General features: G+C 54.6%; 103 protein-coding genes, 1 tRNA gene and 1 pseudogene (2 of these 105 running past the window's edge). 49 read left to right on the top strand and 56 right to left on the bottom strand.

The features are described 5' to 3' along the window. The 6 genes and pseudogenes from LMS44_RS22420 to LMS44_RS22395 form a co-directional block, all read right to left on the bottom strand. Window positions 1-713 (bottom strand): annotated as a pseudogene (locus tag LMS44_RS22420) (YifB family Mg chelatase-like AAA ATPase); its annotated part reaches 136 nt to the left of the window's first position; the annotation flags it as partial. Between the two features lie 110 nt (window positions 714-823). Then, window positions 824-1,720, bottom strand: a complete 897-nt coding sequence (locus tag LMS44_RS22415) for an ABC transporter substrate-binding protein (RefSeq protein WP_089691191.1) — start codon at window positions 1,718-1,720, stop codon at window positions 824-826. Window positions 1,721-1,889: 169 nt separating this feature from the next. Further along, window positions 1,890-3,992 (bottom strand): TonB-dependent siderophore receptor, encoded by a 2,103-nt coding sequence (locus LMS44_RS22410; RefSeq protein WP_089691189.1) that lies wholly within the window; start codon window positions 3,990-3,992, stop codon window positions 1,890-1,892. Between the two features lie 157 nt (window positions 3,993-4,149). Continuing rightward, window positions 4,150-5,148, bottom strand: coding sequence for a helix-turn-helix transcriptional regulator (locus LMS44_RS22405; RefSeq protein ID WP_089691187.1), 999 nt, complete (start codon window positions 5,146-5,148; stop codon window positions 4,150-4,152). 49 nt (window positions 5,149-5,197) lie between these two features. Continuing rightward, complete coding sequence (locus LMS44_RS22400) at window positions 5,198-7,375, bottom strand: TonB-dependent receptor (protein WP_498946475.1); 2,178 nt, start codon at window positions 7,373-7,375, stop codon at window positions 5,198-5,200. A 143-nt stretch (window positions 7,376-7,518) separates the two neighbouring features. Further along, window positions 7,519-7,866 carry an accessory factor UbiK family protein gene (locus LMS44_RS22395; RefSeq protein ID WP_089691183.1) on the bottom strand — a complete coding sequence of 116 codons (348 nt, stop codon included), beginning with the start codon at window positions 7,864-7,866 and terminating at the stop codon, window positions 7,519-7,521. A 344-nt stretch (window positions 7,867-8,210) separates the two neighbouring features. Here LMS44_RS22395 and LMS44_RS22390 point away from each other — a divergent pair, with 344 nt between their 5' ends. The 3 genes from LMS44_RS22390 (at window position 8,211) to glnK (ending at window position 10,391) form a co-directional block, all read left to right on the top strand. Further along, window positions 8,211-8,549 (top strand): P-II family nitrogen regulator, encoded by a 339-nt coding sequence (locus LMS44_RS22390; protein ID WP_007112359.1) that lies wholly within the window; start codon window positions 8,211-8,213, stop codon window positions 8,547-8,549. 45 nt (window positions 8,550-8,594) lie between these two features. Beyond that, window positions 8,595-9,842 (top strand): ammonium transporter, encoded by a 1,248-nt coding sequence (locus tag LMS44_RS22385; RefSeq protein WP_009286189.1) that lies wholly within the window; start codon window positions 8,595-8,597, stop codon window positions 9,840-9,842. A gap of 210 nt (window positions 9,843-10,052) precedes the next feature. Beyond that, window positions 10,053-10,391 carry a P-II family nitrogen regulator gene (gene glnK, locus LMS44_RS22380; protein ID WP_027957942.1) on the top strand — a complete coding sequence of 113 codons (339 nt, stop codon included), beginning with the start codon at window positions 10,053-10,055 and terminating at the stop codon, window positions 10,389-10,391. A 138-nt stretch (window positions 10,392-10,529) separates the two neighbouring features. Here glnK and LMS44_RS22375 read toward each other — a convergent pair whose 3' ends face one another. After that, a complete protein-coding gene (locus LMS44_RS22375; protein WP_007112363.1) occupies window positions 10,530-11,306 on the bottom strand; it encodes a ferredoxin--NADP reductase in 777 nt (258 codons plus the stop codon). 180 nt (window positions 11,307-11,486) lie between these two features. On the opposite strand from LMS44_RS22375, the gene LMS44_RS22370 reads away from it, so the two are divergent. Beyond that, on the top strand, window positions 11,487-12,413 hold the full coding sequence (locus LMS44_RS22370) for a LysR family transcriptional regulator (RefSeq protein WP_009286188.1): 927 nt from the start codon (window positions 11,487-11,489) through the stop codon (window positions 12,411-12,413). 4 nt (window positions 12,414-12,417) lie between these two features. On the opposite strand, the gene LMS44_RS22365 is transcribed toward LMS44_RS22370, so the two are convergent. The 3 genes from LMS44_RS22365 to LMS44_RS22355 all read right to left on the bottom strand — a co-directional run bounded on the left by LMS44_RS22365 (window position 12,418) and on the right by LMS44_RS22355 (window position 16,963). Then, window positions 12,418-14,526, bottom strand: a complete 2,109-nt coding sequence (locus LMS44_RS22365) for a methyl-accepting chemotaxis protein (protein WP_009286186.1) — start codon at window positions 14,524-14,526, stop codon at window positions 12,418-12,420. 11 nt (window positions 14,527-14,537) lie between these two features. After that, the gene (locus tag LMS44_RS22360; RefSeq protein ID WP_089691181.1) at window positions 14,538-16,409 is read right to left on the bottom strand and encodes a methyl-accepting chemotaxis protein; all 1,872 of its coding nucleotides are present in this window, start codon (window positions 16,407-16,409) and stop codon (window positions 14,538-14,540) included. A gap of 125 nt (window positions 16,410-16,534) precedes the next feature. Then, on the bottom strand, window positions 16,535-16,963 hold the full coding sequence (locus tag LMS44_RS22355) for a host attachment protein (RefSeq protein ID WP_022521305.1): 429 nt from the start codon (window positions 16,961-16,963) through the stop codon (window positions 16,535-16,537). Window positions 16,964-17,063: 100 nt separating this feature from the next. On the opposite strand from LMS44_RS22355, the gene LMS44_RS22350 reads away from it, so the two are divergent. Beyond that, window positions 17,064-17,663 (top strand): histidine phosphatase family protein, encoded by a 600-nt coding sequence (locus tag LMS44_RS22350; protein WP_039857620.1) that lies wholly within the window; start codon window positions 17,064-17,066, stop codon window positions 17,661-17,663. A 50-nt stretch (window positions 17,664-17,713) separates the two neighbouring features. Beyond that, on the top strand, window positions 17,714-19,177 hold the full coding sequence (locus tag LMS44_RS22345; protein WP_022521311.1) for a sensor domain-containing diguanylate cyclase: 1,464 nt from the start codon (window positions 17,714-17,716) through the stop codon (window positions 19,175-19,177). Between the two features lie 19 nt (window positions 19,178-19,196). Here the strand turns inward: LMS44_RS22345 and LMS44_RS22340 are convergent, their stop codons facing one another. The 7 genes from LMS44_RS22340 to hemE form a co-directional block, all read right to left on the bottom strand. After that, the gene (locus LMS44_RS22340; RefSeq protein ID WP_022521312.1) at window positions 19,197-19,589 is read right to left on the bottom strand and encodes a RidA family protein; all 393 of its coding nucleotides are present in this window, start codon (window positions 19,587-19,589) and stop codon (window positions 19,197-19,199) included. 203 nt (window positions 19,590-19,792) lie between these two features. Beyond that, complete coding sequence (locus tag LMS44_RS22335; protein ID WP_022521313.1) at window positions 19,793-20,569, bottom strand: amino acid ABC transporter ATP-binding protein; 777 nt, start codon at window positions 20,567-20,569, stop codon at window positions 19,793-19,795. Window positions 20,570-20,623: 54 nt separating this feature from the next. Continuing rightward, on the bottom strand, window positions 20,624-21,724 hold the full coding sequence (locus LMS44_RS22330) for an amino acid ABC transporter permease (protein WP_009286182.1): 1,101 nt from the start codon (window positions 21,722-21,724) through the stop codon (window positions 20,624-20,626). A gap of 15 nt (window positions 21,725-21,739) precedes the next feature. Further along, complete coding sequence (locus tag LMS44_RS22325) at window positions 21,740-22,930, bottom strand: amino acid ABC transporter permease (protein ID WP_022521314.1); 1,191 nt, start codon at window positions 22,928-22,930, stop codon at window positions 21,740-21,742. Between the two features lie 101 nt (window positions 22,931-23,031). Continuing rightward, entirely contained in the window at window positions 23,032-24,057 is a 1,026-nt protein-coding gene (locus LMS44_RS22320; protein ID WP_498946469.1) for an amino acid ABC transporter substrate-binding protein, read from the bottom strand. Window positions 24,058-24,325: 268 nt separating this feature from the next. Beyond that, window positions 24,326-25,192 carry a polyamine aminopropyltransferase gene (gene speE, locus LMS44_RS22315; protein WP_022521315.1) on the bottom strand — a complete coding sequence of 289 codons (867 nt, stop codon included), beginning with the start codon at window positions 25,190-25,192 and terminating at the stop codon, window positions 24,326-24,328. Beyond that, window positions 25,192-26,304, bottom strand: coding sequence for a uroporphyrinogen decarboxylase (gene hemE / locus LMS44_RS22310; RefSeq protein ID WP_022521316.1), 1,113 nt, complete (start codon window positions 26,302-26,304; stop codon window positions 25,192-25,194). Before hemE ends, speE begins: the two co-directional genes overlap by 1 nt. Before the next feature lie 276 nt (window positions 26,305-26,580). Between hemE and ribA the strand changes: the two genes are divergently transcribed. From ribA to cheZ, 3 genes are all read left to right on the top strand, one after another. Then, the gene (gene ribA, locus LMS44_RS22305; protein WP_009286177.1) at window positions 26,581-27,216 is read left to right on the top strand and encodes a GTP cyclohydrolase II; all 636 of its coding nucleotides are present in this window, start codon (window positions 26,581-26,583) and stop codon (window positions 27,214-27,216) included. A gap of 36 nt (window positions 27,217-27,252) precedes the next feature. Beyond that, on the top strand, window positions 27,253-27,972 hold the full coding sequence (gene trhA, locus LMS44_RS22300; protein WP_022521317.1) for a PAQR family membrane homeostasis protein TrhA: 720 nt from the start codon (window positions 27,253-27,255) through the stop codon (window positions 27,970-27,972). Between the two features lie 281 nt (window positions 27,973-28,253). Beyond that, window positions 28,254-28,940, top strand: a complete 687-nt coding sequence (gene cheZ / locus LMS44_RS22295) for a protein phosphatase CheZ (protein ID WP_022521318.1) — start codon at window positions 28,254-28,256, stop codon at window positions 28,938-28,940. 72 nt (window positions 28,941-29,012) lie between these two features. Here cheZ and LMS44_RS22290 read toward each other — a convergent pair whose 3' ends face one another. The 7 genes from LMS44_RS22290 to LMS44_RS22260 all read right to left on the bottom strand — a co-directional run bounded on the left by LMS44_RS22290 (window position 29,013) and on the right by LMS44_RS22260 (window position 34,658). Beyond that, a complete protein-coding gene (locus LMS44_RS22290; protein WP_022521319.1) occupies window positions 29,013-29,636 on the bottom strand; it encodes a glutathione S-transferase family protein in 624 nt (207 codons plus the stop codon). 106 nt (window positions 29,637-29,742) lie between these two features. After that, window positions 29,743-30,219 carry an RES family NAD+ phosphorylase gene (locus LMS44_RS22285; protein ID WP_039857616.1) on the bottom strand — a complete coding sequence of 159 codons (477 nt, stop codon included), beginning with the start codon at window positions 30,217-30,219 and terminating at the stop codon, window positions 29,743-29,745. Next, window positions 30,219-30,662 carry an Xre family toxin-antitoxin system antitoxin gene (locus tag LMS44_RS22280; protein ID WP_022521321.1) on the bottom strand — a complete coding sequence of 148 codons (444 nt, stop codon included), beginning with the start codon at window positions 30,660-30,662 and terminating at the stop codon, window positions 30,219-30,221. Before LMS44_RS22280 ends, LMS44_RS22285 begins: the two co-directional genes overlap by 1 nt. A 96-nt stretch (window positions 30,663-30,758) precedes the next feature. Beyond that, window positions 30,759-31,520, bottom strand: a complete 762-nt coding sequence (djlA, locus tag LMS44_RS22275; RefSeq protein ID WP_039857614.1) for a co-chaperone DjlA — start codon at window positions 31,518-31,520, stop codon at window positions 30,759-30,761. 32 nt (window positions 31,521-31,552) lie between these two features. Continuing rightward, complete coding sequence (dxs, locus tag LMS44_RS22270) at window positions 31,553-33,478, bottom strand: 1-deoxy-D-xylulose-5-phosphate synthase (RefSeq protein WP_009286174.1); 1,926 nt, start codon at window positions 33,476-33,478, stop codon at window positions 31,553-31,555. Between the two features lie 2 nt (window positions 33,479-33,480). Next, window positions 33,481-34,374, bottom strand: coding sequence for a (2E,6E)-farnesyl diphosphate synthase (ispA, locus tag LMS44_RS22265; protein ID WP_009286173.1), 894 nt, complete (start codon window positions 34,372-34,374; stop codon window positions 33,481-33,483). Further along, entirely contained in the window at window positions 34,368-34,658 is a 291-nt protein-coding gene (locus tag LMS44_RS22260) for an exodeoxyribonuclease VII small subunit (protein ID WP_039857613.1), read from the bottom strand. Before LMS44_RS22260 ends, ispA begins: the two co-directional genes overlap by 7 nt. A gap of 250 nt (window positions 34,659-34,908) precedes the next feature. Between LMS44_RS22260 and serA the strand changes: the two genes are divergently transcribed. After that, on the top strand, window positions 34,909-36,153 hold the full coding sequence (gene serA, locus LMS44_RS22255) for a phosphoglycerate dehydrogenase (protein WP_039857612.1): 1,245 nt from the start codon (window positions 34,909-34,911) through the stop codon (window positions 36,151-36,153). 85 nt (window positions 36,154-36,238) lie between these two features. Here the strand turns inward: serA and LMS44_RS22250 are convergent, their stop codons facing one another. Further along, a complete protein-coding gene (locus tag LMS44_RS22250) occupies window positions 36,239-36,928 on the bottom strand; it encodes a pirin family protein (RefSeq protein WP_022521326.1) in 690 nt (229 codons plus the stop codon). Between the two features lie 210 nt (window positions 36,929-37,138). On the opposite strand from LMS44_RS22250, the gene trhO reads away from it, so the two are divergent. The 5 genes from trhO to ybiO all read left to right on the top strand — a co-directional run bounded on the left by trhO (window position 37,139) and on the right by ybiO (window position 42,997). Then, entirely contained in the window at window positions 37,139-38,089 is a 951-nt protein-coding gene (gene trhO, locus LMS44_RS22245) for an oxygen-dependent tRNA uridine(34) hydroxylase TrhO (RefSeq protein WP_027957917.1), read from the top strand. 97 nt (window positions 38,090-38,186) lie between these two features. Next, a complete protein-coding gene (locus LMS44_RS22240; RefSeq protein ID WP_141440380.1) occupies window positions 38,187-38,993 on the top strand; it encodes an enoyl-CoA hydratase in 807 nt (268 codons plus the stop codon). Window positions 38,994-39,156: 163 nt separating this feature from the next. Further along, window positions 39,157-39,978 (top strand): IclR family transcriptional regulator, encoded by an 822-nt coding sequence (locus tag LMS44_RS22235; RefSeq protein WP_022521329.1) that lies wholly within the window; start codon window positions 39,157-39,159, stop codon window positions 39,976-39,978. A gap of 17 nt (window positions 39,979-39,995) precedes the next feature. Beyond that, complete coding sequence (locus LMS44_RS22230) at window positions 39,996-40,427, top strand: YqaA family protein (RefSeq protein ID WP_039857610.1); 432 nt, start codon at window positions 39,996-39,998, stop codon at window positions 40,425-40,427. A gap of 158 nt (window positions 40,428-40,585) precedes the next feature. After that, window positions 40,586-42,997 (top strand): mechanosensitive channel protein, encoded by a 2,412-nt coding sequence (gene ybiO, locus LMS44_RS22225; protein WP_009286170.1) that lies wholly within the window; start codon window positions 40,586-40,588, stop codon window positions 42,995-42,997. A 90-nt stretch (window positions 42,998-43,087) separates the two neighbouring features. Here ybiO and LMS44_RS22220 read toward each other — a convergent pair whose 3' ends face one another. After that, window positions 43,088-43,834: an SDR family NAD(P)-dependent oxidoreductase gene (locus LMS44_RS22220; protein ID WP_089691178.1), complete on the bottom strand. Its 747-nt coding sequence runs from the start codon at window positions 43,832-43,834 to the stop codon at window positions 43,088-43,090. A 167-nt stretch (window positions 43,835-44,001) separates the two neighbouring features. Between LMS44_RS22220 and folK the strand changes: the two genes are divergently transcribed. Both folK and LMS44_RS22210 read left to right on the top strand, forming a co-directional pair. Then, complete coding sequence (gene folK / locus LMS44_RS22215) at window positions 44,002-44,448, top strand: 2-amino-4-hydroxy-6-hydroxymethyldihydropteridine diphosphokinase (RefSeq protein WP_027957911.1); 447 nt, start codon at window positions 44,002-44,004, stop codon at window positions 44,446-44,448. A gap of 73 nt (window positions 44,449-44,521) precedes the next feature. After that, window positions 44,522-45,343, top strand: coding sequence for a flagellin N-terminal helical domain-containing protein (locus LMS44_RS22210; RefSeq protein WP_009286169.1), 822 nt, complete (start codon window positions 44,522-44,524; stop codon window positions 45,341-45,343). A 24-nt stretch (window positions 45,344-45,367) separates the two neighbouring features. Here the strand turns inward: LMS44_RS22210 and LMS44_RS22205 are convergent, their stop codons facing one another. Next, window positions 45,368-46,921, bottom strand: coding sequence for a BCCT family transporter (locus LMS44_RS22205; RefSeq protein ID WP_009286168.1), 1,554 nt, complete (start codon window positions 46,919-46,921; stop codon window positions 45,368-45,370). Between the two features lie 370 nt (window positions 46,922-47,291). On the opposite strand from LMS44_RS22205, the gene LMS44_RS22200 reads away from it, so the two are divergent. The 4 genes from LMS44_RS22200 to LMS44_RS22185 are packed head-to-tail and all read left to right on the top strand — an operon-like array spanning window position 47,292 to window position 49,985. Then, window positions 47,292-47,462, top strand: coding sequence for a hypothetical protein (locus LMS44_RS22200; RefSeq protein WP_258955971.1), 171 nt, complete (start codon window positions 47,292-47,294; stop codon window positions 47,460-47,462). Window positions 47,463-47,492: 30 nt separating this feature from the next. Beyond that, window positions 47,493-48,395, top strand: a complete 903-nt coding sequence (locus tag LMS44_RS22195) for an ABC transporter substrate-binding protein (protein WP_258955970.1) — start codon at window positions 47,493-47,495, stop codon at window positions 48,393-48,395. Between the two features lie 2 nt (window positions 48,396-48,397). Next, a complete protein-coding gene (locus tag LMS44_RS22190) occupies window positions 48,398-49,180 on the top strand; it encodes an ABC transporter ATP-binding protein (protein WP_039857608.1) in 783 nt (260 codons plus the stop codon). A 34-nt stretch (window positions 49,181-49,214) separates the two neighbouring features. Further along, window positions 49,215-49,985: an ABC transporter permease gene (locus LMS44_RS22185; RefSeq protein WP_085947143.1), complete on the top strand. Its 771-nt coding sequence runs from the start codon at window positions 49,215-49,217 to the stop codon at window positions 49,983-49,985. Between the two features lie 14 nt (window positions 49,986-49,999). On the opposite strand, the gene LMS44_RS22180 is transcribed toward LMS44_RS22185, so the two are convergent. Beyond that, entirely contained in the window at window positions 50,000-50,770 is a 771-nt protein-coding gene (locus LMS44_RS22180) for a DUF481 domain-containing protein (RefSeq protein ID WP_009286167.1), read from the bottom strand. A gap of 101 nt (window positions 50,771-50,871) precedes the next feature. On the opposite strand from LMS44_RS22180, the gene LMS44_RS22175 reads away from it, so the two are divergent. The 10 genes from LMS44_RS22175 (at window position 50,872) to urtE (ending at window position 62,750) form a co-directional block, all read left to right on the top strand. Continuing rightward, on the top strand, window positions 50,872-52,599 hold the full coding sequence (locus tag LMS44_RS22175) for an ATP-binding protein (protein WP_089691176.1): 1,728 nt from the start codon (window positions 50,872-50,874) through the stop codon (window positions 52,597-52,599). 24 nt (window positions 52,600-52,623) lie between these two features. After that, complete coding sequence (locus tag LMS44_RS22170) at window positions 52,624-53,355, top strand: response regulator (RefSeq protein WP_089691174.1); 732 nt, start codon at window positions 52,624-52,626, stop codon at window positions 53,353-53,355. A gap of 188 nt (window positions 53,356-53,543) precedes the next feature. Beyond that, complete coding sequence (locus tag LMS44_RS22165) at window positions 53,544-54,545, top strand: Bug family tripartite tricarboxylate transporter substrate binding protein (protein ID WP_051430621.1); 1,002 nt, start codon at window positions 53,544-53,546, stop codon at window positions 54,543-54,545. Continuing rightward, window positions 54,545-54,997, top strand: a complete 453-nt coding sequence (locus tag LMS44_RS22160) for a tripartite tricarboxylate transporter TctB family protein (RefSeq protein WP_027957904.1) — start codon at window positions 54,545-54,547, stop codon at window positions 54,995-54,997. Before LMS44_RS22165 ends, LMS44_RS22160 begins: the two co-directional genes overlap by 1 nt. Then, window positions 54,997-56,523, top strand: coding sequence for a tripartite tricarboxylate transporter permease (locus tag LMS44_RS22155; RefSeq protein ID WP_027957903.1), 1,527 nt, complete (start codon window positions 54,997-54,999; stop codon window positions 56,521-56,523). The genes LMS44_RS22160 and LMS44_RS22155 overlap by 1 nt, the downstream gene beginning before the upstream one ends. A 433-nt stretch (window positions 56,524-56,956) precedes the next feature. After that, the gene (gene urtA / locus LMS44_RS22150) at window positions 56,957-58,318 is read left to right on the top strand and encodes an urea ABC transporter substrate-binding protein (RefSeq protein ID WP_027957902.1); all 1,362 of its coding nucleotides are present in this window, start codon (window positions 56,957-56,959) and stop codon (window positions 58,316-58,318) included. Between the two features lie 105 nt (window positions 58,319-58,423). Then, a complete protein-coding gene (urtB, locus tag LMS44_RS22145) occupies window positions 58,424-60,037 on the top strand; it encodes an urea ABC transporter permease subunit UrtB (RefSeq protein ID WP_089691172.1) in 1,614 nt (537 codons plus the stop codon). Between the two features lie 3 nt (window positions 60,038-60,040). Next, complete coding sequence (urtC, locus tag LMS44_RS22140) at window positions 60,041-61,210, top strand: urea ABC transporter permease subunit UrtC (protein WP_009286161.1); 1,170 nt, start codon at window positions 60,041-60,043, stop codon at window positions 61,208-61,210. Next, window positions 61,207-62,043 carry an urea ABC transporter ATP-binding protein UrtD gene (gene urtD / locus LMS44_RS22135; RefSeq protein ID WP_009286160.1) on the top strand — a complete coding sequence of 279 codons (837 nt, stop codon included), beginning with the start codon at window positions 61,207-61,209 and terminating at the stop codon, window positions 62,041-62,043. Before urtC ends, urtD begins: the two co-directional genes overlap by 4 nt. Beyond that, a complete protein-coding gene (gene urtE / locus LMS44_RS22130) occupies window positions 62,043-62,750 on the top strand; it encodes an urea ABC transporter ATP-binding subunit UrtE (protein WP_009286159.1) in 708 nt (235 codons plus the stop codon). Before urtD ends, urtE begins: the two co-directional genes overlap by 1 nt. 97 nt (window positions 62,751-62,847) lie before the next feature. On the opposite strand, the gene LMS44_RS22125 is transcribed toward urtE, so the two are convergent. The 6 genes from LMS44_RS22125 to LMS44_RS22100 form a co-directional block, all read right to left on the bottom strand. After that, entirely contained in the window at window positions 62,848-63,768 is a 921-nt protein-coding gene (locus LMS44_RS22125) for a metal ABC transporter permease (RefSeq protein WP_009286158.1), read from the bottom strand. Next, complete coding sequence (locus LMS44_RS22120) at window positions 63,765-64,871, bottom strand: metal ABC transporter permease (protein ID WP_009286157.1); 1,107 nt, start codon at window positions 64,869-64,871, stop codon at window positions 63,765-63,767. The genes LMS44_RS22125 and LMS44_RS22120 overlap by 4 nt, the downstream gene beginning before the upstream one ends. Window positions 64,872-64,874: 3 nt before the next feature. Beyond that, entirely contained in the window at window positions 64,875-65,657 is a 783-nt protein-coding gene (locus LMS44_RS22115; RefSeq protein ID WP_089691170.1) for a metal ABC transporter ATP-binding protein, read from the bottom strand. Window positions 65,658-65,679: 22 nt separating this feature from the next. Continuing rightward, window positions 65,680-66,648: a metal ABC transporter solute-binding protein, Zn/Mn family gene (locus tag LMS44_RS22110; RefSeq protein WP_089691169.1), complete on the bottom strand. Its 969-nt coding sequence runs from the start codon at window positions 66,646-66,648 to the stop codon at window positions 65,680-65,682. Between the two features lie 242 nt (window positions 66,649-66,890). Beyond that, window positions 66,891-67,355: an RES family NAD+ phosphorylase gene (locus LMS44_RS22105; RefSeq protein ID WP_089691167.1), complete on the bottom strand. Its 465-nt coding sequence runs from the start codon at window positions 67,353-67,355 to the stop codon at window positions 66,891-66,893. Beyond that, window positions 67,352-67,801, bottom strand: coding sequence for an Xre family toxin-antitoxin system antitoxin (locus LMS44_RS22100; protein WP_022521350.1), 450 nt, complete (start codon window positions 67,799-67,801; stop codon window positions 67,352-67,354). The genes LMS44_RS22105 and LMS44_RS22100 overlap by 4 nt, the downstream gene beginning before the upstream one ends. A 188-nt stretch (window positions 67,802-67,989) precedes the next feature. Between LMS44_RS22100 and LMS44_RS22095 the strand changes: the two genes are divergently transcribed. Next, window positions 67,990-69,351 (top strand): diguanylate cyclase, encoded by a 1,362-nt coding sequence (locus LMS44_RS22095; protein ID WP_278371018.1) that lies wholly within the window; start codon window positions 67,990-67,992, stop codon window positions 69,349-69,351. Window positions 69,352-69,873: 522 nt separating this feature from the next. Here the strand turns inward: LMS44_RS22095 and LMS44_RS22090 are convergent. From LMS44_RS22090 to LMS44_RS22060, 7 genes are all read right to left on the bottom strand, one after another. Continuing rightward, window positions 69,874-71,244 carry a PepSY-associated TM helix domain-containing protein gene (locus LMS44_RS22090; RefSeq protein WP_278371017.1) on the bottom strand — a complete coding sequence of 457 codons (1,371 nt, stop codon included), beginning with the start codon at window positions 71,242-71,244 and terminating at the stop codon, window positions 69,874-69,876. 83 nt (window positions 71,245-71,327) lie between these two features. Further along, complete coding sequence (locus LMS44_RS22085) at window positions 71,328-73,424, bottom strand: TonB-dependent copper receptor (RefSeq protein ID WP_278371016.1); 2,097 nt, start codon at window positions 73,422-73,424, stop codon at window positions 71,328-71,330. A 76-nt stretch (window positions 73,425-73,500) separates the two neighbouring features. Further along, window positions 73,501-73,875 (bottom strand): hypothetical protein, encoded by a 375-nt coding sequence (locus tag LMS44_RS22080; RefSeq protein ID WP_278371015.1) that lies wholly within the window; start codon window positions 73,873-73,875, stop codon window positions 73,501-73,503. 238 nt (window positions 73,876-74,113) lie between these two features. Continuing rightward, a complete protein-coding gene (gene modC / locus LMS44_RS22075) occupies window positions 74,114-75,229 on the bottom strand; it encodes a molybdenum ABC transporter ATP-binding protein (protein WP_278371014.1) in 1,116 nt (371 codons plus the stop codon). Next, window positions 75,219-75,917, bottom strand: coding sequence for a molybdate ABC transporter permease subunit (modB, locus tag LMS44_RS22070; protein WP_278371046.1), 699 nt, complete (start codon window positions 75,915-75,917; stop codon window positions 75,219-75,221). The genes modC and modB overlap by 11 nt, the downstream gene beginning before the upstream one ends. Continuing rightward, window positions 75,917-76,705 (bottom strand): molybdate ABC transporter substrate-binding protein, encoded by a 789-nt coding sequence (gene modA, locus LMS44_RS22065; RefSeq protein WP_278371013.1) that lies wholly within the window; start codon window positions 76,703-76,705, stop codon window positions 75,917-75,919. Before modA ends, modB begins: the two co-directional genes overlap by 1 nt. 104 nt (window positions 76,706-76,809) lie before the next feature. Next, on the bottom strand, window positions 76,810-77,184 hold the full coding sequence (locus LMS44_RS22060) for a winged helix-turn-helix domain-containing protein (RefSeq protein WP_278371012.1): 375 nt from the start codon (window positions 77,182-77,184) through the stop codon (window positions 76,810-76,812). Window positions 77,185-77,499: 315 nt separating this feature from the next. Between LMS44_RS22060 and LMS44_RS22055 the strand changes: the two genes are divergently transcribed. The 7 genes from LMS44_RS22055 to ureG all read left to right on the top strand — a co-directional run bounded on the left by LMS44_RS22055 (window position 77,500) and on the right by ureG (window position 83,002). Beyond that, window positions 77,500-78,384, top strand: a complete 885-nt coding sequence (locus LMS44_RS22055; protein WP_278371011.1) for an urease accessory protein UreD — start codon at window positions 77,500-77,502, stop codon at window positions 78,382-78,384. A gap of 37 nt (window positions 78,385-78,421) precedes the next feature. Then, window positions 78,422-78,724, top strand: coding sequence for an urease subunit gamma (locus tag LMS44_RS22050; RefSeq protein WP_022521353.1), 303 nt, complete (start codon window positions 78,422-78,424; stop codon window positions 78,722-78,724). Window positions 78,725-78,870: 146 nt separating this feature from the next. After that, the gene (locus LMS44_RS22045; RefSeq protein ID WP_027957896.1) at window positions 78,871-79,191 is read left to right on the top strand and encodes an urease subunit beta; all 321 of its coding nucleotides are present in this window, start codon (window positions 78,871-78,873) and stop codon (window positions 79,189-79,191) included. Next, complete coding sequence (gene ureC, locus LMS44_RS22040) at window positions 79,188-80,903, top strand: urease subunit alpha (RefSeq protein WP_278371010.1); 1,716 nt, start codon at window positions 79,188-79,190, stop codon at window positions 80,901-80,903. Before LMS44_RS22045 ends, ureC begins: the two co-directional genes overlap by 4 nt. A 158-nt stretch (window positions 80,904-81,061) precedes the next feature. Beyond that, entirely contained in the window at window positions 81,062-81,589 is a 528-nt protein-coding gene (ureE, locus tag LMS44_RS22035) for an urease accessory protein UreE (protein WP_498946451.1), read from the top strand. Beyond that, window positions 81,579-82,334 carry an urease accessory protein UreF gene (locus LMS44_RS22030; protein WP_190374871.1) on the top strand — a complete coding sequence of 252 codons (756 nt, stop codon included), beginning with the start codon at window positions 81,579-81,581 and terminating at the stop codon, window positions 82,332-82,334. The genes ureE and LMS44_RS22030 overlap by 11 nt, the downstream gene beginning before the upstream one ends. Window positions 82,335-82,363: 29 nt before the next feature. Beyond that, window positions 82,364-83,002 carry an urease accessory protein UreG gene (gene ureG / locus LMS44_RS22025; protein WP_009286151.1) on the top strand — a complete coding sequence of 213 codons (639 nt, stop codon included), beginning with the start codon at window positions 82,364-82,366 and terminating at the stop codon, window positions 83,000-83,002. Between the two features lie 2 nt (window positions 83,003-83,004). Here the strand turns inward: ureG and LMS44_RS22020 are convergent, their stop codons facing one another. Further along, window positions 83,005-83,931, bottom strand: a complete 927-nt coding sequence (locus LMS44_RS22020; protein ID WP_022521358.1) for a YihY/virulence factor BrkB family protein — start codon at window positions 83,929-83,931, stop codon at window positions 83,005-83,007. Window positions 83,932-84,371: 440 nt separating this feature from the next. On the opposite strand from LMS44_RS22020, the gene LMS44_RS22015 reads away from it, so the two are divergent. Further along, window positions 84,372-86,159: a methyl-accepting chemotaxis protein gene (locus LMS44_RS22015; protein WP_278371007.1), complete on the top strand. Its 1,788-nt coding sequence runs from the start codon at window positions 84,372-84,374 to the stop codon at window positions 86,157-86,159. A 100-nt stretch (window positions 86,160-86,259) separates the two neighbouring features. Here the strand turns inward: LMS44_RS22015 and LMS44_RS22010 are convergent, their stop codons facing one another. Genes LMS44_RS22010 through LMS44_RS21990 form a run of 5 tightly spaced genes read right to left on the bottom strand, consistent with a single transcriptional unit; the run spans window position 86,260 to window position 92,275 of the window. Next, on the bottom strand, window positions 86,260-86,505 hold the full coding sequence (locus LMS44_RS22010; protein WP_027957890.1) for a formate dehydrogenase subunit delta: 246 nt from the start codon (window positions 86,503-86,505) through the stop codon (window positions 86,260-86,262). A gap of 10 nt (window positions 86,506-86,515) precedes the next feature. Next, window positions 86,516-87,343, bottom strand: a complete 828-nt coding sequence (gene fdhD / locus LMS44_RS22005; protein ID WP_278371006.1) for a formate dehydrogenase accessory sulfurtransferase FdhD — start codon at window positions 87,341-87,343, stop codon at window positions 86,516-86,518. Beyond that, window positions 87,340-90,231, bottom strand: a complete 2,892-nt coding sequence (gene fdhF / locus LMS44_RS22000) for a formate dehydrogenase subunit alpha (RefSeq protein WP_278371005.1) — start codon at window positions 90,229-90,231, stop codon at window positions 87,340-87,342. The genes fdhD and fdhF overlap by 4 nt, the downstream gene beginning before the upstream one ends. Next, window positions 90,228-91,784: a formate dehydrogenase beta subunit gene (locus tag LMS44_RS21995; protein WP_278371004.1), complete on the bottom strand. Its 1,557-nt coding sequence runs from the start codon at window positions 91,782-91,784 to the stop codon at window positions 90,228-90,230. The genes fdhF and LMS44_RS21995 overlap by 4 nt, the downstream gene beginning before the upstream one ends. Continuing rightward, window positions 91,781-92,275 (bottom strand): formate dehydrogenase subunit gamma, encoded by a 495-nt coding sequence (locus LMS44_RS21990; RefSeq protein WP_039857589.1) that lies wholly within the window; start codon window positions 92,273-92,275, stop codon window positions 91,781-91,783. Before LMS44_RS21990 ends, LMS44_RS21995 begins: the two co-directional genes overlap by 4 nt. Window positions 92,276-92,404: 129 nt before the next feature. On the opposite strand from LMS44_RS21990, the gene LMS44_RS21985 reads away from it, so the two are divergent. Further along, on the top strand, window positions 92,405-93,460 hold the full coding sequence (locus tag LMS44_RS21985; RefSeq protein ID WP_278371003.1) for a substrate-binding domain-containing protein: 1,056 nt from the start codon (window positions 92,405-92,407) through the stop codon (window positions 93,458-93,460). A gap of 138 nt (window positions 93,461-93,598) precedes the next feature. Here the strand turns inward: LMS44_RS21985 and LMS44_RS21980 are convergent, their stop codons facing one another. The 3 genes from LMS44_RS21980 to dctP form a co-directional block, all read right to left on the bottom strand. Continuing rightward, complete coding sequence (locus tag LMS44_RS21980; protein ID WP_009286147.1) at window positions 93,599-94,882, bottom strand: TRAP transporter large permease; 1,284 nt, start codon at window positions 94,880-94,882, stop codon at window positions 93,599-93,601. After that, on the bottom strand, window positions 94,879-95,385 hold the full coding sequence (locus LMS44_RS21975; protein ID WP_278371045.1) for a TRAP transporter small permease: 507 nt from the start codon (window positions 95,383-95,385) through the stop codon (window positions 94,879-94,881). Before LMS44_RS21975 ends, LMS44_RS21980 begins: the two co-directional genes overlap by 4 nt. Before the next feature lie 62 nt (window positions 95,386-95,447). Continuing rightward, complete coding sequence (gene dctP, locus LMS44_RS21970; RefSeq protein WP_278371002.1) at window positions 95,448-96,473, bottom strand: TRAP transporter substrate-binding protein DctP; 1,026 nt, start codon at window positions 96,471-96,473, stop codon at window positions 95,448-95,450. A gap of 555 nt (window positions 96,474-97,028) precedes the next feature. Here dctP and LMS44_RS21965 point away from each other — a divergent pair. Then, window positions 97,029-98,081, top strand: a complete 1,053-nt coding sequence (locus LMS44_RS21965) for a GlxA family transcriptional regulator (protein WP_278371001.1) — start codon at window positions 97,029-97,031, stop codon at window positions 98,079-98,081. Window positions 98,082-98,180: 99 nt separating this feature from the next. Here LMS44_RS21965 and LMS44_RS21960 read toward each other — a convergent pair whose 3' ends face one another. From LMS44_RS21960 to LMS44_RS21950, 3 genes are read right to left on the bottom strand one after another with little or no spacing between them, the layout of a single operon-like run. Then, window positions 98,181-99,443 carry a TRAP transporter large permease gene (locus LMS44_RS21960; RefSeq protein WP_278371000.1) on the bottom strand — a complete coding sequence of 421 codons (1,263 nt, stop codon included), beginning with the start codon at window positions 99,441-99,443 and terminating at the stop codon, window positions 98,181-98,183. After that, window positions 99,440-99,937 carry a TRAP transporter small permease gene (locus tag LMS44_RS21955; RefSeq protein WP_039858023.1) on the bottom strand — a complete coding sequence of 166 codons (498 nt, stop codon included), beginning with the start codon at window positions 99,935-99,937 and terminating at the stop codon, window positions 99,440-99,442. Before LMS44_RS21955 ends, LMS44_RS21960 begins: the two co-directional genes overlap by 4 nt. A 27-nt stretch (window positions 99,938-99,964) precedes the next feature. Beyond that, entirely contained in the window at window positions 99,965-101,002 is a 1,038-nt protein-coding gene (locus tag LMS44_RS21950) for a TRAP transporter substrate-binding protein (RefSeq protein WP_278370999.1), read from the bottom strand. Window positions 101,003-101,270: 268 nt separating this feature from the next. Between LMS44_RS21950 and LMS44_RS21945 the strand changes: the two genes are divergently transcribed. Continuing rightward, window positions 101,271-102,662: an FAD-binding oxidoreductase gene (locus tag LMS44_RS21945; RefSeq protein ID WP_278370998.1), complete on the top strand. Its 1,392-nt coding sequence runs from the start codon at window positions 101,271-101,273 to the stop codon at window positions 102,660-102,662. 14 nt (window positions 102,663-102,676) lie between these two features. Here the strand turns inward: LMS44_RS21945 and LMS44_RS21940 are convergent, their stop codons facing one another. Beyond that, complete coding sequence (locus tag LMS44_RS21940; RefSeq protein ID WP_278370997.1) at window positions 102,677-103,642, bottom strand: LysR family transcriptional regulator; 966 nt, start codon at window positions 103,640-103,642, stop codon at window positions 102,677-102,679. 107 nt (window positions 103,643-103,749) lie between these two features. Further along, the gene (locus LMS44_RS21935) at window positions 103,750-104,745 is read right to left on the bottom strand and encodes a TRAP transporter substrate-binding protein (protein ID WP_339935232.1); all 996 of its coding nucleotides are present in this window, start codon (window positions 104,743-104,745) and stop codon (window positions 103,750-103,752) included. 144 nt (window positions 104,746-104,889) lie between these two features. On the opposite strand from LMS44_RS21935, the gene LMS44_RS21930 reads away from it, so the two are divergent. The 6 genes from LMS44_RS21930 (at window position 104,890) to LMS44_RS21905 (ending at window position 114,996) form a co-directional block, all read left to right on the top strand. Beyond that, window positions 104,890-104,966, top strand: a tRNA-Arg gene (locus LMS44_RS21930). Window positions 104,967-105,243: 277 nt separating this feature from the next. After that, window positions 105,244-106,839, top strand: a complete 1,596-nt coding sequence (gene dptF, locus LMS44_RS21925; RefSeq protein WP_498946444.1) for a DNA phosphorothioation-dependent restriction protein DptF — start codon at window positions 105,244-105,246, stop codon at window positions 106,837-106,839. Beyond that, window positions 106,836-108,170 carry a DNA phosphorothioation-dependent restriction protein DptG gene (dptG, locus tag LMS44_RS21920; RefSeq protein ID WP_498946442.1) on the top strand — a complete coding sequence of 445 codons (1,335 nt, stop codon included), beginning with the start codon at window positions 106,836-106,838 and terminating at the stop codon, window positions 108,168-108,170. Before dptF ends, dptG begins: the two co-directional genes overlap by 4 nt. Beyond that, the gene (dptH, locus tag LMS44_RS21915) at window positions 108,151-113,262 is read left to right on the top strand and encodes a DNA phosphorothioation-dependent restriction protein DptH (protein ID WP_498946440.1); all 5,112 of its coding nucleotides are present in this window, start codon (window positions 108,151-108,153) and stop codon (window positions 113,260-113,262) included. The genes dptG and dptH overlap by 20 nt, the downstream gene beginning before the upstream one ends. Before the next feature lie 14 nt (window positions 113,263-113,276). Continuing rightward, window positions 113,277-113,837 (top strand): hypothetical protein, encoded by a 561-nt coding sequence (locus LMS44_RS21910; RefSeq protein WP_498946439.1) that lies wholly within the window; start codon window positions 113,277-113,279, stop codon window positions 113,835-113,837. A 10-nt stretch (window positions 113,838-113,847) separates the two neighbouring features. Further along, entirely contained in the window at window positions 113,848-114,996 is a 1,149-nt protein-coding gene (locus LMS44_RS21905; protein ID WP_498946437.1) for a ParB N-terminal domain-containing protein, read from the top strand. 217 nt (window positions 114,997-115,213) lie between these two features. Here LMS44_RS21905 and LMS44_RS21900 read toward each other — a convergent pair whose 3' ends face one another. Further along, window positions 115,214-115,343, bottom strand: partial view of a DndE family protein gene (locus LMS44_RS21900; RefSeq protein ID WP_498946435.1) — the 3' portion only. It continues 233 nt past the right edge of the window; the window shows 130 of its 363 coding nt (coding positions 234-363); its start codon lies beyond the right edge, outside the window; it ends in the stop codon at window positions 115,214-115,216.

Raw genomic sequence — 115,343 nt, 5'->3', positions numbered from 1 at the left:
GGCGGCAGAATGCCCGGCAGGCGGCTGGCCAGCATGGTTTTGCCGGTGCCAGGAGGGCCTGCAAACAACAGGTTATGCCCCCCGGCCGCAGCGACTTCCAGCGCCCGGCGCGCCTGCTGCTGGCCGCGCACATCGGCGAGGTCATCCACCGGGGCGGTGGTTTTCACCGAAGCGCTGAGTTTGTGTGGGGAGATCTTCTCTTGGTCGAGTAGGTGAGCTACTACCTGCCAAAGGGTGTCAGCAGGCAGCACCGGCAAATCGCCTGCCAGAGCGGCTTCATCGGCGCAGTCGCGGGGAATGATCAGTGCTTTTTTCGCCCGTCGGGTGGCCAGAGCAAAGGGCAGTATGCCCGGCACCGCGCGCAGCTTGCCATCCAGAGCCAGCTCACCAGCACACTCCATGCCTACCAGCGCTTCCACGGGAATTTGCCCGGAGGCGGCGAGGATGCCCAGTGCAATGGGCAGATCAAAACGGCCACCCTCTTTAGGCAGATCAGCGGGGGCGAGGTTTAAGGTAATACGGCGGGTATTGGGAAAATCAAAGCCTGCATTAACCAGTGCACTGCGCACCCGTTCGCGGCTCTCTTTTACCGCCGTTTCCGGCAAGCCCACTAGCGTTAGGCCCGGCAAGCCGTTGGCCAGATGCACCTCAACATGCACCGCCGGTGCATCTAAACCTACGCCTGCGCGCGTGGCTACGATGGCAAGCGTCATCGCCTTTCCTCTGCTGTTGTTACTCACGACAATGTAAGCTAAAGCTACATTACCTTAAGTATTTAACCTACCGTAATTAAGAAGGCTTTGGTAGCTTCACGCTCTTCTACTCATTGCCCTCGATGGCTAACCGTTGGCGCTGCCTCTAGCGCCGTAGTCAGCTTCCGGGCAAAGCGCTGGGCGGAGGGGAGTGCGCCGAAGCTCCATACCGGCGGCAGGCGAACTATCCTGTCGTGCCTGACGCTGGGGAGTTGCTGCCACAGGCCGCTTTTTGCAAGCTTCTCTTCGACTCCGGTGGGCAGCGGGTCGATGATCACCAGCGTTGCCTCGGGGTAGCGCGCCAGCGCTTCAATCCCTACCAGCGCAAATCCCCAGGCATTCGTGGCTTGATCCCAGGCATTGGAGAGGTCGAGCTGTTCCAGCACGGCGTTGTATAAGCTGTTTTCCCCAAACACCCGCACGTGCCGGGCATCCATGAACTGCACCATCAGCAGCGGCGCGACTTCTGACTGAGAGAGGGGCCGGGATTCGCGCAGCGTGGCCATCAAGGCTTGGGTGTCTTCAATAAGCTGCTCGGCCTGGGGCTGGTGCTCGGTTAATTCGCCTAGCTGGCGGGTCAGGGTCTGCATCTCCTGCCAGGTATCGGTGCCGGGCGAGTAGAGCGAGAATGAAGTGACTGGGGCGATTCGCTCCAGGCGTGGCGTCAAACCGGCAAACATGGGCGAGATCAGCGTCTGTTCTGGTGGCACTTGAGCCAGCAGTTCCATATTGGGCTGGGTACGTAGCCCCATATCGGTGACACTGTCGGGTATATGGGGCTCGCCCACCCACTCCTGGTAATCGCTTTGCTGAGCCACGCTGCTAACCGGCGCATCAATCGCCAGCAAGGTTTCGGCAATCGTCCAGTCCACCGTGGCCCACTGCGCCTGGGCAGTAGAAACGCTCAGCATACAAACGGCGAACAGCCCGCAGCGCGCGAGCAATGAGAACAGGTTGGTGTGGCACATGGTGGTGAGAGGCCATCCAGAAAATAAGGGCTGTATTTAAACGATAATATTTATTGTTTGCAAACCTGCATTCAAGAAAAAAGCCCAGGCACAGAGGTCTGGGCAGGCTAGGTTACAATAAATTAACAATGCTTAGACAAGGGCTTGAGCCGTCGCCTAGCACGAGCGTTTAGAAACGGTAGTGAACACTGGCGGTCACGCCGCGCTCGGCACCAAAGTAGCAGTACTCCAGGGAGTTGCAGGAGGCCACATACTCTTTATCCAGCAGGTTATTCACGTTTAAACGTGTTTCGACACCATCTACGCCGAGTTGGCTGAGGTCGTAGCCAATGGTGGCATCCACCAGGGTGTAGTCGGGCACGGTTTCGGTGTTGGCCCGGTCAGCGGCGATATCGGCGTAGTGACGCACGCCGACACCCATATCCACGCCGTTCAGCCAGCCGTCGTTGGCCTGGTAGTGGCCCCATAGCTGCACTTGGTGCCGTGGGGAGTAAATCGCGTTGTTGCCCTGGTTACCATCATCGCTTTTGGCGTAGGTGATGTCGGTGAAGCTATAGCCTGCCTGAAGCGAGAGGGTATCCGTTAGCTGGGTTTGCGCTTCTAGCTCCAGCCCTTGGGATTCGATCTCCCCTACGGCGCGGTATGGGTCGGTGGGCTGCTCTTTGGTGGCAACGCTCTCTTGGCCGATATGGAACAGCGCCGCGCTGTATTGGTTTTGGCTACCGTTAGGCTGGTATTTAACGCCGGTTTCCCACTGTTCGCCCTCCATGGGCTGGAGCAGGTCGCCGCTTTCATCCACGAAGCTGGTGGGGGTGAAGGCGGTGGAGTAGCTCAGGTAGGGCGCTACGCCGTTATCGAACAGGTAGACCACCCCGGCGCGACCACTGAACTGAGTGTCGCTGAGGGAGCTGGTATCACCGTTATCGCGGTTGGCATTGTCGATATTGACCCAGTCGTAGCGGCCACCCAGGGTGAAGCGCCAGTTATCCATGGCTATCTGGTCCTGCAGGTAGACACCGGTCTGGTCGATCTCATGGCGTTCGCGCACGGGGGCGTAAAACTCGATGGGGTCGCTGCCATAAACCGGGTCAAACGCATTGAGCGGCGGGAAATACCCAGTGGGCCACGATACGTCGTTTTCCCGCTGCTGGTAATCCACTCCAAACAGCAGCGTGTGATCCATAAAGCCGCTGCTGAGTGTGGCTTCAAGCTGGTTATCGAGTGTCCAGGCTTCCAGAGATTCATTGCTGCCGGAGTAGTAGCGGGTGAGTTCATTAGACGTCGGTGACGTCCAACCAAAACCGTAGACCTGATTGAGCACTACGTCGGAATTGAGATAGCGCATCAATTGACGGCCGGTCACCTGGTCGTTGAAGCGGTGTTCCAGGGCGTAGCCGAACATGCGTTGGGTTCGCTCGTAGGTGTCGTAATCCTCTTCACCATCAAAGAAGTTGTTGCTGATCTTGTGGCCATTATGGGCGACCACGGCTCCCTCATAGGGTACGCCGGAGTGGTAGCCGCCTTCGGGTTCATCCTGTAGGTAGGCTTCTACGGTGAGGCTGGTGTCATCGGTGATATCCCAGGTGAGCCGGGGCGCAATGGCATAGCGCTCCTCTTCTGCCGGGCCAAACTGGGTATCCGCGGCGCTGGCAATCCCGGTCAGGCGAAAGGCCACTCGCTGCTCTTCGCCAATAGGCCCGGTGAGGTCAAAAGCGGCGCTGCGCTGGTTATTATTACCCACTTGAAAACGCAGCTCACCGCCCTGTTCAAATTCTGGCCGCTTGCTGTTCAGGGCGACTACCCCGCCAGGGGAGGCGCGTCCATAGAGTACCGAGGCGGGCCCGCGCACCACTTCAATGCTTTCCAGAAACCATGGGTCAATGCGCATACTGCTATGGGAGTTGGCATCCCCCATTACTTTCAGGCCATCCAGGAAGGTATTGCTCAAGCTGCCGTCAGAGAAACCGCGCAGTACCAGGTAGTCGAAGCGATTGGAGGCGCCTACCTGATTGCTGTAAACACCGGGCGTGTAGTCGGTGGCGCGCTGCACGGTACTTACCCCGCGGTTATCCATCTGTTTGCGGGTGATCGTGGAAACGCTCTGGGGTATTTCGATCGTCGGCGTTTCCACTTTGGTGGCAGCCTGCTGGGCAGTCACCGTGACGGTGGCTAACTCGGTGCTTTCTTGAGCGTATACCGGGGAAACAACCAGTGCCGAGAGAACGGCGACGCTAAGCGGAGAGCGTAGAAAACGGTGATGGGGGATGAGCATGGAGGCACCTGCAATAAGCATCAATTAACCAATGTGTTAATGAGAATTATTGCGCTTAATGGCTACTGAAAGGTATGCGCAATGACAAAGGGAGTATGCGTACTGCCAAAAAACGTCCAACAGAGGAACTTAGCGCTCCAAAAACAACCCTGCGGCTTTAATGGCGATGGTGTACTTCATGGGGCGCAATGCCAAAAGCGCGCTTAAAGGCGGTGGCAAAATTGGTGGCGTGGCGGTAGCCACAGGCGTGAGCGGTTTGCTGCACGCTATAACCTTTGCGTAAGTACGCTTGAGCTTGGGTCAGGCGACAACGTCGTAGGTAGTCGAATATCGAGCAGCCGTAACAGCGGTGAAACTTGGTGCGTAGGCTGCTCGGGCTCATCGCGGCATTGCGGGCCAACTGCTCAAGCCGATAATCCTGGTTGGGGGAGTGTTCGAGCTGCTGACGCAAGTGCTCCAGGCGCTGGTGGTCGCGCTGGGTTAAACCCGGTGGCAGGCTGACTGCCTTTTCTTCGTCGCTGGACTCAAGGGAGGCGGCAGGCAGCCCATGAGCTAACAACTGGAGCGCGAGCCCCTGCCATAGCAGGCGCTGCCGCTCTACTGACCAGTTCGAAGCCAGTGCTGCCTCCAGGCTATGGATAAGGAACTGCGGCACCTGCCAAGTATGCAGTACGGGCGCTGCCGGAGGGGCAACATTGATAGGCGAACAGCTAATGGGCGAGAAAGAGAGAGGCTCTGTGCAAGCCAGAATCGATACGTTGAGAATGCGCAATCGTTGTGGCGCGGGCTGGAAGACCTCAAGCCCGGTCTGCTCGTTGAAATGGGCACTGAAGGCGTCGCCGGCCTGCAACTGAAACGACTGGCGCCCTAGGCCGACTTGGATATGGCCTTCGAGTATCACGCTGAGAAACCACGGCGCGGCATGCCGGGAAGTGGAGGCGTAAGCGTGCAGGACATCAAGATCAGAGTGTGTCACCCGCAGTGTGGGGGCTACCTCGACGTCCATCACCCGCCCATGGGCAACACAAGGCGCTGGCTGGGAGCGGTCGGGCGCTTCGGGAAAGCGGTAGTCGATCCCGAAGCGCTGACCAATAGCCAGCAGGTCATGGGTGGTCAGTGGTACGCAAGATGGCGTTATTGAGCCGAGTGTAGCCATCCCCGTTACCTCACCCTTGAGCGGTTGTCAGCGAGTAGCGAACCAGCACTTAGTACTCCATTGACCAGTTCAGGGTGTAAGTACGCCCGCGGCCCTGGTAGTCGTAGAGGTACTCTGGGCCGTAGTAGGGCGAATAGAACATGGCGGCTCGCTGACCCCAGACGGTGGAGTACTGATCATCCAGCAGGTTCTGCACTCCCAGGCTTAAGGTGCCAAAATCGGTTTCCTGGCTGAGCGATAAGTCGAGGGTGGTATTGCCATCGATCTCGCGGTCGGCATCGTCTTTCAGGTCGAAGTTGTGGTTGGCCTGCAAGCGAGCCGAACGTACATAGTCCGTCCAGCCAATAAAGGCAGTGGCGGAAGAGAGCGATGCATAGCGGGCGTCACGCTTCTCCCACTCCCCTTGGTCGTTCTCCTGCTCGGAACGCACCAGGTGCAGAGTGCCCCCTGCCTCCAGGCCATTATCAAAGTAACGGGTCACGGCGCTTTCCAGGCCGAAGTCGCGTTTCTTCTCATCGACGACGCTGACGCTTAAATCCTCGGCGTTCTCTACCGCTTTGTCCGACCAGGCGTAGTAAAGCGCTGTTTGGGTCGTCCAGTTGCCACCCTGGTAGCGCCAGCCTAGCTCTATCTGATCCGTCTCGATGGCAGATAACGGGTTGTTATCGACACTTACGTCGGGGCTCTTGCCGTAATATTTGGCAGGATCTGGCAGTTCGAAGCCCTGGCTAAACTGCAGCCAGTTCTGGTGACCGTTGCCGTAGTCGTAGAGGGCGCTGGCATTGAAGAGCGTTGCTTCATAGTCATTCTCGCCGCCAGGAATCCCCTGGAATTCATCCACTTCGACGTCCATATGCTGCTGCCGCAACCCTGCGGAGAGCTTGAGCGCCTGGGTGGCCTGCCAATCGCCCTGGAGGAAGCCTGAAAGCCCGTCCACTTGATAACCGGGGTAGCGGGGTTCAACCCCTGATGCCTGTTGCACCAGGCCGCCGGAGGCGTCCGAGATGTTGGTATCGAACAGCATCTGGCTGGCATCGAAAGTTTCACGATCCAGATCGAGGCCGTAGGTTAGCGAAACGTCATCACCCAGGCGCGATTCAAACAGCGCTTTGATGCCGCTTAAATCGGTGTTTTGTTGCGAGGCGCGAAATTGCAGGCCGTCGGAAATTGGGTAGGGAAATGCCTGGAAGCTGGACTCCTCCTCCCGGTGGAACGCCTGCAGGTAGAAGTTTTGCCCCCACAGGTTGGCGTGGTGATAGTTGACGTTGACGAGCTTACGGTCGGTTTCCGGATCGCGCTGTGAACGGTAGCCATCGCGAATTTCGGCATCGTTCAAGTTGGGCGTGGCAGCGTCGAGGTTGGGAAAGTAAACACCCCGGTCACCTTCATAGCCTGAACGGTACAGCTGGGCACCCAGTTCCAGACTCTGTTCATCGGTCAAGCGGAAAGAGAGGTTGCCCAATACATCAATGCTGCGATTATCCTGTAGGTCGGTCTGGGCGATATCGGGAAAGATTTCCTGGCCGCTGCCGTCATAGTGGCGGCCGTTGTCGCCAATGGCGGTACCCAGATAGCCTTGAACCCGCTCGTTACCACCGCTGATGGATTGTGCGAGGCGTCGATCTATGTCATCGCTGTTGTTGAAGCCGGTGGTGATGCCTGCTTCAGTACGCCAGTTCAGGCCTTCTTCACCTTTGCGGGTAATGATATTGATCAAGCCCCCCGTAGCACCGCCGCCATACAGGCTGCTGGCGCCGGAAAGCACTTCCACGCGCTCAATATTGAAGGGATCGATGGCATCGAACTGTCGGGAAAGCCCACGGGAACTGTTCAGCGATACGCCGTCAATGAGTACCTGCACGCCCCGGCCTCGCATGTTTTGCCCATAATTGGTGCGCCCTTGAGGCGCCAGATCCAACCCCGGTACCAGATGCCCCAATGCTGTCTTTAGGTCTGCACCATTGCGGGTCTGCTGTTGCAGCATCTCTTTGTCAATTACCCATACAGCACCGGGAATTTGACTGATCTGACTAGGAGTGCGCGATCCAACGACCACCATGGTCTCGTCGGCGCTAGACGCAGTATTTTGGGCGAAAACGCCATTGGAGAAGCTCAGTAACAGGCCGGTGCCAACAAGCCCAGATATTGAAACAGACGACGGCGAAAAAAAAGGCTTTGCAAAAGGCAGCTTTGCAACAGATAGGTTTGATAGTGACAGGGCGTGCATAGTGAACAATCCGCAGACGGTAAGAAAATCAAAGGCGGAGAGTATCACCACGAAAAACAAAGTCAACGATAGTGATTCGTATTTATTTTGCGGTGCACGCAGCAATAGGCCATTTCCCTATTGCTGCTAATGAAGCTTGAACGTTAAGCGGGTTTATTCTTCTCGTCTTTTGCATCTGATTCCGGCGCATGCTGCTCTGGAGCCGGTGGGGCTTCAGCTTCGAGTGGCGTGGATGTCGTTGGCGCGGAGGCATCAACGGCTGCTTCAAGGTTAGCGACTTGGCGCTCTAACGCCTCTACCCGCGAACGGGTGCGCTGCAGTACATCCATTAAAATGTCGAAATCTTCCCGTGAGACAAGCTCCAGGCGGTCGAAGGCGCCACGCACGACTTGCTGCACTCCCTTTTGAATATCTTCTGGCGCTTGGGAGGCGTTTTGTAAACGGTCACCAATCTGCTGGGCCAAGCGGCTAATACGGTCTTGAGGCGCCATCGTTCTCTCCTAGATAAACCTGCTTTAAATATTGCTTACCGGTAAGGATACGCAACAGTTGGCGAATTCGCATGTATCGCGTGTTTTTACTGCTTAACCCAGGGTGTGCATCGAAATAGAGCAGGCTACTTTTGCTTACGCTCTTTTTTGGTGCAATAGCGGTGGTGTGAGAATGGATTTGCTCAGATTTAGCTCTGAGCTGCACTTTTGATGACGGCCAATTGGCTGACTTATAAGCAAAAAAAGTCAGCTGGCACAGTATGCGCATTATCGGTTCAGGTGCTTATTCTGGCGGCTGTGCCGCTACCAATCTAGCAGGACTTATCCAGCAGGGGAGATCCGGGATGAAACTCATCACCGCTATCATCAAGCCATTTAAGCTCGACGACGTTCGTGAGGCATTGGCCGACAACGGCGTTCAGGGCATTACGGTCACTGAAGTTAAAGGTTTTGGCCGTCAGAAAGGGCATACCGAGTTGTATCGTGGCGCGGAGTACGTCGTCGACTTTCTACCCAAGGTAAAAGTGGAAGTGGCCGTAGACGACGCCCGTTTGGAGAGCGTATTGGATGCAATCTGTAGTGCGGCTAACAGCGGCAAGATCGGTGACGGCAAGGTGTTTGTGACACCGCTTGAAGACGTTATTCGGATTCGGACAGGCGAGCGCGGTGCAGACGCCGTTTAACGCTGCTTTTTCGGATCATTTCTATAGTTCAACGGGGAACTTACAATGAATGAGTTGACTGATCTGAGCTACGCGCTCGATACGTTCTATTTTCTAATTTGCGGTGTGCTCGTCATGTGGATGGCGGCAGGCTTCTCCATGTTAGAGGCGGGCTTAGTACGCTCCAAAAACACCGCTGAGATACTGACCAAGAATATCGCGCTGTTTGCCATTGCCTGCACCATGTATCTGCTGGTGGGCTACTACATCATGTACTCCAGCAGCGCTGGCGGCTTCCTGCCCAATCTGGGCTTCTTGATTGGCGCTGAAAACAGTGTGGATGCGGTTACCGCAGGCGGCGATGACGCGCCCTACTACTCCATGCGTTCTGACTTCTTCTTCCAAGTCGTGTTCGTGGCAACCGCCATGTCAATTGTGTCGGGTGCCGTCGCTGAGCGTATGAAACTGTGGGCATTCCTGGCCTTTGCTGTGGTAATGACCGCGTTTATCTATCCGGTGTCTGGCTACTGGACTTGGGGTGGCGGCTGGTTGTCTGAAGTGGGCTACTCTGACTATGCGGGTTCCGGCATTGTGCACCTTGCCGGTGCGGCGGCTGCGTTAGCGGGTGTGATCGTGCTAGGCCCACGTAAAGGTAAATACGGTAAAGACGGTTCTATCCACGCTATTCCCGGTGCCAACATGCCGCTGGCAACGCTGGGTACCTTCATTCTGTGGATGGGCTGGTTCGGTTTCAATGGCGGTTCCGAGCTTAAACTTGCGGCTGTCGATTCTGCTAACAACGTGGCTCAGGTGTTTGTAAACACTAATGCAGCAGCGGCAGGTGGTGTGATTGCGGCACTGATCCTGGCCAAACTGTGGTTCCGCAAAGCTGACCTGACCATGGCATTGAACGGTGCCCTGGCTGGCCTGGTGGCCATCACCGCCGATCCGCTCTCTCCGACCGCACTGAGCGCTACCATTATCGGCGCGATTGGCGGCATCATCGTGGTCGCAGCCATCGTCACCCTCGATAAAGTGAAGCTGGATGATCCGGTCGGCGCGATCTCGGTTCACGGTGTTGTCGGTATCTGGGGCGTGCTGGCAGTGCCGCTGAACAATGACGGCGCATCATTCGGTGCCCAGATCATCGGTATCGTAGGTATCTTCGCTTGGGTATTCCTGGCCAGCCTGGTGGTATGGCTCATCCTGAAAGCCATCATGGGCATCCGGGTTAGCGAAGAAGAAGAGTATGAAGGCGTTGATATCGCTGAGTGCGGTCTCGAAGCCTATCCCGAATTTGGCATTAAGAAATAAACAGCGGTATTAAGAAATAAACAGCGGCATTAAGAAATAACTTAATGCTGACCTAGTGAGCTGGCGTGCTCCTTCTGGCCTCCCCTTAGTGGGAGGCTTTTTTATTCTCTGCCGATAGCGGTGTATGCTGGTAGTTAGCGGTTAACGGCTGCAACATTCGCAGCCGTTCAACCCGACCCCATCATGGCCACCCAGTTAGAGGATATGGTAATGAAATTGATCACAGCGATTATCAAGCCGTTTAAGCTCGACGACGTACGCGAGTCGCTCTCCGATATCGGCGTGCAGGGTATTACGGTGACGGAAGTGAAGGGCTTTGGGCGCCAGAAAGGGCATACCGAGCTGTATCGTGGTGCTGAGTATGTGGTGGACTTCCTGCCCAAGGTGAAGCTGGAAGTCGCCGTGGACGACGACATGGTCGAGCAGGTGATTGATGCCATCACCCAGGTGGCGAACACAGGTAAAATCGGCGACGGCAAAATCTTTGTGATGCCGCTGGAGCAGGTGATTCGTATCCGTACTGGCGAAACGGGCAAAGACGCGGTTTAACGGTGAAGGGTAAGGTGTGAATGGTAAGTAGTGCCGAGTAGACAAAGCCCCTGTGGATGCTCTCCCCAGGGGCTTTACTCATAAGGCGATGGTGACAATTTTCTATTCACCCTTCACCCTTCACCCTTCACACAACGATTACTTCTCGACAAACGCACGCTCGATGACGTAGTCGCCCGGCTCGCCCATGCGCGGCGAGATATTCAGACCCAGCTCGTCAAGTAGCGCGCTGGTATCGTCCAGCATGGCGGGGCTGCCGCAGATCATCGCGCGATCCTGGCGCGGATCAATGGGCGGCAGGCCGGTGTCTTCAAACAGCTTGCCCGTACGGATATGGTCGGTTAGGCGCCCCATGGTGTGGAACTCCTCCCGAGTAACGGTGGGGTAGTAGACCAGCTTTTCAGCGATGTCTTCACCCAGGTATTCATGGGCTGGCAGCTCTTTGGTGATAAAGTCGGCGTAGGCCAATTCAGAAACTTCCCGCACACCGTGAACCAGCACTACCTTCTCGAAGCGCTCGTACACTTCAGGATCCTGGATCAGGCTCATAAACGGCGCCAAGCCGGTACCGGTGGAGAGCATGTAGAGGTTGCGGCCCGGCAGTAGGTCATCGCATACCAGCGTGCCGGTGGGCTTGCGGCTAACCATGATCTGATCGCCTACTTTCAGGTGCTGAAGGCGTGAAGTGAGCGGGCCGTCGGGTACTTTAATGCTGAAGAACTCAAGGTGGTCTTCGTAGTTGGGGCTGGCAATGGAGTAAGCGCGCATCAGCGGCTTGCCGTTCACTTCCAAACCAATCATCACGAACTGACCGGTTTTGAAACGCAGGCTGCGCTCGCGGGTGGTGCGGAAGCTGAACAGGGTATCGTTCCAGTGATGGACGCTAAGCACTTCTTCCAGAGCAAACTTACTCATGCCGTTTTCTCCATTAGTCGATGCTGGCGCTAGTCCGCATCGGTCATATTCTTAAAAAGAATAAAAATGATTAAATATGTTGCCAGCAAGTCTAAGCAAAGGGTGGTATATCTGTTAAGCGAATTATATTGATAACGGTTATCTGAAAAATAGATATAGATCAAATAAAGGTCAGACTCTATGCACTACACCCTGCGGCAGTTGGAAGTCTTTGTGGCGGTTGCTCAGCATGAGAGCGTCTCCCATGCGGCGCGGGCGCTGGCCATGTCTCAGTCGGCAACCAGCACGGCGCTTGCGGAGCTTGAGCGGCAGTTCGACTGCCAACTGCTGGATCGGATTGGTAAACGCTTAAAACTTAACGCACTGGGTTTTCAGCTATTGCCCAAAGCGGTGGCGCTGCTGGATCGCGGCGAAGAGATTGAAGAGCTTCTACGTGGCCAGAAAGGGGTTGGGTCGCTGGATGTAGGGGCTACGCTGACCATTGGCAACTACCTGGCCACGCTGCTGATCAGCGATTTTATGCAGCGCCACCCCGGTAGCCGGGTGCGCTTGGCAGTGCGCAATACGCGCCATATTATCGAAGGCGTGCGCCAGCACTCGCTGGATTTAGGCTTGATCGAGGGGCAGTGCGACGATGACATGATCATCAGCCAACCCTGGGTGGAAGATGAGCTGTGCGTGTTTTGCTCGCCGCGACACCCACTGGCAGGCCGCGAGCACCTTGAACTTGAACAGCTGCTGCGTGAGGACTGGATTATGCGCGAAGAGGGCTCTGGCACCCGCATGACTCTGGAGCATGCCGCGCGCCACCGCCGCAGCCGGTTTAACACCCTGCTAGAGCTAGAGCATACGGAAGGTATTAAGCGTGCCGTGGAGTCAGGGCTGGGGATTGGCTGTGTCTCGCGCCTGGCACTGCGAGATGCCTTCCGGCGCGGCAGCTTGGTGCCGCTGCCTACGCCGGAGTTGGATCTAAAGCGTCAGTTTACGTTTATCTGGCATCGGCACAAATACCTCACCACCGGCGTGCGCGAATTCCTGCGCCTGTGCCGTGAAATGACCGCTGGGGCCAAGCGCAGCGACGATATTGCGCTGCCGCCGATTCCTTAAGCGTTTATCGCTCAGTCAATTCGGGAGCAGGCAACTGATGGTTGCTAGGGGCGTTTTTTGGCTCAAGTGTAAAGCCGCCTACCAGCGCAGCGAGCCTATCCGCCTGATCGTTTAGCTGTTCAGCGGCGGTCGTCGACTCCTCCACAAGCGCGGCGTTTTGCTGGGTCATTTGGTCTAGGTCGGTGACGGCAATGCTCACCTGGCTAATGCCCTCGCTTTGTTCTCGAGCGGCCGTACTGATATCTCCCAACATTTGCGTTACCCGCGTGACGCTTTCTGCTAATTCGTGCATTGCCGACTCCGCATCTCGAACCATTTGGGTACCGCTTTCAACCTTGCCAGCCGAAGTATTAATACGCTGGCGGATATCCTTGGCGGCTTCGCTACTGCGAGAGGCTAATTTGCGAACTTCGTCGGCGACCACGGCAAACCCACGACCGTGTTCGCCAGCCCGGGCGGCTTCCACAGAAGCATTCAGGGCAAGCAGGTTAGTCTGAAAGGCGATGCCGTCGATGACGGTCACGATGGCCTGAATTTCATCGGAATTGGAGCGAATATCATCCATCGTTGCCACGACTTGCTCAAACGCGCTGTCGGTACGCGAGGCTAACTGCGAGGCGGTTTGTGAAAGCCCACTGGCTTCTTGCGAGGCGTGAGTGGTATGGCTAACGGTGCTGCTGATTTCTTCCATCGCAGAGGAGGTTTGCTGCAGGCTGGCAGCGGCCTGTTCAGTGCGCCGTGAGAGGTCGTGGCCACCTTGAGTAATTTCATTAGCCGCGTGGTTGACGGCTTCACTACTACGGCGCACATCCAGCAGAATAACCTGAATTTTTTCTGCAAAGGCATTGAACTGCTCAGCTACCGCGGCACTTTCATCTCGCCCATGCACCGGTAGACGTTGGGTAAGGTCACCATGGCCTGAAGCAATCTCTGCCATGCGGCTTGCAAGCCGCTTAAGAGGCCGTGCGATTCGCCCGCCAATCCACCATAGCGCTGCCACCCCCAATGCTGCCAGAAGTAGCCCTACTACCGTCATGCCCAGCGTATTTTGCTGGCGCTGCTCGCTGAGAACTGCTTGCAGCTCGCCTAACTCCGCAAGCGCTACGTCTTCAGGGAGCTGGAGTACCAACACCCAGGGGAGGCGAGTATCGCCAATGGTAATAGGCTGATAGCGCTGCAGTAGACCATCGTTAACGCTGCTTTGCAGGCTACCTTGCTCTGATGCCTCTCGGATGCCCGCGAGAATTGTACTGCTAAGGGAGTCACTGGCAGGCGAGCCCAGACTCTCTACGCCTGCCGTGTCGGCGACTAGCCCCCCACTTCCCGCGACGAGAGCCATGCGCCCAGCGCCTTCGTATAGCGCTTGGTTGGCATCGCTTAGCAGGGTTTGGATAAAGTTAAGGGAGAGGTCTACCCCCGCAACGCCACGAAACTCGCCATCCACCAAAATGGGGGCGTTAAACGAAGTGACCAGTTGCGTCTCGCCGCCATAGTCATAAGCCGCCGGATCGATAATGCAGGGAACTAGGGTTTCACGAGGGCAAAGATAGTATTCGCCTTCCCGAACGCCGCTGGGAAGGCGTTCTTCACTCTCCATGGTATCTCCCAGCGGCAGCACTTCTAGCGTTTCATCCTCGGTGCGGTACCACCAGGGCATAAAGCGACCGCTACCGTCATGGCCATAGCGCTCATCTCCTGCATATCGTGCGTCGTCACCAAACGCATTGGGCTCCCAGCCGATAAATGCATCCAGCAGTGTCGGGTTGTCGGCCACAGTTTGGCGCACTAAGTTAGATAGTTCGCGGCGGTTCAGGTAAAGCGAGCGGCGCCCCTCTTCATCCTCCATACCCATCAAAGCATTAGTAGTCGCCAATTGATTGGCGATAGTCATGGCATTGTTGAGTTCGCGCTGAATACGCCCGCCCTCTGCTTCGGCAATGGCATCCAAGCGCGCATTCAATGCACTTTCCATCAATGCGCCGGTATGCTCATTCACCGTTTGCTGGGTGCGGGCCGCGGCGACCAAGTTATAGATGACTAGCGCAGCCACAATCGCGAGCAAGCAAGGGCCCGCAAGTGCGACGACAAAAGAGCGTAACGAACGAAAATGCATAGCGTTACCCCTTAAGTAATGTGATGGCGGCGGTTGTCATGTGCTTGGTACTGCACTTGCAGGGCAGGTGCAGCGGCGTGAGACAGCTTAAAACTACTGATAGTGCCTGCCAGATGATCGGCCTGTTCTTTTAGCTGCTCGGCGGCGGTCGTGGACTCTTCCACCATGGCCGCGTTTTCCTGAGTCATGCGATCCAGTTCTGCGACGGCAATGTTGACCTGATTGATGCCATCGCTTTGCTCGCTGGTGGCCGCATTGATCTCCTCCAAAACATCGGTAACGCGGGTAATATGCGCGACGATGTCTTGCATGGTAGATCCCGCATTACGCACTAAAGTGGTGCCATTGTTAACCTTGGTTTGAGAGTCCTCAATCAGCTTTTGAATATCGTTGGCGGCATCACTGCTACGCCCAGCCAGCTTGCGTACTTCGTCGGCCACCACGGCAAAACCACGGCCATGCTCGCCAGCGCGGGCAGCTTCCACCGACGCGTTAAGCGCCAGCAGGTTGGTCTGGAAAGAGATGCTGTTCATTAACGTGACGATTTCACCGATTTTATCGGAGGCGTGGGTAATGTCTTCCATGGTGGTAACCACATTCGCCACCACCTTGCCGCCTTCATTGGCTACTTCTGAGGCAGTTTGAGAGAGCTTGTTGGCTTCCTGAGCCGAGGCAGCAGTGTGCTGCACGGTGCTGGTGATTTCTTCAATCGAAGCGGACGTTTGTTGCAGGCTAGAGGCGGCGTTCTCGGTGCGGCGTGATAAGTCCTGGCCACCCATGGCGATCTCATTGGCCGCGTGGTGAACAGATTCACTGCTGGTGCGTACATCGATTAATACGGCCTCCATTTTACCTACGAAACGGTTGAAGGCCTTGGCAATTTGAGTGACTTCATCATTACCCTCTTCGGGCAAGCGTCGGGTTAAATCGCCCTCTCCCGATGCGATATCATCCATCGCATTACGAACTCCCAGCAAGCGGCGTAGCAGCAGAGAAAGCAGCAAACCGAAGACCACTGCCGTGATTGCGGCCACAATCAGCAGCGTGACTATCGATGTAGTGGCGATGGCGCGCAGGCCCGCTGTTGCCTCGTGTTCGTCCAGTGCCACAATCAACTGCCAGCCACTGCTACCACCCACGTTATTGCCCATCAGCAACGTATCGCTGTTTTGCAGTGAAAGCGATTGGGGTTCATCGGCTTGGGCGATTTCGCTAAGCCGGGTGTTGGTCAGTTCATCGCTCAAACGTGTGGAAGGTTCGAGCGTCATGTCAGCGTCAGGATGCGCGATCAGGGTGCCGTCTTCAGTGGTTAAAAAGCCGAAACTGGACGGCGTAGGGGCAATGCCGGTAACAATTTCGATCACATCCTCAATAGTAATATCCGCACCAATGACTGCGGCCAGCTGCCCATTACGGTAGAAAGGGCGTGCAAAGGTAACGATTAAGCCCCCCGTTTGGGCATCAGTGTAAGGTGCCGTAATAATGGTCTCTTGCGCTTCGGCTGCGCCTTGGTACCAGGGCCGCTGACGCGGGTCGTAATCGCTGGGGGGCTGCCATCCATCGGAAAAAATAGCGTCTGGTGTGGAAGGATAAGCAATGTAGGCTGTCATAAAGCTGCCTGAGCCAGCCAGTTGTCGAAGTGCGGCAAGTGGCTCATCGCTATTGGCTGCATCATCCATGCTGGAAAGCATGGTATAGCGTGCGTTAAACCACTCGTTGATAGCTTGCGTATTACCGTTAACCACGGCGCTAAGATTGCGCGTTATTTGCTGACTATTATGGTGTTTTACGGTGGTGTAACTGGCAATGCCGTTAACCACCAGGGCGAGGGTAATCGCCACTAATGCAGCCAATAGGATGCGTGCTCGGAGGGTAGATAGCATGGTCGCTCTCGACGTAGAAGTGCATGTCAGTACTCAGGGGGAGGTACCGTTTATAATGTCTTCTAGGCTATCGGCGAGAGCGACCCTTTCTTTAGTCTTACATGGTCTTTAAGTTTTGGATATTACTAGCGTAAATCACTAACTGCTTGTTGAATATCGGCCATTGAAGCTTTACTTAGATCTTTTGATAGGGAATGAATCACCAGCTTTTGGGTAGGGGCATCGAGTTTATCGCGTAAAAGCCCTAAAAATTTAGGTGGCGCCACCATAATGAGCTTCTTCATACTGTTGCCTACTCGAGCACTATAAAGTCGCTGAGCGACCTCTTTCGCAAACAACTCGTTTTCGTGCTTAGTAGCCGTTCCCTCTTCGCCAGCCGAGCGAGAGGTAGTGGACATCGACTCATGCACATCGCCTCGACCGTCGGTGACCAAGTCACCTTCGTGTAGACGTCCTTCAGCGTGAACCATGCTTTCTTGCTCTGCCAACGTTAAGGCATCTCGGGTAAAAATGCGTGCGCGAGCGGCGTCGGCTACCACGATATAGGTTGTCATCGCTGTGCATACTCCATGTCGTTGATGGTCATCTAACCATGGCAAGCGTTTGGCGTTAGGTCAAACACAGCAAACGTCACCTGTATCAGGACAGAGCCCCATGACTACTGAGCAACGAAACATAAAAAAACATTGGCGCAACCGCTATTTATTCATGCGCCACGGCCATAGTCAGGCTAATCAACAGAGGGTGATTGTCAGCTCGCCGGGGCGCGGGGTGGAAAACTTTGGTCTCTCCGAGCATGGTGAGCAACAGCTTGCCCAGCTCGTTGCCGACTGGCAGTGGCCTGTGCCGACCCGCGTGGTGCATTCAGACTTTTTACGTACCACCCAAACCGCTGCCCATGTGGCGGCCAGGTTCGAGTTGGTACCCAGCGTGGATACGCGCTTGCGGGAACGAAATTTTGGCGAACTAGAGGGGTTGGGGGACGAGCACTATCCCAGTGTATGGGCGTTAGATGCCGAGGATGCTGAACACCAGCACCATGGAGTAGAAGCGTTGAGCCGGGTGGCGAGCCGTATGCAGGCGGTGATCGGTGATTGGGAACAACAGGTAAGCGGGGAAGTCATTCTGCTCGTCAGTCACGGTGATCCGCTGCAAATTCTGCTGACTGCCCTGGCCGGGAAACCGCTGACGTCCCACCGTGAGCAAACCCCGTTAGCACCCGCTAGCATTACTCTTTATGGGCATGGCGTGTAATCCACTAAAAGCTGTGTGGTAGTCTCTAAGAAAAGTAAAGAGAACCTGCTATGCCTGCTCCTTTTTCGCCGGATGCGCCGAGCCTGCTGAATGCCCTTGCTGTGGGCAGCCGAGCGCTCATCGACGCGCACTTTTGGAGTGAGGGCGTCGATCAGCTATTGGCGGCGCTAGGGGAAGCGTCGGGTGTCAATCGGGTGTGGATATTTCAAACCATAGAGCGCAACCCAAACGGTGTCTTGCAGGATTTTGTTTTTGAGTGGGCATCTTCATCGCACTATCGTGAGCGAACGCAAAAACGCTTTCGCTTTTTTACCACGCTGATCGACGATCCCGAGTATGAGGAAATGGTCAATCGTCGGGAGCGTGGTGACTCGCACACCTGTATTACCTCGCAGGTGGATTTGGGGTCGCTGCGCGACAATTTGGAAAGCCAGTCGATTTTATCGATGGTGACCGTTCCGATTATGGTGGATGGTCAGTGGTGGGGCACTTTGGGCTTCGATGACTGTGAGCGTGAAGTTGACTGGGAGGGAGCGGGGTTGCAGGCGCTAGTGATCGGCGCTGAACTGATCGCTTCGGCTATTTATCGTCAGCAGCTTACCCGCAGGCAGCGGCAGGTTGATCTGCTGCAGCAGGTCGCCGCCTGCGGCACCTGGGAGATTAATACTCGCAGTGGCGCAACCTGGTGCTCTTCGGCGTTGCTGCTTTCGCTGGGTTATCCTGGCGATTATGCAAGGCTCCCATTGCGCCGCTTACTGGCTCACGCCATGCCCACTGACCGCTTACGGGTGTTTGGTTTGATCCGCGAGTGCCAACAGCGGCTGCAAACCCAATGCCGCATTGATGTTCAGCTCAGGGTCGCATCCGGGCAATGGCGTTGGCATGAGCTGGTGATGGAAAGCTACTACTCCGATGATGGCTATTTAGCGCGTATCGGCGGCCTAGTCATCGATATTAGTCAACGTAAAAAAAGCGAAGAGCAGGCCTGGGCGGCGGCGGAGTTTGACGCCTTGACCGGCACACGCAACCGACGTGGCTTGGCTAATCACTTAGCACAACTCAATGAGCAAGCTGAAGCGGCAGCCTATTATTTGCTGATGATTGATATTGATTACTTCAAACATATCAATGATCGCTACGGTCACCCCGCGGGGGATACGCTGCTGGTGGAGATGGCAAAGCGAGTACACGAGGCCCTGCGGCCCGAGGATTGTCTGGCAAGGTTCGGCGGTGAAGAGTTTGCTGTTACGGCGGGTGATTTATCGCACCAACAGGTAGTCCAGCTGGGTGAGCGTATTCGCCAACGAGTAGCCCAGCAACCGTTTTACCTGACGGCGGGTGATTCGCAAGTGCCGATGATGGTGACACTCACCGTCAGCGTGGGGATTGCACCTCTGGCGCTCACCAGTGATTTAGACCACAGTCAGGCAGTAGCCGTTGCCCAGGCCGACCAAGCGCTCTATGCCGCCAAAGAGGCGGGGCGAAATCGCGTTGTGGCTCACTGGCAGCCGTGATGACGACGACTGATGAGGTTTATTGCTGCGACGGTGGAATCCAGGCAATCATATCGACTTCCACATCAGCGCCTCCAGCCAAGCCGGTTACCCCGATACAGGTGCGGGTGGGTAGAGGCTGGGGAAAGTAACTGGCGTAGACCTTATTCACTTCGTCGAAGTGGCCCATATTGGTAATGAACACCCGAGACTGCACCACATATTCGAAGGCACTTCCGACTTCTTCCAGCACAATCGCCAGGTTCTGCATTACCCGATGAGTCTGTTCGGTGAAGGTGCCCAAAAGCATCTCGTTGGTCTCTGGCACCGTCGGCATCTGGCCAGTGATAAAGACCAGATCACCTACGCGGCAGGCGTGGGAAAAAGGCGCAATCGGTTGCGGGGCGCGGTCGATAAACAGCTTTTCAATCATGCTTTTATCCTTTTTTGAATGATGTCGTTGCGAGGAGCGGAGCGACGAAGCAATCTTGTTTGTAGTGGCAAGATAACTTCAAGATCGCCGCGCTACGCTCGCGATGACATGCTGTTTTTTAAAGTCTGTTAACTATCATGGGCCTCAAGTGAGGCCCATGATGACGAACTTATCCACAGCTGCTTTGTCGCTGGGGCTGTGTATTAATGCCCCAGAATCTGGCTTAAGAACAGCTGGGTACGTTCAGACTGCGGGTTGTTGAAGAACGGCTCTGGCGCGTTCTCTTCAATGATTTGCCCCTGATCCATAAAGATCACCCGGTCGGCGACGGTTTTGGCGAAGCCCATTTCGTGGGTCACGCAGATCATGGTCATGCCCTCTTCCGCCAGTTCCACCATAACGTCCAGCACCTCTTTGATCATCTCGGGGTCGAGGGCGGAGGTGGGCTCGTCAAACAGCATCACGTCGGGGTGCATGCACAGCGAGCGGGCAATCGCTACACGCTGCTGCTGACCGCCCGAGAGTTGCCCCGGGTACTTAGTTGCCTGCTCGGCAATGCGCACCCGTTCTAGGTACTCCATGGCTAGCGCTTCGGCCTCTTTGCGCGGCTTCTTTTGTACCCACATTGGCGCAATACAGCAGTTTTCCAGCACTGATAAATGCGGGAACAGATTGAAGTGCTGAAACACCATGCCGACGCTGCGACGAATCTGCTCAATGCGTTTGACGTCTTGGGTCAGCGGTAGACCGCCCACCACAATTTCACCTTTTTGGTGCTCTTCAAGGTGGTTAATGCAGCGAATTAGCGTTGATTTACCCGAACCTGATGGGCCGCAAACCACGATACGTTCGCCGCGTTTTACCTCAAGGTAGATATCCCGCAGTACGTGAAAATCGCCGTACCACTTGTTAACGTTGTGCATCTCGACCATCAGGTCAGAAGCACTGGTGTCAGAGGTGTTGGTGGCTGCTTGTGTCATGTTGAAATCCTACTTAAAACGTAATGAGATGCGGCGCTCGTATTTAAACTCGAACTAGTGCTTATGGCCGGTGTTTAGCTTGCGCTCCAAGTACTGGCTGTAGCGCGACATGCTGAAACAGAATATCCAGAACACGAACGCGGCAAATACATAGCCCTCTACCGAGAAGCCCAGCCAGCGCGAGTCGGAAAGCGCCGCTTGCACAATGCCCAACAGGTCAAACAGCCCGATGATCATGACCAGGGTGGTGTCTTTAAACAGTGAGATAAACGTATTGACGATGCCAGGAATCATCATTTTCAGTGCCTGAGGCATCACGATTAGCCCCATGCGCTTCCAATACGTCATCCCCAGTGCCGCGGCGGCCTCATCTTGCCCTTTGGGAATCGCCTGCAAACCACCGCGAATAACCTCGGCCATATAGGCACTTTGGAACAGCGTCAGGCCGATTAGCGCACGTATAAGGCGATCCACGTTAAGTTCAGACGGCAGGAACAGCGGCAGCATCACCGAGGCCATAAACAGAATGGTGATTAGCGGCACACCGCGCCAAAACTCGATAAAAATCACGCAGAAGGTTTTGACGATGGGCATGTTCGAGCGTCGCCCAAGGGCTAATACAATGCCAATAGGCAGTGCGCCAATCATCCCCACGCTAGCCAGTAGCAGCGTCAGCATCAAACCGCCCCAGCGGTGGGTGGAGACACGCGGTAGATCAAAGTAGCCGCCGTGTAGCAGCACGTAGGCGATCACCGGGAAGATCAGCAGCGCAAACAGTGTCATCCAGCGCTTAAACGGCAGGCGCGGAATGACCATCCAGGCAATAATGCCCGCGAACATGGCAAACACGATGTTGGCGCGCCAATACTCCTCACTCGGGTAGAGGCCGTACATAAACTGGGAAAAGCGTGCGTTAACGAATACCCAGCAGGCGCCCACCCGTGTGCAGTCTTCGCGGCTGTCGCCCACCCAGTTGGCATCAATAAATGCCCACTGAACCGTTGGCACCACGAGTAGATAGAGCACGTACAGGCCCAGTAGCGTGAAGATGCTATTGATAGGGCCGTTGAACAGATTGCCGCGTAGCCAGGCAACCGGCCCAATGGTGCCTTTAGGCGCCGGGCGCTGAGGTATGGTTTCTTTATTGTGAATCATGGGGTCGCCTCCGGCCTAGCGTTCGACCAGCGCAACGCGAGCGTTGAACCAGTTCATGAACATGGACACCAGCAAGCTGATGATCAGATAAACCGCCATGGTCATGGCAATGACTTCGATTGCCTGACCGGTCTGGTTGAGCGTGGTGCCGGCAAAAACCGATACCAAGTCGGGGTAGCCGATGGCGGTGGCCAGTGACGAGTTTTTAATCAGGTTGAGGTATTGGCTGGTGAGTGGCGGAATAATGACGCGCATAGCCTGGGGAATGATGATTAGGCGCAGCACTAGCTTGCGCGGCAAGCTCAATGCCTGGGCGGCTTCCGTTTGGCCATGGGGGATGGCTTGGATGCCCGAGCGCACAATCTCCGCAATGAAGGACGCGGTATAGATAGACAGCGCCAGCCACAGAGCCAAAAATTCAGGGATAATGGTGATACCACCGCCGAAGTTAAAGCCGCGCAGTACCGGCATCTCCCAGGTCACCGGTACACCGGTAGCGACCAGTACCAGCAGCGGTAGGCCAAAGATAATCACCAGCGACATCCAGAAAACCGGCAGGCGCTTGCCGGTGGCTTCGTGGCGGCGCTTGTTCCACATGACCAGTGCGATGCTGGCAATAATGGCCACCACGAAGGTAGCTGGGATAAGACCAAACCCTGACTCGAACAGCGGTTGAGGCAGGTACAGCCCGCGCACGTTCAGGAAAATGGCTTCGCCAAAGGCCATGCTCTCTCTAGCGCTGGGTAACGTCCGCAGTACAGCAAAGTACCAGAAGAAAATTTGCAGCAGCAGCGGGATATTACGAAACGTTTCGATATAAGCGTTGGCTAGCCGAGCGATCAACCAATTGGGCGATAGCCGCGCGATACCGACGATAAAACCAATAATCGAGGCAGCTAACACCCCCAATCCACCGACTAGCAGCGTATTGAGCAAGCCAATCACAAAAGTGCGGCCGTAGGTACTTTGGGAGGAGTACTCGATTAAGCTTTGACCAATACCAAAGCCGGCTGTGTTGCCCAGGAAGCCAAAGCCAGTGGTAATGCCGCGAGCATTCAGGTTGGCTTGGGTATTGCCGATAATATAGATCAGGAAAGCCGCGACAACGGCGACCAATATAAGCTGAAAAATAAGTGCGCGCTTAGCGCGGTCTCGCCAAAACGGCGGCTTGTGGCCAGCGGGGCGAACGTTAGGTCTTACAGACATGGATGGCGTCTCCGCTACACGGAAGGTCAATCAAATGGCCCGCCACGACCTTTAAACAGATACCTGTGAAGAGGGCGGCGGGCCGGGGTCAAGCGAGACGCTTAGCGAATCGGGGGAGCGTACTGGAAACCACCGTCGGTCCACAGGGCGTTAACACCGCGCTCAATTTCCAGCGGCGAGCCCATGCCCACGTTGCGGTCGAAGCTTTCAGCGTAGTTACCCACTTGGCTAATAATGTTGTAGGCCCAATCTGCTTCTAGGTTCATGCCTTCACCGTAGTTGCCGTCTTGGCCTAGCAAGCGAGCGATGTTGGGGTCTTCAGAGTTAAGCATTTCTTCAGCGTTTTCACTGGTGACACCGTACTCTTCGGCGTTAATCATGGCGAACAGCGACCATTTCACAATGTTGAACCAAAGATCGTCACCCTGACGAACCACAGGGCCTAGTGGCTCTTTGGAGATAACGTCAGACAGGATCATCGAGGCTGAAGGATCGTCTAGCTGAATACGTAGCGCCGCTAGCTGAGAGGTATCGGAGGTTAGCACGTCACAGCGGCCGGCCTGATAGCCACCCACGGTTTGCTCAGAGGTATCAAATACGATCGGGTTGAATTCCATGTCGTTAGCACGGAAGTAGTCAGCTAGGTTCAGCTCGGTAGTGGTGCCAGACTGAATGCAGATGGAGGCGCCGTCGAGTTCATCAGCACCGGTAATACCCAGGTCACGGGATACCATGAAGCCCTGGCCGTCGTAAAAAGTAACCCCGGTGAAGTTCAGGCCCAGAGTAGTATCGCGGGTGGTGGTCCAAGTGGTATTACGTGATAGAACGTCGACTTCACCTGATTGCAGGGCGGTGAAGCGCTCCACGGCGTTGAGTGAAATATAGTTGACGGCTTCTGAGTCGCCGAGTACCGCTGCTGCTACTGCGCGGCAAACATCAACGTCCAGGCCTTGCCAGTTACCGTCGTCATCCGGTGCTGAAAAGCCCGGCAAGCCATCGCTCACACCACACTGAACGGCGCCACGCTCAATGGTATCTTCCAGGGTGTCGGCTTGAGCAGTTGCCATTCCCGCCAGGCTAAGTGAGCCAGCGGACGCCAGAAGCGCTAAGTGTTTTTTATTGAACATCTAGTTTCCCTCGAAGTTATTGGAATCAGCTATTGAAATCAGTTATTGAAACCAGTAGTTGAAATAGTTATGCATGCCGTAGCATGTCACTAAACCTAGCAAGGAAGATGCCAACAAGGGTACAGGCGTTAATTCAGCGCTTTTCAACGCTACTCAACGAATTCGAGACGAAGGTCTAGGTGCAAAAAGGTTACTGCCCACCTCGCATTGCACCGTTATAGGGCAAGCTGAGGTGGGCGGTAACACAAAGGCAGTTATTAGGCGTGGTTTACTCGGCTGCGAATGCCTTGCGCATAAACGGCGGGAGGGCGAGCGCACCGCGATGGGCGTCAACGCTATAGTATTCAAGCGGCAAGTCGTGGTTGGTGGCTGCCTGCTCGCGGAACGTATTCACGTCGGTGGCTTTACCCGCCAATGTTACGCTCCACCAGCCTGAAGGATATACCGGCTGCGGGAAGGGCAGCGTGGCAACGCTGTCAAAACCGGCTTTCAACATGTCGTTGCGCAGCTCTCGGATGATCGAGCCACTGTGGTAAAGCGGTGATTCGCTCTGCTGCACCATTACGCCGCCGCTTTTCAAAATACGGTGGCAGCGCTTGAGAAAATCGGTTTTAAACAGCCCTTCAGCGGGCCCAACCGGGTCGGTGGAGTCGATAATCAGCACATCGATGCTCTCATCAGGTGCATCGTCCACCCACTTGACGCCGTCGGCGAACAGCAGTTCAGCGCGGGGGTCGTTATTCGACGCTACCAACGACGGGAAGAAGCGCTCAGAGGCCTTGGTGACCTCTTCGTCGATGTCAATTTGGGTAACTTTCTCGACACTCGGGTGGCGCAGCACCTCTTTTAAGGTGCCGCAGTCGCCACCGCCGATGATCACCACACGTTTGGGATCTTGGTGGGTAAACAGCGCCGGATGCGCAATCATCTCATGGTAGAGGAAGTTATCGCGATCAGTCAGCATCACGCAGCCGTCCAGCACCATTAGGTTGCCGTAGGTCTCGGTGGCGTAGACCTCTAGATGCTGGTATTGGCTCTGTACATCCAGCAGTTTTTCAGAGATCTTCAGTGAGAAAGCGCTGCCGTGGCTATCAAAGACTTCGGTAAACCATTGGTCGTCGCGTAAATCGCTCATCAATTGGCTCCTGAGTGCTGTGCATTTGTGTGCGTTGGAATATCGCGGTGATACTGTGGGCTTAATTCGTGCAGCGCCTCCATAAAGGCAGTGACGTTGTCGGGGTTGGTAAACTGGCTGATTCCGTGGCCCAGGTTAAACACGTGGCCAGGGCCATGGCCGTAGCTTTCCAACACGCGGGCTACTTCAGCGCGGATAGCCGAGGGGCGGGCAAACAGAACGTTGGGATCAAGATTGCCCTGTAGCGCCACTTTGTGACCAACCCGGGCACGGGCATCGGAAAGCTCGGTAGACCAGTCGATACCCAATGCATCGGCACCGGCGCAGGCGATATGCTCAAGCCACTGGCCGCCGTTTTTGGTGAAGAGAATCACCGGTACGCGGCGGCCGTCGTGTTCGCGGATCAGTCCCGAAACGATCTGCTCCATGTAGCGCAGCGAGAACTCAAGGTACGCAGGGGTAGAGAGTGCGCCACCCCAGGTATCAAAAATCTGCACCGCCTGGGCTCCCGCGCGAATTTGGGCGTTCAGGTAGTCAGTTACCGCATGCGCCAGCGTATCCAGCAACTGGTGCATGGTATCCGGGGTATCGTAAAGCATGGTTTTCAGATGGCGGAAGTCCTTGCTGGAGCCGCCCTCCACCATGTAAGTCGCCAGCGTCCAGGGGCTGCCTGAGAAGCCGATCAGCGGCATGCGGCCGTTCAGCTCACGACGAATGGTCGACACCGCACGCATCACGTAATCCAGGTCGCGCTCGGTGTCGGGCACGCTTAGAGCGGCGACTTCTTCCTGTGTACGCACGGTTTTGCGGAATTTTGGGCCTTCGCCGGTTTCAAAATAGAGCCCCAGGCCCATGGCATCTGGAATGGTCAGAATATCTGAAAACAGAATGGCTGCATCCAGCGGGTAACGCTCCAAGGGCTGTAGGGTGACTTCGCAGGCCAGGTCATGGTTGCGGCACAGATCCATAAAACTGCCCGCATCGGCCCGGCTGGCGCGGTATTCCGGCAGGTAGCGGCCCGCTTGACGCATCATCCACACCGGGGTGCGGTCGACGGGCTGGCGCGCTAGTGCGCGAAGAAAGCGATCATTTTGCAAAGGTGTAGTGGTCATAGACACTTGCTCTTAGGAAATTTGCCCGCATCGTATTGGAAACCGTACTTGGGAGCGTACTTGAAACCGTTTTGGGGATCGTATGAGGGCAATTGTACTTGAAGATAGGTGTTAGGGCGGCGTACTCGATGGCAAAAATCGTCGCACCCGGCCAATTTTTCTCCATTATTTAGTCGCCTTGTCAGCGTGAGGCGGGCGCCGCTTCCTGTTAGAATACTGACCCACTTTGCCAACACTGGTGTGGTTAACTGGTTTGGTCAATCAGCGAGGTAACCTGTGACCATTCGCTTCATTGCCGCTTCCCGGCTGCCCACGCCCTGGGCAACGTTTACTATGCATGGCTTCGAAGATGAGGCTACCGGCAAGGATCATATCGCCTTAACGTTGGGTGATGTGACCGGCGGCGAGCCGGTGTTGGGGCGGGTGCACTCCGAGTGTTTGACCGGTGACGCTCTCTTCTCCATGCGCTGCGACTGTGGCTATCAGCTCCAGGAAGCGCTAAAACGCATCGCTGAAGAGGGCCGCGGCGTGCTGTTTTACCTGCGCCAAGAGGGGCGGGGAATAGGCCTGTTAAACAAAATTCGTGCCTACCACCTGCAAGATCAAGGTGCTGATACGGTCGAGGCCAACGAGCAGCTCGGTTTTGGCGCCGACATGCGCCGCTATGATCTGTGCGTGCCGATGCTTAACCATTTGGGCATCACAGCGTTAAGGCTGATGACCAACAATCCGCGCAAGGTGGATGCCCTCACCCGCGACGGCGTGAATGTCGTCGAACGTTTGTCGATCACCACCGGCCTGAACCCTCATAACGAGCAGTATCTCTCAACCAAAGCGGGCAAGCTTGGCCATATGATGGCCCTGGATGACTTCACTCACGCCAGCGATGTGGATATTGAGCGCAAGGGGTGATACGAGTGGGGGATGGCATGCGAGGAGCGCTCCAGGATGAACGCCGTCAGTAAGGAGCAGTACAAGCAGTATAAACAGCAGCGTGAAAACCTTCCCGAAGAGCAGGGCGAATTCAGTGTATTCGAAGAGTGGCTGCACAGTATCACCCACGGTATCGGTGCTGTGCTCAGTTTGGTGGGAATGGTAGTACTGTTGGTTGCGGCGAGCTACGCCGCCCATGTCGACCCGTGGAAAATTGTCAGCCTGAGCCTGTACGGCACCACGCTAGTCCTGCTTTATACCGCCTCTACCCTTTACCACGGCATCCCTCATCGGCGCTGGAAGCAGCGCTTTCAGTTACTTGATCACTGCGCGATTTATTTACTCATCGCAGGTACTTACACGCCCTTTTTACTCGTCAATATGCGCGGCACTACAGGCTGGGTTTTGTTTGCCGCCGTGTGGTCGCTGGCGTTGGTGGGCATTGCCTGCATACTGCTATGGCCTCAACGTTTTTCGATATTACGTGTGGCGATTTATCTGCTCATGGGCTGGATGATCGTGCTGGCATCAGGAGAGATGGCGGCGAGTCTTTCAACGACCGGCATTGCCCTACTGGCCGCGGGAGGAATTACCTACACGCTAGGGGTGATCTTCTACGCCGTGCGTGCGATCCCCTACAACCATGCGATTTGGCATCTATTTGTAGTGGCTGGCAGCATCTGTCACTACTTTGCTGTTTATAGCGCCGTTCTACCGCACGTTTCAGCTGCTTAATGGTTAATCGCTCGACTTCGAATCATTGCCTGCTTGAACCCGCCTGTAAATTAGATGGTTTTTAAGGGGTTAAAAATACCTGTAACTCGCAGTTTCCCACTGTAGACTAAACGTTAAACTTAAGTTTTAGGATGTTGAGCCGACAGTAGTATCAGGTTTAGATGCAGACCTTGGTGTATTTAACGCCGTGCATCCTGAAAAAACACAGTGGGTTCGTATAATGATGTCTATTGCCACACCCAAAACGACATTCAATAAGCTTTTCCAACAAGAGGATTGTCATGAGCACTGTTAACAACGCCCACGACACGACGATGCCGTCGGTACTGGGCAAAAAAGACAGTACTGATGAGATGGTGCATCGCATAGGCCACTTAACGCGCCTACTGCGGGACAGCATGAAAGAGCTGGGCCTAGATCAGCAGATTAGCCAGGCGGCGCAGGCAATACCGGATGCTAATGACCGGCTCAACTACGTTGCCTCAATGACGGAGCAGGCCGCAGAGCGGGCATTGAATGCCGTTGAGCGCGCTCAACCGGTGCAAGACAGCCTTGAAGAAGAAGGCGCTGCGCTTAATGAGCGCTGGCAGGCGGCGGCAGCTAAGCTCGCGGCAGTAGAAGGTGATGCTAAGCTCGTCGAGGATACACAGAACTTTTTGAGCAGTAAGCTTCCCACCGCAACCGGGGCTACTCAAAAAGAGCTGCTTGAAATCATGATGGCCCAAGACTTTCAGGATCTCACCGGTCAGGTGATTAAGAAAATGATGGAAGTCATCAAGCTCATCGAAGAGCAGCTTGTTCAGGTGCTGGTCGATAATGTTCCTCACGTCACCGACGGCGTTAAGATGGAAGATGACCGCGATGAACATGCCAAGCTTCGTAACGGGCCGCAGGTGAACCAAAATAAGACGGATGTGGTGGCAGGGCAGGATCAAGTAGACGATTTGCTTGATGACCTTGGCTTTTAAGCAACGCCCGACTAGTTAAAAAACCGTTGCCACATACTGCCAGCAACGGTTTTTAAAGCGTTTAGATGTTGATTAACTCTCTGCTGCTGCCTGCTCTTTTTCGATTGCTCTAGCCATCGCGGCGCGCTGAATATGGCGTTCGCGATAGGCCAATAGCGGTTCGGGTAAGCGGTGCTTCATGCTGACCGCCCACGATAAGGTATGGGTTAAAAACAGATCCGCAAGGGTAAAGGTGTTACCCACCAAGTTTTCTTGCCCGTTGTAGCGGCGCTCCAGCGCGCTTAGCGCACGCTGAAACTCCCATGCGCAGACCGGCAAAATAGCGGGAACGCGTTTATCTGTGGGCAGGGCAAACTTATGCTTGGCTTGATTCCACAGTGGCTGCTCCATTTCGGTGACGATAAAGCTGAGCCACTGGTCGACCTGAGCGCGAGCGGCAGGGCTGCTGGGTAGGAGGGTGCCGTCGCCATATTGCTCCGCTAGATAACGGCAAATCGGCACTGATTCAAATAGCGATACTTCTCCATCTTCAAGAACTGGCACCTTGCCATCCGGGTGACGCGCCAAATGCGCGGCTGTTTGCCCCTCGCCTTTATCCAGCGCCACATGCTGGCACTGATACTCTAGGCCTAACTCTTCAAGTGTCCACGCTGCTCGTAGCGAGCGGGAGTGGGGGAATGTGTATAGCGTGATCATTACGGCTCCTTAGTACCCTTAATCTTCTCGTTGTTGTCTTTGCGACGGTTTTTTTCTAAATGTAGTAGAGGCCTAACAGGCTGCACTGCAACCTATAGAATTAAGCTTAAATGCCCCTGAATAAGCGCTGGTTATAAATGTCTTGGCGAGTTTCTATTAAGTGAATATCGGTAATGGTGGGGTGGAGAGGGTTAATGACGGCAATATTCTCCATTGCCCCGGGTACAGCACAGCTGGGAACTAGCAGCATCAGCGTATCGCAACGCTGCAGCCATGCAGTACCTAGTGTTTGAGTGCTTTCAGGGTAGGGGTAGTGGTGCCAATCGTCGGGTAACTGGTGCTGGGGCCAGATGTCCCTACCGGTATCGCCGGGGAGCTCGAAAATACCTAACCGGTAGTTGGCGGGTAGCAAGCGGGGAGAGGGCAGATAATTACCGAGTTCCAGCATCGCTACGCTTGCAGAGGTGCCGAAATAGACGACAGGGCTGCCTGGAGCGTTCCATCTTGCGCCATCCCGGTAGCTGGCGCCAAGGCCGCTTAAATTATTCATATAGCGTTCGGGAGCGATGCGGTATAGCTTCATTAGCTAAATTCACCGAACTCAATTTTACGCAGCGCTTCCCTCACTAACTGGCGACCTTCGAAAGTATCAAAAAGATTCAAAGGCGTCTCGCCCGCCAGCGCAGGAATCGGCGTATTTAGCCACTCATGGGCTTTAGCGGTATCGCCAAAAACAGTTTGAGCATGGTAAAGCACGCGCAACACATCCAGCACCTCTTCGCTGTCGGTGCGGCTTAGAGCTTTGCGATGGTAGAAGCGATGCAAATTGCCTGGCGTGGTTTCCAGCAGTCTGACAAACAGTTCACGATTATTGCCCATTGCCTGAATCGCTTGTTTTACCACGCTGCCTGGGACACCGACGCGCACCGCGTGAATAAAGGCGATCTTATCCGTCAGCACATTAACCGATACGCTAACGCCACTAACAGCTTGCTGGCTATTGGAATAATGTTCGAGCGCTTCCATAAGTACCTCCTTCGCTGAACGCTATAGAAGTATGCATCATTTTGATGATGGCTTTCCATCAAAATGTTTTCAGCGCTTTCTGAGCATCCTTTCTCTTTATCCCTCCCTCGCCTCGCGGATCCGCTCGTAGGCATTGCCGATTTCGCTGGTGCGTGCCTGTGCGATATCACGCATGCTCTCGGGCAGGCCTTTGCCGGCCAGTTTATCCGGGTGGTTTTGGCTCATCAGACGGCGGTAGGCTTTTTTGATTTCAGCATCGCTGGCGTCATCAGAAACCCCCAATACGCGGTAAGCGTCCTTGAGAGCCTCTTCGCTGGCGCCTTGAGAGTTCGCGGCCGCGCCGTGCAACATCGCTTCGATCTGCTGAACTTCGGCGTCGCTGCAGCCTACTCCCTGGGCGACACGTAGAATCATCTCGTGCTCGGCGGGGTGAAGCACGCCATCAGCAGCGATAGCCGTGAGCTGAACCTGGATAAATACCTGGCGCAGAACCGGCTGGCGCTGAGTGAGGCGGTTAACGTTGGCCAGCTCCGCCTCCAGATCAAAGTCATCGGCGCGGCCACGCTCGAAGGCGGCGCGAGCCTTGGCGCGCTGTTCGCCCTGGAGGTGCATTTGATCAAACAGCTTTTCGGCAACGTCCAACTCGCCGTCGGTCACTTTACCGTCGGCTTGGCATAAGCAGCCCATCACCGAGAAAATCGACTCCAAAAAGCCTTCCTGGATGCGCATCCGCGCGATATTCAGGCGGCGGCTAAGGCGCTTGCCTAGCCACCAGCCCAGGCCACCGCCAATCAGCAGCCCTACCGGGCCTCCAAACGCAAGGCCAATCAAGGCGAAAATAATAATTAGAAATAGCATATTAGTCTCAAAGTAATTTAAAAAATAATGGCTTATGGCAGTCGAGCGCGAATAGCCTGCTCAATGCCTTCGATATCCAGTTGACAGTCGGCAAGCAGTTGCGCGGGAGTGCCGTGCTCTACAAAGGCGTCCGGCAGGCCGAGATTGAGCACTTCCACCTGAACGCCTTCGGCGTGGAGCAGCTCATTCACGGCGCTACCTGCGCCACCGGCAACCACATTTTCTTCCAGTGTCACCAATAGTTCGTGCTCGTCGGCAGCGTGCAGCACCGCATCGCGATCCAGCGGTTTGATGGAGCGCATATTGATATGGGCTGCGTTGAGTCGTTCGGCGACTTCCGCTGCGGCGCTGTTGAGGCTGCCAAAGGCGAGCAGCGCAATACGCACACCATCGTTGTCGGCATGGCGGCGCACTTCCGCTTTGCCAATGGCGAGTGGCTCAAGATGCGCGGGAATTTCCGCACCTGGGCCGGTGCCACGGGGGTAGCGCACAGCAGCAGGACCAGGGTGGTGATAGGCGGCACTGAGCATGGCGCGGCACTCGGCTTCATCCGCCGGGGCCAGAACCACCATGCCGGGCACACAGCGCAGAAAGGAGAGATCCATGCTGCCGTGGTGCGTGGGGCCGTCTTCGCCCACCAGGCCCGCGCGATCAATGGCGAAAGTGACGTCCAGGTTCTGCACGGCAACGTCATGAATCAACTGGTCGTAGCCGCGCTGCAGAAAGGTGGAGTAAATCGCCACCACGGGTTTCATGCCTTCGCAGGCCATACCCGCCGCGAGCGTTACCGCATGCTGCTCAGCAATCGCCACATCGAAATAGCGCTGAGGGTACTCTTTTGAAAAGCGAATCAGGTCGGAGCCTTCGCGCATGGCGGGGGTAATGGCCATCAGGCGCTTGTCGCTTGCCGCCATATCGCACAGCCATTCGCCGAACACATTGCAGTATTTTTTCTTCGCGGGTGGCGGGGTAACCACCGGTTTCTTGACCGTAGTCGCGTTGGCTAGCGTTTCGGGTTTTTCCAGCTTAGTAATAGCGTGGTAGCCAATCTGATCCGCTTCGGCGGGCAGAAAGCCTTTGCCTTTCACCGTCTTGATATGCAGAAACTGCGGGCCGTCGAGGTCGCGCAGGTTTTCGATCGTATGGGTTAACGCGTCTAGGTCATGGCCATCAATGGGGCCTACGTAGTTAAAACCCATCTCTTCAAACAGCGTGGCGGGGCTGACCATGCCTTTCATGTGCCCTTCAGTGCGCCGGGCAAGTTCCAGGGCGCCGGGCAGGTGCGAAAGCACTTTTTTACTCTCTTCGCGTATTTTCAGGTAGGGCTTGCTGGAGAGCACCCGAGCTAGGTAGGTCGCCATGCCGCCGACGTTCTCGGAAATCGACATCTCGTTGTCGTTGAGCACTACCAATAGATTGGCATTCACGTGGCCAGCGTGGGCGAGGGCTTCAAAGGCCATGCCGGCGGTCAATGCGCCGTCGCCAATAATCGCGCACACGTGACGCTTATCGCCCTGTGCCTTCGCTGCCAGTGCCATACCCAATGCCGCCGAAATCGACGTGCTGGAGTGGCCGACGCCAAAGGTGTCGTACTCGGACTCGGCGCGGCGTGGAAATGCTGCCAGACCGCCGTGCTGGCGAATACTTAGCATGGCCTCGCGGCGGCCGGTGAGAATCTTGTGCGGGTAGGCCTGATGGCCCACGTCCCACACTAGTCGGTCGTGGGGCGTTTGGTAGACATGGTGCAGGGCAACGCTCAGCTCGACCACGCCGAGCCCAGCGCCAAAGTGACCGCCGGAAACACCCACGCTATAGAGCAGGTAGGCGCGTAGCTCGTCGGCCAGTTGGGCGAGCTGGGAGGCATTCATGGCCCGCAGCGCGGCGGGGTGGTCAAAGGAGTCGAGCAGCGGCGTCGTTGGGCGCTCGCGGGGGATTTCGTCGAACAGCTTCATGGGCATCTTTAGTGGTCGCGCTCGATCATGTAGTGGGCTAAGTCGGCCAGCGGTGCAGCACGCTCGCCTAATGGGGCGAGTGCGGCAATGGCCTCGTCAATCAGGCTGTGCGCTTTGCGTTGAGCACCCGCTAACCCCAGCAGGCTGGGGTAGGTGGGCTTGGCGCGTGCGGCATCGGCGCCTGACGTTTTGCCTAGGGTAACGGTATCGCCGGTCACATCTAGGATGTCGTCGTGAATCTGAAAGGCTAGACCAATGGCGCGGGCGTAGCGAGTAAGCGCGTCTAAGCGCGGGTCATCGTCGTCGACGGCTACCAGGCCGCCCAAACGCACTGCAGCGACGATCAGTGCGCCGGTTTTATGGGCGTGCATGTGGGCCAGGGCATCGACATCTGGGTGATCGCCGACGGCGTCTAAATCCAGCGCCTGCCCCGCCACCATGCCATCACGGCCAGAGGCGGAGGCCAGGGTGTGCACCAAATGGCTCAGCCGGGGGTGCGCATTGCTGGCCAACACTTCGAAGGCCAGCGCCTGCAGGGCGTCTCCGGCCAGAATCGCACTCGCTTCATCAAAGGCTTTATGCACAGTGGGCTGACCACGACGCAGGTCGTCGTCATCCATGGCTGGAAGATCATCATGGATCAACGAGTAAGCGTGGATTAGCTCAATGGCCGCGGCGGGGGCATCCAGAGCATCGTCTTTAGCACCGAGTGCCTGACCAGCCATATACACCAGTAGCGGTCGCAGGCGTTTGCCGCCGGCCAGCAGGCCATGGCGCATTGCCGCCTCGAGGCGTGGCGCTACCGCTGGGCGGTTATCAAACAGCGCCGCTAGGGTGGCATCTACGCGGGCATTGCTGGTCTGACGCAGGGTGGCAAGCTGGCTAGGCTGCATGGCTACCATGGGGGCGTCTCCTTGCTCTCATTCTCGGCCGCATCCTTAGGGTCGTCGGGGCCAGTAAAGGGCGTTACGTTTAAACGTCCTTCGCTATCTTCACTCAGCGCCCGCACCTTGAGTTCGGCGCTATCCAGGCGCTGCTGGGCATCGCGGGTCAGCCGCACGCCCTGTTCAAACGCGGTCAGTGCATCTTCCAATGAGAGCTCGCCTGACTCGAGACGTTCAACGATGGTTTCGAGTTGCTCAACCGTCGCGGCAAAGTCCTGTGGGGGTGATGTCGTGTCACTCATTGGGGGGTGCCTGTAAACCGGTATGTTTTTTTAAATAAGCTTAAATAAGCCCACAGTATACACCGAGGCTGGGGGGCGGCGTCTGCCCTCTTCAATACAGCTTGTTGCGCGACTTGCGATCCATTCATTGTCACCACGCAGACTTTTCATCATTCACACCCGGCCTGAACGATGCGGGCTGTGCTACGATATGCGCCTCCCGTGAACCGATACACGGCGCATGCCGCCGACCATAGAGGTTGATTCAGCCATGGCCAAAACGTCCCTGGACAAGAGCAAGATCAAGATCCTGCTACTCGAGGGCGTCCACCAAAGTGCGGTGGACAATTTTCACACGTCAGGGTACGCCAATATTGAGCACCTGCCGACGTCCCTTGATGAGGATGCGCTGATCGAAAAGATCCGCGATGTTCACTTCATTGGTATTCGTTCCCGCACCCAGTTAACGGAGCGCGTGTTCGAGGCGGCAGAGAAGCTAGTCGGCGTTGGCTGTTTCTGTATCGGCACCAATCAGGTCGATTTAACCGCTGCCCTCACCCGCGGTATCGCGGTATTTAACGCGCCGTACTCCAATACCCGTTCGGTGGCCGAGCTGGTGCTGGCAGAAGCGATTATGCTACTGCGCGGTATCCCAGAGAAAAATGCCCGCGCTCACCAGGGTGGCTGGCTGAAGTCAGCGAAGAACTCCCACGAAGCGCGCGGTAAAACGCTGGGTATCGTTGGCTACGGCAGCATCGGTGCGCAACTTTCGGTGCTGGCCGAATCGCTGGGCTTTAACGTCATTTACTATGATGTCATCGCCAAGCTGGGTATGGGTAATGCAAACCAGGTAGCAAGCCTTGAAGAGCTGCTGGGTCGTTCCGATGTCATTAGCCTGCACGTGCCTGACCTTGCCTCTACCCGCTGGATGATCGGCGCAAAAGAGATCGCTGCCATGAAGCCCGGTGCGATCTTTATTAATGCCTCCCGCGGTAGCGTCGTTGAAATCGAACCGCTTGCCGAAGCGCTTAAAGCAGGCAATCTCAACGGCGCGGCGATTGACGTCTTCCCGGTAGAGCCGAAAGGCAACGAAGAAGAGTTTGAGAGCCCGCTGCGTGGCTTGGAGAATGTGATTCTGACCCCGCATATCGGTGGCTCTACCCTGGAAGCTCAGGAGAATATCGGTATTGAAGTGTCAGAAAAGCTGATTACTTACTCTGATAACGGCACCACCGTGACCTCGGTCAACTTCCCCGAGGTGGCGCTGCCCGCTCACCCGGACAAGCACCGTTTGCTGCATATTCACGATAACGTACCGGGCGTGCTGTCGCAGATTAACCGCGTGCTGTCTGAAAATGACATCAACATCTCCGGTCAATACCTGCAGACCAATGAAAAAGTCGGTTATGTGGTCATTGATGTAGATAAAGCCTACGGCCCCCAGGCGCTGGAAGCATTGAAGCAAGTGGATCACACGCTGAAAATTCGTGCGCTCTACTCGGCGCAAAATAGCTAACGCAATTGGTTAAATAAGTTGGCTGTAAAAACGGCGCCTCTTGCGAGGCGCCGTTTCGGTTTAGGCAGTTTAGTAGGTTCGGTCTTTAAGCAAGATCAAACAGCAGCACTTCGCCTGCTTCCTTGCCGGTAAGGTTTATCGCCTCATCCGGTTGGAACGCCGCGGCGTCGCCTGCGCTCAGCGTCTCACCGTTAATCTCCATTTCGCCGTTCACCACATGCAGCCAAGCGTAGCGCGAAGGCGGCGCTGTTGCCTGTTCGCCAGCGTTAAACAAACCCGCGTAAAGGTTCACATCCTGGTTGATGCTCACAGACCCGTCGCGGCCTTCTTCAGAAGCCACTAAACGCCATTGCCCTTGACGCTCAGCGCTAGGAAAAGCCTTTTGCTCATAGCTGGGTTTAATGCCGAGCTGCTTGGGTTCAATCCAGATCTGCAGGAAGTGCAGCCCGTTCTCCTTGGAGTGATTAAACTCGCTGTGCAGCACGCCGGTGCCCGCCGACATGCGCTGCACATCGCCCGGGCGCATCACCTCGCCATTGCCCATATTGTCTTTGTGCTCCATCTCACCTTCAAGCACATAGGAGATAATCTCCATATCCCGGTGAGGATGGGCGCCAAAACCATGGCCACCCGCTACGCGGTCTTCATTGATCACGCGCAGAGCGCGGAACCCCATATGGTTGCGGTCAACGTAGTTGGCAAAGGAAAAGGTATGGAAGGAACGCAGCCAGCCGTGGTCGGCGTAGCCCCGCTCGTTTGAACGACGAATAATCATGGTGTGCTCCGCAGGTTGCGTGAGATTGAATAATGACAATATACGCCTTACTGACGCTCCGTGGGGTGAAGCTTTCTGCACGTTCCTGTCGAATAAATCGATGTATTAAATGTGATTGCCAGCGCTAAACTTTTGGTTAGCTTTCGAGTAAAATCCTGGCCTCTTCTAACCCGGTCCGCCCTTTGCGAGGGTGACTACCAGGAGTTTTGCATGTCAGTAACTATTCAAACGCCGCCCATTGTGGTCGCTGCGCTGTACAAATTTGTCACCCTCAATGACTTTGAAGCGCTGCGCGAACCGCTGCGCCAAACCATGCTCGATAACGATGTAAAGGGCACGCTGCTGCTCGCCAAAGAGGGCATTAACGGCACGGTGGCGGGTAGCCGCGAAGGTATCGACGCACTGTTGACCTGGCTGACTGCTGACCCACGCTTGGCTGATATTGATCACAAAGAGTCTTTTTGTGACGAAACGCCGTTCTACCGCACCAAGGTCAAACTCAAAAAAGAAATCGTCACCCTCGGCGTGCCGGATATCGACCCTAACGATACCGTGGGCACTTACGTCGAGCCGGAAAACTGGAACGACATCATTGCCGACCCGGAAGTACTGGTGATCGATACCCGCAATGATTACGAAGTGGCGATTGGCAGCTTTGAGCGGGCGATCGATCCTAAAACCACCACATTCCGCGAGTTTCCCGAGTACGTGCGCGAGCACTACGACCCGGAAAAGCATAAGAAAGTGGCCATGTTCTGCACCGGCGGCATCCGCTGTGAAAAAGCCTCCAGCTTTATGCTTAAAGAAGGCTTTGAAGAGGTCTACCACTTAAAAGGCGGCGTGCTGAACTACCTGGAAAAAGTCCCGGAAGAGCAGTCGCTGTGGCGCGGTGAGTGTTTTGTGTTCGACAACCGGGTGACGGTTCGCCACGACTTAAGCAAAGGCGAGTTCGAGCAGTGCCACGCTTGCCGCATGCCCATCTCCGCAGAAGATATGCAGTCTTCTGCATACGAACCGGGCATTAGCTGCCCCCACTGCATCGACTCGTTGCCGGAGAAGACCCGCGCGGCGGCCCGTGAGCGCCAACGCCAAATCGATTTAGCCAAACAGCGCGGCGAGCCGCACCCCTTAGGCCGCGACACCCGCCTAATGAAAAAATGAAGTAGCGCACTGTAGGCAAGATTTTTAAACAAAAACGTACGTAAAGCTTGTGCGCTAGACTGATGGGCAAAGTGTTACTCAACCTCAGGAGTTCACCATGCCCATCACCACTGATGACCTTTCCACAACGGCCTCCCTCCTACAACGTTTTGACCACCAAGGCGTCACAACGCTGACGATGAGCGCGCCAGAGCGCTTTAACGCGCTCTCGGAAGCCATGTTGCAAGCGCTTCACGACGCGTTAGCCGAAATTGCCAACGATAGCAGCGTGCGCTGTGTGGTACTTGCCGCCGAAGGCAAAGCCTTCTGCGCCGGGCATGATCTGAAGCAGATGCGTGCCAACCCCGATAAAGCCTACTATCAAGCGCTGTTTGCCCGCTGTAGCGAAGTGATGCAGGCCATTGTGCACTTGCCTGTGCCGGTCATCGCCAAAGTGCAGGGCATAGCCACCGCTGCGGGCTGCCAACTGGTGGCGAGCTGTGATCTGGCGGTGGCGGAACGCAGCGCACGCTTTGCTGTTTCCGGCATCAATGTTGGCCTGTTTTGTTCTACTCCTGCGGTAGCACTTTCCCGCAACGTTGCGCGTAAACACGCCATGGAGATGCTGCTTACCGGGGAGTTTATCAGTGCTGATCAAGCCGCTGAGTGGGGGTTGATTAACCGCGTGGCAGATGATGACGCGCTGGACGAAGCAACTGAAGCCCTGGCCACCAGTATCTGCGCGAAAAGTGCCGTTGCAGTGCGCACCGGAAAAACCATGTTTGCCCGTCAGTTGAGCATGCCGCTCGACGAAGCCTACGCCTTTGCCGGGGAAACCATGGCCTGCAATATGTTAGCCGAGGATGTGGGTGAGGGGATCGATGCGTTTATAGCTAAGCGGCTACCGCGCTGGAACCATCGCTGAATGAATGGAATTCGTTTCCGTAAACGCGACAATTGCCATGTTGTCACGTTATCCTGACGCCCTTTGTATTTTAGGGAAGCCGTCGTCAGCAAGGGCGCTTTTAGTAAGTAGTAGGAGCGCTTTTGGGAGCGTCTTTTAGCAGTGCCTATTTGGAGAAAGCCAAGTGAGTGAAGCCAAACGCAGGACGGTCGGTCGTCCGGCGAGTACCGCCAAAGCTAGCGGAGGCCATAGCCAGTCGTTGGTGCGTGGCTTAACGCTGTTGGAGTACCTTGCGGCCAGCCCGCTTGGTTTAGCCCTTTCAGATGTGGCGGAGATGGCTGAGTTGGCGCCCTCTACCACCCACCGCTTGCTGCAAGCCTTGCAGAGTCAGGGGTTTGTGACCCAGGAGAACGAGCAAGGCCTATGGCGCATCGATGTCAAAACCTTCCGTATCGGCAATAGCTTTCTTGAAGCCCGCGACGTGGTGGCCACAAGTCGCCCTTTTCTACGCCGTTTAACCGCTGAGACCGGCGAGACCGCTAATTTGGGCATTCGCGATGGGGTCACGGCGGTATTTTTAGCGCAGCATGAATCACCGCAAATGATGCGTATGATCACCCGCCTAGGTTCCCGCGCGCCGCTGCATGCCTCCGGCGTAGGTAAAGCGCTGCTAGCGTGGATGCCCGATGATGAGCGCGCCAAACTGCTGGATGGCAGCGAGTTGGCAAGAGTGACCGCCAATACGCTCTATCAATCCGACACACTTCAAATGGAAACAGAGCAGATTCGCGCCCAAGGCTTTGCCTGTGACCGTGAAGAGCATGCCATTGGCCTGCACTGCGTGGCCGCCTGTGTGTTTGATGAGCATGGCACGCCGTTGGCGGCGATCTCGGTTTCTGGCCCGGTGGCGCGCATCCCGGAAGCTCGCTTACTCACCCTGGGGGCGCTGGTTCGCCAAACGGCCGATGAGATAACCCAGCAGTTGGGTGGGCAGGTGCCACGTTAACGTGGCTCACTGAGTCTATGCTAAGCCTGTTTTTTGTCGCCCTGGTCAGCGCCACGCTGCTTCCCGGTGGGTCGGAAGTGTGGCTAGCGCGGCTGTGGTGTCTCGGCGAACCGCCTCTGGGGCTGTGGGCGGTGGCCACGGCGGGCAACACTCTCGGCAGCATGATCAACGTGGCGATGGGCCGCTATGCGCGTCAGTTTCAAGATCGCCGCTGGTTTCCGGCCTCGCCACGCAGCTTAGCCCGAGCGGAGCGCTGGTATCATCGCTTTGGCGAGCTAAGCCTGCTGGTTTCCTGGGCACCGATTATTGGTGACCCTCTCACTGTACTGGCCGGCGTTTTCCGGCTGCCCTGGTGGCGGGCGCTAGCGTGGATTGTGGTCGCTAAAGGTACGCGTTACGCGGTGGTGTTACTGCTGGCACAGCAGTGGCTATTATCGCTTTGCCAGTGAAACGCCTTATTAATCAAGTCATGTTAACCTGTACAACTTTTTCACAAGCGGCGCTGGCAGTGTAGAGTGTAAGCAACTTGGGCTGCCTATTATTGGCTTGCGTAAAACTAAGCAGCCGTTAGATTGAACAGAACACTCACCCAAAAGGAGGTTTAGGTGTGAAGCCACTTCGTTTATTACCCTGGCTAGGTGTCTGGCTATTGGCAATGATTGCCTTAATAGCCACGCCAGCAATGGCGCAGAGCGCGCCAAGTGAGTCGACCAGCGCCGATGGTGCTGCATCCTCTGAAGAAGCAGCGCCTACGTCCTATGAGGCGCTGGCGAACCTGCTAGAGGATGAGCAGTCGCGGCAAGAGCTGATTGAGATGTTGCGCAATCAAGCCTCAGTGCTGCCCAATGGCGTTGCTACCGAACTCTCCCCGGAAGCGGCCGCTCAAGGTAGTGAGATAGCGCCGGAGGATGTCTCGCTGCCACGCCAACTCGCTGAGCTCACCAGTCGTGTGGTAAGCGATGTGGGTGGTCAATTCGAGCAAGTGGTAGGCATTGTCGGCGGTCTGTTTTCTGGCCAAGAGGCCGACAGTGTCTTTGATATGGCCGCCTTCACCAGTGCGGCGATTAATCTGGGTATGGTGATTGTCGCCACCTTTGCACTGTTTATGATTGTTCGGCGGTTGGCTAAGCCGCTGTTTACCAAAATCAGCGGCTGGTCGCTGAATGGTAAAAATTTAACCCCCGTTTTACGTTTGGTTTTCTGCGTGGCGATTGCGGCAGTCATCGATGTGCTGCTTGTCGGCTTGGCCTATGTGGGTGGTAATCTGCTGGCCACCTTTGCGATTGGTGAAGCAGGGGAGCTCTCGACCCGTGCCTCGCTGTTTTTAAATGCGTTCTTGATTATTGAACTGCTCAAAGCCGGTGTGCGAATGCTGTTCTCTTCGCGCTACGAAGGGCTGCGGCTACTGCCTATCTCTGCCCAGGAAGCCTCCTACTGGAACCGCTGGTTAGCGCGGTTGATCGGCATGGTCGGTTACGGCCTGATGGTGGTAGTCCCGCTGGTTAACTTCTATGTAGCGGCCTCACTGGGTCAAGCGGTCGGTACGCTGATTATGCTGTTGGCGTTTATCTATGCGGTGGTTGTGGTGCTAAGAAACCGCGCCCGTCTGCGCGGTAATCTGAACGAGATGGCGGCAAAATCAACGCTGACTGCCAGCCGCGTCTCGCTGCAGCTATTTGCCCGTACTTGGCACCTGTTCGCGCTGCTCTATTTCTTGATCGTATTTGTGCTGACGTTAACGCGCCCCGGCGATGCGCTGCCGTTTGTGATGTTTGCCACCTTGAAGTCATTGGCCGCGATTGTCGTTGGGTTGTTGGTGTCGTCTTTTCTTACCCAGACCATTGGCCGTCGGATTACCCTGTCGGACGATCTGCGGCGCAAATTACCGCTGCTTGAAAAGCGCTTAAACAGCTACGTGCCCAATGCGCTTCGCGTGCTGCGTACGATCATTCTGATTGTGGTCATCATGATGGTGCTGAACGCTTGGGGCGCCTTTGACCTAGCTGCCTGGTATGCCTCTGAAGGTGGCGCCGTGCTGGTTGGCAACCTGACCAGTGTTGCGGTGATTTTGATTGTGGCGCTCGCCGTGTGGCTGGGCCTGGCAAGCCTGATCGAGCATAAGCTCAATCCGGAAACCGGCTACGGTGAACCCTCTGCGCGGGCAAAAACCCTGCTCAGCCTGTTTCGTAATGCCCTGGCAATCGCTATGGTCACGATTACCGGCATGATCGTACTGTCGGAAATTGGCATCAATATCGGCCCATTGATTGCCGGTGCCGGTGTACTTGGTTTGGCGATTGGTTTTGGTGCTCAGAAGCTGGTGCAGGACGTTATCACCGGGGTATTTATCCAGGTCGAGAACGCTATGAATACCGGCGATGTGGTCACGGTGGGTGGCGTGACAGGCACCGCCGAACGGCTCAGTATCCGCTCTGTCGGTATTCGTGATTTGTCCGGTACTTATCACATCGTACCGTTCTCCAGCGTGGATACCGTGTCTAACTATATGCGCGAGTTTGGTAACCATGTGGGTGAGTACGGTATTGCCTATCGTGAGAGTATTGATGATGCCATTGCACAGCTTCAATTGGCTTTTGAAGACCTGAAAGCCAGCGAAGAGCATAGCCATAAATTGTTGGCGGATCTGACCGTGGCAGGTGTCATTGCGCTGGCAGACAGCTCCGTGAACATCCGTGTGGTGATCAAGACTACGCCGGGCGACCAGTGGGCCGTGGGCCGCGCCTACAATCGCCTCGTCAAGCTACGCTTCGATGAAGCGGGTATCGAGATACCTTTCCCGCATACCACGCTCTACTTCGGGCAAGATAAAACTGGTTCTGCGCCTCCCGCAAACCTGCGTGTTATGCAGCAAGCCTTTACGATCGATGGTAGCCCGGCTGGGCAGCCTAAGTCGGGTGATATTACATCGGATGACAGGTTTGATCCACGCGGTAGTAAAACTAGCTCTGATACTTTTGAACACGAAAAGCCTGACCATGACGACGTCGATGAAACTTAAACTGTTGTTATCGTGAAGCGATTGTTATCAATCGCTGCAACGAGGCCGCCTTCAGGCGGCCTCGTTGCGTTTTAAGGGCTGAATTTTTATTTAATTGGCATAGTTTTCTGAGTGCCGACCCTCCAGATTGATTGACTCCCCGCCATCGACAAACAGAATCTGCCCCGCTACAAAGGGGTTGTCCAACAAGTAGTGCAGAGCTTGTACAAGGTGGTCGGGGTGCCCCTGGCGCTTGAGCGGAATGCCTTCAATACGCCACTCAATATAGGCGCTAGTGCGCTGGGAAGCGGGCAGTACCACGCCAGGGGCGATGCCGTTAATGCGAATGCGCGGTGCGAACTCCAGTGCCGCCATACGAGTCATCTCCGCTAGGCTCTTTTTCGATAGCAAATAGGCTGCATAGGGATACTGGTGATAGGCCACCTTATTATCGATGATATTGATCACCTGGCCCTCTTGAACGGTTTCGGCAAAGTAACGGGTGAGCAGTAGCGGGGTAAACATATTGACCCTGAACTGTGTCTCCAGCATCGCCAGCTCGGTCGTCGAGATCGGCGCTGGTTCATAGGCAGAGGCGCTGTTCAGCAGCAAATTAAGCCCTGGGAAGCGCTGTTTGGCCGACTGGAGTAAGTCGTTTAAGTCTTCGTTTAAAAAATCGCAGGAAAATATTTCGCACTCCCGCCCTTTAGCGCGGATACCGCTGGCGACCTCTTCGGCCTCTTTGCGGGAGCGATTAACGTGTAGAGCAATATCAAAACCGGCATCAGCCAACGCTTCGGAGAAGAATCGGCCCAAGCGGGTAGCACCGCCGGTTACCAGAGCAGCCTGATGATGCATAAAGCGTTCCCTACTGTTTTATTGGTATAGGAAGACTTTCTGCGTGAGTGTAGCGTTTGTCAATAACTTATACACAGCTTGCACGTGGCACGTGCTTAGAGGTATTGATAGATGAGTCCTGCTTACAGGGCCATTCAAGAAGACGTCACTTTTAACAGGATGTCGCTATGCCACCAACGACGTTGTTTACCAAACAATCTGAAGCGCTCCATGAGTGCTTGATCTCTTTAGGTTCTAACATCGACCCAGACCACTATGTGGCTCAGGCGGTCGATATCATTAACCGTGAGTGCAATCTGTTGGCTCGTTCCAAAACGATTCGCACCCAGCCGGTGGGGTACCAGCAGCAACCCGATTTCCTAAACGCCGCGCTGTTGGTGAGCACACCGCTTGAGCGTGAAGCGTTTCGTGCTTACCTCAAAGGGGTGGAAGATCGTCTGGGCCGTGTTCGGGGAGCGATTAAATCGGGGCCACGTACTATGGATCTAGACATTGTGGCTTGGGATGGAGAGGTGGTCGATGACGGTTACTACCTGCACGACTATGTAAAAAAACCTGTTGATGAAGTGCTGGCGAGTAGTGGTCGCAGCCTTGAGCCTCAAAAGTGTTCATGATTTTTGCGTTTAGGCCGATAGTAACGTTGTAGCCGCCATCAATCGGGCGCGCTAACTTCCCTGGAGGCGTGCGTTGCTCAGCCTAAATACCAATGTGATGTCGCTAACCGTGCAGAACAATCTGCGCGGCAGTCAGCAGGCCATGCAGACCGCCATGCAGCGCCTCTCTTCTGGGCTGCGCATCAATAGTGCCAAGGATGACCCTGCCGGCCAGGCGATTGCCAATCGTATGACGGCGCAAATCAAAGGCATGACCCAGGCGATCCGCAACACCAATGATGGCATATCAATGGTGCAGACGGCGGAAGGCTCGCTTAATCAGATTAACGACAACCTGCAGCGCATCCGTGAGCTGAGTGTACAAGCAGCTAACGGCACCAACTCTTCCGACGACCTGGATTCTATCCAAGACGAAATTGATCAACGTTTAGAAGAGATTGAGCGCATCGCCGGGAAAAGTAACTTCAATGGCATTGGGCTTTTGAACGACACTAAATCACTGAACATTCAAGTGGGTGCTAACGTTGGCGATACTATTGCCGTTCGTTTTGAAGCCATGAATTTACAGGGGTTGGGTCTTGATGGTTTGGACGTGACTGAGGATTTCAGTGGGACGGATAAACCGATAGATAGAGTGGATGAGGCGATCAAGCGGTTAGATCGCCAACGTAGCTATTTGGGGGCGGTGCAAAACCGTTTTGAAAGCGTAATTGATGGCCTCAATAACAGTATTGTTAACACCTCCGCTGCCCAGTCGCGTATTCAGGATGCCGATTATGCTAAGGAAGTCTCCAACCTTGTGCGCGCCCAGATCCTGCAGCAGGCAGGCATTGCTATGTTGGTTCAGGCCAACCAGCAGCCGCAGATGATTCTGCGCCTGCTGGAAGGGCTATAAGGTAAGCACTGTAGCGCAGCTCTCTTAATCAATAATGCCCTGTTCACGGGCCATGGCGTAGGCTGCCTGTGGGCCATTCCAGAGTGACGGCAGCAGTATCAACGAGACCGGAATCGCGGTGATAACAATGAACTGCTGCAGCGCGCCAATCTGGCCTGCGCCCATATACAGCAGTACCGCTGCCATCAACGCCATGGCGATCCCCCAAAACGCCCGCATGACCGGGCTGGGGTTATCGTGCCCCGCCCCCACTACCGCAATGGCGTAGCTCATTGAGTCGCCGGTGGTCGCAACGAAAATGGTGGTCAGAAGCAGGATCGCTAGTGCCATCCAGGTACCGCCGGGCAGTGCTTGGGCAATGGTTAAGGTGGCTACATCAAACTGGAAGTTGTTCAGCGCCTCGGTTAAATCAATCACCCCGGTGAGTTGATAATAAATGCCTGAGCCGCCCAGCAGGGTAAACCACACGGTGGTGGCAATCGGTGCCAGGATTGCTACCGCGATGATCATTTCGCGGATGCTGCGACCGCGGGAAATACGCGCCACAAAAATCGCCATCAGCGGCGCATAGCCAATAAACCAGGCAAAGAAGAATACTGTCCACCACTGCATCCACCACGCCGGAGCGGTCTCTGCGGTCATGGTCGCCATGGTAAAGAATTCGCTGACATACGCGCCCATGCCTGAAACGTAGCTATTGACCAAAAACAGTGTGGGGCCAAAAACAATAATGACCGCGCCAATGGCTAGCGCCAGTAGCACGTTAAAGCGGCTAAGTAGTTGAATGCCTTTGTGTACGCCGCTCATGGAAGAGAGCACGTAGATGCTGCCGAGTACGGCTAGAATGATCAACTGGCCGGGATAACCTTCCGGTAAGCCAAACAGCTCGTGCAGGCCGAAGCTGACCTGGGTGGCCAAAAAACCAATTGGACCCACAGTGCCCGCAACCAAAGCAATTACGCAGCAGGCATCGACGATGCTGCCCAGCGGGCCGCGCATTAGTCGCTCACCCAGTACGGGGTAGAGCAGGGTGCGGGGCTGAAGCGGCTGGCCTTTCACGTAGTGCGCATGGGCAAGCACCACGGCGGTTAGCGACCCCAGTACCGCCCAAGCCATAAAGCCCCAGTGCATGAAGGACTGCCCCAAGGCGCCGGAAACGGCGTCAGCGGTGCCTGCTTCGCTATCAAACGCGGGAGGCGTTACCACAAAGTGGTATACCGGCTCACCGGCGGCAAAGAATACGCCACCGCCTGCCAGCAGCGTACACAGAATGATCGAGAGCCACTTAAACGTGCTCATTTCTGGTGCATCTAAATTGCCGATTTTAGCTTTAGAGGCTGGGGTTATGGCCAAACCGATGGCGATAAAGAACGTCAGCAGGAGCAGCAGTTGAAAGTAACTGCCCAGCACTAGCGCGGTCCAGGCGAAGCCAGCGCTGATGCTGTCAGCTACCAGAGTTACGTCGTAAAGCGACAGTGCGAGAAAGGCAACGATAAAGCCGATACTTAATATCAATACAATAGGGTCGCCGAGCGAAAACCGCTGAGAACCCTCAGAATTGGGGCTGGGGTGGGTCATGTTAAATACCTTATGGGGAGAGCGAGAAACTGAAATAGCAGCCTATTAAAGCGTGCCGTTAAGCGGTGTAACGCCACATGAGCGTTCAGAAGTTGGTGATTGAAGCAGGCGAAATTACAGGTAAAAAAAAGCGCCATTCAAGGAATGGCGCAAGACAGGAAACTGAGCTTAGTATATCGCCAATTTAGACCAACGTCTAATATGTTTTAACTTGGTGCGTTGCTCAGGTGCAAATGCACCATTTTGGCCATATAGCGGAGGGCGGCGGCACTTAACTGTCTACCTAATAGCATGAAAATTAAATAAAAAATCAATAATGGCAGTATTGCTGCAATGCTAAAGCATATTTTGTATACAAGGTATGCTCACGATGATGACCTCCACTTCTAAACGCCGTTTTTCTACTTCAACACTAGGTTTTCCCACTGCAACACCAGGTTTTTCTACGGCGCGCCTGCTCACCGGCTGCGCGGCAGCGCTGATGTTAATACCGGCTATCAGTTACGCCGACGATACCCAAATACGTTTTCAGCTGGATTGACGCTTTGAAGGCCCCTCCGCGCCGTTTTTGATGGCTGAAGAGAAAGGCTACTTCGCCGACGAAGGGTTGGACGTTCAGATTGATTCCGGCAGCGGCTCGGCGGGTGCGATTAATCGCGTGGCGTCCGGGGCCTATGAAATGGGCTTTGGCGATCTTAATGCGCTGGTCGAGTTTCTCGCCGAAAACCCCGATGGCCCCGGTATCCAAGGCGTCTATATCGTCTACGACGGCACCCCCGCGGCGGTGTTTGCCCGCAAAGACCGCGGCATCGAGAGCCCGGCTGATTTAGCCGGTAAAACCATCGCCGCCCCCACCTTCGATACCGGCTACCGCGCCTGGGGCGTGTTTGCCGCGGCTAATAATCTGGACGCCGACGCGGTGGAGTGGCAAAACGTCGACCCTACGCTGCGCGAAACGCTGATAACCCGGGGCGATGTGGATGCAATCACTGGCTTCTACTTCACCAGCCTGCTCAATCTTGAAGAGCGGGGAATGAGCGAAGACGAGCTGACTATTATGCCGTTCCCAGACTACGGCGTGCCCCTGTACGGCAACGCCATTATCGCTAGTGAATCCTTCGCCGAAGAAAATCCGGAAGCCGTGCAGGGCTTTCTGCGCGCCTTCAACCGCGCCCTGGGCGACACTATTGCCGATCCCGAGGCTGCCATTGAGTATGTTAAAAACCGCGATGGCCTGATCGATGTGGAAATGGAGACTAGGCGCTTAAAACTCGCTCTGGATGGCGTCGTCGACACTCCTGAAGTGCGCGAAAATGGCGTGGGCGGAGTGGATGACGAGCGCCTGGCTCAGGCGATTCAACTGGTTGCCGATGCTTACGACCTCACGTCAATTCCTTCGCCCGATCAGGTGTTTAGTTCAAACTACTTACCTGCCCAGGAAGAACGCATGCTGTTTCCGGCCGAGGGCGAATAAGCATGTCGGCAGCGTTCGTCACCTTTGATGATGTTAGCCTGGCCTACGATGCGGCGGGTAATGCCATTGAAGACATCAACCTGAGTATTCACGAAGGCGAGTTCGTCGCTTTCGTGGGCCCCTCCGGCTGCGGTAAATCGACCTTTATGAAGCTCTGCACCGGTCTGCATGCGCCTACCACCGGTGCCGTACGAGTGGATGGAGAACCGGTCACCGGGCCGCTGAAGATCTCCGGCATGGCATTTCAGAACGCCAACCTGCTGCCCTGGCGCACCACACTGGATAACGTCCTACTGCCGTTGGAGATCGTTAAACCCTACCGCCATCAGTTTCGTAAACGGCGCGAAGAGTTTGTCGGCTGGGCTCGCAAGCTGCTCAAGACCGTTGGGCTTGAAGGCTACGAAGAGCAGTATCCGTGGCAGCTTTCCGGTGGTATGCAGCAGCGGGCATCGATCTGCCGGGCGTTGATTCACCAGCCGCGCCTGCTAATGCTGGATGAACCCTTCGGTGCACTGGATGCGTTTACCCGCGAGGAGCTGTGGTGCGTGCTGCGCGACCTGTGGGAAGCGCAGCGCTTTACGGTAGTGCTGGTGACCCACGATCTGCGCGAGGCGGCGTTTCTGGCCGATACCGTCTACATCATGAGCCGCCGCCCCGGACGGGTGATTGAGCGCCGTGAAATAGAGTTGCCGCGACCCCGTGCACTGGAAACCACTTACCGAAAACCCTTTATTGATCTGGTTCAGGAGCTGCGTGCTCAAATTGGCGAAGTGCGCAGCACTTAATAAAAGCCCCCAGCACCTGATGAAAGGCGCACTTATGACGAAAAATAATCAGTTAATTGAACGACTGGCGCCGTGGATAGCGGTGGTCGCGTTGGTTGTTATCTGGGAAGTAACGGTGCGGGTGTTTGATGTGCCCAGCTTTATCTTCCCCAGTGCCTTGGAGACGGCCCAGGCGCTGGTAACTTATTCCGGGCCTATCGCCATGCACTCCTGGCAAACCTTCTGGACAACGCTGATTGGCTTTGGATTGGGTGTGGCCGTGGGGCTGGTGTTGGGCTTTATTATCGGCTCGTCACGCTTTCTATATAACGCTTGCTACCCACTGTTAGTCGGCTTTAATGCCATTCCCAAAGTGGCTTTCGTGCCCATCCTGGTTGTCTGGTTTGGGATTGGCTCGGTGCCGGCGATACTCACCGCCTTTTTAATCTGCTTCTTCCCTATTGTGGTGAACGTAGCTACCGGTTTAGCCACGCTGGAGCCTGAGATGGAAGACGTACTGCGAGTGCTGGGCGCGCGGCGTATTGATGTGTTGCTGAAAGTGGGCCTGCCACGCTCGCTGCCGTATTTCTTTGCCTCGCTAAAAGTCGCTATTACTCTGGCGTTTGTAGGCACAGTAGTGTCAGAAACGGTCGCCTCCAATCAGGGCATTGGCTATCTGATGATGAGCGCCGGTTCGCAAATGCGCATGGGGCTGGTCTTTGCCGGACTGCTGGTGATCAGCGCCATGGCCATGGTGATGTACGAGCTATTTGCCCAACTGGAAAAACGCATGACCGGCTGGGCGCACCGTGGTCAGAATCGCTAGGGCCAGTGCGCAACTCACCAGCGGTAAAGCAGTGAAGCGCTGGTGGTATTGTCGGTGCGCTCGCTGGTGTCGTCAGGCGGTTGGGAGTTGTGCTTGATTTCATGAGATAAGCGCAGCGACAGCTTTGAATTGAGCCTTGCCGTGAGCGCTGTAAGCGACCGCGACGTGGTATTTTGGTCGGTGTACTCAAACGACATTTCCTGCTGAATATCGGCGTAGTCAGAAAAAAACCATTGATAATCCAACGCTGTATAAGCCACTGCTAACCGATAATCGCCATGTTCGCGTAGTCGGTCATGACGATAGCCTGGCCCTGCCTCCAGCGAAAAAACATGGGTATCGTTCTCTAAAATCTGACGCCCATAGCCACCGATGGCAGAAAGCTGCTGGTCGTAACCGGCAAAGCGATCCTTCTCCCAGCGGGCAAACCCAAACAGATAGTGGGGGCCATCCAGTTCATAGCGTTCGCGTCCTGCGACTAAGTACTGCTCGGCGCTGGTTTTGTCATCCTTGGTGACGTTACGCACTTCACCACGCAGCGAGTAGGTGAAGTTACCGGTAAGCCACGTCAGCAGCGTTTTACCGATCAGCGTCTGGCTATCGGTATTGCCCGAGAGGCGGGTAAAGCCCAGTTCAGCATCGCCACTGAACACGGGCGCATCTTCCTGGGGAGGCGGTGGAGCGTAGAACGGGTTGGCATATGCCACGGTTAGCCATAGCGGCCAGCAGGCCAGCAAGAGTATCCATCTAACGATCGCCACTACATCCCTCCTTGATTTCGGCATTGGGCCATTATATCAGCGAACGATGACTCTGGGGTGACGGCGATTAACGCCGTTGGCTGGCGCGTGCCATAATGGCGCGGTCACGCATTTCGAGTCTACCTATGAGCGCTTCCCGCCCCCGAACGTTAGCCGACCTGCAGCGCTGGCGCCGCACTCGCGCAAGGCGCAGCTGGTATAAACGCAGTTTTCGCCTTCAGGTAATGCTGTTAGTCGGACTACTGTTGGCAGGCATGCTACTGGCGCAGGGCACCTACCTCAATCACCGCAAGGCAGAAATTATTAGCCAGCAGATGGGCGAGCGAGCGCTGGCGGTGGCCAAAACGGTGGCGTCGATGCCGCAAATTATCAACGCCTTTTCAATTCCCGACCCCTCTTTCATTATTCAGCCCCTCGCAGAGCGCGTTCGCCATGAAACGGGCGCGCGCTATGTCGTTGTAGGCAACGCCCAAAGTATTCGCTATTCCCACCCCGTGCCGGAGCGGATTGGGAAACCAATGGTGGGGGGCGATAATGATCAGGCGCTGATTCATGGCCAATACTATGTATCCGAGGCAACCGGGTCATTGGGCACTGCCATTCGTGGCAAAGCGCCCATTTGGGATGAAGAGGGCAATATCATTGGCCTGGTGTCCGTCGGCTTTATGATGGATCGCGTGGCCATGGACGTAGCCCGCTACAACAGCTTTGGCTGGGCGCTGGTGGCGCTGATGATTTGTCTCGGCTTTGCCGGTGCTTACTGGCTATCGCAGCATCTTAAAAAGGTCATTTTAGGCCTGGAACCCTACGAGATTGCCCGCTTGGCTATGGAGAAAGAGGCCATTTTGCAGTCGATCCACGAGGGTATTCTGGCGGTTAATCGTGAAGGTCATATTACCTTGGTCAACCAGCAGGCGCGGCGCTTTCTCAACCTGGACGATGAGCATGTGCTGCTGGGGCAGCCCATCCGCGAGGTCGTGCCCAATTCGCGGCTATTGGAGGTGCTCCGACGCGGAGAGCAGGAGTTCGACCAGGAGATGTGGCTGGGCGATCACCCGGTGGTGGTCAACCGCGTGCCGATTCTGCACGAAGGCGAGATTGAGGGGGCGGTGGCCACTTTCCGCAGCCGTCGCGAAATTGTCGATCTTTCCCACGCGCTTACCCAGGCCAGCCGTGATGTGGATATGCTGCGTGCCCAGGCCCACGAGTTTTCCAATAAGCTCTATACCATCTCAGGATTACTGCAGTTAGAACGCATCGAGGAAGCTCTCGCGCTGATCCATCAAGAAACCGAACGCGCCCAGGCGCAGATGAGCTTTTTAATGCGCAACGTGGCCGACGCCGTGCTTAGCGGTACGCTACTGGGTAAACTTACCCGGGCGCGGGAGCTGGGCGTAGCGTTGGAAGTCGATGAGCAAAGCTCGCTCTCCTGCCCGCTAACGCCCACCGGCCAAGAAGTGATGATGAGCGTGGTGGGTAACTTGCTGGACAACGCCTGCCATGCAGCGCTGAATGGGCCGAGTAAAGCGCCCAAAGTACGCCTGTTTTTCACCGATTTGGGGGAGCAGCTGTTGATCGAAGTGGAGGACAACGGGCCCGGAGTACCTGCCCAGCTCGCCGAATCGATTTTCCAGGAAGGCTTTTCGACCAAAACGGGCAAACACCAGGGCATTGGCCTGGCGCTGGTAGCCAGGCTCTGCCGCCAGCACGGCGGCGCCGTGACTCTGGAAGAGAGTGAACTAGGCGGGGCGTGCTTTATCGCGGTGCTCGATCGCTCGCTCTGCGCGCAGCCAGACCAGCAGCAGTCTCAACAGCGCTCTCAACAACAATTCCAAAAGTACCAAAAACAGTGACCACGACAGCTAGGGAGGCAGGCAATGTCTGATGGGCAGTACGGTATTTTGGTCGTTGAAGACGATTTTCGCATTGCCGATATTCACAGGGCCTTTATTGAACAGAGCGATGGCTTTTATGTGGTGGGCATGGCGCGCAATGGCAGTGAGGCCAAAGCCATCATGGCCGAGCAGGCCGCTAGCATCCATTTGATTTTGCTCGATGCCTACCTGCCTGATGTTGAAGGGCTGGAGCTGCTATGGGCGATTCGCCGCGACTATGTGCATGTGGATATCGTCATGGTCACCGCCGCACGAGAAGTGGAAACTATCAGCGAGGCGCTGCGTGGCGGGGTGTTTGACTACCTTATTAAGCCCATTGAAGCCACACGCATGACCCAAATGCTGACCCGCTTTCGTCGCGAGCGTGAAGCCTTGGCCAACCGTGCCGAGATGAATCAGGATGAACTGGACTCCGTGCTGGCGCGCCTGAAGCCCGGCGAGCCGTTGCGTGCTAAAAGCCAAACCCTGCCTAAAGGTATTGATCGGCTGACGCTGCGCCGGGTGATTGATGCCCTGGCCGACGCACCCGACTCACTCACCGCCATGCAGATGGCACGCATCATGGGTGCCAGTCGCTCAACCGCCCGCCGTTATTTAGAGTTTTTAGTTGCCGAGCAGGCGGTGAGTGCTGAGCTGGGCTATGGTGATGTAGGGCGGCCTGAGCGCCGCTATCGGCTGTTGGAGGCAGCACACGAGTGGCTGGCTTCTCTATAAGCGCATGCTATAAGTAAGTCGGCGTGAACAAAATGAACAAAATGCCCATAAAGAACATTTTGTCTTTTATGCGCACAAGCTTGTCGGTCAGGGGCGTGGTCTTCTAACGTTCGCGGCGTGCAGTCTCACAATAAGAAGCTTTAAACAACAAACTCATCACACAACAAAACTGATACGTGGAGAACGCCATGATTCTCAAGCCTGCCTTTAAATATATAACCCTGCTGGCCCTTCCACTAGCGGCTGTTACAGCCTTCTCTAGCACTGCCGCTGCCTTCGAACCGGAGGGTAAGGTGGAATGTATCGCTCCGTCCGATCCCGGCGGCGGCTGGGACTTTACCTGCCGCAGTGTGGGTAATGTCATGCAGGAGCTTGATCTAGTACCGGCGAATGTACAAACCATCAATATGGCTGGCGCTGGTGGCGGTGTGGCGTTTGCTCATACTATAAGCAAGCGCGCCGGTGACGACCATCTGCTGGTAGCGGCGTCCACGGCTACTACGACTCGTCTGGCTCAAGGACAATTCCCTGGGCTGACCGCCGATCAGGTCAATTGGATCGGTGCTCTAGGTGCGGATTACGGGATTATCGCCGTAGCCGCTGATTCCGAGATCGATGACCTGAATGAATTGATGGACTCACTTAAGGAAGACCCGCGTAGTGTCAAGTTCGCCGGCGGTAGCGCTAAGGGCGGTTGGGATCATCTTAAAGTGTTGATTGCTGCTCAGGCAGCCGATGTCGAGAATCTTCCGCGCATTGCCTACCTTTCGTACAACAATGGTGGTGAAGCGTTAACCCAAGTGATCGGCGGGCACGTAGACGCCTTTACCGGTGATATCACCGAAGCCCAAGGGTTTATGGAGTCTGGCGACTTGCGCGTCCTAGCGGTACTCTCCGAAGAGCGCCTACCGGGAGACCTGTCTGATATCCCCACCGCACGCGAGCAAGGCATCGACGCCCTTGGCCCCAACTGGCGCGGCTTTTATATGCCTGCGGATGTCTCCGAAGAAGCTAAAGCGTATTGGACCGATGCCATGGACACTATTTACCAGAGTGAAGAGTGGCAGAATGTCATGGCTCAAAACGGTTTGATGCCTTTCCACATGACCGCTGGTGAGTTTGAAGAGTTTGTACTCAACCAGATCAGTGACATTGAACAGCTCTCTAAAGATATTGGATTGATTCAGTAATGACTTTCAATGACCGCATCTTTGGGGTCTTGATGATCGTCCTGGCCGTTGCGTACGGCTGGGCCGCGACTCAGTTCCCGGAGCCGTTTGGTGGGGCCGAAGCCGTCGGCCCTGACACTTTTCCGAAATTGCTGGCCGTGGTGCTGGCAATTTCCAGCCTTTATTTGATTGTACGCCCTGATCCCGACAACGCCTGGCCTTGGAGCCGTACGGGTGTCGAGCTAATCATCGCCGTGGTGGTGCTGATCTTTTACGCCATGCTGCTTCAGCCGCTGGGCTTCATTATTAGCACTACGCTTGCCGTGGGAACGCTTTGCTGGCGCATGGGGGCTCGGCCGTTCAATGCTTACATGACCGGGGCAGTCTCGGCAGTAGTCGTGTACTTTCTGTTTAGTTTTGCACTTGATCTCGCCTTACCGCTGGGTCTGTTGTCATTCCTGGAGGTGAACTGATGGAAACTCTAGGTTACCTAATGGATGGTTTTGGCGTTGCTCTGCAACCCCATAACCTGATGTTCGCCTTGCTAGGTGCTTTTCTTGGCACGTTGATCGGCGCTTTGCCGGGGTTAGGCCCTGCCAATGGCGTGGCCATTCTGATACCGCTGGCATTTAGTTTAGGGCTCGCTCCAGAAACGGCTCTGATTATGCTGACGTCAGTGTATGCGGGTGCCATGTACGGTGGGCGTATCTCATCGATTCTGTTAAATATTCCCGGCGATGAACCGGCCATGATGACCTGTCTTGATGGTTATCCTATGGCCCAGAAGGGCAAGGCTTCCGAGGCGCTGGCGATCTCTGCGGTGGCCTCTTTTATCGGTAGTCTTATCGCCACTATTGGTTTGATCTTGCTGGCACCATTGTTGGCTAACTTTGCTTTAACGTTCGGCCCTGCGGAATATTTTGCGCTCTTCCTGCTGGCGTTCGCTACCTTAGGCGGTATTACCGGTAAAAACCCCATCAAAACAGTGGTTGCCGCCTGTATTGGTCTAATGATCGCCACGGTGGGTATCGACAATACCGGTGTGCAGCGCTACACCTTTGGGGTGCTCGAACTTTTTGAAGGCGTGGACTTCATCATTGCTATCGTCGGTCTGTTTGCCATTTCCGAGCTGCTCTTCTTCATCGAAGAGCGTGCAGGCGGTGGTAAAGAGAAGATGAAGGTCAACAAACTTTCGCTCTCCTGGAAAGATATCCGCGAAATTCTTCCCACCAGTTTTCGCGGTGGGGTGCTAGGGTTTGTCGCCGGGGTGCTGCCTGGTGCTGGTGCTTCGTTGGGTAGCTTCATCAGCTATACCCTTGAAAAACGTGTGTTGGGTAAGAAAGGCTATTTTGGACAAGGCGACCCGCGTGGTGTGGCTGCTCCAGAATCTGGCAACAACGCTGCTTCGAGCGGTGCTCTGGTTCCCATGCTAACCCTAGGTGTGCCGGGTAGTGGTACTACTGCAGTACTCTTAGCGTTGTTGATTTCGCTCAATATTACCCCTGGGCCGCTGATGTTCACCCAGAATGCCGACATCGTCTGGGGCGTGATCGCAGCACTATTGATCGGTAACTTTTTGCTGCTGATCCTTAATATTCCGTTGGTGGGCATCTTCGTCAAGCTGCTGTCCGTGCCGCCGATGTACTTGCTGCCGATCGTCACGATGATTGCCTTCGTGGGTATCTACTCGATCAGTAACACCATCTTTGACCTCTACTTTATGGTGGCCTTTGGGGTGGGTGGTTATGTCCTGCGCAAGCTTGAGATTCCGCTGGTGCCAGTGATTCTTGGCTTGTTGTTGGGGCCAGAGATGGAGAAGAATCTGCGCCATGCCATGGATATCTCCGATGGCGACTGGATGATTCTTTGGGATAGCGGTCTGGCTATCGGCCTTTGGGTTTTTGCTGGATTGGGCTTGATCCTGCCTTATATTGTGGGCCCTCTGCTGCGTCGTGGTATGAAGGCAACCCCCAATTCAGGTTCGCCTGAAAGCGATTAAATACTTAAAGAAGTAATGTTGAGCAACGGGGCGCCGACGAAAGTCGGCGCTCTTTTTTTATTTCCGTTTTTGACGGGTAACAAAGAGTGGTTCTGTAACTGATAAGTAATCACTGGGTTGCTGTTATGTATTTTAAAAGCCCGCGTATCTAATTGGTGCACCGAATCTTATTGGTGCATTGGCAGGGTGCTTTAGCTGCTTTTCTGCGCTTTATTTTGGTGCATATTGAGAAAGTCGAGATTTTCTGATGATTATTAAGTGGCTGATTAGATAGCTATAAGACAACTTTGTGCCAATCTGGCGCACCCCTTGCAAGAGCTGTTGGCTAGTAGACGTATTGGGGGGAGCTAACACAACCACCCCAAGTGCGAAGCCAATCATCAAGCCCCGGTCATAACAAACCCCAGTCATAAGGGGCGCAAGGAGATTAACAATGCACACTCTCAAACGCTCGACACACCCTCGCCCATACCTTTCAAGTGGCCGTTTCGCGACCGCTTTACTCACCACTGCCATCATGGGGGTCAGCACCCAGGCTATCGCCCAGGACGACGACCCGATCAAAGTTGGTATCCTGCACTCCCTCTCCGGCACCATGGCGATTAGTGAAACTGTCCTCAAAGACACCGTCGAAATGCTTATCGAGCAGCAGAACGAAGCCGGTGGTTTGCTGGGCCGTCAGTTAGAGGCCGTGGTGGTTGACCCGGCGTCTAACTGGCCGCTGTTTGCCGAACGCGCCCGGGAGCTGCTGGATCAGGAAGAAGTGGACGTGATTTTTGGCAACTGGACGTCGGTTTCGCGTAAATCCGTACTGCCCGTCGTAGAGGAGCTCAACGGGCTGCTGTTCTACCCGGTGCAGTATGAAGGCGAAGAGTCTTCTGAAAACGTCTTCTACACCGGCGCAGCGCCTAACCAGCAGGCGATTCCTGCGGTTGAATACCTTATCAACGAAGTCGGTATCGAGCGCTTTGCGCTAGTGGGTACCGACTATGTCTACCCGCGCACTACCAACCGTATCCTCGAGGCCTTCCTCAAGGATGAACACGGCATCGCGGATGAGGACATCATGGTCAACTACACGCCGTTCGGTCACTCCGATTGGCAAAACATCGTGGCGGAAATACGTCGATTCGGTGAAGAGGGTAAACCGACCGCCGTAATCTCGACGGTTAACGGCGACGCTAACGTGCCGTTCTATACCGAGCTCTCCAACCAGGGTATCGACGCTGCGGATATTCCGGTCATCGCCTTCTCCGTGGGCGAGCAGGAGCTCACCGGTATTGATACCGGGCCGCTGGTAGGCCACTTGGCTGCCTGGAACTACTTCATGAGCGTCGATAACGACGACAACTACGACTTTATCGATGCCTGGATCGAATACACCGGCGACGATATGGCGGTGACCAACGACCCGATGGAAGCACACTACATTGGCTTCAATATGTGGGCCGAAGCGGTTCGCAAAGCGGGCACCACGGATGTCGATACGGTGAAAGACGCCATTATCGGTGTAACCGTACCTAACCTCTCCGGCGGTTATGCGGCGATGATGCCCAACCACCACATCACCAAGCCGGTGTTGATCGGTGAGATTCAGGACAACGGCCAGTTCGATATCGTTTGGCAGACGCCCTCTACCGTGGCGGGCGACGCCTGGTCTGACTACTTGCCTGGCTCCCGTGACCTGATTGCCGATTGGCGCAAGCCGATGGAGTGCGGCAACTTCAACGTCGTGAACGGCTCGTGCGGTGGCAGCACCGCAGCAGAAGAAGCCGAAGCGGCGCTCGCTGAGTAAAAGCTCCTGTAGTGAGTAATACTGATCCCTCGTCCCTAGGCTGAAGCCCAAGTGGCGAGGGAGCACGCTAACTCCCCCTCTTTAGATAACCAAAGGAAGAACCCCATGAGGCGTTTCCTTTCCTTAGGGCTGCTGTGCCTACTGTTGTTAAGCATCACAGTGACCGCCCAAGCACAAACGAGCTCCACGAATACTGCCGACGATGCGGCCGCGCTCGAACTGTTGGAGGCGCTGGACGTTGAGTCTTACGCCGCCAAAGGCGAAGCTATCACCGCGATTTTGCAAAGCGACGACGAACGCGCCCGAGACTGGTTGCAGGCCTTGCTGGATGGCCGCTTGCAGCGCACCGAAGACGGCCGGTTCGTGCTGGTGCTAGAGAACCGCGGCCGCGACTGGCCGGTGGCCGATGTCCTAACCGGCGAAGCGCTGGGCGAGATGTCCCGTCGTGATCTGGAGCGTATCGGCATCAACAACAACCTGCGTAATCAGTTGCGCAGTGCCATCGCGGTAGTTGACCTTTACTCGCCTAATGTGGAGCGCCGCCGCACCTCGGCCGAGCGCCTGTTAGGGGAAGTAGATGGTGAGCTGGTGCCCACTCTCGACGACTTGATCGAACAGGAAGAGGACGAGCAGGTGCGTTACCGGCTGACCCAGGCCGTGGCGATCTACCGCGCCGAAGCGGGCGAAATGGCTGGGGTCGAAGCGCTGGACGGCAGCCTACACCCCCGTTCCCGCGTGGCATTGAGCCGGGCAGCCAATAGCGATGATCCCGTCGTCGCCAATGCCGCTGCCGCTTCTCTGGCGGGCATTGAGCAGCAACTCAAAATCAATCGTGGTCTGGAAACGCTCTATTTCGGCTTGAGCCTCGGCTCAGTGCTGGTGCTAGCTGCCATTGGTCTGGCGATCACCTTCGGGGTCATGGGCGTGATCAACATGGCCCACGGCGAGCTGATGATGCTGGGCGCCTACACCACCTGGGCGATGCAGCAACTGCTGCCCGGCCAGCCTGGGCTGGCGTTGATTCTATCGATTCCCGCGGGCTTTATGGTCGCTGCTCTGGCGGGTGTGGCGATCGAGCGCGGTGTTATCCAGTTCCTCAAAGGCCGTCCGCTGGAGACGCTGCTGGCGACCTTTGGTATCAGCCTGATTCTGCAGCAGCTGGTGCGCACGGTGATTTCACCGCTTAACCGTACCGTCATCACCCCCGAGTGGATGAGTGGTTCGCTAGTGGTGAATGATGCGTTGTCATTAACGCTTAACCGCATGTACGTGCTCGGCTTTGCGCTGGTGGTGTTTGCCGGGCTGATGCTGATTATGCGTCGCACGCGGCTGGGGCTTGAGGTGCGTGCGGTGACCCAAAATCGCGCCATGGCTCGCTCTATGGGCATTCGCGCAACTCGTGTGGATATCATGACCTTCGCGCTGGGTTCCGGCGTAGCCGGGCTTGCCGGAGTTGCGCTCTCCCAGCTCACCAACGTCGGCCCCAACCTGGGGCAGAACTACATCATCGACTCCTTCATGGTGGTGGTGTTCGGCGGCGTGGGTAACCTGTGGGGCACGCTGGTGGCCGGGCTATCGCTGGGGGTCATTAACCAGGTGCTGGAACCCTGGGCAGGCGCGGTGTTGGCCAAAATTATCGTGTTGGTCTTTATTATCCTATTCATTCAGAAACGCCCGCGTGGACTCTTCCCGCAGAAGGGCCGGGCTGCGGAGGGCTAAACGATGTCTTTAACGACCGAATCATCGACGAATTTTTGGCTAACACGCCCATTCAGCGAGCGCTCTACGCAGATTTTTCTCGGCGTGCTACTGGCCGCGCTGGCGCTGGTCACCATCCTGCACGTGGCAGTGCCGCCGGATAACCCACTGCATGTGGGTGCCTATACGGTCAACCTGTTCGGTAAGTACCTAAGCTACGCGTTGCTGGCCGTGGCGGTGGATCTGGTGTGGGGCTATCTGGGCATTTTGAGCCTCGGCCACGGCGCCTTTTTCGCCATTGGCGGTTACGCCATGGGCATGTACCTGATGCGCCAGATTGGCGATCGCGGTACCTACGGCCACCCGGTGCTGCCCGACTTTATGGTGTTCCTGAACTGGGACAGTCTGCCGTGGTTCTGGCACGGTTTCGATATGGCTTGGTTCGCCTTTGCCATGGTTCTGCTGGCGCCGGGGCTGCTGGCGTTAGTGTTCGGCTTCTTGGCGTTTCGCTCACGGGTCACCGGGGTATATCTGTCGATTATCACCCAGGCACTGACCTTTGCCTTGATGCTGGCTTTCTTCCGCAACGAGATGGGCTTCGGCGGTAATAACGGCCTGACTGACTTCCGCGAAATCGTCGGTTTTGACCTGCGCAGCGATGCCACGCGCCTAGGGTTGTTCCTGGTCACCGGCGTTGCGCTGGCGCTGGGGTATATCCTGTGCCGTGCGATTGTGACCAGCAAGCTGGGGCGGGTCAGCGTGGCCACTCGGGATGCCGAAGCGCGTACGCGCTTTCTCGGTTATCGGGTCGAGCGCTTTCAGCTGTTTGTGTTTGTGGTCTCGGCGATGCTCGCAGGCCTGGCGGGGGCGCTCTACGTGCCGCAAGTGGGGATTATCAACCCCAGCGAGTTCTCGCCGATTTTCTCCATCGAGATTGTGCTGTGGGTCGCACTGGGCGGTCGCGCCACACTCTATGGCGCAGTGATTGGTGCCATTTTGGTTAACTATGCCAAAACCATCTTTACCGGCGTCATGCCTGATGCCTGGCTGTTTGCATTAGGTGCGATGTTTGTACTGGTCACAGTGTTTCTGCCCAAGGGGGTAGCGGGGCTGTTTCGCTACCTCAAGCGTCGCAAGCGCGACGATTCGGCTAACCCTGATCATCAACAGACATCCAAGGAGGCCTCCGCATGAGTTTGCTGCAATCGCTGTCCCAGCGTGATCGGGTGTTCGATTTTATGGCGCCCCAAGCCTCGCCGGTGGACGTTCGCCACGGGCCGATCCTTTACATGGAAGATGTCACCGTGAGCTTCGATGGCTTTAAAGCCATCAATAACCTCAACCTAACCATCAACGACGGTGAGCTGCGCTGCATTATCGGCCCCAACGGGGCGGGTAAAACCACCATGATGGATATCATCACCGGCAAAACCCGCCCCACCAGCGGCAGCGTATGGTTTGGCAGCCGCCATAACCTGCTGCACATGAACGAGCCTGATATTGCCAGCCTGGGCATTGGCCGCAAGTTTCAAAAGCCCACGGTTTTCGAAGCGTTGTCGGTATTTGAAAACCTGGAGCTGGCCATGGCCGCCGACAAGCGGATTTTTCCTACCCTAACCGCCCGCATGACCGGCGAGATCAAAGACCGCATCGATGACGTACTGGAAACCATTGGCCTGACAGCACTGCGCCATCAACCTGCGGGCATTCTTTCCCACGGCCAGAAGCAGTGGCTGGAGATCGGCATGCTGCTGATGCAGCGCCCGCGTCTACTGCTGGTGGATGAACCGGTGGCGGGCATGACCGAGCAGGAGATGGAGCGCACTGCCGAGTTGCTCACCGGGCTGGCCGGTAAACAGTCCGTGGTGGTGGTGGAGCATGATATGGGCTTTGTGCGTTCGATTGCCCGCCAGGTGACGGTCTTGCATCAGGGCAGCGTGCTGGCGGAAGGCACCATGGATCAAGTCTCCAGCGACCCCAAAGTAATCGAGGTCTACCTGGGTGCCGATGACGAGGAGGCCGCCTGATGCTAGCGATCGAAAAGCTCAACCAGTTTTACGGCGAAAGCCACACCCTCTGGGATCTTGACCTTGAGGTGCCTGCTGGCCAGTGCACCTGCGTGATGGGACGCAATGGCGTGGGCAAAACCACGCTGCTAAAAGCCGTGATGGGCGAAGTGGCCATCAAAAGTGGCGAGCTGCGCTATACCGCCGAGGCAGGCGAGATCGAGCTGACTAAAAAAGCCGTTGAGGCGCGCTCGCGGTTGGGAATTGGCTACGTGCCTCAAGGGCGACAGATATTTCCGCTGCTGACCGTAGAGGAGAACCTGCGCACCGGCCTTGCCGCCCGCAGTGACGGGCTAAAAAAGATTCCCGAGCGGGTCTATGAGCTGTTCCCAGTGCTTAAAGAGATGAAACACCGCCGTGGCGGCGACCTTTCCGGTGGGCAACAGCAGCAGCTGGCGATTGGCCGCGCACTGGTCATCGAACCCAAACTGCTGATTTTGGACGAGCCAGGTGAGGGCATTCAGCCCAATATCGTCGCCCAAATTGGTCAGGTGATTCGTCAGTTGATCAACGAGGATGGCCTTACGGTACTACTGGTGGAGCAGAAGCTGCCCTTTGCCCGTAAATACGCCGACCGCTTTGTGATTATGGATCGCGGCCGACCGGTGGCCAAAGGGGAGATCAGCGAGCTCTCCAATGAGCTGATCAAGCAGCATCTGACGGTTTAAGTTATCCACACCCGGTTACCGCCTGCCCGGCCAAGCGGTTGTCGAAAGGCGGTCGCTTTTTTGCGCGCGGATGAGCGGTGTTTCCAAAAGCTGGGCTTCAAACGCTGGGCGGCGGCTCCACCGGCGCCTGGCGTGCCCGTTGGCGTTTGACCAGTTGGGTAATCACGCCGTAGCGTGGCCCTGCTAGAAAGGCGAGCATCAGGAATACGCCAGTCATGACGGCCATCATGCCGCCAATGGAGACGTTGAGATACACTGCGAGGTAGTAGCCAGAAATACTCGAGGCGATAGAAATTAGCGCACCGATGATAAACATCATCCACAGCCGGTCAGTCAGCAAATAGGCGGCGGAGGCGGGAACAATGGCAAAGGCGATAAACAACACCGCGCCTACCGCATCAAAGGCCGCCACAGCAGTGGAACTAGTTAGCATTAGCAGCACATAGAAAAGAATCGAGGGCATAAAGCCGAACGTTTTGGCCAGCGCCGGATCGAAGGTGGCCAGCTTCAGCTCCTTATAAAAGAGTCCGATAAACGCGTAGTTGAGCACCGTCATCACACTCATCGATACCAGCGCCTGAGGGATGGGCAGGCCGAAGATGTCGAGTGTATCCAGCCAGACAAAACCGATCTCCCCGAGCAGCACGGTATGCGTGTCGATATGCACATCATTGGCATAAATATTCAACAGCAGCACGCCGATAGAGAACAGAGCCGGGAAGACCAGGCCGATAGCGGTATCCTGCTTGACCCGTTTGGTGCTCGCTAAGGCTTCGGTGAGCAAGACGGTTAACAGCCCAGTGAGGGCGGCCCCGATCAGTTGTACCGGCCCGCTCTGTTGCTTGGTCAGCAGCCAGACGATGACGATGCCAAACACAATCGAATGGCTGATTGCGTCGGATAACATGCTGTTGCCGCGGAGCACTAAAAAGGTGCCCACCGCCGAGGAGGCGATGCCTACCATCGCGCCCACTAGCATAATGGGCAGGGCAGTTGTGGTCAGTAGCTCTGCCATCATGATGCTAATTCCTCAAAAGCCGCGATCACTCTTCTAGCCTCCGCCTGGCCCTGTGCCGTTAGCCCCCAGCCGCCGTCGCTTGGGGTGGCACCGCGTGGAGAGCGGGTTAGGTAGCCTTGCTGCTTAAGCTTGTTGAGCATCCTGCGTGAACCGAGTGTTGAGGGGGCGCATGAGGGATCGGCCGAGTGTTTATATAGCGCATAAAGTAGCTGCTGTTTCTGCAGCGCTGACTTCTGGCGATAGTGCTTTATCACACCCCACAGCAGGCCACGGCCGGGCGCCAATGCCAACGATATAAGCACGATGGCGGTTGCGGTAAGGACAATCAGCGGGCCGGTTGCCAGGCCACGCGATAGGGTGCTGATGGTTGCCCCTGAAACACCACTGACAATACCGACGCCTGCGGCGATGGTGAGCATGCCGCCTAGGTGGCGGCTCCACTGTCGGGCGGCGGCCGCGGGTGCCACGATCATGGCGGCCATCAAAATCACACCGACCATCTGCAGGCCGACGACGACTGCTAGCGCAACCATAGCGGTGAGCGATGCTTCAATCACGGTGATAGGCATGCCGAGCGTGCGGGCGTACTCCGCATCAAAGGTGACCAGCTTGGCCTGTTTCCAGAAGACGGCAAGCAGCAGCAGCGTAACCAGCGTAATGCTGCCCATCACCCATAAATCGGAGCGCAGCGTCGCGGCGGCCTGACCGAACAGAAAGGCCTCAAGACCGCCCTGGGAGGCGTTATTGGTACTCTGTATATAGGTGAGCAGAACGATACCCACGGCAAAAAAGATACTCAGGCAGGCGCCCAGGGCTGCGTCAGTTTTCAGGCGGCTTAAGCGCGTTAGCATCAGCATAATCAGCGCGGCGGCGGAGCCGGTGATCAGTGAACCAATAATAATCCCGCCAATATCCCGGCTGCCGGTGATGATAAAGCTTAAACAGATGCCGGGAAGGGCTGCGTGGGAAATTGCGTCTCCCAGCAGGCTTTGGCGACGCAGCACCGCAAAACAGCCCAGCGGGCCGCTGATCAGCCCCAGCAGCGAGGCGCCAATGACTACATTCTGAAAGGTGTAGTCAGATAAAAGCTCAAGCCACACCATGGGTTACTTCACCTTTGAGGCGGAAAACATTAACGATTCATTGTCGTTAAGTAGCGCGATTTGGCCGCCGTAAGCCTGGCGCAGGTGATCGATCTTGAACACCTCCTCGGCCTTGCCGCTGGCGATGACTCGCACGTTGAGTAGCAGTAGCCAGTCAAAGTAGGTGCGAACCGTTTGCAGATCGTGGTGTACCACAATTAGCGTTTTGCCCGCGTCGCGCAGGCGGCGCAGGATATCGATAATGGCCCGCTCGGTGGTGGCATCGACGCCCGCCATGGGTTCATCAAGAAAATACACATCGGCTTGCTGCACCAGCGCACGGGCCAAAAATACGCGCTGCTGCTGGCCACCTGAGAGCTGGCTAATCTGGCGCTCAGCCAAGGCACTCATACCGACCATCTCAAGTGCTTCCTGCGCCTCGTGGCGCTCTTTTCGCCCCGGTCTTTTGAGCCAACCTAAACGCCCGTAAAGCCCCATGGTGACCACATCCAGTGCAGTGGTGGGAAAATCCCAGTCAACGCTTGAGCGCTGGGGCACGTAGCCCACCCGTTTACGCTGCGTGGCGTAAGGCCGCCCATGCACCATCACCTCGCCTGACAGCGACGGCACCAGCCCCAGGAGGCTTTTGATCAACGTGCTCTTGCCCGCCCCGTTAGGGCCGACAATGCCCGCCATGACACCGGCGGGGATATCCAGATCGATATCCCAAAGCACGGGCTGGTTATGGTAGCTCACCGTCAGGTTTTTAATACTCAGTGCGGTGTCTGTAAGGTCGGATGTCGCCATGGATCACTGCCTTATCGAATGCTTATTGAGCGAGTTGCCACTCGCTGGCCCAGTCATCCAGTGCCTTTGGCAGCGGGGCCAAGGAACCGCCTAGCGCCTCGACAATGTGCTGGGTGTTACGGTAGATCATGCCCATGTAGGTACCATCTACCGTGCCTTCATCGCCCATGGCGTCGGAATAAAGCTGGCCGCCGATGGTCACATCATGGCCGCGCTGCCTTGCTGCATCGATCACTGCCTGAATGGTGCGTGGATTGATGGTGCTCTCGACAAATATGGCGGGCACGTTACGGGCAACAACGCTATCCGCCATGCTGCGAATATCGGCGATCCCGGTTTCGGTTTCGGTACTGATGCCCTGAATCCCTTCCACTTCAATGTCATAGGCACGACCAAAGTAGCTGAAAGCGTCGTGGGCGGTGACAAGAATACGCTGCTCTTCGGGGATGCTGGCAATGCTCTCTTTAATCCACTCATGCAAGGCTAGCAACTGAGCCTGATAACGCTCGGTATTGGTTTCAATCGTCGTGGCGCACTCAGGGCGTGCTTCGCTCAATGCATCGCTTAGGGTGGGCAGTGTTTGGGCCCATAAAGAGACATCCATCCACAGGTGAGGGTCGACTCCGTAGACATCCTGAGCGGTGATCAACGACGCCGGATCAATGGAAGCGGGCGCCACGGCAAGCGTGGGTGTTCGTGCCGAGAAATTCTCCAGCACACTCCCCAGCTGCCCTTCCAATGAGTAGCCTGAATAGAGAATGTGTTCGGCGCCCCGCAGCAAGGCCACGTCGCTAGCGCTTGCCTGATACAGGTGGGGGTCTACGCCGGGGCCCATCATGGCTTCCACATTAACGCATTCGCCGCCTACTTCCTGCGCTACATCTGCAATCATCCCAATCGTTGCCACCACGTTTAAGGGCGTTTCATCGGCAGTTGCCAACGCACTAAAAGGCAGCGTTCCCAATAGAATCACGGCATATTTTGTTGCCATTATTTAGCTCCAGACTCGTCATGAGGTAGATGGGCTGAAATTGCTTTGTGTAAACTGATTGTCCCGAGGAAAGAAGTATAGCCTTGGCTAAGTTTGTGGCGCTATTCATGAAATGTCAAGCGGATAAAAGACGCTGAGGTGAGCTGAAAGGGGTATCTGAGTATTGCGGGAATAAACGTAAGACGGGCTACTAACGCGCCTTTGAAATCTGCTAAGAACGGTTTAAGTTATCCACACCTGGTTCAAAGTCTTGGATCGGGTTGAAATGGCAGTGCCTCGGCTGTCGCGACGATTTGATCGAATAAGGGGTGTGCCGGGTTGAGCATGTAGTTGAGCTCTCTCGGCACGACCACGCTTGGCACTGCCAGTGCCAGACTTTGGCCTGAGGCCAGCCAGCCATCGCCAAGTTCAGCGGTCTCTGCGGGCGCTGGGGCTTCCTGCCAGTTTTCTGGTAGATCTTCTGCGCCAATGCTTAGAATACTGTCGGCTGGTAGCGTCAGGCGCAGCAGCGCATACGCATTGAGCAGCCGATAGCTTTCCAGATTCACCATAATTTCCAGTAGTGCCAGCGACTCGTAGCTTGCCACATACACACAGGCATTCCCTGGGCTGTTCCAGCGCCCACCGTAAAGCCGTGCGCCTTCGCCATCAAACGCTGTCTCCTGAAACTTACGCTTAACCAGCCGATAGGCGGTGACCTCGCTCATACCGAGACACCATGCTCCAGCCGCCCGATCAGATTCAACACCGTTTGATACTCTGCCGATGTGGCGCTCATTTCGACAGGGCGACGACCGCCTAGCCCGGCATTGGGTTTGAGTAGCCAGGCGCGGGCGCCCTCTGAGTCCCCCTCGAACAGATCCAGTGCCGCCTTGAAAAGCTCAGCAAAGCGATACAGCCGGTCACTCTCTGCCATTTTGAAACGGCCCGATTTGGCGCGACGGCTAAGCGTAGCAGAGGGAATATCCACGTAGCGCGCCAGTGCCTTCTGCTCAATACCTGATACCTTGGCAATCTGGGGATAAACACGATACTCCACCCCTTCATGCAACAGCTCATGCAACTTGCGGCCTCTGGCTGGCAAGCCAATTTGTTGCCAGAAACCGGACGCCAAAGCTTTGGGTGGCTGGTATTGAGTGAAGTGGATATCCATAATGTTATCCTCATTTGATACTTCAAAAGTCTATCATTTGATATACATGATGCTTTTACCGCCGTCAAGTGATGCACATGACAGAAGATATCTGGCGGGCTTATTCGCTAAAACCCTGCTCTGTGTTCGGTTGACGAAAATGCTTGGCGTGTAATATTGGCTGTTGATCAATAAGAAGCAGGTGGGGTATGCGCTATAAAGATAAACATCAGCTCGCCGCCGAGTGGCAAGCGCTTCTGGAGCGCACGCCCAAACCGTTGCGGCAAGCAGTCGAGACGTTGGTAGAGCACCACGGGCAAAGCTTTGCTGACCACTTTTACCGGGTGATGTTGGAAGACCCGCATGCCTCGCTGTTTCTCTCCAACGATCAAGTGGAGCAGCGTTTACACCCCTCAATGCAGCGCTGGCTGAAGGCCATGTTTGCCGTTGAGCACGCCGATTTTGAGTCCCTGGTTGAGCAGCAGGAAAAAGTGGGGCAGGTGCATGCCCGCATCGATATTCCGGTCAACCTGGTGCTAAGTGGAGCGCGGCAGCTTAAGCAGGTGTTTTATCAACAGATCAACGCCACGTTCAAAAGCCCGCTATCGCCGGGGGATGCCTCGGTGTACGTCTCCGACCATATTGATATGGCCATGGAAATCATGAGCCACGCCTACTCGGTGGCCAGTGACCGTAATGCGCGCACTGAAGAGGCGTACAAGCTGTTTTCACTCACCCAGAGCATTGGCGACGAGCGTGAACGCCAGCGTTCGGCGTTGTTGAATTGGGAGAATGCGCTGATGTTTGCCATAGCTGCCCAGCAGGATATCGCCACGCTGCCGCGGTTATCCAATTCCGATTTTGGTCTGTGGTACTTCCATAAAGCGTGCCATGCGTTCGAGGGCGTGCCGGAGATTGCCACTATTTCACGCCATATTCAGCAAGTGGATCGTGAGTGGCTGGAAGTGCTGATGCATGAAGATGCTAGCCAGCGACTTAAGGCGCTGGGCGAGATTCGTGATGCCGCCCGTACGGTGTTGATGCTGCTCGACAATGTATTAGAGCGCGCCTCCGGTTTGGATGCAGGGCGCGACAGCTTAACCCGGTTGCTCAACCGCAAGTTTTTGTCAGTGGTGCTTAGTCGCGAAATAGACATTGCCCGCCACTCGGAGCACTGCTTTGCGCTGTTGATGGTAGATATCGATCACTTCAAATCGATCAACGATACCCATGGGCACGACGCCGGCGACAACGTGCTGCAGCAGGTGGCGAGCATCCTTGATCGCTCCACCCGTGGGGGTGATTACGTGTTTCGCATGGGCGGCGAGGAGTTTTTGATTGTGCTGGTCAATACTGACCATGACGGCAGCCGGTTATTTGCTGAGCGTTTACGCCAATCGGTGGCTAAGGAGCCGATGCTCGCCGGTGCCGATACGCTGCTTAACCTGACGATTAGCGTGGGAGTCGCACTCCACGACGGCCACCCCGACTATCACCGCTCCTTACAGCGGGCCGACCAAGCTCTTTATCAAGCGAAGCACAGCGGGCGAGATCGGGTCGTTGTGTGTTAGCGCATGCACTATTTAGCCTTATGATTAATTTATAGCTGTACCTATTTCTCTTCCGCATTACTCTTCCGCAAAGGAGTTAACTATGCTTCGCACCTTCTTATTATCCTGCTGCTGTTAATTAGCACTTCACTTTTTGCTCATGCTGGCTGGTCGCATGGTGAGCCGTCCTCATCAGAGGATTCCCGCTTGGTCGTCACTCAGCCATGGGAGCGAGCAACACCGTTAGGTGAAGCAGTAACGTTTGCTCCCGGTGGCCTGCATCTAATGTTTATGGCGTTATCCTCACCGATAATGGAAGACTAACCTCTTTTCGTAATACTGAATTTCCAAGACGCCGAGAGTATTGAGATTGAGCTTCAAGTGGTACCCATTGGCGCCTCACCTGAGAGCGAGGCTCCCCATGCTGATCATGAACATGAGGCGCATGGGGAAATGGCGCATTGAGGTAAAGGCACAATTTTCCCTGCGCCTCATTAATTACCTCATAGGGTTGATGGTGACGAATGAGTTGTTGAGCAATAATTAGACGGCTTGACTAGCTAAACGCCGTTCCTGTAAGCGTTGAACGACAAACCAGTCAACGATAAGCATAACGACCAATGAGGCCCCGACCAGCGGAAAAATAACTCCACCGATCACCAGAATGACAATCAGGCCGCGAAACACCTGCTTATTGGCCGGTAGTGGGGGCACTCCCATCGCGCCTGAGGGGCGTCGCTTCCACCACATCACCGCCGCTGAGACTGCCAGCAGAATGATGGCTAGGCAGACGGTCAAAAATAGTAGTTGATTGAATAATCCAAACTGCTGGCCCATATGCACGTTAATACCAAACTCCAACCAGCGCCCCAAGGGGCCATAGTCGGCATAGCTCATGTCGACCAAGCGCTCGCCTGTGTACTGATCAAGGTGCACCACGCGCTGTTGGCTAAGGTCATTTGGATAGACCGAGCCGGTGTATACGCCGGTTTCCGTGGTCGGTAGGCTTATCGTATAGCCGTGATGTAGCCCCAGTTCTTTGAAGAGGGTGGCAGCCTGGTCAAGGCTGATGCTCGCTGCTTGGTCTGGCCCCTGCATGGATTCTGGAACTTGAGCCTGCTCAAGCGACCAAGTCGTTGGACTTTGCTCGTTTAGACGCGCCTCCGACATGGGCACTTCAACGCGAACACCGGCGGGGTAGCCGAAATTATTACCGTTAGCCCACTGGTTAACCTGCGCGCCCCACACGCCTGACCAGGGCATGCCCGTGATGGCCAGAAAGAGGATAAACCCACCAACAAAAATGCCCGTTACAGCGTGCAGATCGCGCCAGAAAACGCGTTTTTTGGGGTTGCCGCGCACGCTAATCACACCTCTCGCGCCTTTACGCCGTGGCCACCACAGGTAGATCCCGGTGAGCACCAGTAGAATCGACCAGCCACCGGCGATTTCAATCAGTTTGCGCGCCGTTGAGCCAAAGTATTTCAAGCTGTGTAAATAGCGAACGGTCCACATCACTGTGCCACGATCATCCAGTGCTCCCAGTACATTAGCCGTATAAGGATTAACGTAAACTGCTAACCGCTCGCCCTCCGCTGTGCTAACGGTGATCTCTGCGGAGCTTTTCGGGGTAGCGGGGTCGGTGAATTTTACAGCGGTGCCTGGGTGAGCCGTCAGGGCCGCGCTGACCAGCGAAGAAGGCGGTTGCGTTGCCTCTTGAACGGCCACGCGTTTCATATCGGCGTGTATCAGTGCATCCAGTTCGTCCTTGAACAGATACAGCCCGCCGGTGATCGCCAGGGTAATCATAAACGGCAGCACCAGCAGGCCAGCGTAAAAATGCCAGCGCCAAACGGCGCGATACAGATCGAAGGTCTTGCGCTTACCTTCTTGTGGGGGTGATGCAGTCGACATGCGGTCTCTCCAAGCCACCAGGCATCTAGCCTGGCGGCTAATCAATAAGGGCAAATAGGTGCTCTATTGAGCACCTGAGTGAATTAGAAGCTGAAATCGGCTCGCGCCCACACCATTCGGCCAGGCTCGTTAATACCGCGATCCAAATCAGCGGGATAGCCAAAGGCTGCATTACCTGCCAGGTTTAAGTGCTCGGTGTACGTGGTGTCGAAAACGTTATCCACACCCACGCTTAGCGTTAGGTGGTTGCTCGCTTGATACGTGCCATTGAGCGAGAACACTCCGAAACTTGAGGACGATTCTAGGTCTTGGCCGACGACATTGCCTTTTTCTAGGGCTGTGCGGTTCTGTGCCGCTACGCCACGCCATAGGCCACCCACGGAGTAGGCATCACGTGCATAGGTCAGACCTATATTCGCTTCCAGCGGCGGGATTTGAGGTAATGCCTCATCATCGTCGGCATTACGTCCCCAGGCATAGGCCAGCGAGGCATTGCTTACCCAGTTGTCGGTCAGTTGATAACTGGCGCCTACTTCGGCACCCGCAATCTGGGCATCGATGTTATCGACTTGAGTACGGCTTATGCTCGCGGTGTTGTAATCAAACAAGATGAAATCGTTCACATACCCTGCATATCCGGACACCCATGCGCTTAAGCGCTGGTCGTTGTACTGCGCGCCGATGTCCAGCTGAGTGGTTTTTTCGGCTTGAACACCGTCGAAGGCATTCACGCTACCGGCCGGGCCTGCTTGGCTGGAACTCAGTTCCCAGTAGTCGGGGAAGCGCTCCACATGCCCAATACCGGCATACCAGGTGATCGGTGCTGAGGCTAAATCTTGCTCGTAGCGGACAAAGGCGCTGGGCAGGGTGTCACGGCGGGTAAGGCCTGCGGTCGCCGTATCCAGATTCTCGTCACTGACGCGATAGCGGTCTACGCGGGCACCGCCAATAAGACGGTCACGTTCACCGATATAACGGGTGACCTCGCTGAAGGCACCGAACTGGGTCTGCTCGTAATCGGGCTGCCAGCGCTCGCTATCCAGGTTGCGGTGTACTTGATGTTCAACGTCGACACCGGCGATCCACGTGGTATTTTCCCATTCCCACGTTGACGCGACACGGGCGCTCCGAGTACGACGGTCTAGCCGCATGGCCATGCCGTCACTCATATCCATGCCGCCACCCATGTCCATGCCGCCGCCCATGTCCATGCTGCCCGGTGAACGTAGCGTGAAGTTATCCATAATATGGTCGGCATAGGCATAGTTGGCCTGCATTTCCAGACGTTTCCAGTGTTCACCTAAATTCTCGCGCCGGAAACGGATGCCCACGGTTTCGCGGAGAAACTTACTGCCATCCATGCCACGCCCTGCATAGCGGGCTTCACCGTCTCCACGGCCAGCGGTGACCTCAAGCCAAGTATCGTCGTCGGGTGTCCAGCCAAGCGCTACATCGCCGTTCCACTTATCCCATAACGAGGGCACGACGTTTCCGTCGCCATCCTTATAGTCATTGGCTTCGGATTGGTTGCCGGTAATGCGTAGATAGCCGTCTTGATTGCCCACCGCGGCATCAATGCGGCGATCAAATCGCCCATAGGTACCCAGCATGACGCTGCCATCCACTCGTACGCCGGCTTCATCGAACTCCTCAGGGCCGCGGTCGAAGCGCACCGTTGCCGCTGAAGCGCCAGGCCCCCACAGAACCGACTGCGGCCCTTTGGTGACAGTGAGGCTGTCGTAATTTTCAGGTGAGATATAAGACGTCGGCGCATCCATTCGCGCCGGGCAAGCGCCTAGCATTTGGCTACCATTTGTCAGTATGCGTAGACGTGAGCCAAACATGCCACGGAAAACCGGGTCACCGTTAGTGCCGCCGTTCCGAATGGCAGAGAACCCCGGAATAGTCTGAAGATAGTCGGCGCCGTCGCTGGCAGGGGCCGGTTGTCGGGGTATGCGTGGGTCAGTTTCCACCGTAAGTGGTGAACTAAGCGGTACAGCGGTCACGACCATCGTGTTTAACGCATGATGGTCGTGGTGAGTGGTAGATGACTGTGCCCATGCGCCTTGAACAATCAAGCTTGATGCCGCGGCGATGCTTAGTGTCAGGGCGTGTCGTTGAAAACGGTTTTTTAACCGGGCAGGCGCGACGACGCCATGCACAATAGTTGAGTGTGACATGATGATCCCTTTTTTTTGATATAGACAACCGCCAGCCAGAAGCGAGCTTCAGGCTGAAAGGGCTGACGATGTGGCGTTATACACGTCGAAAAAAGGGCGGTGCTCGCGTTAGCGCGTGGGGGTAGTTATCACAGGACTGCATCGCCTGTGTCGGCTGCGTCAGCAGTTGGTCGTGCGTGATAAACGCTTGCAGGCTGATCGCGGGAAGAAAGGTATGAGCCGTTGGAAACTGTTGCCAGACGGTGCAGTAGCCACATTGGTGAAACCAATTGAATACCGGCTCTACCGCCTCAGCATTACTTGAATGATGGTGTTTACTTGCTTGCGGGGTCGCGTGCTGATGATGACCCCCGCCCTGGTGGCTAGATAGGTGGCTAGTGTCCTGGTTAGCGTGATGTTGATCACCGGCTTGATACTGCGAAATCAGCGGCCCGGCCAATAGGAGGTGCATCGCCACAAACGCCATACAAAGCGCTATGCGATACCAAAGAGTCCCTATTGAACGTGATAGCTGCATTTACTCGATACACTTTGTGGGCAGTGTTATGTTTTTTTATATAGATTGCTTCGCAATTTTAGCTGAAATCTCTTTATGAGAGTGTGAGAATTGTGCGGCCAATTGACACGTGGGGACTATTGGTGTCAGATAAAACTACTTCTAAATCAGTTAGTAACCCCTATGATGCGCATTAGTAATGCAAGATCGATACACTGCGAATCAGCGCTGTTACCTGCTTACCTATAGCGAGTTTCATTTCATCTGAGGACTTGCGAGTTAAGCGTGACCTAAGGTGAATAGAACCAAGGTTTAAAAGCAGTTCCACCGAGTGTGGGCTGGTGGGCAACGTTGCCATTTTTTCAATGGTAGCCGTGAGTTGATTGCGGTAGCTGGTGTCCTTTGTCGGTGACAGTGCCAAGGCAATATCCCGCGCAAAGATACGTACGCGCAAACAGCTGCCGACAGGCGCTGATATGCCCGGCACTATTAATCGATGACACTTATTAAGCGCAAGATGGGTTAGTTGATACGCCTCGTCGTGCTCGACAACTCGACCTTCGATAATCGAGGCAGCATCGAATCCTCCCAGCTCCTGTGTTAAATCAAAGCGTTGCAAAAGGTCATGTAATGGATCGCTAGCGATGACGAGCCCCTCTTTCATCAGTACAAGATGGTCAGCAATCGCAGAGATTTCTCCAGGGTCGTGGCTGACATAAATCACCGGGATTTTAATCTGATGCGTCAATCGAGCAATGAAGCGCAAGAGTTCTTGCTTGCGTGGGCCATCCAGCCCTGAGAGAGGTTCATCCATTAGCAGTAGCTGAGGGTCGCTCAGTAGCGCTCTACCTATAGCGACCCGGCGTGCTTCACCGCCCGAAAGTGTGCCTGGAACCCGCGAGAGTAGATGCCCGATGCCGAGCAGTTCGACAACCTCATTAAAGCGGGGAGTTGCTCGTTTAGGCATGCCGTAGGTCAGGTTGCCTTGCACGCTATAGTGAGGGAAAAGACGTGCTTCCTGGAAAACAACACCAATACGCCTTTGGTGAGCCGGTACATTTAGGCTCTGCTGGGTGTCTAGCAGTATCTGGTCGCCTAGTTGCAGTTTACCTACGTCAGGTTTATCAAGTCCTGCAATAATACGCAGCAGACTAGTTTTTCCACTTCCTGATATTCCGAAAATGCCGGTCACGCCGCTAGCGGGCAGCGTTAATGATGCTTGCAACTGGAAGTTGCCAAGGCGCTGTTCAACAAAAAGCGATAGTGATGAATTGAGAGGTAACACAGAGAGCGTTGGGTTAATGGGCATCACGTTCCTTTAAACGCTGCTGGGTGCGGCGTGCTAGCCATTCAGAGGCAATTAACGAGAGCAGGGCAATAATGATGGCGAGAAAACATAGCCGTGCTGCAGTGGCTTCCTGACCGGGCATCTGAATGAGTGTATAGAGTGCCAGTGGTAACGTGCGCGTTTCGCCAGGGATATTGGAGGCGAAAGTGATTGTGGCACCGAACTCGGAAAGCGCGCGGGCAAAAGCCAGTACTGTGCCAGTTAGCAGTCCGGGGATCGCCAGTGGCAATGTGACAGTGGCGAATACCCGCCAACGATTAGCTCCTAGCGTGCTGGCGGCCGCTTCGAGTTTGGGGTCAACGGCCTCAAGGGATAAGCGCAGCGCCCTGACTAGCAGAGGAAACGCCATGACGCCACTAGCAACGGCTGCCCCTTGCCAAGTGAATGGCAACGATACGCCGAAGCTGCTGTGAAGCCATTGGCCGATTACCCCTTGCCTGCCCAAACCTGTTAATAGTAAATACCCCACAACGACAGGCGGTAGAACCAATGGTAAGTGTATTAAACCATTGACTAACGCTTTCCCGCGGAAATGGTGACGGGCTAGCCACCAAGCGACGGCAATGCCCGGCGGCAATATCCATGCAACTGCCGCTAAGCCGATCAGCAAGCTTAGCCGAATAGCCTCCCACTCTGCTGGAGAAAGTATCATGGTGTACTGATGCTTGTATCAAAGCCGTGCTCGGCAAATATATCAAGGGCTGCTCCACTGGTAAGCCACTCCCTTAGCGCTACAGCAGCTGTATTTTGCTCGGCATCAATCAGGGCAATGGGGTAAGTAATGGAATCGTGGCTAGCGAGTGGAAATAACCCAAGTACTCTTACGGCATTGCTGGCAAAAGCATCCGTTTGATACACCACGCCTACTGGTGTTTCTTCGCGCTCTACTAGCGCTAATGCAGCACGCACATCATTGCCACGGGCTAAGCGCGGTGCCAGGGCTTCCCATTCGCCCAGGGTCTCCAACGCTTGTTGGGTATAGATACCTGCCGGCACATGGTCTGGGTCTCCCACGGATAGGCGGTCGCGCTCGCCTAATAGAGTCTCAATAGCGATGCCTTCCCCAGGAGAAAATTGCATTGGCACGCTACTACTGGCACTCACTAGCGCCAATCGATTTTGCAGTAAATCCCTACGCTGCTGGACATTGATGCCCTGATCTTCAAGCCAATCCATCCATGTGACATTTGCCGAAAGAAATAACTGTGCAGGACTGCCGTTGGCAATTTGTCGAGCAAGGGTAGATGACGAAGCATAAATGACGGTTACATCAACGTCATTATTGGCTTCATAAACGGCAATGGCATCGTTTAGGGCATTGGTCAGCGACGCCGCGGCAGCAATGTGCACATTGTCGCTCGCGACTGCCGATGCCGCTGGAAAGCTAATTAGAATAGCGCTGGCTAGCAGGCACTTGTTAACAAAGCCGGTAGGCATTATTCCACCCCGTTATTTCCATTTGGATATAGCGGGAGATTACAGAACACCAAACGTTTATTCAATGACAGATGGCTGCGGCTTGATGGTGGTCAATGATTGTCTTACGAGGAAGCATCAGGAAGTGAGAGAAGCGCTAGCAGCGCTTTTGCATCGTCAGACTGTGCTATTACTAACTGTTTTTCCAGGGCTCGATAGTGGGTGAGCACTTGCTTACCCGTCTCGGTCAGGTATGCCCCACCACGAGAGTTTCCACCGGAGCTAGTTACTACCAGGGGGGATAAAAAATAGCCGTTCATAGTTTCGAGCAGTTGCCAGGCTTTTTTATAACTCATTTTCAGCACACGGCCCGCTGCGGAGATTGAGCCGGTTTGATCAATCATTTCCAAAAGGTCAGCCTTGCCAGGGCCAATCACAACATCGTGGTTTAACGCTAAGCGCAACTGGAAGGTGGGGGCAGGGTGATGGGTGCGTGTCATTTTTGAGCTCTGTTTATGACTATGTGTCCATCAGTTTAACAACGATAAAGTGTGCAACGCTTACCATTTATTGGTCGTCAAACAATAATTCTCTGCTGAGGCTGGCGAGCTAGAGTTCATGCCAATGTTGATAATTGCTCTGATTTGGTGCGCTTGTTCGTTTTTATGTTCTTTTTTGGTGCTTGAAGTAATTGGCGGGTAATAGATAAAAGACACAAGCTGTTGTCCTTTAAGAGGAATATCTTTTTTCACCATTTTGGCGCATTAATTGCAGTGGTTAGTGAAAAGCTCACTGTAAGGAAGCGATAGCCACCCATGATTCTGAGCGATATCGCCAACCCCCACATCGCCTCTGGACACCGCTTCGATGCAGGCCGCCATTGGGCGGCTTCGTTAGCGCTCACCTTCGCCCATCGCGACGGCGCCACGCGCATGGTGCAGGCGCGCCATCAGGGACCACTGCGGGTGCAGCGCCCTTTCTATCCCGAAGGAAGCGGTGAGGCTTGCCATGTTTATGTGCTTCACCCGCCGGGCGGGCTAGTCAGCGGCGATGCGCTTACCATTAGTGCCCATGTAGAGAGCGGTGCCCATGCGCTGCTGACGACCCCGGCTGCCAATAAACTCTATAAAGCCGACAGCCAGGGCGTAGCCTGGACGCAGCATACCCGGTTGAGCGTTGAAGATGACGCGACACTTGAATGGCTGCCCCAGGAGACCATCGCCTTTGATGGTTCCAAGGGTGAACAGCGCACCCAAATTGACCTTCACGGCAGCGCCCGTTGCCTGGGCTGGGAAGTGATGGCACTGGGCCGCCCGGCCAGCGACTTACCCTATGTTTCCGGGCGTATTGAGCAGCACTTCCGCTTAACCCTGGATGGCAAACCGCTGTGGCTAGAGCGCCAACCGCTAGACCCACTACACCCACGCTTTGCCGGGCGCTGGGGGCAGGGTGGTGCCACGGTGCAGGCCACGCTCTGGGCAGTGGGGATTGCCGACGCGCCTGCTGCCATTGAAGCCTTGCGTGAAGCGCTGCCGGATAACCCGCGCTGGGCGGTCACCGTCCGCCACGGTGTTCTGCTGCTGCGCTATTTAGGCAACTCGCGTAACGAAGCCTGGGCGTTATGCGAACAGGCTTGGCAACTGCTGCGCCCCCGCTGGATCGAGCGTGAAGCACATACACCACGAATTTGGCTAACCTAATTAGCATCACTGCGATGCACTGCTGGAGACACATTCCATGGAATTAACCCCAAGAGACAAAGACAAGCTGCTGCTGTTCTCAGCCGCCCAATTGGCGGAGCGCCGCAAGGCGCGTGGTTTAAAACTCAATTACCCGGAAGCGGTGGCGCTGATCAGCTTCGAGATTATGGAAGGCGCCCGGGATGGCCGCAGCGTAGCGGACTTAATGAGCTATGGTCGCGAAATCCTTAGCCGTGAGGATGTGATGGACGGTGTCGCCGAGATGGTCGACGAGGTGCAGGTGGAAGCCACTTTCCCCGACGGCACCAAGCTGGTCACTGTCCATACGCCTATTGTGTGAGGGGTTAATTGTGAGGAGTGAGGGGTGGATTGTGAGGGGTGAGGAGTGAATAGTTAGGGGTGAGTAGTAGTGGGTTACGCACCCCTCATACCTCTCTCTTTACACCTCACACCTAACACCTCACAAAAAAACAAAGGAGCAACCAAATGATTCCCGGTGAGTACAAGTTAAAAGAAGGTGATATCGAGCTGTGCGCGGGACGTGAGCGGATTAGCGTCGAGGTGGCCAATACCGGCGACCGCCCGATCCAGATCGGCTCCCACTACCACTTTGCCGAAGCCAACCCGGCGCTGGTGTTTGATCGCGACAAAACCCGAGGCTTTCGCCTGGACGTGGCCGCAGGCACGGCGATTCGCTTTGAGCCTGGCCAGACCCGCGAAGTCACGTTGATTCCCTTTGTGGGCAAGCGCGAAATTTACGGCTTTCGCGGCGATGTCATGGGCGCGCTCGACGGAGGTAAACAATGAAACCGGTTAACAAGATCAGTCGGCAAGCCTATGCCGATATGTACGGCCCTACGGTGGGCGACCGCGTGCGCCTGGGCGATACCGAGCTTTGGATCGAAGTCGAACAGGATGCCACCCACTACGGCGATGAAGTGAAATTCGGTGGCGGCAAAGTCATCCGCGACGGCATGGGTCAAAGCCAGCGCGCCGACGACACGGTAATGGATACCGTGATTACCAACGCGCTGATTCTGGATTGGTGGGGTATCGTCAAAGCCGACGTGGGCATTCAAAATGGCCGCATCGCCGCGATTGGCAAGGCAGGCAATCCTGACGTACAGCCTGATGTTGAAATCGTCATTGGCCCCGGCACCGAAATCATCTCCGGCGAAGGGAAGATCCTGACCGCGGGCGGTATCGACTCCCATATCCACTTTATTTGCCCCCAGCAGGTCGAAGAAGCGCTGATGAGCGGTATCACCACCATGCTGGGCGGTGGCACCGGTCCGGCGGCTGGTACCAACGCAACCACCTGTACCCCCGGCGCTTGGCACATCGGTAAGATGCTGCAAGCGGTGGACGATATGCCCATGAATATCGGCTTTCTGGGCAAAGGCAACGCCAGCCTGCCTGAGTCCCTAGAGCTCCAGCTCCAAGCAGGCGCCATGGGCCTCAAATTGCACGAAGATTGGGGCACCACGCCTGCCTCGATCAATAACTGCCTTAACGTCGCTGATGCCTACGATGTGCAGGTGGCAATTCACACCGACACCCTGAATGAGTCGGGCTTTGTGGAAGACACCCTGGCCGCGTTTAAAGAGCGCTGTATCCATACTTACCACACCGAAGGCGCTGGCGGTGGCCACGCCCCGGATATCCTCACCGCCTGCTCGAAAGCCTATGTACTGCCGTCATCCACTAACCCAACGCGGCCCTACACCGTCAACACCATCGACGAACACCTCGATATGCTGATGGTGTGCCACCACCTGGATCCCAATATCCCCGAAGACGTGGCCTTCGCCGACTCACGCATTCGCCGGGAAACCATCGCCGCCGAGGATATCCTCCACGACTTGGGCGTGATCTCGATGATCGCCTCTGACTCCCAGGCCATGGGGCGGGTCGGTGAGGTGGTCTGCCGCACCTGGCAAACCGCCCACAAAATGAAGGTGCAGCGCGGCCTGCTGCCGGAAGATGAGGCCCTGGGGGCCGATAACCTGCGCGCCAAGCGCTATATCGCCAAGTACACCATTAACCCTGCGATCACCCACGGTATCGCCCATGAAGTCGGCTCCATCGAAGTCGGTAAGCTGGCGGATCTGGTGCTGTGGAAACCGGCCTTCTTTGGCGTGAAGCCGGCGATGATGATCAAAGGCGGCATGATTGCAGCGGCGCCCATGGGCGATCCTAATGCCTCGATTCCCACCCCGCAGCCGGTGCATTACCGCTATATGTTTGGTGCTTTCGGCCGTGCGGCCAGCCAAACCCGGCTCAGCTTTGTCAGCCAGGCCGCGCTGGATGCGGGCATCAAAGAGAAACTGGGGCTAAATAGCGAACTCGCGGCGTGCAAAAACGTGCGCCAAGTGCGCAAGCAGGATATGAAGCTGAACGATGCCTGCCCCGATTTGACCGTCGACCCGCAGACTTATGAAGTGCGCTGCGATGGCGAAATTTTAACCTGCGAGCCTGCCACTGAACTGCCGCTGGCCCAGCGCTACCATTTGTTCTGAAAAAGTGGGCGACACCTCCACAGTCAGGTTAGCCGGGGTAGCTCGTAGTGAGGGTCTTTTGCCATGGATGGCAAAAGTAGCTTACAAGGATGTATTTACAGCGCCCTCACGTAGAGCTACCCCGGCTAGGCCGCGAAAATTTCAATGGGACGATAGCAATGCTGAAACTGATAGAACGTTTAGGGCCAGTGGAGGAGAGCGCCGCTAGCGATACGCTCACGCTGCCCTTTGAGCTACGTATTCGCGGGCGCTTAAAAGCCCAAAGCGATAGCGGTCGCGAACTGGGTCTGTTTCTGGATCGCGGCCCGGTGCTGCGCAGCGGCGAAGGTCTAAAAGCCGAAAGCGGCGAAGTGGTGCGTGTCTGCGCCGCGGTAGAACCGGTGGTTACCGCGCGAGTGAGTACTGGCTTACCGCTGGCACGGCTGGCCTACCACCTGGGCAATCGCCACGTACAGCTGGCGCTGGGTGAAGATGACAAAGGCGGCTGGGTGCGCTTCCCGCCGGATCATGTACTGGAAGAGCTCGCCGAGCTGTTAGGTGCCGAACTAGAGCACCACAACGCAACGTTCGACCCGGAGCCGGGTGCTTATAACCAAGTAGGTGGCGGACATTCACATGGTCATTCGCACGGTCATTCACACGACCACGATCATGACCACTCGCATGAGCACCACCATGCCCACTGAACTCACTGCGCTAGAAAGCCAAAGTGATGAGCTAGCGCTGCTAGGGCTGATGCAGTTGGTGAGCCCAGCGTTACCCATCGGCGCCTTTGCCTTTTCCCAAGGTCTGGAAAGCGCCTTTGAGCTGGACTGGGTGCGCGATGAAGCCAGCCTCGCCGAGTGGCTAAACGGTGTGCTGGAAGATGGCTTAACCCGCTGCGAACTGCCAGTGCTGGCGCGGTTGCATGATGCGTTTGGTCAGGCGTTTGGCCAGGCGGACATGGCAGAAGGTCGTAAATCAATTGCCGCGTGGGATGAGTGGCTGGCTGCTACCCGGGAAACCGCCGAGCTCGCCGCCGAAGATAGCAGGCTGGGCGCCTCGCTAAAACGCCTACTGGGCAGCTTGAACTTGTTGCCTAGAGAGCAGCAGTTGCAAAGTGAGGGATTACTCCCACCCTTGCTTCCGCCCCAAGCAGGTTATGTAACGCTGTTTGCCTACACGGCCCACGTCCGTGGCGTGTCTGTTCGCCAAACGCTGCTGGGGTTTGCCTGGGCGTGGATGGAGAACCAGCTAGCGGTGGCCTGTAAAGCCTTGCCGCTTGGCCACACCGCTGCCCAGCGATTAATTGAACAACTGCGCCCCGCGCTAGTGAATGCCGTTAATCAGGCACTTACGCTGGATGATGAAGAGCTGGGCCCGGTGCTGCCCGGCCTAGCACTGGCTAGCGCCTTGCACGAAACCCAATATTCGCGCCTGTTTCGAAGTTAGATGACCTAGAAGTTAACGAGGAGAGAACAATGACTCACTGTTTACGCGTTGGTGTGGGTGGCCCGGTTGGTTCCGGCAAAACTGCACTGCTCAAGCAACTCTGTTTAGCGCTGCGTGATTACTACGATATCGCCGTAGTCACTAACGATATCTACACCCGCGAAGACGCCGACTTCCTGCTCAAGCACGATGCTCTTCCAGCGGACCGTATTCTAGGCGTGGAAACCGGCGGCTGCCCGCACACTGCCATTCGTGAAGACGCCTCGATGAACTTGGCGGCCATTGATGAGCTCCAGGCGCGTCACCCGAAGCTGGAACTGGTCATGGTCGAGTCGGGCGGCGACAACCTCTCGGCGACCTTCAGCCCCGAGCTTTCCGACCTAACGCTCTACGTCATCGACGTCTCGGCAGGCGACAAAATCCCCCGCAAGGGTGGGCCGGGCATTACCAAATCGGATCTACTGATTATCAATAAAATCGATATCGCCGAGCAGGTGCACGCCTCACTAGAGGTAATGGAGCGCGACTCCAAGAAAATGCGCGGCGAGCGGCCCTTCGTGTTCACCAATCTTTATGACGGAGTAGGGCTTGAGGAGATTATCCGCTTTATTCTCGATAAAGGGATGCTTGATGAGCGGCGTCCGCAGGCCGAAGTGACCGCTAGCTAACGTCAATCGACCCGCGTAATTGGTTGGCGATTAGGGTCGACGTGCCATGGCAGGCCAAGGCGGGTATTACGTTCCAGTTCGGCAATCACCTGGGCGCCCAGTAGTAAAATGATGGCGCCCACTTCCAGGCTAATCAGTACGACCACCAGCGCTGCCAGCGAACCGTAGACGGCGTTAACGAACGAGAGATTGGCGAAATAGTAAACCAGCAACAGGCGAACCCCCTCCCACAGCAGTGCTGCCACAAAGCCCCCTACGATTGCCCGACGTAAGGCGATGCGCACCACCGGCAGCACTTTGTAGATAGCGCTGAACAGCAGGAACACCCCAGTGAAACTGGCCAGGTTAAGCACCGGCTCGGAAAATCCCGCCAGCGGCAGTTCCCGTTCAAATAGCAGCATCACCAGCGTATTAAGCGAACTGGCCAGGGTGACTACCAGCGTGAGAACCATAAGCGCCGCCCCCAGTACCACCATAAAGGCGTAGGGCAACATTACCGAAACCCAAACGCTGCGTTTGATATGCGGGCTATCCGGCGCATGGAAAATGATCGCCAGGGCGTCTTCCAGCATACGAAAGGCGAATGAGCTGAACAGGAGCAGAATGGGAAAGCTCAGAATGCCAATCACATCTCGCGATTCCAGCAGGCTGCGAACGGCCTCCAGCAACACTTCCGCGTGGGCAGGCGCCATATGGCGTGCCTGTACGGCCAGCACATTGAGTAAGTGCTGCTGATCGACGACTTGGGTTAACAGCACAACGAGCACGGCGAAAAGCGGCACGATAGAGAGCAGGATGTTGTAGCCCACTCCGCCGGCCAGCAGGACACCGTGATTTTTCAGGAAATTGCGTAATACGCGCCAAGCAAAGTGAACCAACCTAGGGAGCAGGAGCAAGACAGCGCTAACAAATGGGTGGTTTCGAACCATGCTTGCTATTCTCCTTGGACATTAGGCCCTATCGCCATGATACGCTGATGGCAATGGCAAATAACAAGGGCAAATATCAAGGAAGTCCCGAATTGCCTGATCTGGCTTCAGGAGAGAGTAGTAAGAGGTAGAAGCTAACTCGCCGCCCTACAAACAAAAAGGTCGCCCTGACCAGGCGGTAGAGAGACCAGGGCAACCGAAGATTGTGGTTAAGCGACTTGCTTAAAACGGGCCATCCCTGGCCACCACATCCTCACAGTGAACCTTTACTTTATGAATAACCTTAACTTAGGTTATGAACCTAATTATTAGTTGCTAATTATTTGAATCTTAAGTAAAAAAATAAAAAAACTGGTAAAGTTCGTGCACTTTAGGTCGATAAGGCTCCTATAACTACTAAAAACTCTTCACTCAAGACTGACTCTGGAGCTTGCTCACATATGTCCACTCCTTCTGCTCCCAAACGAGCCCTTGGTTTACAAACCAAGGTGCTGATGCTTGTACTGCTCCCTCTTCTGTTAGTGACGGTTGTGCTGGTCGGGTTTAAAGCCTACAGCAGCGCCCAAGACACCCGCGATACGTTGGCAAACCAGCGTGAAATGCTGATTGAAGAGCGCCGCCATGCGGTGCGCGATATCGTCCAGATGGCGACTTCTGCCATCGAGCCCATTTACGAACAAGCCGGTGCCAACGATGAGGCAGCCAAACAGCGGGTAGCCGAGCTGGTGCGTTCCATGCGCTTTGAAGATAACAACTACATTTTTATCTACGACTATGACGGTAACAATATCGTCACGGCGCCTGCACCGGAGCGTGAAGGTACCAACATGATCGACGCGCAAACCCCCGATGGCACCTATCTGATTCGCGAGATCATTCAGCTTGCTCAGAGTGGCGGGGGCTTCTACAGCTATATGTGGGATTACCCAGGTACCGACAGAATTGAACCCAAGCACTCCTTCGTTGACCGCCTTGAAAAATGGGACTGGCTCATTGGTGCAGGCGTTTATGTCACCGATGCTGACGATGCTATTGCCGAACTTGAAGCCGCGGCTGCCGCCGATTTGCGCCAGGGCATTATATTTGCCTCCTTGTTGGGTCTGGGTCTATTTATTGTGATTGCACTGATAGCGTATGGCTTGGTGCGTCGCACGCTGGGGCCGATCAAGCGCACTACTGCGGCTATGCACGATATTGCCCAGGGGCGCGGTGATTTAACCCGTCGCTTAGCAGTTGAAAGCGGTGACGAAATTGGCGAGCTTAGCGTTCAATTCAACGCCTTTGTAGCGCGGATGCAGAACACGCTTCGTGATGTACGCAGCAGTACGCTCAGCGTGCACCAGGCAGCGGGGGAGATCTCACAAAGCTCTGATGAGCTTGCCACCCGTACCGAGCAGGCGGCCGCGAACCTGCAACAAACCTCAGCTTCCATGGAAGAGATCACCTCGACCGTTAATCACAGCGCCGACAATGCCCAGCAGGCCAATACGCTGGTGCAGTCTACTGCTGATGTAGCCCGCGAAGGTGAGACCTCGATGGGGCAGGTGGAAAGCACCATGAGCGATATTAACGACTCTGCATCGCGCATCAGTGACATCATCAGCATGATCGATTCGATTGCCTTCCAAACCAATATTTTGGCGCTTAATGCCTCGGTGGAAGCCGCAAGGGCAGGTGAGCATGGCCGCGGCTTTGCCGTGGTGGCACAAGAAGTTAGGGTTCTGGCCAGTCGTTCCAGCGATGCTTCCAAAGAGATTCGTGCGCTTATTGATGCATCGGTTCAGCACACTAACTCCGGTGCGAAGCTGGTACGCAGCGCCGGTGATACCATGCGTGAGATTGTCTCCAGCGTGGCGAAAGTCACCGATGTAATCGGTGAGATCACCGCTGGCGCTAAAGAGCAGAGCAGCGGTATTGGCCAGATCAACACTGCCGTGGCTGAAATGGACACCATGACCCAGCAGAACGCCGCCATGGTGCAGGAGTCCACCACCGCCGCCGCCAATATGCGCCGCCATGCGGAGCACCTGAATCAGTTAATCAACTCCTTCGTACTTGGTGACGATGAGCCCACGCCGCGGCACGAAGCGCTAGCGTCTCCGGCCCCTCAGCAACGTGGCAGTGATAGCGCCATGAAGCGCCCTGCGCTTTCATCGCACTCCTCATCACAGCCATCGTCAAAGCCCTCACCGGCAAAGCATGCTGCAGATGAGTGGGAAGAGTTCTAACGTTCACTACCAGTGCTTGTGATATCAGCGCTTGGGAAAGATGGGTATAAAAACGGGGCTTGCCATTTGGCAAGCCCCGTTGCGTTAACGACGGTGATGCTTATCCGGCATGCCGCCTGGCCAGTCCTTCAGCCAGCAAGATGACGGCCCGCTTTGCCAGCGGTGAAAGCGGGGCATCCTCGCGCTCCAGTGTGGCGACCAGGCGATGCTTCATGGAGCGTGCCCAGAAGGTTTCCAGGTGGCGGCAGGTGGCCGCTGCCGCCGTTTCTTCATCGCGACCGCCGCCCAGGTTAGCGGCGATCTGGTTGGTCATGTGAATCAGCTGGTTATCGTGGTGCGACGACATGGTGTATCTCCTAAGCCGTGGCCATTGCCGCCGTAGCGGGTCGATGGTAAATCAAATGGCGGCCGGGCCGTGCAAAGCCTGCCAACAGCAGCCCCGACGCCTGGGCCTGCTCCACAGCCAGGGCGGTGGCCGCCGAGACAGCCACCAGTGCGCCAATGCCGGCACTGGCGCACTTGTGAACCATCTCGTAGCTGGCGCGACTGGTGACGAGCGCGAACCCCTCACCTAGCGGGTTGGCCTCGCGGGCGAGCGCACCGATCAGTTTGTCCAGGGCGTTGTGCCGACCGACATCCTCGCGCAACCGTTGGATGCGCCCCTGGGCATCGCACCAGGCGGCACCGTGGCTGGCGCCAGTGGCCGCCTGCAGCGGCTGGTGGGCGGACAGTTCCCGCAGGGAACGCTGGATGGCGGCATCACTCAAGGGCGGCGCCATGACATGGGGAATCGGCCGTATGGCCTGCTCCAGGGCTTCGGTGCCGCATAGCCCGCAGCCAGTGCGTCCTGTCAGGCTGCGCCGCCGCTGTTTGAGCTCGGCCATTCGCTGGCTGGCAATAGTGAGGTGAACGGTGAGGCCTTGGGGTGCTTCGTGGATATCGAGGTCGTAGCACTCGTCGACGTTGGCCAGGATGCCTTCTGACAGGCTGAAGCCCAGGGCAAACTCCTCAATATCCGTCGGGCTGGCCATCATCACCGCGTGGGAGATGCCGTTGTAGACCAGGGCCACCGGCCTTTCCAGGGCCAGTAGATCCTCCTGGGTATCGGTGTACCAGCCGTTAGCGCCACGGCGCACCTCCACCGGCTGGCGCGCTACCGCGTCGCGAGTATGGTGGATGCTCATGGAACCTCCTGCTGGGCCTTGGCCAGGTAATCACGCTGGGCCAGGTCAAAGGCGCTAAAGCGTTGCTGCCAGGCCGACGGTTGGCTGACTTTTTCCACCTGCACCGCCGTGACCTTGTACTCCGGGCAGTTGGTGGCCCAGTCCGAGTTGTCCGTGGTGATGACGTTGGCGCCACTGCCGGGGTGGTGGAAGGTGGTATACACCACGCCGGGCTGCATGCGCTCACTGAGCCGGGCACGCAGTACCGTCTGGCCGGCACGGCTGGTGATGCCCAGCCAGTCGCCGTCGCGGATGCCGCGCAGCTCGGCGTCAGAAGGGTGCAACTCCAGCACGTCCTCGTCGTGCCAGCGCTGGTTGTCGGTGCGCCGGGTCTGGGCCCCCACGTTGTACTGGCTAAGGATCCGGCCGGTGGTGAGCAGTAGCGGGAAGCGGCGGTTGGCCCGCTCCTCGGTGGCCACGTACTCGGTAATCGCAAAGCGGCCCAGCCCGATGGGGAACTCAACCTCGTGCATGGTCGGCATGCCCAGCGGGTACTCGGCGTTACAGGGCCACTGAAGACTGCCGCGCCCCTCCAGCTTGGCGTAGCTGACGCCCGCGAAGCTTGGCGTCAACTGAGCGATCTCGTCCATGATTTCGGAGGGGTGGGTATAGTGCATCGGGTAGCCCAGCGCATTGGCCAGATCCTGGGTGATTTGCCAGTCTTCCTTGCCTGCCAGAGCCGGCATCACCTTGCGTACCCGATTGATGCGCCGTTCGGCGTTGGTGAAGGTGCCGTTCTTCTCCAGAAAGCTTGAACCCGGCAGCAGTACGTGGGCGAACTTGGCCGTTTCATTGAGGAAAATATCCTGCACGATCAGGCAGTCCAGCGACGTGAGCGCCGCCTCGACGTGCTGGGTGTTGGGGTCGGACTGAGCGATATCTTCGCCCTGCACGTAAAGCGCTTTAAAGGTGCCTTCGATGGCAGCGTCGAACATATTGGGAATGCGCAGCCCCGGTTCGTCGTCCAGTTTCACACCCCACACGGCCTCAAAGCGGCCGCGGGCGATGGGGTCGGCCACGTGTTGGTAGCCCGGCAACTCATGGGGGAAGGAGCCCATGTCACACGAACCCTGGACGTTGTTCTGGCCGCGCAGCGGGTTCACACCCACGCCCTCGCGGCCAATATTGCCTGTGGCCAAGGCCAGGTTGGCAATCCCCATCACCATGGTGGAACCCTGACTGTGCTCGGTCACTCCCAGCCCGTAGTAGATCGCGCCGTTGCCCGCCGTGGCGTAAGTGCGTGCCGCCTGGCGCACGGCCTCGGCGGGCACGCCGGTAATGGCTTCGGTGGCCTCCGGGGAGTGGCGCGGTTCAGCAATAAACTCACGCCAGCTGTTATAGGCATCGGTGTCGCAGCGCTTGGCCACGAACGCCTTGTCTTCCAGACCTTCCGTCACCACCACGTGACCCAGCGCGTTGACCAGCGCCACGTTGGTGCCCGGGCGCAGCGGCAGATGTTGGGCCTCGCTCATGTGCGGGGTCTTTAAAAGGTCGATACGGCGAGGGTCGGCGACGATCAGCTTCGCCCCCTGGCGCAGGCGTTTGCGCATCAGCGAGCCAAACACCGGGTGGGCGTCGGTGGGATTGGCGCCGATCACGATAATCGCGTCCGACTTCATCACCGAGTCAAACGTCTGGGTGCCCGCCGATTCACCCAGCGTGGTCTTCAGGCCGTAGCCGGTGGGCGAGTGGCACACCCGCGCGCAGGTGTCAGTGTTGTTGTTGCCAAACGCTGCGCGAATCAGCTTCTGCACCAGGTAGGTCTCTTCGTTGGTGCAGCGCGAGGAGGTGATACCGCCGATGCTCTCGCGGCCGTGCTCGGCCTGAATCGACTTGAGACGGTTCGCGGCAAAGCTGATCGCCTCTTCCCAACTGGCTTCGCGCCAGGGCTGATCGATTGAGTCACGAATCATCGGCGTGGTCAGGCGATCCGGGTGGGTGGTGTAGCCGAAGGCAAAACGCCCCTTCACGCAGGAGTGGCCGTGATTGGCGTCGCCGCCCTTGTAGGGCACCATGCGCACCAGCTGGTCGCCCTTCATCTGGGCCTCGAAAGAGCAGCCCACGCCGCAGTAGGCGCAGGTGGTGACCACGCTGTGATCCGGCACGCCGTGGTCGATCACGCTTTTTTCCATTAGCGTGGCCGTGGGGCAGGCCTGCACGCAGGCGCCGCAGGAGACGCAGTCCGAGTCCATGAAGGCGTCGTTCTGGCCTGCTGATACTTTGGATTCGAACCCGCGGCCATCGATGGTTAGCGCGAAAGTACCCTGGACTTCGTCGCAGGCGCGCACGCAGCGTGAACAGAGGATGCACTTGCTGGGATCGAAGGTGAAGTAGGGGTTGGATTCGTCCTTGACCGCCTCCAGATGATTCTCGCCCGTAAAGCCGTAGCGCACCTCGCGAAGCCCCACGCTACCGGCCATGTCCTGCAGTTCGCAGTCGCCGTTGGCCGGGCAGGTCAGGCAGTCCAGCGGGTGGTCGGAGATGTAGAGCTCCATCACGTTGCGACGCAGCTTGGCCAGCCGCTCGTTCTGGGTGGTCACCTTCATACCTTCAGCAACGGGCGTGGTGCAGGCGGCGGGCAGGCCGCGGCGTCCCTCCACCTGCACGGCGCACAGCCGGCAGGAACCGAAGGGCTCCAGGCTGTCGGTGGCGCACAGTTTGGGAATGTTGATATCCGCCAGGGCCGCGGCGCGCAGTACCGAGGTGCCCTCCGGCACGCTGATGGATACGCCGTCGATATCAAGGCTCACCGAGGCAGTGCCGACGGCCTGAGCAGGGAAGGGCGTGCCGAGGTCTTTGCTATGCCCGGCGTTGCTGGCATGCTGACTGGGGTCGAAGTGCTGAATCATGATCTGTCTCCGTTCGCCGCCCGCTGGAAATCCTCAGCAAAGTGTTTCAGGGCGCTCTGCACCGGGAAGGGGGTCATGCCGCCCATGGCGCAGAGCGAGCCGTCTACCATCGTTTCGCAAAGATCACTCAGCAGGGCGAGGTTGGCCTCGCGATTGTCGTTGGCGCGAATACGATCGATTACCTCCACGCCACGGGTCGAGCCGATACGACAGGGCGTGCACTTGCCGCAGGACTCCACCTTGCAGAACTCCATCGAGAAACGCGCCTGTTCGGCCATATCGACGCTGTCGTCGAACATCACCACGCCGCCGTGACCGACGCCTGCACCGACCTCGGCGAAGGTTTCGTAATCCAGCGGCATATCCCACTGGCTTTCGGGCAGGTAGGCGCACAGCGGCCCGCCTACCTGAACGGCGCGCAAGGGCTTTCCGGTGAGCGTACCGCCGCCAAAATCCTCCATCAGCGTGCGCAGAGTGGTACCAAAGGCCAGCTCCACCAAGCCGCCACGCTTGACGTTGCCCGCCAGCTGGAGGGCTAGCGTTCCTCGCGAGCGGCCCATGCCGTGATTGGCGTAGGCTTCGGCGCCTTCGGCCAGAATGAATGGCACGGCGGCCAGCGAGAGCACGTTATTGACCACCGTAGGGCGGCCAAATAGGCCCTCGATGGCGGGCAGCGGCGGCTTGAAACGTACCAGACCACGCTTGCCTTCGAGGCTTTCGAGTAAAGAGGTTTCTTCACCGCAGATATAGGCCCCGGCGCCGAGGCGCACTTCCAGTTGGAAGGTACGGCCACTGCCACAAAGATTGTCGCCCAGGTAACCGGCCTGCTCGGCGCGGGCAATGGCTTCGTCGAGCACCTGTTTGGCCAGTGGGTATTCGGAGCGCAGGTAGATATAGCCTTGGGTGGCGCCCACCGCGAGCCCAGCGATGGTCATGCCCTCAATCAGCATGTAGGGGTCGCACTCCATCACCAGACGGTCGGCAAAGGTGCCGGAGTCGCCTTCATCGGCATTGCATACGATGTACTTCTGATCGGCTGGCGTATCGAGCACCGTCTGCCACTTGATGCCGGTGGGGAATGCCGCCCCGCCGCGTCCGCGAAGCCCCGAGGCTTTGACTTCCTCGACGATATCCTGGGGCTCGCGTTGCAGCGCAGCCTCCAAGCCGCAAAAACCGTTATGGGCGCGATAATCCTCAATCGATAACGGGTCAGTAATACCGATACGCGCGAAGGTCAGCCGCTGCTGGCGGGCGAGGTAGTCGATTTCTTCCGTGGGGCCCTGCGCCAGTGGGTGGCTGACGCTGCCTTCCAGCAGGCCGCTATCGAGCAGCACGGTGACATCGCCGGGGGCTACCGGGCCATAGGCGAACCGGCCGATGGGAGTGTCGACTTCCACCAGCGGCTCAAGCCAGCTCAGCCCGCGGGAGCCATTGCGCACCAGCGTGATGGGTTTTCCGCGTGCGGCTGCCTCCCTCTCCAGTCGGCTGGCGATCGTATCGGCGCCCAGCGAAAGCGCGGTGGTATCGCGGGGTACATAAACGCGGACGCTCATCCCATCACCTCCAGCGGCCGGGTTTGTAGCTCATCTATCAATTCATCGAAGGCTTCCGGCGTGACGCGGCCGCGTACGCTGTCGTCCACGCGGATCGACGGGCCGCAGGCGCAGTTGCCCAGGCAGTACACGGCTTCGAGAGTAATTTCGCGATCCGCCGTGGTCTGGTGGTAATCGACCCCCAAACGCGCTTTGGCGTGGGCCTCGAGCTGGCGCGCCCCTACCGACTGACAGGCCTCTGCGCGGCAGATCTGCACTACGTGGCGCCCCGGCGGCGTGGTGCGAAAGTGGTGGTAGAAGCTGATGACGCCGTGCACTTCGGCACGTGTCTGGTGCAGGGCATCGGCGATGATCGGCACCGCTGCCTCAGGAATAAAGCCGATGCGATCCTGAAGGGCGTGGAGGATCGGCAGTAGGGCGCCGGGCTTGTGCTTCAGGGCGTCGACTTCGGCCTGAATCGCCTGCGGTGCCCACTCCTGGGAATGGTTCATGGTGCCTTCCTCACTACTGTTTATTATGTTTTAAATATGCACTGCTTTTCATATTTAAAAAGGCGTGCATCACGGTTGATCTAACGCTAGCATCAAGTTAATGACTGCAAAATATGAAATTGTTTGCCTATGAAACGGATCAAGGTAACGCCCACCTGGTGCTTTAGCGATGAAGATGGGCACCGTCTCGATACCAACCTTCTGCGCCTGCTGGGGGCGGTGCATCGTCATGGCAAGTTGACCCATGCTGCCGAAGAGGCGGGTATTTCCTACCGCCATGCGTGGAATTTACTGCGCCAGGGCGGAGAGTTTTTTGGTGTCACCTTGGTAGAAATGGCGCGTGGGCGAGGGGCGCAGTTATCGCCGCTGGGTGAAAAGCTGCTATGGGCCGAACAACGCGCCACCGCTCGGTTAAGCCCGCAGCTCGATAGCCTGAGCTCAGAGCTTAACCTTGCCATCCAGCAGCACCAGGAAGGTGTGCACCCCGTACTGCGTCTCCACGCCAGCCACGGTTTTGCGATAGAGCTGCTGCCGCAGCATTTGGGGGATCTGCAGCTTGACCTGCAGTACTGCAGCCCTCTGGAAGCGTTGGCGGCGCTTAACCGCAATAGCTGCGATCTGGCGGGTTGCCATCTTCCCAGAGGCGCGGTGGGCGAGAGCATGCGGCGCAAATACCGCCGACTGCTCAAGCCTCGCTATCATCGGCTGGTAGGTTTTATCGCCCGCCAACAGGGGCTAATGGTGGCGCCGGGTAACCCGTTGGGGATTGATGGCGTTGCAGCGCTGGCCGACAGGTCGGCCACGTTTATAAACCGGCAGGCGTCGTCGGGAACCCGGGAGCTGTTGGATGGCCTGCTGGCCGAGGCGGGTATTGCTGCATCCGAAGTGAACGGTTATGAGATTGAGGAGTACACCCACTCGGCGGTGGCGGCCTATGTAGCGGCGGGAATGGCGGATGCAGGCTTTGGTGTCGAGGCGGCTGCGCAGCGGTTTGGACTTGATTTTGTGCCGCTGGCCACCGAAGACTACTTGCTGGCCTGCCACAATCGCTCCCTGAAAGAGCCTAAATTTGACGATTTTTTGCAAGCGTTGCGCAGCGCTTCCTTCCAGGAGGCGGTGCAGCGCCTGCCAGGTTATAGCCCGAGCCAGTGTGGCTGCGTGATCGAGCTTGCCAGCTTTTTATAAGGTCGCTCTGGTTGGAAGAGTGTCAGAGGTAGCTACGTTGGTGTAAGTATCATGAGTATCGCATTTAAACTATAGGCTCTCTCTTTAGCTAGAGAGGGCCTATAGTTCAGCAATATCATTTAGTGGATTGCGGTTATTCTAAAAGGTAGTGACCCACAAAATGATGTTGGGAAATAGCGTAAATACTCCTATAGCGCCAAGTAAAATAAGCCAGTAAGGCAAGGAGGCCTTTGCAGCAGATGTTAAATTAACTTCATTTTTAGAAATGGATGATAGGACAAAGAGATTGAGTCCTACGGGCGGCGTTATCATACCGATCTCTATAAGTAGCGTGACAATAATACCGAACCAGATGGGGTCGAACCCTAAGCTTGTGATCATCGGGAAGGTGATGGGGAGAGTCATGAGAAGCAGTGATATGCCATCAAAGAAACAACCTAGCACGATATAGACGATGACGATCATCAGCAGTATGCCATATGGGCCTAGCCCAAAGTTGCCAATCGTTTCGACTGCAGTACGAGGAATGCCTAGTAGGCTGACGGCTTGAGAAAGGATCACTGTACCAATCAAAATCATACCGATAGCGGTAAACATGATTGAGGCGTGCTTAAACGCCTGCCATAGTCTTTTGAAGGTTAAATCGCCCCATGTTAAACCTAAAACGATACTGGCCACTACGCCCAAAGCCGCCGATTCCGTAGGCGTCGCGATCCCCAGGTAAATAGTTCCCAGCACGAAGAAAATAAGTACGGGAAGAGGCCATATCTCCTTGAGTCCAGTTATTACGTGCTTGAAGGTCACTTTCTCTTTAAACGTAGGGGTTACTGGCTCGCCAATTTTAGAGCGGATCATGATCCATGTGGAAAAGGCGGCAGCAATGAGCAAGCCTGGCAGCATACCAGCGATAAAGAGCTGGCCGATAGAGACGTTTTGAGTCGCTCCGTAGATGATCAATGCCAAGCTGGGGGGAATGAGAAGCCCAAGGGTGCCCCCTGCAGCTAACGTGCCCACCACTACACTTGGTTTATACCCACGTTTTGTCAGTTCAGGATAGCCAACTGCGCCTATGGCGGCTGCGGTAGAGGTGCTTGACCCGCTAACCGCACCAAACAGCGTGCAGACGGCAATGTTGGTATGGAGTAATTGCCCCGGAACACGCGCAAACAGAGGGGTTAGGCCGTTATAGACGCGTTTTGACACGCCGCTTGCGAGAAGTATTTCACCTAAAAATATGAATAGAGGAACTGCGCTTAGCGTAAAATCCGTTAGCATGTTCCAAGTTGCGTTAATCGCCAAGGGGGTGGCGCCGTTAGCTTGAAAGTGAAGCAGGAGTAGACCCGTAAGCCCCAGTGCCGCCCCTAGGATTGCGCCACTGGTTAAAAATAGAACTAGCGCCCCGCTCAAGAGTAACCAGCTCATATCGCATCCTCCGCTGAGGCAGTGTCTGTCGTGGGCTGTTTAAAACCATGGCTGAGCTGAACCAAGATGCACAGCACCATGGAAAAAGGCATGATGGCCATCCACGGCCATAAGAGAATGCTACTGATATCCGTACGCGAATTGAGCGAGAACGAGAAGTTCATGAAATTCCAGGACTCAAAGGCGAAGATGGCGCAGAACGTGAGTAATACGACGACGCCAATAAAGTCCATTATCCTCGCGATCCCTGCTGGCATCAGGTTGACGAGTATCTCTATGCGTATGTGGCGGCCCTTATTGAGCACATAAGGTAGACAAAGGAAGGTCAATGTTAAGAACAGCAGCCCCGCCAGCTCATCGGAAAAACGCAAAGGATGACCACCCAGATAGCGCATCAAGGTGCTGACGAATATCAGTGCCGTCATTGCGATACCGCTCATGACGCCCAGTAGAAAGGAGGCATAGGCGGTATGGTTCAGTACAGTGTTGATTTTTCTCATCATCACGACTAGCTCCAAGAAGAAAGAGCCAATAGGTATTGGCTCTCGATTGGTTTATGTACCCATTACTCTTCGGAGATCGCTTGAGTGACTGTCTCGTAGTAGCGTGTGCCGTCCTCGCCTGCGTTTTCCGCCATGGCTTGCCACGCCTGCCAAGCGGCGTCTACAAAGGTTTCGACGTCATCATCTGAGAAGTCGGGAAGCATGGTGATTCCCAATTCTTTACGCTCTTGGCGCGCCTGCGCTTCACGTTCTGGATCAACCGCAGTGGCGCGGGTCTCGTTCCAAATCTCTTCACCGGCTTCTTCCAGAGCCTGACGTTGGTTGTCGTTGAGGCGGGATAGTGCTTGTTCACTGATACCAAAGAGCCATGGGGAGGCAGCCCAAGGGTGTAAATAAGACTCGTACTCGGTGACTTCTTGAAGCGAAACGGTGGGGGCCACGGTAGATAAGTAATAGGCACAATCTACAACGCCTGTTTGAAGTGCCATATACATATCGTTTTGCGGAATGACTTGAGCTGAAATGCCCAATAATTCAAAAGTATCCACAAGGTGTCTGGACCAGACACGGACTTTTTTATCCTCTAGATCTGCCAAGGAGTGTACCGGCTCTTTGCAGTGCAAACCTACATCGAAAATAGGGGCAACGACGCCACCAACGATTTGAATATCCCAATCTGAGAAGCCGTCTTCATAGAGTTCCCTGATTACATCAAGAATTTCGTCATGTTGGGAAGATTCCGTAATGGCGCCCTGAGCATATACAGATGCCAAGGCAGGCGCATCACGTGTGTAATATTCACCATACAGTAGTGCCATATCGACCATGCCCTGCTGCAATACTCTCAGCATGTCGGCTTCTTTAAGACCTAAGGCGCCTGCATGGTAGACTTCGATATCAAGCTCGCCATCTGACTTTTCACTCACTAAGCTAGCGAATCTGTTGATCTGCTCTGCTTCAGGGCGAGATTGTGAAAGCCCGCTATGGAATTTCAACGAGATGTTCTCTGCCTGGACACTCCCGATGGTTGTTAAGGACAAAAGAGTTGCAGCGCCCAGAGTAACTTTTTTGCTTTTAGGATTATTCATAAGTTTATTTCTCAGAGGACAGGGGGATGGATTTTCATCTTGAATCAGTTACGACTTTCGAAAAGGTATTTTTTGCGACACTAAGGGCCTAAATAGCGACATTTGATGAACTTTTAAAAAGTACGTGGCGATGGGTATGTTTTTGTTATCTGACGAAGTAAGGCGAGAGGAAGATTCGCGCCGCGGGACGCTAGAGGCTAAGGTTGTATTAGTAGTAGGCTCATGAGTGAAAATGACAAAGCCATCTCTACCCAGTGCGATATCGAAAAGTTCAGTGAAAGCCGACTGATGTAATACTCGATTGGCTAATACGGCTGAAATTCGTACTTTTACTATAAGGTTTTTAAATAATATAACTATTTTTTAATTTTTAACCAGTCACGTAGGGTTCGTGTAAATTGGTCAATTTGATACAAGATTGGGCAGGTTTTACATGGTTGGGTTTGAGATCTTGTGGTGTTGGTGAATTCTAATTATCCTGATTTTATTGGTTTATTTTTCCATGGCGTGATTTTTGCTTAACAATAACTATGACTTAAAAAATTGAGGTTCATCATGAAGGATAAATTCTCAAGCATATTGAAAAATAAAAACATGGCTTACATTTCTTCGACTGACTCTTTAGGGAAGCCTAAGATAACAAAAAAAGTAGCTTTTATACTGCTAGAGAATTTTTCAATGATGGCTTTCACTGGCGCTGTGGATGCACTCGTTACAACGAATTTAATGCAATCTACTACGATGTATGAGGTCTTGGTGGTGGGTAGCGAGGTGCCTGCAACGGTTTCTGACTTAGGTATTGAGGTAGCCGCGGATTATTCGTTAGACCAGTTCGATGCTACAAGCCTCAATATTGATGTGTTGATTGTATGCGGTGGCCTGCGTGTACTTCCTAAAACAACCCTCCTACTGCGCAGCAAACTGAGGCATGCTGACAGTAAAGACATGATGTTAGGAGGGTTATGGAACGGCGCCTACTTCCTTGCAGAGGCGGGATTATTGAACGGCTACCAGTGTGCTTATCATCCTGATGGCCGCGCGATGATGGCAGAGCAGTTCTGGGATGTATCGGTATCTAGCCGTAGCTTTATTGTGGATCGTAATCGTATCAGCTGTGCCGGGGCGAGTAGCTCATTGAGCATGATGCTTGAAGTAGTCAGAACTGATTGTGGCAATGAGGTGGTCAGTGCAGTTGAAGAGATGCTTAGCTGTGATAAGGGCTTAGACTCCCCAGATATTTCAACGTTAGGTGTCGATCAAAACCTCACTCTGCCAGAAAAATTGAAAATATCACTGCAATTGATGAAAAATAATATTGAAGAGCCTTTATCCATATCCGAAATAGCTAATTGGGTTAATATTTCGAGACGCCAATTAGAACGTATGTTTGGTAATTACGTTAATGCTAGCCCTTCTCGATACTATATGGAACTTCGTCTAACGCGTGCGCGTCAGCTTCTTCAGCAAACTAACAAGCCCGTTGCCGAAGTGGCAGTTGCCACCGGTTTTGTGAGTATCTCTCATTTTCGCAGCTGTTTTTACCAGCTCTTTGAAGTAACACCGGGACAGTTTCGAAAGTCGTGCCAAGCTGGCGAACATTCGATGTGAACTTCTTATTTGAATTCACGATGAATGCACTGAGGCTAGATAAGCGCCACCTTAAAAAGAGAGCCAATAAGGCTCTCTTTAAAAAGTGCAAACGCTGACTTAACCACCCGACCAACCCAACATAATCGGCACGTAAACCACTAATAGCAGCACCCCGATCAGCCCCAGCAGGTAAGGGATGATCGCGCGGGTAATGCGCTCCAGCGGTAGCTGGGTGATTGATGAGGCCACATAGAGGTTGATCGCCACCGGTGGGGTAATCATACCGATGGAGAGCCCCACCACGATAATCAAACCAAAGTGGATCGGATCAATCCCCAGCTGCAGCACCAACGGCAACAGCACCGGGGTGAGGATAATCAGCGCACTGGCGGTTTCGATAAACACCCCGGTGAGCAGAATAATCCCCACGATCAGCAGCATAATCACGTAAGGGTTGGTAGAAAGTGACAGCACGGCCTGGGCAATCGCTCCCGGCACCTGCCAGCTAGACAGCGTCCAGCTCAGCACCGCCGACATGGCAATCACCAGCATAATCACCGCGGTGGTCATCGATGAACGGATCAGCAGCTTATAAATCTGGGGCAGGTTAAGGTCACGATACACAAACAGCGACACCAGCATGGCGTAGTTCACTGCCACCACGGCGGCTTCTGAAGGCGTGAAGATGCCCGAGAAGATACCACCCAGGATAATCACCGGCGTCATCAATCCCCAGCTGGCGTCTTTAAAGGTCGTCCAGATGGTTGCCAGCGACAGCGGCGTACCTTTGGGGTATTGGCGCTTATACGCCTGAGCAATCGCAATGGCCATTAATCCTAGCCCCATCGCCAAACCCGGCAAAAAACCGTTTAAAAACAGCTTGGAAACGGACTGCTGAGCGATCACCGCGTAGATGATCATCGGCACCGAGGGCGGAATCACCACCCCGATGGTGCCGCTGGCGGCGATCAAGCTGGCTGCCGATGCCGGGTCATAGCCTTTACGCTTGAGCTCCGGCACCAGGCTGGAACCCACTGCTGCGGTGGTCGCGGCGCCAGAACCGGAGATGGCCGCAAAGAACATGCCCGCCATCACCGAAACCACCGAAAGCCCGCCGCGCATAAAGCCGACTAACGAATCGGCAAAGCTGACCAGTTTTTCGCTCACCTTACCCTGGGCCATTAAATCCCCAGCGAGGATAAACATCGGGATAGCCACCAGGGCAAAGGAGTTGATGCCCTGGAACATCTGCTGGGTGACCACCATCAGCGGCACACCGGATTGATAGAGCGCATAGAGCGTGCTGGCGCCAATCGCAAAGGCAATTGGCACGCCCAGCAGCATAAACAGGAAGAACAGCCCAAACAGCAGCAGCGTCATAGCGACTCCTCCTGGGGCTGGGAGGTCTCACCGTTAATCAGCAGCTCGATGATATCGACCAGCGCATACCACGCCATAATCGCCGCACAGATCGGCATCACCGCGTAGACGTAAGTCATCGAAAGCCGCAGCGAGGCGGATTTCTGAAAGCTCTGTACCTGCATATAGCGGTAGCCGATAACGATCAGCGTGATCATAAACGCCAAAACAATCAGCAGGGCGGCAAGCCGGGCGATTTGGCGCAGGCGGCCGGGCAGGGCATCCACCACAAAGGTCACGGCAATATGCCGCCCGCGCTGAAACGCCAAGGTGCCGGCTAAGAAGGTGATCCACACCAGCAGAAAGCGGGCGACCTCCTCAGTCCAGCCCACCGCGGTGAATAGCACACGAGAGACGATCTGCAGGGTAATCACCCCAATCAGCGCCGCCATGCCCGCAAAGACCACGGGCTGTAGAATGGCGTCCAGAAAGCGTTCAGTACGCTGTAGCAACATTACCAATGGGTGCGTGTGAGTGGGCACTTACTTCACTTCCTCCTGGATGCGTTGCAGATAGTCGCCGAACTGATCACCATACTTTTCATACACCGGGGCAACGGCTTCCTGAAATGCGGCGATATCGGGCGACTCATTAATTTCCATACCTACCTCAGCTAATTCGGCTAACTGCTCTGCTTCCATGATGGCATTTTGTTCTCTGGCATAGCTAGAAGCTTCGCTGGCGGCATCGAGTACGATCTCCTGAACCTCCTCTTGAAGGCCGTTCCAGGCGGGTAAACTCATAATGAAGATCGCTGGCGCATAGATATGCCGTGTCATGGTGAGGTAGTCCTGGGTTTCCGCCAGGTTAAAGGCATGGATGGCGTTAACCGGGTTTTCCTGACCATCAATCGTGCCTTGTTGCAGGGCGGTCAGCGCTTCTGTCCACGCCATGGGCACGGCATTGGCGCCGAGTTCCCGGAACGTATCCACATAGACTTCGTTCTCGATGACGCGCAGTGTCAGGCCTTCGAGATCCTGGGGCGCATTAATCGCGTGCTGACTATTGGTGATATTGCGAAAGCCGCGCTCAGCAAATGCCAGCCCTTTAAGGTTCACATCCTCTAATTTGCCCAGTATTTCCTGGCCGATCTCACCATCCAGCACGGAGTAGGCAGATTCGGCGGTAGGGAAGAGGAAAGGCAGCTCAAACACCGAGAACTCATCAACGAAATTGGCCACGGGCCCGTTGGTGATTACGCCCATATCGACGGTGCCGATCTGCATACCTTCCAGAATGGTGCGCTCGTCGCCCAGAGAGGCGTTGGGGAAAATCTCTACGGAGACCGCACCGTCGGTCTGTTCACTGACTAACTGCAGAAAGCGTTCGGCGGCGATATGGTAAGTATCTTCTGTATTCACCACGGTCGCTAAGCGCAGGTTGGTAGGGGTTATTCCCTCGGCGTGGGCCATGAGCGGTAAACCAAGCAGGCCAGCGCATAGTAATGTCAAGTTTAACTGTTTGAATTTACTTGTATAACAGGATGCGGCGTGAGCGGTGAAGCGGGCGTTGTGATTCACATTATCTCCTAGTGATGGCTGTTCTTATTGTCTTATTGGGCTTCATCTATATCACATCGAACTAACAGGGCAAATTACTTATTTTCATTCCACTATTCGCGATAATAATCCAAAAAATCTTTATAGATCTGGGGCTTGAGAGTGGTGATGGTTAGCGCTAGCCTGCAAACATTACGATTGATTAAATGCCTTGGAAGGTAATTGTAAGGCCTAGTCGGTGGCTAAGTCTTGCTACCCATGGCAACGCCAGCTAAAACAGGAATAACCAATGGATAAGTTGCTTAACGACCTAGTAGCGGTAGTCGGCCCAGAAGGCGTGCTGCTTGGGGAAGATGTCTCCCAGCGTAGCGTCGACTGGTTTACCGGGGCGCCCTGTCGTGCCAAAGCCATTGTAAGGCCCCGCAACACCGAACAGCTTAGCAAAGTCATGGCCTTATGCTATCAGGCCGACCAGTTGGTGGTGACCCATGGCGGCATGACCGGCATTGTGCACGGGGGGGAAGCCAGCCCCGAGGAGCTGGTGGTTTCCTTGGAACTGATGAACCAGATCGAAGAGGTCGACCTGGTCGGCTCTACGATTCAGGTTCAGGCCGGGGTGACGCTCCAGCGTGTGCAGGAAGCCGCGGCGGAGATTGATATGCAGTTTCCGCTCGACCTTGGCGCCCGGGGCTCGTGCACCATTGGCGGCAATATCGCCACCAATGCAGGCGGCATACGGGTCATTCGCTACGGCATGATGCGCCAGCAAGTGCTGGGGCTGGAAGCCGTACTCAGCGACGGCACCGTGGTCAGCTCGCTGAACAAAATGCTCAAAAATAACGCTGGCTATGACCTCAAACAGCTATTTATCGGTAGCGAAGGCACGCTGGGTATCGTCACCCGCGCAGTACTCCGGCTGCAGCCACATATGCCCAGCGAGCAAACCGCATTGGTTGCGGTGCCCTCCTTCGATGCCTTGACCCAGCTGTTACGCAGGGTCTCCCAAGAGCTCGCCAATAGCCTTAGCGCCTTCGAGGCGTTGTGGAATAGCCACTACAAGCTGGTGACCACCGAGAGCGGCAAGCACGCGCCCCCGCTGGCCGACGACTCGCCTTTCTACGCGATCATCGAAACCCTGGGGCTTGATGATACCCAGGATGCAGAGCATTTCTCAGAGATTCTGCAAAAGGCGATGGAAGACGGCTTGATCACCGATGCCGTGCTGGCCAGTTCCGGTGCCCAGCGCCAGGGTATCTGGGCGATCCGAGAGGATATCGAAGTGCTGGTGCACCAGCTGAAGCCGATGTTCTCCTATGATATCAGCCTGCCGATTCCTCATATGGACGCGTACGTTGATACCCTGGAGCAACACCTCAAGGCGCAGTTTCCCCAAACAGGTAAAATGATAGTGTTCGGCCATCTTGGCGATGGCAACCTGCACATCATGATCACGGTGCGTGACGACAGCTCGCAAAGCCGCCGCCAAGTGGAGCAGTTGGTTTATTCCCCCCTGAAAGAGTACGGCGGCTCGATCTCTGCCGAACATGGCATTGGCCTCGAAAAACGCGACTACCTCAGTATTTCCCGCTCCAGCGAGGAGATCGCTTTAATGAAGCGCATGAAAGTCGCACTGGATCCCAAGCTACTGTTGAATCGAGGCAAAGTCGTGGCGGTGGAGTGAGTTTGGCGGTTTGATTAAGGGTCGCCCAGGGCGGAGGGGGCTGGTGTCATCAGCTCCCGGGTTAACTGCCGCAACCAGTGTATGCCAGGATCGTGATCCTTTCTTTCATCCCAGCACAGGCAGACTTTGAACGCCGGTACGTCCAGGGGCAGAGCGTAGAACTTCAAGCTATTGTTGCGGCAAATGACCCTGGCCGCGCTCTCTGTCACCACACAAAGCAGTGCTGTGGACACCAATATTTCCTGCAGCGGGTTGATGTAGGGCGTCTTGGCGACGATTTTCCGCTCTAACCCCAGCTCCCTCAGTTTTTCATTAATTAACAGCGGGCTGTCTTCACGATGGGACAAAGCGACCTGGGGGGAGTTTAAAAAAGCCTCAAGGGTAATGGCGCTGCTCTCGCCATGAAATGTCGCATCACCCACACAGCCAATCACATCGTCAAACAGGTACTCATGATGAGAGGTGAGCGGCAAGGTTTCGAACTGCACCACCGCCAGGTCGATATCGTGCTCTTGAAGGACTTGTTGAGCACCTTCTGCGCTCGCGATGCGCGTGGAGAGCATGTTGAAACACAAATCTGGCGCGTGTTCCAAGCAGTGCTGAATAAGCTTGGGTTGTAGCTGTTGGCTGACATAGTCCACCAAACTGACCCGAAACTCCCGCTTTGATGTGGCAGGCGAAAACTCGTTACTACTGTGAACTGCCTGATCAAGGTAGAACAGCCCTTTGGCTACAGCTGCATCCATCTGCCGGGCAAGCGGGGTCGGTTGCATGCCGTCCAATGTCTTGATGAAAAGCGGGTCGTCCATTAATAGGCGGAGCTTTTTCAGCGAGTGACTAACGGCCGGTTGCGTCAGGCAGAGCGCTTGTGCGGTGAGCGTCAAACTCCTTTTCCAATACAGCGTGTGAAAAACCAATAGTAAATTGAGGTTTATCTTATTGAGCCTGTTCGCTAGCTTCGTATGGGTGGTGTCAGCCATCAGGCGTGTCTCTTGATTGGAAGGGCCGTCCCGGCGCGGGAACGGCCCTCAGCCCCTGCTGTAAAAGCACTGTATCTAATGTCGGGCTTGCCTCTATGGGAAGCGAATTACTTGAGTGCTTCCTGGATGCGCGGCAGGTAATCACCGAACTGTTCGCCGTACTTCTCATATACCGGCGCAACGGCGGCTTGGAAGGCCTCCATATCGGGATCGTCGTTGATCTCCATGCCCGCATCGCGCAGAGCCTGCAGTTGTTCGCTTTCCATCTCTGCATTCACCTGGCGCTCATGCTCCGCTGCTTCCTGTGCCGCCGCTAGCAGTACCTCTTGGGCATTTTCAGGCAGTTGGTTCCAGGCGGGCATACCCATCACAAAAATCGCTGGCGCATAGGTGTGGCGGGAGAGGGTCATGTAGTTCTGGGTTTCATCCAGGTTGAACGAGTGAATCACGTTCACCGGGTTCTCCTGACCGTCGATAGTGCCTTGCTGCATGGCGGTGAGCGCTTCCGTCCACGCCATGGGAATCGCGTTGGCGCCCAGCTCGCGGAAGGTGTCGGTGTAGACCGGGTTCTCCATTACGCGGATGCGCAGGCCGTCCAGATCTTCCGGCGAGTTTACGGCACGCTCGCTGTTGGTCAGGTTGCGGAAACCGCGTTCGGCGTAGGCCATACCTTTCAGATTCACCTCAGAAAGCTTATCGAGCAGCTCCTGGCCAATCGGGCCATCGAGCACCTCATAAGCGGCTTCCGGGGAGGGGAACAGGAACGGCAGTTCGAATACCGCCATCTCTTCGACAAAGTTGGCTACCGGCCCGTTGGTGATCACGCCCATATCCACGGTGCCGATCTGCATGCCTTCCAGCAGCGTGCGCTCGTCACCCAGTGAGGCGTTGGGGTAGATCTCGATATCTACCTTGCCGTCGGTGCGCTCTTCTACCAGCTCTTCAAATTTGGTGGCGGCAATGTGGAAACCATCCTGCTCGTTGACCACGTGAGCCAAACGCAGAGTGACGGGATCCATATCAGCAAAATCAGCGGCGTTCGCGGCGCTCACCAGCGCCAGTGAGATGCCCAGTGCCAGCGTGCTACGTGCAAATGTTTTCATATTATTGTGTTCCCAATGGACTAAGGTGCAGAAGTGCTCCCAAAGCATGCACCACACCAGGGAAAATGGTCAATTGACTAAAGGTACTCAAGCGCCATACGGCTGGACACAGCGCCCCTGCACAGTTACGATACGCACCCACAAGCGCCCGTAGCTCAGTTGGATAGAGTATCGGCCTCCGAAGCCGAGGGTCGCAGGTTCAAATCCTGCCGGGCGCGCCATAATTTCAAGGGCTTACGTTAATGCGTAGGCCCTTATTTTTTGTCTGTGACCACCCTGTGACCAAGTCGTGGCCATAACCTCTTCATTACCTGCCTGATATGTCTATTCGATTATGACCTTTGGCTTTTTCTTGCCACTAGTATGGTCACAAGTGTACGTTTTCTTCGATTCACTAAAATTAAGCACTATGGTAGCCTGAAATGACCTTCGGCCTTTGAGACGTATTGGACACAGTGCCATTCTTCGTGATTGTCAAACCAGGGATGAGAAAACAACGTGCAGTTTAAACGGTTGCTAGACACCCTTGCTAGGTCGTCAGCTCAAGCGGTCACCACGCTGGGGCAGGGACAAAAAGAACAAGATGAGCTAAAAAACTACCTCTACGTTGAAACTGAAATCGAGAAAGATTTCAGAAGATTACTGGACTCCAACCCGACACCGGATACTGTGATTTTTCTATGCGGCTCATCCGGCGACGGCAAGTCAGAGATTCTCAAGCGTTATTACGAAAGTTACTCGAACAATTTCAGGTTTCATTTAGACGCGACGCATGCCTTTAAGCCAGATCAAAATGCGATTGATGCTCTTGATCAGCTGTTCGATGAGCATCATCAATCTGCGAAGCCATTGGTTATCGGCATCAATGTTGGAATGCTATTCAATTTCTCGTCGCAAGGGGCTGCACGACACGAGGAAATCAAGAACGCAATTGAATCCTACCTGCAGAATGGGAAACAGGCTGCATCCTCATACGGGTTCCTGAACTTTGAGCAATACCCAAAATTCAGCATTGAGAACGGAAAGGCCGGGTCGAGCTTTATTAGTGAACTGATTTCGCGCGTAGTTGCTTCCACTGAAAATAATCCGCTACATCTGGCATATCTGGATGCGGTGCAAACGGATCCCAGCAAACTGACGCTGAACTATGAGTTGCTCAAACACGAGAAGGTGCGTGATCGTATAGTCCACCTGCTTCTTTCTGCTAGGTTAAAGTTTGATCAATTTCTTTCTGCGCGGGCCCTGCTTGATTTCGTACACCATTTGGTCTGCGGTCCCAGCTTACTTTTCAACAATCTATTTGTGGCTGGCCATAATGATTTGAGTGACATTATCAGCCACTTTGACCCATGTACGATTAGGTCTCGGAGTATTGACCAGTTTCTCATACAGCATCCTCTAGGCATAAGAGAGGCGGCTTTCGATGATTTCCAGAATTCAGTGCAGGAAACCCTTGGCGTAGTCGACATTGAGTCGGCTGGTTGGTTGCGATTTTTCTACCTGTTTCAAGATATCGCCATTGGGAATGAATTTCATCAACAGTTTCAAAAGGATTTTGAACAGCCGCTCTACGACAGATACATTGAGATTTGGCGTTTACATAAAAGCTATGATGGAAGCGCTGAGGAGCGTAAAAAGCTGAGAAGTTTCTATAAGAATGAGCTTTTATCGGCACTGGTTCGATTTGGAAATAGGTTGGATCCGTCATTAACTGCAAAGCAGCACTTATTTTTGTGCTCCAGAAATGGCGTCTTTGTTTCGGCAGTTGCCAATATTAAACCTGACCTTAAAAGAATTGAAAATGAAGAGGTGGCTAATATCCACGAGTTTCCGGTTTGTCTTAAGGTTGGTGATGAAACACTTAAAAAGTTTAATGTAAATCTTAGTTTTTATGAGTTGGTTTCTAAAATAAACGATGGCTATAGACCAAATAAACACGATAAAAATACGATCGTGATTTTGGAGGAGATCGTCGACGACGTAATAAAAGCCATCATTGGTTCAAACAAGTTAATGCTTTCAGATGGTAGTCAACACGTTTATCTTACAAATGAAATTGAAGGCAGTGAGATTGTCGTCGGAGGTGTCGAATGAGTATTTCCGATAACTTGCTTGTGCTGGATGAGCAAGAAATTAAGGGCGTAAACTTGGTTAACCATTTTCTGCCGTTTCGATCTCAGACATCTGGCCTTGATTTCGAAGCAATAGCTGGAAGCATATTGAAGGCGGCGCTTCAAAAGCGGCTCGAAAATGGTTCAACGTTAGAAAGCTTTAAATCTTACTTTTTTGAAAGTTTGCAGTGTAAACTTACGGATCAGGAAGTTCAGCCTCTTATCGAAAAAATGTATTTCGATGATAATGCGGCCGGTTTGTTTAAAGTTTCGCCGGAGTTTCTAATTTTTAAATCAGCGCAGGCTGAGGCGTCTACTAATAAACATATTGCGCAAGTTTTTATCGGTTTCATTTGTAACTCGGGCCGAAGCTTTTCGAAGCTCAGTAGTGAAGTGAATTTCTTAGAGCAAGAACTTGTTGAAGCGTTCCAGCAGCGATTGACTGATTGTAAAGAAGATCCCGTTGAGAGTCCTTATCTTCCATTTATGGCCGAACTCTTTGCTCAAGATCTGGGCTTTCTTTTAGAGCACCCCGGATATTTCCTTGACAACCTTAGAGTGTTCTTTAGTCTTTACACATTTATGTATAGCTCTCAGTTGGCATTAAATATCAACGATTGGACGGAGAAGCCTGTTAGTAAACCACTTTTCTTCATTCTTGATACCGAGAAGGCTAGCTTAGAGCGAAATCAGGTTAGAGAAGCTTTTCGACACTTGAGGATAAAAGCTTTCGATCTATTCCCAGTCCTTTCTATGCTTGAATACCTGAATCAACCGAAGGATAAGAAAGCGAAAAAATTTCCGCTTTGGAAGTTTTTTCTAGAGATCAACGAAATGGATGCGTTACAGCGAAATAACGTTAATGAATCACTGGTAAGGTTCTGCGAAAGATATCGAGAAAAAAGGAAACTTCCACCCTTTGAAGAGTACCCTCAAACAACGAAAGAACTGATTGAGGTACTTAGTATAACTGCCAAGGAAATCTTTGGAACAAAAGGTACGAACCAAAACGATGTAAACAATAGGTATGTTAACGCATTTGTGAATGAAATTGCACCGCACTTTGTCCAGGTGAGAGGTCGCTCAGGGAGAGTGCTGACCATTTCTCAAGATTATCTACTTCTACTCACAAACCTAGCTATCGGTAGTAGAAAGCAGGTTCAGTTCCAAGAGCTGCTTCAGGAGTTTAGAAAACGTGGGGTCTGGTTTGACAGGCAGTCAGAGCAAGCGATCATCAGGTTTTTGGAGCGAATTGGTAACGTCGAGCGAATGAGCGATAGCGGAGATGCGGTTTATGTCCGAAAAACACTTTGAAGCCTTCTTGGTAAGCAACCTACGTGGTTGGCTTCAGTCCCGTATAGAAGCGGGCGCCCGGTATCAGTTCAAGTCACCAGACCCAGAAAATACGAATGCCCTTGTCTCTGAGTTGCTAACGCGGAGCGATGGTCAACTACGCTATGGCGAGCATGAACTCTCATATCTCGAAGTTAATGATGTGCGTTTGCTGGTGGCAGGGCATTTGGAGCAACCTGATATCGAGAATGGTTGTTATACGGAAAACTATATATCAAACCTGCGAGATACCGTGGCGGCTCAGATGCCTCCTTTCGAGGGATGCGCTTTGCTGATCGTGCATAACAGCCTCCTTGATACCCTGATTAATAGTGCGTTCGACTTGGCTCAGGGCGACGCTGTTTGGTCGCCGCGTCAAACGAAAAATGAGCTGGATCTCATGATATCTGGTGGGCTTGAGAATCAAGTTGCTTCCCGGTGTCTCTTAGAGCACCAAGCTCGGATAATCACAGAAGAAGGCTCCAGTGTATTCGGATTTCGGCACCTCCATGATGCATTGCTAAACGGAGACTTGCGTTTCCAGGAACTAGGGCTGTTCAACGACCCTCAGGTGTTAAGCAACTCAAGCGAGAAGCAGGTAGCGCGCCGACTGGAGTCGAATCGACAGCTAAGAGAAGAGATAGAGTTTGCTGTTGAGCATTTCCCGAATGACCTGGAAGACAAGCTGACTAAGTTTGGATCAAAATTCATACAAGAACATTTTGGAGGAGGAGCCGAGGTTCCCTGGACCGAACTCAATTACCAAGAGTTTCGAGACGAGGAGGAGCTCCAGAAAAAGCTGACTCTCGACTATGGAGGGATCGAGGTTAAGGGCTGCGAAATTGACGTACGAGACAAGAAAGATACCTCGGCAGGGAGGCGAGATAAGCATCTGATTATTGAAGTTCCGAGTGGTCAGGGCATGTTCAGTTTCAAGATCAAGTTCGTTGGTCAGCGATTAGAAAAAAAGGAGCTTTTGGTTACCCCAAAAGCCATGTCTGACGTTATTGACATTGATTTCTCTTTTAGAGGTGATAAGTCGACATTCACTATTTCGGGATCATGCAGTGTTAAACCTGGATTTTTTAGCCTGAGACTCAATCGAGATTCTTCGAACGAAAAATACAGCTTCCATTGCCTGGTCGTCCAACAGGGAGACTTTCATCTGTCTGCCTTTGAGAATCGCTTTCTCATCGATAGAAAGAGGAGAGCGCTCGTACTTCAGGCAGACCAGCATTGCCTTGACGTTAATCCTGACCTAACCACCGAAGCGGTGTTATCCGACAGTGGTGAAACAATTGATATAAATTCGGTGGGAAAGGTCGATTTCGATCAGCTCTATGATGAGTCTGATGAAGTTAATTTCACCCTGGCGAATGGTGACAGATCACTCTTTGTACTCGTCGAAGGTGAACCGAGCAAAGAAGCACTTCGGCTACCAGTGATTTTTGATACAAGCCGATTTGCCAGGCTTTTTAAAGACGATAATTTCAATGGTGTGTATCGGCCAGGAAAAGAGACGGTTGTCTTCGATAATCAAGAATCGGGGCCAGTATTCTTTCGAAAAGCTTTGCTTCAGGCAGAGTCTGCTTTCGTTAATGAAGAGTACATTGAATGGGACAATGATCGACGCAAAGGAATTCCACTTTCAAGCCTTTCGCTCTCCGATGACAGAATATATCAAGCTTACTTGGCCCTTGTTACTTACTTTCAAGAGCGTAAAACGTTGCCCTCCTTGGCCAGCTGGGGGCCTGAACTTGTTGAACTCGGTAAAGAGTATATTCTGGCTTGCGTTGATTACTTAGAGAAAATTCAGACGGGTAAGCCGCTCGATAGCTCGGAACGGCTGGTGATTCGCACCGGGCTGGCAATAGTTGAGGAGCGTCAATTTTTTACTCCGTTCCATCCGCTGGTCATGGCCTACTATCTGAGTTTAGTTGAAGAGATTGTTGAAGATGGAGAGGCGCGTAGCTTTCGTGAACTACCAGAGGTTACTAAAGGACGATTAAATGCACGGGGATTGATCCCTCATCTTTTCGACAGAGATAATCGTTATAGCTATACACAGGCAGTACCAGAGAATCCTCTCTGGTTGGAGGTAGTGGCACATCAGGATACAAGCTTCGATTTTGTGATAAACCTTGTAAAGCACAAGATTGAGGAGTTCACGTCTACATTTGAGCAGCTATTCTGTCAGGTCGATGATGCCCCGCTGCTGATTAACTCCGTTAACAACGCAGAAAACGCAGAGTTGTTCAGAGGGCTGGTGTCCTACTATCAGGCGAACTTACTTGGTGGTCGTCACATACACGTCAATCTCTACGACGAGAAGCTTGTCGAGACTGAGTTTGATGTTTTCGCTGAGATGGGGATGTATGACGCAATCAAAGAACGTTATGGACTCGATCGGGGAGCTGCACGTCGTAATGCCGATGCGGTAATTGATTTGCTGCGGACAAGGCTAACGTTTAGCAAGTTTCAGCATAACCATGTGGAAGAGCAGGCTTATGCTCACCTGACATTCTTCAAGAATGATCAGAAAGTAGAAGCTGTGGACAACAACATAGATGAACACCTCTCGGGTGTAGCCTGTGCTGGACTGTTGTCAGGTGAGTCTTCGAGGAGTGAAGGCGACCGATACTTCACGGCATTTGGCTTGAAAGGTGTCGATTACAATTCTTTACCTCACTTGAAGCTAGCCAAGTTGATAGGAACGCTTTGGCGCCCCTCTCAGTCGAAGAATGATGTCTATCATGATCATTCGGCTACTAGCCTTGCGGTGAGTCAGGAGTTTATGTCCTTGCTGGAGCGCTCTTACGATAGTTCGGTATGGACGACCATTATAGATCCAAAGGTCACGCTGAAGTTTTTTGAAGCCACCGAAGGCGTGATCCTGATTCACTACTCTGATCAATACACAAGCTCGTCGGGTTATGATGCGATCACTGTTACTAAACAAGTTGATCTGTATAAGAATGTCCTGGGCAATGCCGGTAATGAATTGATTCGAGAGTTCAATGCATTCAATGGTGAATGGCTGCTCAGACTGATTACCGACTACTCGAAAGAAAAGATTGCGAAAGAAGGCATTATCGGTACCTATAAAATCGTTAGTGCCCTTTTGGCCGAATCAGATATCACGTGGATTCCTATCTCTGTCGCCGAGATGATAAGAGTGGCTGGCAATATTGGCCTTGCAATGACCGATAGTGATTTCTCGCGCCACAATCGCAAGATTAAAAAAGGTGCAATTTCTGACGACATCTTGTTCGCAGGTTTTAGGGAAGGCCAGCTCTACCTTTTACCTGTGGAGGTAAAAGCCGGGGGCCGCCCTGATTTCTCCAAAGCGAGAGAGCAGGCGCTTGAGTTGAAGCGATACATGGAAGAAGACCTCCTGGGGCCGGATACGCTTGCGTCGCGTCTCTATCGCGGACTATTCATTCGCCAGGTGCTTCTTCAAATCGAGAAGTATCAGTTGTATCAAGTGTTCGAGGATAGCCATTTTGCGGACTTCCTTAACCATCGCGAAGAGTGGCTAGAAGGGCAGTATGGAATTGGTCAGCTGCAGAATTATCCCTGCGCCATGGTCGTTGCTCATATCAATAATGAATCCTGTTTTGAAGAGAAGTACGAGCTCACGGAGGGTGTTCTACAGGCTGAAATACCGATGGGGCTTCTCGATAAGCTGGTAAGAACCCCTTACCAAGAACTCAAAGGGAAAATCGACAATTCCTCACTTCTTCACGTGCCCAAGAAATATTTTCTGCAGCCTTTCACTGAACAAGAGCTGACAGACGTGAAAGAAGATACAGCGAAGGAGTCTGGTTCTAATCAGTCGGAAACAGTTATGTACCCGTTTTCAAAGCAAGATAGTGGTGTCTTCCCTACTGCGGCTGATGATCCTTCCGAAGAGAGAGTAAACAATTCCGTACCTGGAACACCCGCCGAGCCACTCAAGGTCGAGTTTGGCAAGGATGTTCAAAGCGGTGAGGTAATCTATTGGGAGCCTACGAATACCGAAAAGCTCTTCAATACGAATACCGGAATTATTGGCACGATGGGTACAGGGAAGACGCAATTCACTAAGTCCTTAATTACTCAGCTTGTTCGTAATCAAAATCATAACGTTGACGGAGCCCCGATAGGGATACTGATCTTCGACTACAAGGCTGACTACGTTAAAGACGATTTTGTACAGGCGACTAATGCCAAGGTTTTCGAACTTGACTGCTTACCCTTCAATCCATTTGCCTTGTTTGGAGACAAGAAAAAGCTACCTGTGCATGTTGCTGGTCAGTTCATTTCATCGATGACAAAGTCTTATAACCTGGGTGTAAAGCAGCAAAGTAAATTGCGAACGGTGATCAAGAATGCCTATGAATCTGCCGGTATTTATTCGAATGACGAGAGCACTTGGAATAGACCTGCTCCAACCCTGGAAGATGTGTGGGCTGCATTTCAGGAGCAGGAGAAGATGGACCACGACTCCTTATACGCAGCTCTCGAAGTACTATCAGCTTATGAGATCTTTGAGCCGGACACGAGTAAGACTCAGTCACTCTATGACCTAATAGATGGTGTCACCGTCATCAATCTTTCGGGATACGATCGAACCATCCAGAACCTAGTTGTCGCACTGACGCTAGATCTTTTCTATACACAGATGCATCAGCAAGGTAGCTCGAAACTTGACGGTAACTTTCGCCAGATCTCTAAAATGATTCTGGTCGATGAAGCCGATAATTTTATGTCTCAGGACTTTGAAAGCTTGAAGAAGATATTGAAGGAAGGACGGGAGTTTGGCGTTGGAACTATCCTTTCAACACAGGAACTGACGCACTTCAAAACCGGCGACAATGACTACTCAACGCTTATCCTCTCTTGGGTGATTCACCAAGTAGCCAATATTAGATCCCAGGAAATCAAGGCCATCTTCAATACGCAGACCAAACAAGATGAAGAGTACTTTATGGGACAGATCCGTAAGCTACCAAAGCATTACAGTCTATGTGTAGATGGAAAGAAGAAGGTCGCCAAGGTGAAAGATTTGGCATTTTGGGAATTAAAACAGTGAGCTGGCGTGTGAGAATGACAGGCAAGTATGATCGATTTATAGAAAATGGCCATACACAAACATCGTTAGCTTGTTTTTGGATGCTTCTTGGCTCTTTTTTGCCAATTATAGTGGATTCGGCTATTAAAAGTTGGGCTCTTCCAATGGGATATTTGGATGCTTTTTGGGGTAACCTAAAGGGAGGAGAAGTGTTTATTTTAACCACTGCAATGATAACACCTTTCTTTTTTCTTCTTTTAAAGAAGGTTGCGGGTCAAGTTAAAGTGCAATTCAAGTTTTTTTCATTTGTTTTTATTTTTTCATTGATTTCTTTGGTTGGTGGTCTTCTTAGCTTTTCATATTTTAGAATTGGTGAAATAGTTAACTCAGGAGAGGTTGAGTTAGGAGATGGAGCTAAAGATTATCTTAATGGGCTTTTTGGGTATGATTTAAGTTGGTTTGGTGTGTGCGTGTATGGGATTTCTCTCATTGTTTGGTATTACGCATCCTATCATGATAGATACCCTGGCGAGTCGTATAATGAGGCTGTCTCTTCCAGTCAAAAAAATCTAAACGATAAAGTTTTTAGTAAATAGGGTTGGCGAAATGGCGTATTCCGTAAAGTTTGATGCAATAAAGGTAAGTCAGCCTGTTGGTGATTTCTACTGTGGAGTCATGAAAGCTTCAGATGTTACTCGAATTTCAGAGGCCGACGTAAGAAAAATTCAACATGACGATGTTGGTAAATATCTTGGCATACAGAGAGAGTTAAAGCTTGACAGGGTCAAAAAAATAAGTTCATACATAAAAGGAATTGACGCAACCTTCCCGAATTCAATAATTCTCTCAATTAATGAAGAAAATGTAAGCTGGGACGAAGGCTCGAAAGTTATAACTTTGTCATCTAACGAGGGTGAGGATGATAAAATTGCTTCGATTTTGGATGGGCAACATCGATTAGCAGGTTTCAATGACGATAACTTCGAATTTAAGAATTCCGATGGCTCGACTTCTCCTTTTCAGCTTTTGGTAACTATTTTTGTCGGTGCTGATGTGTCAACACAGGCAAGTATATTTGCAACCGTAAACCTCGCTCAAACTACTGTGAATAAAAGCTTGGTTTATGACTTGCAGGCGTTAGCCGAGGCAAGAAGTCCAGAAAGAACGTGCCACGATATTGCTGTCGTTCTAAATGCTGAAGAGAAAAGTCCTTTTTATAGGTCAATAAAAAGGTTAGGTGTTGCAACTCCTGGTGTGAAAGGCGAGTTTCTAACTCAAGCAACTTTTGTCGAGAATGTTGTGAAACTTATATCGCCTGATCCGAAAGCAGATAGGAACCACTTTCTGGCGGAATCTAAGTTTTGGAGAAAAAACGAACTATCACATTTAGATCAAACGAGCTTAGAAAAACATTTCTTTAGGATGGCATTCGTTAAAGGTCGAGATGAAGTAATAGCCTCAAACCTCCTAAATTTTTTCGATGCTATTAGTAAAAAATGGCCTATAGCTTGGTCTAAAGAAGAGAAACGATCTTCTTTAAATAAAGCTATCGGTTTTAATGCCTTAATTCGTGTATTTAAAGATCTATATAGAATAAAAAATCCAAGCTTTGAATGGGATGCAGTTATTAGTGTTGATATTTTCACGAAAATATTTTCGAGGTGTGATTTGGATGATCAGTTCTTTATAGATTTAGAGCCGACAAGTAGATCATCTAAAGTTATTTATGATTCGATATCTGAATTTTATAATTGAAGGGTTATGTTCAGATTTACAGTTCTTAACTACATGTATTGTCGCTAATTTTCAGTCATTGAAGTAAGTGATATTGTGGATGCTCTGCTTATGTTAAGTGCAGAATGATTTTTTTAGGGAGTTATGGTAGACATCTTTAGAATCGACGTAGATGCCCGCTAAAATGGACGGGCATATGTGAAAAAGTAAAAAAATGGAGATGAAGAAGCACATGATTCTAAAGTTTCTTCGCGAAGAATGTGTGTATGTCAATTAGATTTTTCACGTGCCCCATCTTATGCAAACCGCTATCAATTAATGAACGGAGAATATCCTGAATGTCAAAATCGATTCCTTGCTCCGCACAG

This window comes from Halomonas profundus (genome assembly GCF_020865425.1).
In the GTDB taxonomy this organism is placed as follows: Bacteria; Pseudomonadota; Gammaproteobacteria; order Pseudomonadales; family Halomonadaceae; genus Vreelandella; species Vreelandella titanicae.
This window is presented reverse-complemented; position numbering and strand designations above follow the sequence as displayed.

Excerpts from the sequence above, each read along its gene's own strand:
- LMS44_RS22155 (WP_027957903.1), top strand. The coding sequence starts at position 54,997 with ATGGAAACTCTAGGTTACCTAATGGATGGTTTTGGCGTTGCTCTGCAA.
- LMS44_RS21935 (WP_339935232.1), bottom strand. The coding sequence starts at position 104,745 with ATGAAAACATTTGCACGTAGCACGCTGGCACTGGGCATCTCACTGGCG.
- glnK (WP_027957942.1), top strand. The coding sequence starts at position 10,053 with ATGAAATTGATCACAGCGATTATCAAGCCGTTTAAGCTCGACGACGTA.
- trhO (WP_027957917.1), top strand. The coding sequence starts at position 37,139 with ATGTCAGTAACTATTCAAACGCCGCCCATTGTGGTCGCTGCGCTGTAC.
- LMS44_RS22280 (WP_022521321.1), bottom strand. The coding sequence starts at position 30,662 with ATGGAAGCGCTCGAACATTATTCCAATAGCCAGCAAGCTGTTAGTGGC.
- LMS44_RS22385 (WP_009286189.1), top strand. The coding sequence starts at position 8,595 with ATGAATGAGTTGACTGATCTGAGCTACGCGCTCGATACGTTCTATTTT.
- LMS44_RS22375 (WP_007112363.1), bottom strand. The coding sequence starts at position 11,306 with ATGAGTAAGTTTGCTCTGGAAGAAGTGCTTAGCGTCCATCACTGGAAC.
- trhA (WP_022521317.1), top strand. The coding sequence starts at position 27,253 with ATGAACGCCGTCAGTAAGGAGCAGTACAAGCAGTATAAACAGCAGCGT.
- ureG (WP_009286151.1), top strand. The coding sequence starts at position 82,364 with ATGACTCACTGTTTACGCGTTGGTGTGGGTGGCCCGGTTGGTTCCGGC.
- urtC (WP_009286161.1), top strand. The coding sequence starts at position 60,041 with ATGTCTTTAACGACCGAATCATCGACGAATTTTTGGCTAACACGCCCA.
- LMS44_RS22230 (WP_039857610.1), top strand. The coding sequence starts at position 39,996 with ATGCTAAGCCTGTTTTTTGTCGCCCTGGTCAGCGCCACGCTGCTTCCC.
- LMS44_RS22180 (WP_009286167.1), bottom strand. The coding sequence starts at position 50,770 with ATGCCGAAATCAAGGAGGGATGTAGTGGCGATCGTTAGATGGATACTC.
- LMS44_RS21975 (WP_278371045.1), bottom strand. The coding sequence starts at position 95,385 with ATGATGAGAAAAATCAACACTGTACTGAACCATACCGCCTATGCCTCC.
- LMS44_RS22050 (WP_022521353.1), top strand. The coding sequence starts at position 78,422 with ATGGAATTAACCCCAAGAGACAAAGACAAGCTGCTGCTGTTCTCAGCC.
- LMS44_RS21905 (WP_498946437.1), top strand. The coding sequence starts at position 113,848 with ATGGCGTATTCCGTAAAGTTTGATGCAATAAAGGTAAGTCAGCCTGTT.
- LMS44_RS21910 (WP_498946439.1), top strand. The coding sequence starts at position 113,277 with ATGACAGGCAAGTATGATCGATTTATAGAAAATGGCCATACACAAACA.
- ispA (WP_009286173.1), bottom strand. The coding sequence starts at position 34,374 with ATGGTAGCCATGCAGCCTAGCCAGCTTGCCACCCTGCGTCAGACCAGC.
- LMS44_RS22320 (WP_498946469.1), bottom strand. The coding sequence starts at position 24,057 with ATGTTCAATAAAAAACACTTAGCGCTTCTGGCGTCCGCTGGCTCACTT.
- LMS44_RS22240 (WP_141440380.1), top strand. The coding sequence starts at position 38,187 with ATGCCCATCACCACTGATGACCTTTCCACAACGGCCTCCCTCCTACAA.
- LMS44_RS22110 (WP_089691169.1), bottom strand. The coding sequence starts at position 66,648 with ATGGCAACAAAATATGCCGTGATTCTATTGGGAACGCTGCCTTTTAGT.
- fdhD (WP_278371006.1), bottom strand. The coding sequence starts at position 87,343 with ATGAGCATCCACCATACTCGCGACGCGGTAGCGCGCCAGCCGGTGGAG.
- LMS44_RS22095 (WP_278371018.1), top strand. The coding sequence starts at position 67,990 with ATGCGCTATAAAGATAAACATCAGCTCGCCGCCGAGTGGCAAGCGCTT.
- LMS44_RS22115 (WP_089691170.1), bottom strand. The coding sequence starts at position 65,657 with ATGGCGACATCCGACCTTACAGACACCGCACTGAGTATTAAAAACCTG.
- LMS44_RS22175 (WP_089691176.1), top strand. The coding sequence starts at position 50,872 with ATGAGCGCTTCCCGCCCCCGAACGTTAGCCGACCTGCAGCGCTGGCGC.
- serA (WP_039857612.1), top strand. The coding sequence starts at position 34,909 with ATGGCCAAAACGTCCCTGGACAAGAGCAAGATCAAGATCCTGCTACTC.
- LMS44_RS22330 (WP_009286182.1), bottom strand. The coding sequence starts at position 21,724 with ATGATTCACAATAAAGAAACCATACCTCAGCGCCCGGCGCCTAAAGGC.
- LMS44_RS22200 (WP_258955971.1), top strand. The coding sequence starts at position 47,292 with ATGATGACCTCCACTTCTAAACGCCGTTTTTCTACTTCAACACTAGGT.
- LMS44_RS22340 (WP_022521312.1), bottom strand. The coding sequence starts at position 19,589 with ATGATTGAAAAGCTGTTTATCGACCGCGCCCCGCAACCGATTGCGCCT.
- LMS44_RS22355 (WP_022521305.1), bottom strand. The coding sequence starts at position 16,963 with ATGACAACCTATATCGTGGTAGCCGACGCCGCTCGCGCACGCATTTTT.
- LMS44_RS21990 (WP_039857589.1), bottom strand. The coding sequence starts at position 92,275 with ATGAACCATTCCCAGGAGTGGGCACCGCAGGCGATTCAGGCCGAAGTC.
- LMS44_RS22080 (WP_278371015.1), bottom strand. The coding sequence starts at position 73,875 with ATGCACCTCCTATTGGCCGGGCCGCTGATTTCGCAGTATCAAGCCGGT.
- LMS44_RS22165 (WP_051430621.1), top strand. The coding sequence starts at position 53,544 with ATGATTCTCAAGCCTGCCTTTAAATATATAACCCTGCTGGCCCTTCCA.
- LMS44_RS21980 (WP_009286147.1), bottom strand. The coding sequence starts at position 94,882 with ATGAGCTGGTTACTCTTGAGCGGGGCGCTAGTTCTATTTTTAACCAGT.
- LMS44_RS22325 (WP_022521314.1), bottom strand. The coding sequence starts at position 22,930 with ATGTCTGTAAGACCTAACGTTCGCCCCGCTGGCCACAAGCCGCCGTTT.
- LMS44_RS21955 (WP_039858023.1), bottom strand. The coding sequence starts at position 99,937 with ATGTTGCTACAGCGTACTGAACGCTTTCTGGACGCCATTCTACAGCCC.
- urtD (WP_009286160.1), top strand. The coding sequence starts at position 61,207 with ATGAGTTTGCTGCAATCGCTGTCCCAGCGTGATCGGGTGTTCGATTTT.
- dptH (WP_498946440.1), top strand. The coding sequence starts at position 108,151 with ATGTCCGAAAAACACTTTGAAGCCTTCTTGGTAAGCAACCTACGTGGT.
- LMS44_RS22390 (WP_007112359.1), top strand. The coding sequence starts at position 8,211 with ATGAAACTCATCACCGCTATCATCAAGCCATTTAAGCTCGACGACGTT.
- LMS44_RS22085 (WP_278371016.1), bottom strand. The coding sequence starts at position 73,424 with ATGTCACACTCAACTATTGTGCATGGCGTCGTCGCGCCTGCCCGGTTA.
- LMS44_RS22055 (WP_278371011.1), top strand. The coding sequence starts at position 77,500 with ATGATTCTGAGCGATATCGCCAACCCCCACATCGCCTCTGGACACCGC.
- LMS44_RS22250 (WP_022521326.1), bottom strand. The coding sequence starts at position 36,928 with ATGATTATTCGTCGTTCAAACGAGCGGGGCTACGCCGACCACGGCTGG.
- LMS44_RS22370 (WP_009286188.1), top strand. The coding sequence starts at position 11,487 with ATGCACTACACCCTGCGGCAGTTGGAAGTCTTTGTGGCGGTTGCTCAG.
- LMS44_RS22100 (WP_022521350.1), bottom strand. The coding sequence starts at position 67,801 with ATGGATATCCACTTCACTCAATACCAGCCACCCAAAGCTTTGGCGTCC.
- fdhF (WP_278371005.1), bottom strand. The coding sequence starts at position 90,231 with ATGATTCAGCACTTCGACCCCAGTCAGCATGCCAGCAACGCCGGGCAT.
- LMS44_RS22345 (WP_022521311.1), top strand. The coding sequence starts at position 17,714 with ATGCCTGCTCCTTTTTCGCCGGATGCGCCGAGCCTGCTGAATGCCCTT.
- speE (WP_022521315.1), bottom strand. The coding sequence starts at position 25,192 with ATGAGCGATTTACGCGACGACCAATGGTTTACCGAAGTCTTTGATAGC.
- LMS44_RS22170 (WP_089691174.1), top strand. The coding sequence starts at position 52,624 with ATGTCTGATGGGCAGTACGGTATTTTGGTCGTTGAAGACGATTTTCGC.
- LMS44_RS22015 (WP_278371007.1), top strand. The coding sequence starts at position 84,372 with ATGTCCACTCCTTCTGCTCCCAAACGAGCCCTTGGTTTACAAACCAAG.
- modA (WP_278371013.1), bottom strand. The coding sequence starts at position 76,705 with ATGCCTACCGGCTTTGTTAACAAGTGCCTGCTAGCCAGCGCTATTCTA.
- LMS44_RS22105 (WP_089691167.1), bottom strand. The coding sequence starts at position 67,355 with ATGAGCGAGGTCACCGCCTATCGGCTGGTTAAGCGTAAGTTTCAGGAG.
- LMS44_RS21945 (WP_278370998.1), top strand. The coding sequence starts at position 101,271 with ATGGATAAGTTGCTTAACGACCTAGTAGCGGTAGTCGGCCCAGAAGGC.
- LMS44_RS22260 (WP_039857613.1), bottom strand. The coding sequence starts at position 34,658 with ATGAGTGACACGACATCACCCCCACAGGACTTTGCCGCGACGGTTGAG.
- urtE (WP_009286159.1), top strand. The coding sequence starts at position 62,043 with ATGCTAGCGATCGAAAAGCTCAACCAGTTTTACGGCGAAAGCCACACC.
- LMS44_RS22160 (WP_027957904.1), top strand. The coding sequence starts at position 54,545 with ATGACTTTCAATGACCGCATCTTTGGGGTCTTGATGATCGTCCTGGCC.
- LMS44_RS22020 (WP_022521358.1), bottom strand. The coding sequence starts at position 83,931 with ATGGTTCGAAACCACCCATTTGTTAGCGCTGTCTTGCTCCTGCTCCCT.
- LMS44_RS22350 (WP_039857620.1), top strand. The coding sequence starts at position 17,064 with ATGACTACTGAGCAACGAAACATAAAAAAACATTGGCGCAACCGCTAT.
- hemE (WP_022521316.1), bottom strand. The coding sequence starts at position 26,304 with ATGACCACTACACCTTTGCAAAATGATCGCTTTCTTCGCGCACTAGCG.
- LMS44_RS21985 (WP_278371003.1), top strand. The coding sequence starts at position 92,405 with ATGAAACGGATCAAGGTAACGCCCACCTGGTGCTTTAGCGATGAAGAT.
- LMS44_RS22010 (WP_027957890.1), bottom strand. The coding sequence starts at position 86,505 with ATGTCGTCGCACCACGATAACCAGCTGATTCACATGACCAACCAGATC.
- LMS44_RS22405 (WP_089691187.1), bottom strand. The coding sequence starts at position 5,148 with ATGGCTACACTCGGCTCAATAACGCCATCTTGCGTACCACTGACCACC.
- LMS44_RS22090 (WP_278371017.1), bottom strand. The coding sequence starts at position 71,244 with ATGTCGACTGCATCACCCCCACAAGAAGGTAAGCGCAAGACCTTCGAT.
- dctP (WP_278371002.1), bottom strand. The coding sequence starts at position 96,473 with ATGAATAATCCTAAAAGCAAAAAAGTTACTCTGGGCGCTGCAACTCTT.
- dptG (WP_498946442.1), top strand. The coding sequence starts at position 106,836 with ATGAGTATTTCCGATAACTTGCTTGTGCTGGATGAGCAAGAAATTAAG.
- urtB (WP_089691172.1), top strand. The coding sequence starts at position 58,424 with ATGAGGCGTTTCCTTTCCTTAGGGCTGCTGTGCCTACTGTTGTTAAGC.
- LMS44_RS22415 (WP_089691191.1), bottom strand. The coding sequence starts at position 1,720 with ATGTGCCACACCAACCTGTTCTCATTGCTCGCGCGCTGCGGGCTGTTC.
- LMS44_RS22190 (WP_039857608.1), top strand. The coding sequence starts at position 48,398 with ATGTCGGCAGCGTTCGTCACCTTTGATGATGTTAGCCTGGCCTACGAT.
- LMS44_RS22365 (WP_009286186.1), bottom strand. The coding sequence starts at position 14,526 with ATGCATTTTCGTTCGTTACGCTCTTTTGTCGTCGCACTTGCGGGCCCT.
- LMS44_RS22120 (WP_009286157.1), bottom strand. The coding sequence starts at position 64,871 with ATGGTGTGGCTTGAGCTTTTATCTGACTACACCTTTCAGAATGTAGTC.
- LMS44_RS22205 (WP_009286168.1), bottom strand. The coding sequence starts at position 46,921 with ATGACCCACCCCAGCCCCAATTCTGAGGGTTCTCAGCGGTTTTCGCTC.
- LMS44_RS21960 (WP_278371000.1), bottom strand. The coding sequence starts at position 99,443 with ATGACGCTGCTGCTGTTTGGGCTGTTCTTCCTGTTTATGCTGCTGGGC.
- LMS44_RS22030 (WP_190374871.1), top strand. The coding sequence starts at position 81,579 with ATGCCCACTGAACTCACTGCGCTAGAAAGCCAAAGTGATGAGCTAGCG.
- LMS44_RS22290 (WP_022521319.1), bottom strand. The coding sequence starts at position 29,636 with ATGATCACGCTATACACATTCCCCCACTCCCGCTCGCTACGAGCAGCG.
- LMS44_RS22045 (WP_027957896.1), top strand. The coding sequence starts at position 78,871 with ATGATTCCCGGTGAGTACAAGTTAAAAGAAGGTGATATCGAGCTGTGC.
- LMS44_RS22360 (WP_089691181.1), bottom strand. The coding sequence starts at position 16,409 with ATGCTATCTACCCTCCGAGCACGCATCCTATTGGCTGCATTAGTGGCG.
- LMS44_RS22335 (WP_022521313.1), bottom strand. The coding sequence starts at position 20,569 with ATGACACAAGCAGCCACCAACACCTCTGACACCAGTGCTTCTGACCTG.
- LMS44_RS21965 (WP_278371001.1), top strand. The coding sequence starts at position 97,029 with ATGAAGGATAAATTCTCAAGCATATTGAAAAATAAAAACATGGCTTAC.
- ureE (WP_498946451.1), top strand. The coding sequence starts at position 81,062 with ATGCTGAAACTGATAGAACGTTTAGGGCCAGTGGAGGAGAGCGCCGCT.
- LMS44_RS22125 (WP_009286158.1), bottom strand. The coding sequence starts at position 63,768 with ATGATGGCAGAGCTACTGACCACAACTGCCCTGCCCATTATGCTAGTG.
- LMS44_RS22285 (WP_039857616.1), bottom strand. The coding sequence starts at position 30,219 with ATGAAGCTATACCGCATCGCTCCCGAACGCTATATGAATAATTTAAGC.
- djlA (WP_039857614.1), bottom strand. The coding sequence starts at position 31,520 with ATGCTATTTCTAATTATTATTTTCGCCTTGATTGGCCTTGCGTTTGGA.
- folK (WP_027957911.1), top strand. The coding sequence starts at position 44,002 with ATGCCACCAACGACGTTGTTTACCAAACAATCTGAAGCGCTCCATGAG.
- LMS44_RS22395 (WP_089691183.1), bottom strand. The coding sequence starts at position 7,866 with ATGGCGCCTCAAGACCGTATTAGCCGCTTGGCCCAGCAGATTGGTGAC.
- LMS44_RS22220 (WP_089691178.1), bottom strand. The coding sequence starts at position 43,834 with ATGCATCATCAGGCTGCTCTGGTAACCGGCGGTGCTACCCGCTTGGGC.
- LMS44_RS22410 (WP_089691189.1), bottom strand. The coding sequence starts at position 3,992 with ATGCTCATCCCCCATCACCGTTTTCTACGCTCTCCGCTTAGCGTCGCC.
- modC (WP_278371014.1), bottom strand. The coding sequence starts at position 75,229 with ATGCCCATTAACCCAACGCTCTCTGTGTTACCTCTCAATTCATCACTA.
- LMS44_RS22060 (WP_278371012.1), bottom strand. The coding sequence starts at position 77,184 with ATGACACGCACCCATCACCCTGCCCCCACCTTCCAGTTGCGCTTAGCG.
- LMS44_RS22185 (WP_085947143.1), top strand. The coding sequence starts at position 49,215 with ATGACGAAAAATAATCAGTTAATTGAACGACTGGCGCCGTGGATAGCG.
- dxs (WP_009286174.1), bottom strand. The coding sequence starts at position 33,478 with ATGCCCATGAAGCTGTTCGACGAAATCCCCCGCGAGCGCCCAACGACG.
- ureC (WP_278371010.1), top strand. The coding sequence starts at position 79,188 with ATGAAACCGGTTAACAAGATCAGTCGGCAAGCCTATGCCGATATGTAC.
- LMS44_RS21995 (WP_278371004.1), bottom strand. The coding sequence starts at position 91,784 with ATGAGCGTCCGCGTTTATGTACCCCGCGATACCACCGCGCTTTCGCTG.
- LMS44_RS21940 (WP_278370997.1), bottom strand. The coding sequence starts at position 103,642 with ATGGCTGACACCACCCATACGAAGCTAGCGAACAGGCTCAATAAGATA.
- LMS44_RS22400 (WP_498946475.1), bottom strand. The coding sequence starts at position 7,375 with ATGCACGCCCTGTCACTATCAAACCTATCTGTTGCAAAGCTGCCTTTT.
- urtA (WP_027957902.1), top strand. The coding sequence starts at position 56,957 with ATGCACACTCTCAAACGCTCGACACACCCTCGCCCATACCTTTCAAGT.
- cheZ (WP_022521318.1), top strand. The coding sequence starts at position 28,254 with ATGAGCACTGTTAACAACGCCCACGACACGACGATGCCGTCGGTACTG.
- LMS44_RS22195 (WP_258955970.1), top strand. The coding sequence starts at position 47,493 with ATGGCTGAAGAGAAAGGCTACTTCGCCGACGAAGGGTTGGACGTTCAG.